The organism is Actinomadura sp. 6N118, assembly GCF_044326415.1.
Taxonomy (GTDB): domain Bacteria; phylum Actinomycetota; class Actinomycetes; order Streptosporangiales; family Streptosporangiaceae; genus Spirillospora.
Genome location: NZ_JBIRAZ010000002.1, coordinates 564482 through 679824, shown reverse-complemented (window position 1 = coordinate 679824; position 115343 = coordinate 564482). Strand labels below are relative to the sequence as shown.

The window sequence follows — 115343 nt, the reverse complement described above, 5'->3', positions numbered from 1 at the left end:
CGAACGGCCGGACGTCGGCCAGCGCGGCGAGCTCGGCGGCCTCGTGCTCGGGGTCGGGGACCAGTGCCCGGTCGACGAGCAGATCCTCGACGACGCCGAGCTGGCCGGGCTGCGGGACGGCGAGCGTGAAGCCGATGGCTCCCTCGCCGCCGAGCCGCACGGAGACGGGGTCGTCGGAGTTGACCACCGCGACCGTCCCGGGAGCGTAGATCTTGCCCTTGGCGGCGGCGTAGGCCTCGAAGGAGCCATGCCAGTCGAGGTGGTCGGGCGCCACGTTCAGAACGGCGGCGGCGAACGGGGTGACGGTGCTCGACCAGTGGAGCTGGTAGCTCGACAGCTCCACGGCGAGGACGTCGTGCTTTTCCAGCACAGCCTCGACGATGGGGGTGCCGACGTTGCCGACCGCGAGCGTCCGGTGCCCGGCGGCTTCGAGGATGCACGCGAGCATCCGTACCGCCGTGGTCTTGCCGTTAGTACCCGTCAGCGCCAGCCAAGGCGCACTGCCCTCAGCACGGAGCCTCCAAGCCAACTCCACCTCGCCGATGATCTCGATCCCGGCCCGCGCCGCCGCGGCCAGCAGCGGCACGTCCGGACGCCAGCCCGGCGAGGTGACCACGAGGTCGATGGCGTCCGGGAGGGTCTCGCCGTCGCCGAGCCGTACGGTGACCGACGATCCGTGCGCATCGGCCCACGCCGCCAGCTCGGCCGCGTGGCCGCGGAGTGCCTCATCGTCACGGCCCTCGACGACCGTCACGTGCGCGCCGCGTTCGGCGAGCACGCGGGCCGCTGCCCGGCCCGAGACGCCGAGCCCCGCGACGCAGACGCGCAAACCCTCCCAGGTGGAACTCACCGCTTGGGCATCCATTCCAGGTAGAACAGCCCGAGGCCGATCGCCACGAAGAGCGCCGACATCAGCCAGAACCGGACGACGATCGTGGTCTCGGCCCAGCCCGACAGCTCGAAGTGGTGCTGGAGGGGTGCCATCTTGAAGACCCGTTTGCCGGTCATCTTGAAGCTGCCGACCTGGATGATCACGGACATCGTGATCATCACGATCAGGCCGCACAGGATGGCCAGCAGGAACTGGGTGTGGGTGAGGATCGCCAGGCCGACCAGCACGCCGCCCAGGGCGAGCGAGCCGGTGTCGCCCATGAAGATCTTGGCGGGCGGGGCGTTCCACCACAGGAAGCCGAACACGCCGCCGAGCACCGCCGCCGCGACGACCGCGAGGTCGAGGGGGTCGCGCACGCTGTAGCAGCCGGGGGCGAGGCCGTAGTCGTAGCAGCTGTTGCGCAGCTGCCAGTTGCCGATGATGACGTACGCGGCGAGCACCATCCCGGCCGGGCCGGCGGCCAGGCCGTCCAGCCCGTCGGTGAGGTTGACGCCGTTGGACATCGCCGCGATCAGCAGCAGCGCCCAGACCACGAAGAGGTACGGGCCGATCGACCACTCGAAGTCGCGCAGGAACGACAGGTGCGGGGACGCCGGGGTGATGTCGTACCCGTTGGGGAAGTTGAGGGAGGCGATCGCGAAGATCACGCCGACCACCACGATGCCGACCATCTTGGCGCCGCTGCGCAGGCCGAGGCTGCGCTGCTTGAACACCTTGATGTAGTCGTCGACGAAGCCGACCAGCCCGAGGCCGGTCATCAGGAAGAGCACCAGGAAGCCCGAGACGGTCGGGATCGACCGGGTGGCCAGGTGCGCCACGGAGTAGCCGACGAGCGAGCCGACGATGAACACCGTGCCGCCCATGGTGGGCGTGCCCCGCTTGTTGAGGTGGGCCTCCGGGCCCTCCTCGCGGATCATCTGCCCGTAGCCCAGCCGGTTGACGATGCGGATCCACACCGGCGTGCCGACCATGACGAACACCAGGGCCACGCCGGCGGCGATGATGATGTTGGTCATGGCGCCGCCTTGTCTGGACCGAGGAGGGAGGAACGACCGACGAGGGAAGACAAGGCGTCAAAGCGCCATGACCCGGAGCGGCGCAGCCGCGACCATGAGCGGGTCATGCGCCGTCCTCCCCGAGGAGGCCGGCGGCGACCCGTTCCATCCCGGCGACGCGAGAGCCCTTCACCAGTACGACGTCCTGCGGCCGGAGCCGCTCCCTGAGCGCGGTCAGCGCCGCGCCGACGTCATCCACCTGTACGCACTCTCCCGTCCATGACCCCACTTGCCCGGCCCCATCGGCCATCGGCGCGGCGGCCGCGCCCACGACGATGAGGCCGGCCAAACCGCTGCGCGCGACATGCTGCCCGATCTTGGCATGTTCTGCCACAGAGGAGGCGCCCAGCTCCGCCATCTCGCCCAATACCGCGAACGCGCGCCGCCCCCGCGCCATGTGGCCGAGCGTGTCGAGCGCCGCGCGCATCGACTCCGGGTTGGCGTTGTAGGCGTCGTTGACGACCGTGACGCCGCTGGGGCTCTCGGTGACCTCCATGCGCCAGCGGCTGGCCGGCTCTGCGGCCGAGAGCGCGTCGGCGATGGCGTGCAGCTCCATCCCGGCCTCCCGGGCCACCGCGGCGGCGGCCAGCGCGTTGGCGACCGCGTGAGCGCCGTGCAGGCGCAAGGCCACCGGCAGCGAACCCTCGGGCGTGACCAGGGTGAAGCGGGCCCGGCCGGCGTCGTCCAGCCACTCGTCCGCGGCCCGGACGGTCGCGTCCGGCCCCCTGCCGAACAGCACGATCTCGGCCGGGGTGCGGGCGGCCATGGCCCGCACGAGCGGGTCGTCGGCGTTGAGCACCGCCGTGCCCCCCGCGGGCACGGCCTCGACCAGCTCGCCCTTGGCGCGCGCCACCATCTCCTGGCTGCCGAACTCGCCGATGTGCGCGGTGCCCACGTTCAGCACCACGCCGATGCGGGGCCGGGCGACGCGGGCGAGGTAGGCGATGTGGCCGACGCCGCGGGCCCCCATCTCCAGCACCAGATGCCGGGTGCCCTCGTCGGCGCGGAGCGCGGTGAGCGGCAGCCCGATCTCGTTGTTGAACGAGCCGACCGGCGCGATCGTCTCACCGGAATGGCGCACGACCTGCGCGATCAGGTCCTTGGTGGAGGTCTTGCCCGCCGAGCCGGTGACACCGATGACGGTGGTGTCCGGCAGGCGGGCCAGCACCCCCCTGGCGAGCAGGCCCAGGGCCTTCTGCACGTCGTCGACGATGACGGCCGGCCCGCCGGGCTCGCCCGGCCCGCCGAACGGGCGCTGAGCCAGCACCCCGGCGGCGCCCGCGGCCAGCGCCGCGGCGGCGAAGTCGTGCCCGTCCACGCGTTCACCCTTGAACGCGGCGAACAGCGCACCGGGCTCCACCGCGCGCGAGTCGATGACGACGGGACCGCCGACAACGGTCTCGGGCCGCTCCGTGTGGAGAACCCCCCCGGTCAGCTCCGCGATCGTCGACAGCGGAAGCGGAATCACGCCTGCGTCCCGTCCCCTCTCAGATTCTTCCGGCCGCGCAGGGCCTCCCGGACGACCTCGCGGTCGTCGAACGGGAAGACCTCACCGGCCACGTACTGCCCCTGCTCATGGCCCTTGCCCGCGACGACCACCACGTCGCCGCGGCGGGCCCGGCCGATCGCCAGCCGGATGGCGGCCTCCCGGTCGGGCTCCATGACCAGGTGCGCGCGCTGGGGCTGCGGCACCCTGAGCCCGCCCTCGACCATAGCGGCGAGGATGGCCAGCGGATCCTCGGATCGGGGGTTGTCGTCGGTGAAATAGGCCATGTCGGCCAGCCGGGCCGCGGCCTCGCCCATCAGTGGCCGTTTGCCGCGGTCACGGTCGCCGCCGCAGCCGAGCACGATGATCAGGCGGCCCTCGGTCACCGGGCGCAGCGAGGTCAGCACCGCCTCGACGGCACCGGGTTTGTGGGAGTAGTCGACGAGGGCCACGAACTCCTGTCCCTCGTCGACCCGTTCCAGGCGGCCCGGCACGCCCGGGAGCGAGCCGACTCCGGCCACCGCCGTCTGCAGCGGGATGCCGGCCTCCACCAGGGCCACGATCGCGGCGAGCGCGTTGGCCACGTTGAACGGCCCGGCGAGCTGGACGGTCGCGTCGGCCTCGATGCCGCCCGGGCCCACGACCCGGAAGACGCTGCCGTCGGCGCCCAGGCGGACGTCGTCGGCCCGCCAGTCGGCGGCCGGGTCGCCGGTGGCCGAGAACGTGGTGATGGGCACGGCGGCCACGTCGACCAGCCGGCGTCCGTAGTGGTCGTCGAAGTTGACCACGCCGACGCGGCTGTAGGCCGGGGTGAACAGCCTCGCCTTGGCGGCGAAGTAGTCCTCCATCGTCGGGTGGTAGTCCAGGTGGTCCTGGGAGAGATTCGTGAAGATCGCCACCTCGTAGGCGGCGCCGCCGACCCGGCCCTGCTCCAGGGCGTGGCTGGAGACCTCCATGGCGGCGGCCCCGACGCCCCGCTCGCGCATCATCGCGAACAGCGCGTGCAGGTCGGTCGCCTCGGGGGTGGTCAGCGCGCTGGGCACCCTGCGGTCGCCGATCCGCATCTCCACGGTCCCGACCACACCGGTCTCCACTCCGGCCGCGCGCAGTCCGGCCTCGAGGAGGTAGACGGTCGTGGTCTTGCCGCTGGTTCCCGTCACCCCGATGAGCGTCAGGTCCTGGACGGGCTCGCCGTACACCCACGCGGCTGCGTCGCCGAGCCGCGCCCGTACCCCGTCCACCACGAGCACCGGCAGGCCCGTCCGGGCGGCGCGGTCACGTCCGGCGGCATCGGTGAGGATCGCGGCGGCGCCCGCCTCGGCCGCCTGGGCGGCGAACTCCGCGCCGTGCATCCGGGCGCCGGGCAGCGCCACGTACAGGTCCCCGCGCAGCACCGCCCGCGAGTCGTGCGTGATGCCGGTCACCACGGTCGTGGCCGGATCCGCCGTCCGGTCCGTCAGCAGGTCCACGACCGTCTCGGCGCCCAGCAGCACGGCCAGCCCGGACAGCGGACGGGCTGGGTTGGTCGTCGGGCGCATGGCGTGTCTTTCGGTACGTGGGCTCTGGGTGGGCGGTGGGAGTGAAGACGGCATCTGGGTGGGCGGTGCTGGACTCACGGCGAGAGAGCGTACTCGCTGCGGTCAGTCGCGGGCGTAGATCTTGATGCTCGGCGCTTTGCTCCCCGTAGGCGGAATCTTGCGAGTCTGCAGGGCGAAACTCATCACGTCCTTGAAGACGGGGGCCGCGACATCGCCACCATAGTGGCTCCCCCGCTTCGGAGCCTGCAGGACGACCTGGACGACCAGCTGCGGGTCGTCGGCAGGGGCGAACCCGGCGAAGGACGCGGTGTAGCCGCCCCCTGTGTAGCAGCCGCAGTTCGGGTTGACGATCTCGGCGGTGCCGGTCTTGCCCGCGACCCGGTAGCCGTTGACCTTGGCCTTGGGGGCGGTGCCGTCGGCGGTCGTGACGCCCTCCAGCATGTCCCTGATCTGACGGGCGGTCTCCGCGCTGATCACCCGCCTCTGCTGGGGCGGCGGCGCGGCGGTGAAGGACTTGTCCTCGCCGAGGGTGCCCGCGATCAGCTGCGGCGCGACCCGTACGCCGCCGTTGGCGAGGGTGGCGTAGACGCTGGCCATCTGCAGGGCGTTGCCCGAGACGGTCTGCCCGAACGCGATCGGGTAGCGGTCGGTGCCGGACCACTTGTGCGGCGGGCTGAGCTGGCCTGCGGTCTCGGCGGGCAGCCCGATGCGGGTCGGCTCGCCGAGACCGAACGCGCGCAGGTAGCGGTAGAGCGTGTCCTGCGTGATGCGCTCGCTGGCCAGGATGGTGCCGACGTTGCTCGACTTGGCGAGCACGCCCGCGAAGGTCAGCCGCTCGGTCGCGTGCCTGCTGGAGTCGTGGAAGACGCGGTCCGACCGGCGGATCGAGTAGGGCACCTCGAACTCGGTGTCGGGCCGTATCCCGCCCTGCTCCATCGCCGCCGCGGCCGTGATGACCTTGTTGGTGCTGCCGGGCTCGAACGCCTCCTGCACGATCGGGTTGCCCCATGTCGACGGCGGCGACTTCGTGTAGTTGTTGGGGTCGAAGCCCGGGGACGAGGCCATCGCGAGGATCTGGCCGGTGCGCGGATCCATCACGATCACACTGCCGCTGCGCGCCTGGGTGGCCCTCACCTGGGCCTCGATCTCCTGCTGCGCCTTGTCCTGGAGGTCGCGCAGCAACGTCAGGCGCAGACCCCGCCCGGGCACGGAGGGCCGCTTCTGGTCCTCTCCCATCGGGATGTGCTGGCCGTCCGGGCTGATCTCGATCTTCTGCGCCCCGTTGCGCCCGGCGAGCTGCTTGTTCATGGCCGACTCGAGGCCGGCGGCGCCGTCGCCCGCGCGGTTGACGAACCCGACGACGTCGGCGGCCAGCGTGTCGTTGGGATAGTCGCGGCGGTATTCGGGCAGCGTGCCGATGCCGAGGAACTTCAGCGCCGTCACCAGCCGCGCCTTGTCCGGGGGGACGCCGTGGGCCAGGTATTCGAACCGGCTCTTGGGCTTGCTGATGACCCTCATCACATCGGCCGGCGGCAGCCCGAGAATGGGTGAGATCGCGGCGACGATCGCCTGCCGCTTCTCCGGCTTGATGACGTACGGGTCGGCGAAGATCGCGCGCGCCTCCACCGTCATCGCGAGGGGATTGCCCTGCGCGTCGGTGATGTCGCCGCGGATGGCGGGCAGGACGATGTCCTGGAGCCGCTGCTTCATGGCGAGCTCGGTGTATTTGCCCGACTCGATCGTCTGCAGCTGGACGAGACGCCCGGCGAACAGCGACAACACGAACGCGACCACGAGGAGCCCCACGTTCAGGCGCTTGATCGGGTCACGGCGGTGGAAGGGGACGCGTGGCCGCTGCGGGGGCCCGGCTGACCTGCGCTGTGGCCGGCGCTGTGGCGGCCGCCTGCCGCCCGAGCCCGACCCCGCCGAGCGGGTGCGGCGGCCGGCGGCCGGCCTGGTGCCACCCTTGCCCTCCGCGGCCTTCCGCGCGGACCTGCCGGTCTTTGCAGGGGTCTTCGCCTTGCCTTCGGGCTGCTTGCCCGTGCCGTCCTTGCGCTGCGGCGGAACGGTGCCGCCCCGGCCCGTCCGCCGGGAGGAGCCACGGTCCTTGCCGGACCGGGGCGGGGTGGACGGGCGCGGGGGGTTACCGGTTTGACGCCCGGACGCGCGCGCCGCGCCCGGGCCGCTCTTTTCGTCACGGCCCGGGGCGCCCGTGGGGCCGCGCCCTTGGGGGCCGCGCCCACGGCCCGGGGGCGGCCCTGCCGCCCCGCGTCCCGGCCGTGTCATCCTGCGCTCCGCTCGTACCGTCCGATCACGGCGTACCGGCCCCCGTGCGGGGTGCCTGCTGCGTGGTGCCCGGAGTCGTGGTGCCCGGTGTCGTGCTGCCCGGTGTCGTGCTGCCCGGTGAGGTGGACCGGCCGCCGGGTGCGGTCGGCACGCCCTGGCCGGGGACCACGACGGCGGGCACGCCGACGGCTCCGGCCGCCGCCGCGGCCGCCGCGGCGGCGCCCGGCAGCGGCCGGACGGCGCCGCCGACCTCGGTCACCTGGCCGGTCATCGGATCGATGTAGCTCGACCGATCCGGCAGCTCCATCCCGAGGGCCTCGGCCTTCTGCCGCAGCCGTTCGGGCGACTCCTCGCGCGCGATCTCCCGTTCGAGCGCCTGGCGCTGCTGGTCGAGCAGCTTGTTGTTGCTCTGCAGCTCGGTCAGGCGGAACGAGTCTTCGGCGAGCACGGTGTTGAGCAGCAGGAGACTGACCAGCGCGCCGCCCATCAGCCCGACGATGAGCAGTACGAACGGCGTGCGCGGCGGGGCCACCTGGCGGGCCGCCGCCGGACGAGCTTTGGGCACGGTCTTCGACGCGGCCTTCGGCGCGGTCTTCGGCGCGGTCTTCGACGCAGGTTTGGACGCGGGCTTGGACGCGGGCTTGACCGCCGTCTTGGCCCCGGTCTTCGCGTCCTCGCCCGGCTCGGGCGGGGGCGCCGCGCCGGGCTTGCGCTTGCCGGTCCGGGACCTGGTCGTGCCGCCGGCGCCCGGCCCGCGTGTGCTCGTCGTGGTCATGTCGCCTCCCGGACCCGTTCCGCGGCGCGCATGCGCACCGACCCGGCCCGTGGGTTGGTCGTGGTCTCCTCGTCGGACGGCAGCTCGGCGCCGCGCGTCAGCAGCCGGAAGCGCGGCTGGTGCGCGGGCAGCGGCACCGGCAGGTCCGGTGGGGTCGTGTCGGCGGCCTGCGCGGCGAGGATCTGCTTGGTGATGCGGTCCTCGAGCGAGTGGTAGCTGAGCACGACGATCCGGCCGCCGACCGGCAGGGCGCCGAGTGCGGCCGGCAGGGCCCGCCGCCAGGTGTCGAGCTCCCCGTTCACCTCGATGCGCAGCGCCTGGAAGGTGCGCTTGGCCGGGTTGCCGCCGGTGCGGCGGGTCGCGGCCGGGATGGACGTGCGCACCAGGTCGGCGAGCCGGCGGGTCGAGTCGAGGGGCGCCTTCTCACGCTCGCGCACGATGGCGGCGGCGATGCGCTGGGCGAACCGTTCCTCTCCGTACTCGCGCAGGATGCGGGCGAGCTCCGCCGGCGGGTAGCCGTTGACCACCTCGGCCGCCGTGAGGCTCTGCGTGCGGTCCATCCGCATGTCGAGCGGGGCGTCATAGGAATAGGCGAAGCCGCGGTCGGCCTCGTCCAGTTGCGGGGACGAGACCCCGAGGTCGAACAGGACGGCGTCCACCACGGGCACGCCCAGCCGGTCGAGGACCTCCGGCAGCTCGTCGTAGACGGCGTGCTCCAGGGTCACCCGGTCACCGAATCGTTCCAGGCGCTTGGCCGAACGCTCCAGCGCGGTGGTGTCGCGGTCGAGGCCGATGAGGCGGAGCTCGGGGTGGGCCGAAAGCATGGCCTCGGCGTGGCCCCCCATGCCGAGGGTGCCGTCGACGTAGACGGGCGCCCTGCCGCTGACCTGCAACGCGGGCGCGAGAAGCTCCAGAACGCGGTCGAGCATGACCGGTACGTGACCGGCGTCGGCTGCGTGGTCCCCCACGTCCATGCTTCACCCCCTTGTGCTGCCACCTCGCTCGCGGACTGTGTGGCATCGCCGGCCTCACGTCGCCCGCCGCCCCCTTGTGCGCGCCTGTCGCGGCGTGCTCTCTGGGCGGGCTGTCGCGTGTCCCCCGGCGGCCTCGCCCGGCCAGGTCCCCATCCGCTGCCCTGAGGAAGTTTCACCGCGTGTCCGCGGGGGGTCGCCGTCTGGCACCGGGGAAGCTGCGCCAGCTGACTGGAGAGCGGCTGGAGACCTGGCCGAACGTGGGCCAGGCCGGTCATCGGACCGACGAGTCGAATGTCAGAGCACCCCGGGCAACACCTCCCCCGAGATCTCGGAGAAGGCTTGCTCCTCCTGCTCCAGGTAGGACTCCCAGGCCTGGCTGTCCCAGATCTCCAGCCGTGTGTTGGCCCCGATGACGGTGCAGTCGCGCGTCAGTCCCGCGTACGTGCGCAATGGCGGCGGGATGGTGATGCGGCCCTGCTTGTCCGGGATCTCGTCGGAGGCGCTGGCGAAGAAGACGCGGCTGTAGGCGCGTACGGCCTTCTCGGTGACCGGTGCGGCACGCAAGGCCTCGGTGATGCGCTGGAACTCCGCCATGGGGAAGACGTACAGGCAGCGTTCCTGGCCCTTCGTGATCACCAATCCCCCCGACAGCTCCTCGCGGTATTTCGCCGGCAGGAACAGCCGTCCCTTGTCGTCGAGGCGCGGTGAATGGGTGCCGAGGAACATCGGCCCCACCTCCCGCGCCGAGTAGGGCGCTACTGCCCCCCACGGCGCCCCACTCTACTCCACTCTGCCCCACCGTCAACTAAGTAAACACCCCTCGCACGCCCGGATCTCGCGCAAAGGCGCAGGTCAGTGAGGGTGGTGCAGAGTGGGGGGCCTGGGGGGCACGCTCGCGTGGCGGAGGCCGCGGCCGCCCGTGAAAGCGCTCCCACGCCCGCCACGATGACGCTTGCAGGAGCGGGGTGGAGCGAATTGGAGTGGCCTATGAGGCTCCGACAGAGATCCAGGTGGAGCACAATGGGCACACACGTTCCACATGAACACCAGGGTTGGGCGTGCGAGTGAGAAGAACATCTGGGCGGGCGGTGGGAATGAGAGAACATCGCGGCGAACGGCTTGACGACGTACTGTCGTTCACGTACGGCCGTTCGGCTGAGGAGGGTTGTTGGTGGCAGTAGGCACGCACGGCGAGTCGTACATAGAGACAGACCCCCCGGGCTCGTCCGGCCGGCAACCGCCGGGTGGCCCCGGACACGGACTCGACGGGCTGGCGCAGGTCGCCACCAAGATCCGGGATGCGATCGAGTCGGTCATCGAGGGCAAGCCTGGAGTGGTGCGTCTGGCGCTGACGGTGCTGCTGGCGGAGGGGCACCTGCTGATCGAGGACGTGCCGGGCGTCGGCAAGACGATGCTCGCGAAGGCGCTGGCGCGGTCCATCGACTGCTCGGTGCGGCGCGTGCAGTTCACGCCCGACCTGTTGCCCAGCGACATCACGGGGGTCAGCGCTTACAACCAGGAGCGGCGGGAGTTCGAGTTCAAACCGGGTCCGGTCTTCGCACACATCGTGGTCGGCGACGAGATCAACCGTGCCTCCCCCAAGACCCAGTCCGCATTGCTGGAATGCATGGAGGAGCACCAGGTCACGGTCGACGGCACCACCTACTCCCTTGAGCGGCCGTTCATGGTGATCGCCACGCAGAACCCGGTGGAGATGGAGGGCACCTACCCGCTTCCGGAAGCACAGCGCGACCGCTTCACCGCCCGCATCTCGATGGGTTACCCCGATCCGATGGCGGAGCTGGAGATGCTGGACGTGCACGGGCAGAGCGCGCCGCTGGAGCGGCTGTCTCCGGTCGCGCACGCCACCGACGTCCGGGAGATCATCAACGTGGTGCGGCACCAGCACGTCGCACCGGCGGTCAAGCAGTACGCGATCGAGCTGGTCAGCGCCACGCGCAAGCACCCCGAGCTGCGGCTGGGCGCCTCACCGCGGGCCACCCTGCATCTCGTACGGGCAGCACGGGCGTACGCGGCGCTCGACGACCGCGACTACGTGCTGCCCGACGACATCCAGGACCTCGCCGTCCCGGTCCTCGCCCACCGGTTGCTTCCGACCGCGGAGGCCCAGGTGGAGCGGCGCCGTCCCGAGCAGGTGGTGACAGAGCTGGTCAACCGTCTGCCGGTGCCGTCCCCCCGCAAGTGACCTACCGCCATGAACCGGGAAGTGAACGTTGAGAAGAGCGCTGGCCGGACTGACCACCCGAGGGCGATCCTTCGTGGCCGCGGGGGCCACCGCCATCGTGTGCGCGTTCGTCCTGGGTGAGCGCGACCTGCTGCGCGCCGGGGTGCTCGTCCTGGCCCTGCCGCTGTTGTGCACGCTGGCGGTGTCACGGACCCGCTACCGGCTGGCGTGCGCGCGCCGGCTCGACCCGTCCCGGTTGCCCGTCGGCCACGAGGCCAAGGTCGACCTGCGGATGGAGAACGTGTCGCGCCTGCCCAGCGGGCTGCTGCTGGTGGAGGACCAGGTCCCCTACACGCTCGGCGGGCGGGCCCGGTTCGTGCTCGACCGGATCGAGCCGCACGGCGCGCGGGAGCTGACGTACCGGATCCGCTCCGACGTGCGCGGCCGTTACCGGGTCGGGCCGCTGATCGTGCGGCTGGCCGACCCGTTCGGCATGGTGGAGCTGGTCCGCTCGTTCAGCCTGGCGGACACGCTGACGGTCACCCCGACGATCGTGCCGCTCCCGCCGGGGCGGCTGACGGGCGCCTGGACCGGCGGTGGCGACAGCCTGGCCCGCACGGTCTCCAGCGCGGGCGAGGACGACGTGGCGCCGCGCGAATACCGGCACGGCGACGACCTGCGGCGGGTGCACTGGCGGTCCACCGCGCGGCGCGGCGAGCTCATGGTGCGGCGCGAGGAGCAGCACTGGCAGAGCAGCGGCGCGCTCTTCCTCGACACCCGGCGGATCGCGCACCGCGGCGACGGGCCCGGCGCCTCGTTCGAGCAGGCGGTGTCGGTCACCGCGTCGGTGGGCGTGCATCTCGGCCGGGCCGGAATGGGCCTGCGGTTCGTGACCGACGGCGGCGAGGCGCTGCCGCATTCGGTGTCGTTCGAGGGCGTCTTCGAGGGGACGCTTCTGGACGCGCTGGCCGTCGTGCGGCCGTCCGACGGCCGTTCGCTGACGTCCGGCCTGGCCGCCCTGCGTGGCACGAGGAGCCACGGCCGCGAGGGCGACGGGCTGATCGTCGCGGTCTTCGGCGCGCTGGACGCCGAGGAGGCCCGCACCGTCGCGGCCGTCCGGCGCGGCACCGCCACCTGCGTCGCCATCCTGGTCGACGACTCCACGGACACCGAGACCACGGGCAGGAACACCGCAGGCAGGCCGGCGGCACGGCTGCTGCGCGCGGCGGGCTGGCGGGTCGTGACCGTAAGGTCCGCGACCGACCTTGCCGGCGCCTGGGCGCTGGCTGACCAGGCCAGCGAGGATCTCGCCAGGAACGGCGGGGCGGGGTTGAAGGGCGGGGGCTCTTGAGGATCAAGATGACGGTCATGGCGGCGCTGGCCACGCTGGCCAGCTCCGTGGGGCTCTATCCGCTGTTCGCCAGCGGCACGTGGTTCTGGTCCGGGCTGGGCGCGGTCATCGTTGTCTCAGGCGCGGGACTGCTGATGAGGCGCCTGCGCGCGCCGTCGCTGCTCGGCGCGCTCGGCGGGCTCGGCGCGCTGCACCTCTACCTGAACGCGCGGTTCGCGTCCGGGCAGGCGTTGCTGGGCTTCGTCCCCACGCCCGAGTCGCTCCGGCGGCTCGGCGAGCTCATGGGCGACGGCTGGAACGCCGCCAACCAGTACGCGGCCCCCGTCCCCCTCGTTCCGGGGATCGAACTGCTGGCGGCCACGGGCATCGGCCTCGTCGCCGTCGTGGTCGACCTCCTCGCGGTCCGGCTGCGCCGGTCCGCACCCGCCGGGCTCCCGCTCCTCGCGATGTACAGCGTGCCCGCCGCGGTACGCGAGGACAGCGTCAGCTGGCTCGCGTTCGGCCTCGGCGCCCTCGGCTTCCTGATGTTGCTGATGGCCGACGCGCGCGAGCAGGTCGGCGGCTGGGGCCGCGCGGTCTTCACCCGCCGCTGGTCCGAGAGCACGGCCGAACCGCCGGTCGAACGCCCCGACTCCAGCGGCATGGCCGCCAGCGGCCGCCGCATCGGCGTCGCCGCCGTGGCGGTCGCCGTCCTGGTCCCGACGTTCATCCCCGGCATCCACCCGCGCGGCCTGTTCGGCATGGGCGGCAGCGGGGGCAGCGGCTCCCAGACCGTCACGACGGTCGAGCCGCTCGCGCAGCTCAAGCGCGATCTGAACGGCCCGAACAGCGACGCGCTGATCCTCACCTACCGGACCGACGACACCGAACGGCCCGACTATCTGCGGATGTACGCGCTCGACAAGTTCGAGGGCGACCGGTGGACCTACACCGCGCTGCCGAGTTCCTCCCGGGACCGGGTGTCCGACCGTGATCTCCCCGCCCCGCCCGGCCTGTCGACCGCCCGGTCCCGCAAGGTCAACACCCAGATCAGGGTCCGGCGCGCGGTGAAGAAGGTCGACTTCCTCCCCGCGCCCTACGCGCCGCAGCGGGTCTCGATCAAGGGTGACTGGCGGGCCCATCCGGAGTCGCTGATGATCTACTCGCTGCGCGACTCCGCGAGCGGCCGCTCGTATGGCGTCTCCAGCCTGCGAACCCAGCCGACCTCAGCCCAGCTCGCGCAGAGCGGCAGGTATCCGTCGAACATCGTGACTCCCTACACCAAGCTGCCCAACTCCATTCCGCTGCGGGTCCGGAAGCTCGCAGAGGACGTGACCCAGGGCGCGCCCACGGCCTACGAGCAGGCCGTGCGCCTGCAGCAGTGGTTCACTGAGACCGGCGGCTTCACCTATGACCTCAACCCGCCGCCGCCCAAGTCCGCCAACGACCTGGCGGACTTCCTGCTGACCAGCAAGCGCGGCTACTGCGAGCAGTTCGCCGCCTCGATGGCCGTGATGGCCCGCATCCTGAACATCCCGGCCCGCGTGGCCATCGGCTACACCGCGGGCACCCAGGTCGGCGAGGGCGAGTGGGAGGTCCGCTCCAAGGACGCCCACGCCTGGCCCGAGCTCTACTTCGAGGGCGCCGGCTGGGTGCGCTTCGAGCCGACCCCGGCGGGCGCCGGCGGCCAGGGCACCGCCGCCACCCCGTCCTACACCCAGCAGCTGGCCGAGCAGCCCACCCAGCAGCCCACCGATGCCCCCGATCCGGAGGCCTCCTCCCCGACCACACAGGGCCCCAACCCCACCACGGGGCCCAACAGCCGCCCCGAGGACGGCGGCGCCGATGTGGGCGCCGAAGAGGAGCAGTCGAGCGGGTTCCCGATCCCCGTCAGCTGGCTGGCCGGGGGCCTTCTGGTGATCTTGCTGCTGGCGGCCCCCATGGTCGTCCGCCTGATGACCCGGCGCCGCCGCTGGTCCGCCGTGACCGCCGCGCCCCTCCCCTCCACGACCGGCCCGCCGTCGGGCGCCGCCGCCCACGCGGCCTGGCGCGAGGTGCACGCCGACGCCCTGGACCACGGCCTTAGCTGGCGCCAGAGCGACAGCCCCCGCGCCGCCGCCCGCCGCCTGGGCGAACTCCTGGAGCTCGACCCACCAGCTTCTCAGGCCCTGAGCCGTATCGCCCGGGCCGAGGAAGTGGCCCGCTACGCCCGTTCCCGTCCCCCCGCCGCTGACCTGCGCGCCGACGTACGCACGGTCCGCACCGCCATGTCGGCCGCCGTGGGCCCCCGGGCGCGCCTGCGAGCCCGCTTGCTCCCGCCCTCGACCATGTCCGAGTTCCGCGATGCCGGCACCCGCGTCCTGGAGGCGGCGGGGCGCCTGAACGCAGCCTTCCGCTGGCCCCGCAGCAAATAACCCGGCAAAACCAACTCGCCCGGCGCTGACAAAGCGCCGGGCGAGTGACATGACGGTGATCGGGAAAGACGCTGGGCGGGCAGGAGCAGGCGTTATTGCGCGTGACGGAGCTCGAGTGCGCGTGACGGAGCTCGAGGCCGGCGGCCGCTGGGGTGCGGCCGCCTGATCAGCCTCGAGCGAGGGTTATTCGCCCTCGGTCCTCTTACGCCAGCGCTCTTCCATTCGGTCCATGAAGCCGGACTTGGCGGGGCGGGACTGGGTGTCCCGTTCCGTTTCGGTGCCGACTCCGGTCATCCGCTTCCAGCTGGACAGAGCCCAGACGCAGCAGACCACCATGAGGACGAAGCCGGTCACGCTGATCGCGATGGTGACCGGGCCCGCGTTAACGACCAGGCCCGCCATCAGCGCGCAGACGCCCACCACGAAGCCGAGGGCGGCCTTCACGATCCGGCGCTTGTAGTGCACCTGGGGGTTGGTCGAGCGGACCGCGTGAGCGAACTTCGGATCCTCGGCGTACAACGCCTGCTCGATCTGTTCGAGCATGCGTTGCTCGTGCTCAGAGAGCGGCACGGCGCCTCCCAACGACAGCCCCGCGACGGGGTATCCGATGCAGGACGGGAACCTCAACGGTGATATGCCCAGAATACGAGCCTCGACAAGCGTACGAAAGCAAACGGCCAACCGAGGACCACATGCTGGTCATCTCACCGCCCTCAATCATCGCCTACCGCCACCAGTGTCACCAGCGTCTCCCTGCTCCACAGGACGGACCAGGGCGGCGGGGCGGACCGTTCCGCTTCCGAACCGGTGTGCCGCCTGGTCCATCGCTCGCTCGGCCTCTCGCCAGCCAGTCTCCGGCTCGTCGAGGGCCAACTGGCGGGGGGCCTGGTCAGCGGGGCCAAGGTTCTCCACCCGGACGCCCACCAGTCGGAGTCGTACCCGTTCAAGGCCCGCCGCTTCAAAGAGCTCGCGGGCTGTGATGTAGATCACACGCGCGATATCTGTGGGTTCGCGCAGCGTCCGCGAGCGGGTGATCGTCTTGAAGTCCGCCATGCGTAGTTTGACGCTTACCGTGCGGCCAGAGTTTCCGGAGGCGCGGAGACGTGCTCCGACCTTCTCGGCGAGACGGAGCAGCTCGCGGTTGATGACGGCGGGATCGTCGATGTCCGTGTCGAAGGTCTCCTCGGCCCCGATGCTCTTGTCGGGGTTCTCCGGGACGACCTCGCGCGGGTCCCGGCCCCAGGAGAGCTCGTGCAGGTGACTGCCCAGCGCGTTGCCCAGTTCCCGCTGGAGCGTCGGGAGAGGCACCTGGGCGAGCTGGCCCACCGTCCGGAGCCCCAGACGTAGGAGGCTCTCCTCCGTGCGCTCTCCGACGCCCCAGAGGGCCGCTACGGGCAGGGGATGGAGGAACTCCTGGACCCCGGCGGCCGGGATCACCAGCAGGCCGTCGGGTTTGCAGTGGGTGGAGGCCAGCTTGGCGACGAACTTGGTGCTCGCCACGCCGACTGAACACGTGATGCCCTGCTGGGCACGGACCTCATCACGGATCTGCTGTGCGATCACGGCGGGCCGGCCCAGGCGCCGCAGCGCTCCGGCGACGTCCAGGAACGCCTCGTCCAGGGAGAGGCCTTCGACCAGCGGCGTGATGCTCTGGAAGATCTCGAAGACGGCCGTGGAGACACGGCTGTACTTGGCGTGGTCGGGCGGCAGGATCACCGCCCGGGGGCAGAGGCGCCGGGCGCGGGTGATCGGCATGGCGGAGTGGACGCCGAAGCGGCGGGCCTCGTAGGAGGCCGCCGCGACCACGCCACGGGGACCGGCACCGCCGACGATCACCGGATGGCCGCGGAGCTCCGGGCGGTCGAGCAGCTCGACGCTGACGAAGAACGCGTCCATGTCGACGTGCAGGATCGAGCAACCGGTGTCGTCGGCCGGCGGCCCCGGCTGCGGTCCCGGCCGGTGCAGCTGCTGTTTTCTGCTCATGTGCGGGCGGGGCTCATTTATGGGCGAGCAGATGCAGCTGGGTGGCGAGCTCGCGCAGGATCGGGTGGACCGCGGCGATCGACTCCAGGGCGATCAGGGCGTCGGCGGCGCTGGTCTCGCCGCCGTGCCCGCGTCCCGTGTGCTCGGCGTCGATGAGGCTGCCCGGGACCAGGTCAGCGAAGATCCGTACGCCGTGCAGCTCGCCGACGGTCAGCCCGGACGCGGCGACAAGGTCGGCGAGCGTGGCCCGGGTGAAGCGCCGGGGCACGCGGTCGTGGTCACCCCAGCGCCCGTCGGGGTCGGTGAGGACGTGGCGGGCGTCGTCGAAATGCCCGGCGACGGCGCGGTGCAGGGCGGCGGCCACCTGCCCGGCGACCAGCACGCTGGCCGAGCCGCCGGGGCGCAGCGTCGCGGTGAGGGCCCGGACGGCGGCGGCGGGGTCGTCCACGTACTCCAGGACGCTGTGGCAGAGGACGAGGTCGGCGGCGTCGGGACCGAGGAGGTCGAGGAGATCCACCGCGTCGCCCTGCACCGCCTTGACGGTGACGCCTGCCTCGTCGGCGCGGCGTTCGAGGGCGGCCAGCGCGTCGGGGTTGGCGTCGACGACCGTGACCCGGTGGCCGAGCTCGGCGAGCGGCACGGCGAATCCTCCGGTGCCGCCGCCCACGTCCACCACGTCGCTGGGGCCCTCGGGCGCGATGCGGTCCAGGACGGTGCGCAGCGCGTCCCACAGGACCGCGTTCCGCACTCTGCTGCTCCCCCGCAGACGCCTCCCCGCGACCCGCAGCTCGCTGCGCTCGCCGGGCCTTCCCACAGCCCCCACCCGCCGCCCATCAGACGACTCGCTGCGCTCGGCTGGTTTTTCCTGGGCGGCCACGGCTGCCCCCTTCACGTCCGTCATCGGCCCCAGCCTATTGCGCTACAACGTCAAGGACGGCTTGAGCTGCTGCAAACGTGACAGCAGGCCGTTGATGAACCGCGGGGACTCGTCGGTGGACAGCTCGGTCGCCAGCCCGACCGCCTCGCTGACGGCGACGCCGTCGGGGACGTCGTCCACCCAGAGCAGCTCGAACGTGCCCATCCGCAGGACGTTGCGGTCGACCACCGGCATGCGATCCAGCGTCCAGCCGGTGGCGTAGGTGGCGATCAGCTCGTCGATGCGTTCCTGGTGTTCCTGTACGCCCTCGATCAGCCGGACGGCGTGGTCGTACTCAGCCAGCTCGTCCTGGTTGGGGCGGCCGCGCTGGGAGAGCACCTCGGTGGGCCGCTCCTCGCGGAGCTCGGCCGCGAACAGAACGTCGAGGGCGAGTTTGCGTGCTTTGGTCCGGGCAGCCATCTCAGCCGCGGCCGAGGTACTCGCCGGAGCGGGTGTCGACCTTGACCTTCTCGCCGGTGGTGATGAAGAGCGGGACCTGGATCTGCGCGCCGGTCTCCAGGGTGGCGGGCTTGCTGCCGCCGGTGGAGCGGTCGCCCTGCAGGCCCGGCTCGGTCTCCGTGATCTCCAGGACCACGGCGGCGGGCAGCTCGACGTAGAGCGGGTTCTCGTTGTTGAACGCGATCACCGCGTTGCCCTCGGGGAGCAGGTAGTCGGCGGCGCCGCCCACGACCGCGACCGGGATGTGCGGCTGGTCGTAGGTCTCGGTGTCCATGAAGACGAAGTCCTCGCCCTCGCGGTAGAGGTACTGCATCTCCCGCTTGTCGACGCTGGCGACCTCGACCTTGGTGCCGGCGTTGAAGGTCTTGTCGATGATCTTGCCGGAGAGCACGTTCTTGAGCTTGGTGCGGACGAAGGCCGGGCCCTTGCCAGGCTTGACGTGCTGGAACTCCAGAACGGTCCAGAGCTGGCTGTCGATCCTCAGCGTTATGCCGTTCTTCAGGTCGTTCGTCGTCGCCACGTGTTTCTCCTGGTAGCGGTCCCGCCCGTGTGGATCAGAGTACGAGCAGTTCCTTGGTCGTCTTGGTGAGGAGCTCCGGCCCGTCCGCGCGGACCACCAGCGTGTCCTCGATCCGGACCCCGCCCCGGCCCGCGAGATAGACCCCGGGTTCGGCGGTGACGGGAACTCGATCCATCAGCTTACCGGTCTTGTCGTATCCCATGAGCGGAGCCTCATGGATCTCCAGGCCGACGCCGTGGCCGAGGCCGTGCGGGAAGTCGTCGCCGTGCCCGGCCGCCGCGATCAGATCGCGTGCGGCGGCGTCGACGACCTTGGTCTCGGCGCCGGGCCGGGCCGCGTCCACGGCGGCCTGCTGGGCCCGCTTGACCAGCTCGTACACGTCGCGCTGCCAATCGGCGACCCGGCCGACGGCGACGGTGCGGGTCATGTCGGCGTGGTAGCCGCCGTAGCGGGCGCCGAAGTCCATCGTCACCAGATCGCCGGTCTCGATCTCGCGGTCGCCCGGGTGGTGGTGCGGGACCGCGCCGTTCGGCCCGGAGGCGATGATCGAGTCGAACGCGGGCGCCTCGGCGCCGAGGTCGATCATCTGGCGCTCCAGCGCGACGGCGATCTGCCGTTCGGTCATGCCGGGCCGGACCATCGGCAGGATGTGCTCGAACGCCCGGTCGGTGATCGCGCACGCCTCGCGCAGCAGCGCCAGCTCCGCCTCGTCCTTGACCTTCCGGAGCCCCTCGACCGGCCTGCTCACCGGCGGCAGCCGGATCCCCCGCTCCAGGGCGACCAGCTCGGTGTGCTTCTCCACGGTGACGTCGTGCGCCTCGAAGCCCAGCCGGCGCACGCCCTCGCCGGCGGCCAGCGTGGTGAGGACCTGCGCTGTTTGCCGTTCGACGACGAGCTCCAGGTCGGGACAGACCTCGGCGGCCGTGCCGGCGTAGCGCGCGTCGGTGGCGAGCACCGCCGGGCCGTCTGCGCGGACGAGCAACGCCGCGTTCGAACTGGCCAGGCCGGTCAGATAGCGGACATTGACCAGCCGGGTGACCAGCATGGCCTCGATGTCGTTCGCGGCGAGCAGTTCGGTGAGCCGCCCGCGCCTTGTCTCGTGGAGCTCCCCCATGGTCAGGACTCTAGTTGATCACAGAACGTGAAACATACTCGCCTTCCCCTTGTTCCCCGGGGCATGCCTGCCCTACGTTGACGCCTCGAGTGATCGATCCCACGCGGCCGGCGCTCCCCCGGCCTTCCCCTGAGGAGGACCCCCCTGTGACCGGAGTTAGCCGCAGAAGACTGCTCGGCACCGGTGCACTCACCGCGGCCGCGGGTGCCGCGATGTCCGCACTCCCTGCCTCCTCCGCCCGCGCCGCCGCCGCGGCCGTCAGCGCCGACGTGGTCATCGTCGGCGCCGGGCTGTCCGGGCTCACCGCGGCCCGCGATCTGGTCGCCGCCGGCAAGTCGGTGATCGTGCTGGAGTCCAGGGAGCGGCCGGGCGGGCGCGTGTACGGCCTGCCGCTCGGCGACGGCACGACCAGCGAGGGCGGCGCCGAGTTCATCGGGCCCACCCAGGACCGCATCGCCGCCCTCACCAAGGACATGGGCGTCGAGACCTTCGCCACGTACAACACGGGCAAGAACGTCTACTACCGCAACGGCAAGCGCTCGCTCTACGCCACCGACGGCATCCTCGGCTCGGTGCCGCCGGACTGGGGCGTCGTCGACCTGCAGCTCGCCCTTGTCTCCCTCGGCAACATGGCCAAGGAGATTCCGGTGGGCGAGCCGTGGAAGGCACCCAAGGCAGAGGAGTGGGACAGCCAGACGTTCTACACCTGGTCGCGGTCCAACTCGCTCAGCAGCGGCGCCCGCTTCCTGATGGACGCGTTCATCAGCTCGACTCTGTCGGTGCGCTCGCGCGACGTGTCCCTGCTGTACGTGCTGAACTACATCGCCTCGGCCGGAAACGAGTCCAACCCCGGGAACGTGGACCGGCTGATCAACACCAAGAACGGCGCGCAGGAGACGCGGTTCGTGGGCGGCTCGGAGCAGGTGCCGATCCGGCTGGCGGCCAAGCTCGGCGACCGCATCCGCTACAACGCCCCGGTGCGGAGCATCGTGACGTCCGGCAGCGGGGTCACGGTCACGGCCGACGGGGTCACGGTCACCGCCAAGCGAGTGATCGTCGCGATGTCGCCCGCCGTCGCGGGGCAGATCGACTTCACGCCGACGCTGCCCGCGAGCCGGCTGCAGCTGATGCAGCGCTACCCGATGGGCTCGATCGCCAAGTTCGTCGCGGTGTACGACACGCCGTTCTGGCGGGCGGACGGGCTGACCGGGCAGGCGATCGCCGACAGCGGCGCCGTCGACGCGACGTTCGACAACAGCCCGGCCGACGGATCGCGCGGCATCCTGATGGGCTTCATCAACCAGACCAACATCCGGCGGCTGGACTCGGCCTCGCCCGAACAGGTGAAGGCCGCCGGGATGGAGTCGTTCGTCAAGCTCTTCGGCGACAAGGCCAAGTCCCCGGTGCGGACGGCCGTGCAGCGCTGGGACAACGAGACCTGGAGCGGCGGCGGCCCGACCGGCATCGCCCCGCCCGGCGTGCTCACCGACTTCGGCGCGGCTCTCCGGACACCTTGCGGGCTCGTGCACTGGGCGGGCACCGAGACGTCCGGCTTCTGGACCGGCTACATGGACGGCGCGGTGCGTTCGGGCGAGCGCGTCGCCAAGGAGGTCGCGGCCGTCCTCTGAGGACCGCGATCGAGGGACGAAAACCGCGATCGACGGACGAAATCGGAGACCCCGCTCCTTCCGAGGAGAGCTTCTGAGGGGGAGCTCTCCTCTGAAGGTTCGCGTGGCGGCGTGCCGAGGGGGCATGCCGCCACGCGACGCGATTCCGGGTCAGAGCCCGGCGGCCATCTCCTTGACCTTCTCGATCAGGGCGAGACGGGCCTTGTGGTCGCCGGCGACCGGGGTGACGTTCAGCGTGGTGATGCCGGACTCCTTCATGGCGGCCAGGCGCTCGCGCACGTGCCCCTCGGAGCCGATGAGGGACATCTTCTCCAGCAGCTCGTAGGGGACCTTGGCGGCGGCCTCGTCCTTCTTGCCGTCCAGGTAGAGGTCCTGGATCTCCTCGGCTTCCTTCTCCCAGCCGTAGCGGCGGCAGAGGTCGTTGTAGAAGTTCTTGCCCTTGGCGCCCATGCCGCCGATGTAGAGGGCGGCCATCGGGCGGCCGAACTCCAGGAACCCCTGCACGTCGTCGCCGATGGCCAGCGGGGCCTGACCGACGATGTCCAGCTCGCCGAGCGCGGCGTCGCGCTTGGCCCGGCCTGCCTCCAGCGAGGGTCCCCAGACGTCGGCGGCCTTCTCCGGCAGATAGAAGATCGGCTGCCAGCCGTTGGCGATCTCGGCGGTCAGCTCGACGTTCTTGGGGCCGATCGCGGCGATCTCGATGGGGATGTCGGCCCGCACCGGGTGGTTGATCAGCTTGAGCGGCTTGCCGAGCCCGGTGCCCTTCTCGGCCGGGAGCGGCAGCGTGTAGTACTTGCCGTCGTACTGGAGGCGCTCGCGGCGCCAGACCTTGCGGCAGATCTCGACGACCTCGCGCTGGCGGCCGACCGGCGCCCGGTAGGGCACGCCGTGGAAGCCCTCGATCACCTGCGGGCCGGAGGCGCCGATGCCCAGGGTGAAGCGGCCGTCGCTCACGTAGTCCAGGCCGGCCGCGGTCATCGCCAGCACGGTCGGGGTCCGGGAGTAGATGTTGAGGATGCCCGAGGCGATCTGCATGCGCTCGGTCTTGGCCGCGATGTAGCCCATCTGGCTCACGCCGTCGAAGCTGTACGCCTCGGCCACATAGACGATGTCGAGACCGGCCTTCTCGAAGTCGGCCAGCTCGTCGGCGGCCTCCTTGAAGCCGCCTGAGTAGCTGAGCGGCATACCGATGCGCATCCCGGACTCCCTTTCCTAAAACCGAATCTGATTCAGTCGAAACGTAACGTACCGCGATCCAGGCGGATGACAGCCGCCCTGGAACGAGATCGGTCTAGACGAACACCGGCCCACGGAGCGCCTCCAAGGCCCCTCGGTACATGTCAGTGCGGATCTTCGCGACGGTCTGGCCGTTCTTGGACGCGAGCGAGGCGGCCAGCTCGACCGCGGCGGGCAGCACCTCGGCCTCGGCGGCGGTGCGCTGCACGATCCCGGCGGCCTGGGCCTGCTCGGCGGTGTAGCGGCGGCCGGAGATCATCGCCTCGTGCGCGGTGCCCGGGGTCAGGCGGGACTGGATGAGCGCGCCCATGCCGGGAGTGAAGCTCATGCCGAGGTCCACCTCGGGCAGGCAGAAGTAGCCACGGTCGGTGCGCATGACCGCGAAGTCGTGGGCGAGCATCAGCATGCCGCCGCCGGCGAACGCGTGGCCGTTGATCGCGGCGACCGTGGGCAGCGGGAGTGACAGGACGCGGGCGTACAGGCCGTTGACACGCTTGAGGTAGTCCTCGAACTGGTCCTGGTTGGCGCCGAGCCACTCCAGGTCCAGCCCGTTCGAGTAGAACTTCCCGGTGCCGGCCGTCACGAGGGCGCCGGGGCCGTCGCTCTTCTCCACCGTGTCGAGGGCGTCGCCCAAGGCGTCCAGGAAACCGGGGCTGAACCGGTTCTCGCCGTCGTCGAACCGCAGGACGAACACGTCGCCGTCACGCTGGAGGTCGATCACGCCAGACTCCTTCTTCTCCGATGCCGAAACAGACCCTACTCACCGGTAGCGGCGTCCGGCTAGGTATGACGGCCGTCATAGACAAGATTTTCTATGATGCTCGTCATGGAGAAGCCGAGATCCTTATGATGAATGTCATAATCTGGGGTCATGGGGACCGACAGCCGGGAACGCATGGTGCGGAGCGCCGCCTATCTCTTCCGCGAGCGCGGGTACAGCGGCACGGCGTTCCGCGACGTGATCGCGCACAGCGGGGCCCCGCGCGGATCGATCTACCACCACTTCCCGGGCGGCAAGGTCGAGCTCGCCGAGGAGGCGGTCCGCTACGCGGCCGAGTTCCTCAACGCCGGCATCCAGGCCGCCGCCGAGGGCGGCGACCCGGCTGCCACGGTGGACGCCTTCGTGGGGTGGTGGCGCCAGGTCCTGGTCAAGAGCGAGTTCCGGGCGGGCTGCCCGGTCGTCGCGGTCACCGTCGAGGCCCATGACGACGCGCCCCAGCTGACCAAGGCCGCCGCGTCCGCGTTCGACCGCTGGGAGGACACCCTCGCCACCTGCCTGGGCAACGCCGGGGTCCCCGACGACCGCTGCGGCCGCCTGGCCCGCATGATCGTCGCCGCCGTCGAGGGGGCCACCATCCTGTGCCGTGCCCACCGCGACGTCCGTCCCCTCGACGACGTCGTGACCGAGCTCAAGGCCATGACCGCCGCCGCGATCACCGACTGACCCGCGATCACCGACTGACCTGCGTCAGCACGTGACCCAGTGGCCCGGCGAGGTCTGCTTGAGCGTGGTGGTGGTGAAGGTGTTCCACAAGCCGAGCGGCTGGTTGGAGCCCGCAGCGTAGGTCTGGCCCGAGCGGACGTACGCGCGTCCAGCCGTCGTGTGGGCGTAGTTGCTCGCGGTGATGCACTCGGATGTCGGCGTGGGTGTGGGGGTGGGTGTAGGCGTGGGGTCGGGGTCGCCTTCGCCTTTCACTCCGCCCAGGGCCTTGACCATGGCGACGATCGAGGCCATCTGCGGCCCGTTCTTGAGCGGGTACGCGGCCGACTGGTAACCCCACCAGTCCCAGCAACCACGCGGATTGCCGGTCATGGTCGTGGCCTGCGGGTAGAGCACGATCATGTTGTTGGTGTCCGCGTACTCGTTCAGGTAGCCCTTGTCCATCAGGGCGTTGCCGACCAGCCCGTAGTACTGGTAGCAGCCGTGCAGAGTGACCATCAGCTTGCAGGAGGCGCCCTCACACGCCTTCGGGACGTAGGCGAAGCCCTCGCTGCCCATGCTGACCGAGCCGGGGTTCCCGCCAGGGACGTGCGCGGCCTGATCGAACTGGATCAGCTTCCCGGTCAGCGGCGAGGTGCTTGCCGGGGCCACAGTTCCGAGGAGGTGGGTCAGCATCTCCTTTACCGGATCGGTGGTGCCGCAATTGTTGATGTAGGGAGACGCCGTGGAGCCGCAGGCGTTCGGGCCGATCGGGCTCACCCAGGCGTGCCCCGCCCCGGACGTCTTGTTGTAGGAGACGTTCGCGCCGAGGCCCCCGTAGTAGGTGGCGAGGTCATCGTTGACCGCCGTCTTGATGGTCGCGTCGGCGGTGCCGTGGAAGAGCCACACCGGATCGCCCGACAGGTTCTGGACCGGGTCGAGACTCCCCGCCGCGGCCCGGTCCCGGGTCAGCTGCTGGAGCTGAGCGGGCGTCTTGCGCGGCAGAGTGGTCTCCATGCACGCGTACAGGGCGGTGCTGAGGTTGTTCTGGGCACAGTCGTACGGGCCTGCGGAGAAGATGCCGGCCCCTTTGAAGACGCTGGAGTAGGCGACGTGGAGCTGGTTGGCCATGAAGCCGCCGGACGACAGTCCGCTGACGTACGTGGCCGAGATGTCGTGGGCGGTGAGCGTGCCCCGCGTCGGCGGCGGCACCGAAGCCCTCGCGATGGATAGTGAAGCCGTCAGCCCCAGCGCCGTCAGAACGACCAGGAGCGCTCGTCGGATCCTCATTTTCGCACCTCCTCACGGACGGGATCCCGCCAGTGTGAAAGCACGATGTGACCCAGGCCACGTTGCCCGCGCACACACTTGCCGAAGCTCGTATGTGGCGCGGGGGTCCCGTACCGCACGCCCCGTACCCCTGCCCTGCCGCCTGCCTGTACCGGCTAGGTCTTCTGCTCCGCGATCAGCTCGGCGACGGCCTGCAGGGCCAGCACGTACGACATGAGGCCGAAGCCCGCGATCGTGCCGGTGGCGACGCCCGCGACGACGGAGTTGTGGCGGAACTCCTCCCGAGCGGCGGGATTGGAGATGTGCACCTCGATCAGGGGCGCGGCGAGCTGGGCGAGCGCGTCCCGCAGCGCGTAGGAGTAGTGGGTGAACGCGGCGGGGTTGATGACGACCGGGAGCCGTTCGTCGGCGGCCTGGTGCACCCAGCGGACCATCTCCGCCTCGTCGTCGGTCTGCCGGACCTCGGCGTGCAGGTCGAGGTGGCGGGCGGTGTCCCGGCACAGCGCGACCAGATCGTCGAACGTGGCGGCCCCGTACACGTCGGGCTCGCGGCTGCCCAGGCGGCGCAGGTTGGGCCCGTTCAGAACGAGGACTCTGTTCACCGGCCGACCTCCTGGTAGGCGGCGGCGAGCAGGTCCTCGTCCGGACCCTCCAGCCGCCCGGGCGCGGCGATGGCGTCGAGCACGACGAAGCGGAGCGTGGCGCCGCGCGACTTCTTGTCGATGGTCATCGTCGCGCGGAGCTCCTTCCAGGCCTCCGCCCCGTACGAGACGGGCAGGCCGACGGAGGAGATCACCTTGCGGTGCCGGTCGACGACGTCCTGCGGGAGCCGCCCGGCGAGGCGGGCCAGCTCGGCGGCGTAGACCATCCCGATCGCCACCGCGTGGCCGTGCCGGAACCGGTAGTCCTCGGCCTTCTCGATGGCGTGGGCGAGCGTGTGCCCGTAGTTGAGGATCTCCCGGAGCCCGCTCTCCTTGAGGTCGGCGGCGACCACGTCGGCCTTCACCCGGATGGCGCGTTCGACCAGCTCGCGGGTGTGCGGGCCGGTGGGTGAGGCGGCGCCCTCCGGGTCGGCCTCGATCAGATCGAGGATCACCGGGTCGGCGATGAAGCCCGCCTTGATCACCTCGGCGAGGCCGCTGATGTAGTCGTCGTGCGGCATGGTGACCAGCGTGGCCAGGTCGCACAGCACCCCGGCGGGCGGGTGGAAGGCGCCGACGAGGTTCTTGCCCTCGGGGATGTTGATGCCGGTCTTGCCGCCGACGGCCGCGTCGACCATGCCCAGCAGGGTGGTCGGCACCAGCACGGCCTTGACCCCGCGCAGCCAGGAGGCCGCGGCGAAGCCCGCCAGGTCGGTGGTGGCGCCGCCGCCGACGCCGACGACGGCGTCCGTACGGGTCATGCCGAGCTGGGCGAACCGCGACCAGAGCCCGGCGAGCACGCCGACCTCCTTGGCCGCCTCGCCGTCCGGCACCGGCAGGGCATGCACGGTGTAACCGGCCTGTTCGAGGGCGCCGCACACGGGCCGCGCGATCTCCGGCAGGCCCTCGGCGTGGACCACCGCGACCATCCGCACGCGGTCGCCGAGCAGGCCGGGCAGCTCGCCGAGCACGCCGGTGCCGATGACCACGTCGTACGGATCGGCGCCGCCGACGTGCACCCGGGACTCCGTCACGACCGCTCCAGTTCCTTGACGATCTCTTCGACGATCTCGGCGGGGTCGCGGCCATCGGTGGCGATCACGATGGTGCCGAGCCGCTCGTAGATCGGCAGCCGTTCCTCCAGCAGCTTGCGCAGCTGGCTTCGCGGGTTCATGACCAGCAGCGGCCGCGCCGAGGCCAGCCCGACCCGCTTGACCGCCTCGGACAGCCCGACCTGCAGGTAGACCACCGTGTGCCCGGCCAGCAACTCCTGGGTCTCGGCGGCCAGGACGGCCCCGCCGCCGAGGGCCAGCACGCCCTCGTGCTCGGCCAGCGCGGCCCGGACCGCGGCGCGTTCGAGCGCCCGGAAACGTTCCTCGCCGTCGTCGATGAAGATCTCGCCGATCGGCTTGCCGGCCGCGGCCTCGGTGTCGGCGTCGGTGTCGCGCAGGGCCACGCCCAGGCGCTCGGCCAGGGCGGTGCCGACGGTGGATTTGCCCGAGCCGGGGGGCCCGATGAGAACTGCCTTGGGCCGCGTCATGTCATATCCAGCGTCATTTGATTTCCAGGGAGGACAGGTAACCCTGCACGTTGCGGGCGGTCTCCTCGACCGAGTCGCCGCCGAACTTCTCCAGCACGGCGTCGGCCAGCACGAGCGCCACCATCGACTCGGCCACGACCCCGGCGGCGGGCACCGCGGTCACGTCGCTGCGCTGGTTGATGGCCTTGGCGGGCTCGCCGGTCTTGACGTCGATGGTGTCCAGGCGCCGCGGCACGGTGGAGATCGGCTTCATCGCGGCCCGGACGCGCAGCACGTCGCCCGTGGTCATGCCGCCCTCGACGCCGCCCGCGCGGTTGGTCCGGCGGCGGATGCCCTCGGCGGTCATGTCGATCTCGTCATGGGCGCGCGACCCGGGCCGGCGCGCCGTCGTGAAGCCGTCGCCGACCTCGACGCCCTTGATCGCCTGGATGCCCATGAGGACCCCGGCGAGCCGGGAGTCCAGGCGCCGGTCCCAGTGCACGTGGCTGCCCAGGCCCGGCGGCAGCCCGTACGCGAGCACCTCCACGACGCCGCCGAGCGTGTCGCCCGCCCTCTTGAGCTCGTCGACGTGCGCGACCATCTCGGCTGACGTCCCGGCGTCGAAGCAGCGCACCGGGCTCTCGTCCACCGCCGCCAGATCCTCCGGGGCCGGCAGGCCGGCCCCCTCGGGCACGGCCACCTCGCCGAGCGACACCACGTGGCTGAGCACCTCGGTGCCGACCGCCTGCCGCAGGAACGCCTTGGCCACCTCGCCCAGCGCCACCCGCGCCGCGGTCTCCCGCGCGCTCGCCCTTTCCAAGATCGGCCGGGCGTCGTCGAAGCCGTACTTCTGCATCCCGACCAGATCGGCGTGGCCGGGCCGCGGCTGCGAGAGCGGGGCGTTCCGCGCCTGCGCCGCCAGGACGTCGGGGTCGACCGGGTCGGCCGACATCACCGTCTCCCACTTGGGCCACTCGGTGTTGCCGACCTCGATCGCGACCGGTCCGCCCTGGGTGAGCCCGTGCCGGACCCCGCCCAGGATCGTGACCTTGTCCTGCTCGAACTTCATGCGGGCGCCCCGCCCATGTCCGAGCCGGCGGCGGCGCAGCGCCTCGGCGATATCGCCCGAGGTCACGCGCACGCCGGCCGGAAGGCCCTCCACGATCGCGGTGAGGGCCGGGCCATGGGACTCCCCCGCGGTCAACCAGCGCAGCATGCCGTCGATCCTAGTGACTCTGCGCAGGTTGCCGGATCCACCCCACCGCCTTGCCGGGCGGCGAGTAGCGTGATCGGGACGGATCTTCCGAGACGGAGGTGTTGCGAGGCCATGGCGGACGAGGGCTGGAAGCCGGTCGGCATCGACACGACCACTCCGAACGCCGCCCGGATGTACGACTTCTTCCTCGGCGGCAAGGACAACTTCCCCGCCGACCGCGCCGCCGCGGAGAAGATCCTGGAGTATGTGCCCGAGGTGCACCACGTCGTCCGGCAAAACCGCGCCTTCCTCGCCCGCGCCGTCCGTCACCTCGCGGAGAACGGGATCCGCCAGTTCATCGACATCGGCACCGGCCTGCCCACCCAGAACAATGTCCACGAGGTCGCCCAGGGCTTCTTGCCGGACTCCAGGGTCGTGTACGTCGACAACGACCCTGTCGTCCTGGCCCACGCCCGTGCACTCCTGACGGGCGAGGGGACCGGCGAGGTCGCGGTGGTGGAGGGAGACCTGCACGAGCCGGAGAAGATCATGTCTGACCCGGCGGTCCGCTCGATGATCGATTTCGATGAGCCGGTCGCGCTGCTGCTACTGGCCGTCCTCCACTTCATCCAGGACGAGCCGGCCGGCCTGGTGGCCCGGCTCTCCGCGCCGCTCCCTCCCGGCTCCTACCTGGTGATCACGCATGCCACGCCGCAGGACAGCCGTGCCGAGGACGTGCCGAAGGTGATGGAGGTCTACGCCTCCTCCACCTCCCCGGTCACGCTGCGCGAACGCGACGAGATCCTGCCGTTCTTCGAGGGATTCGACCTGGTCGACCCCGGCCTCGTCTATGTCTCGCAGTGGCACACCGAGCCGGACCGCGTCCTCTCCGGCCCCGACCGTTCCCGCGCCTACGGCGGCGTCGCCCGCCGCCCGCTCTAGCCGTTCCCGTTCCAGGCTCAGGCTGGTCGTTCGCGTTCTAGGCTCAGGGCATGGTCGACTCTCCGGAGCAGGCGGCGGTGGCGCTCCTGCGTCACGTCGCCGACACCGTCCCGGCGTACGCCGCGTTCCTGGCAGGTCACGGCGTCGATCCGGCCGACGTCACCGCGCTGCACGACGTGCCGGTGACGACCAAGGACAACTACGTCCGGCGATATCCGCTGGCCGAGCGCTGCCGCGACGGGACGGTCGGCGACATGATCGCGGTGTCCTCCGGGTCGACGGGTGAGCCGACGTTCTGGCCTCGTTCCCCGGCCGACGAGCGCGCGGTCGCCGACCGCTTCGAGCTGATCTTCCGTGACGCGTTCCGCGCCCACGAACGCCGCACCCTCGCTGTGGTCTGCTTCGCCCTCGGCACCTGGGTCGGCGGTCTCTACACGATCGGGTGCCTGCGCCAGCTGGCTGAACGGGGGCAGCCGATCACGATCGTCGCGCCGGGAAGTGACAAGGGTGAGATTCTGCGGGTCGTCACCGCACTGGCGCCGCAGTTCGAGCAGACCGTTCTGCTCGGCTACCCGCCGTTCCTCAAAGACGTCATCGACACGGGCAAGGACGTGCCCTGGGGTGAATACGACCTCAAGCTGGTCACGGCGGGCGAGGTGTTCAGCGAGGAGTGGCGCTCCCTCGTGGCGCGGCGGGCGGGGATCGACGATCCCGTCCGGGCTACAGCGTCGCTCTATGGGACGGCGGACGCGGGGGTGCTCGGCAACGAGACCCCGCTCTCCATCGAGATCCGCCGGCTCCTCTCGGCCCGGCCCGACGCCGCGCGTGAGCTCTTCGGCGAATCACGGCTGCCGACCCTCGTTCAATACGACCCGTACGCACGCTTCTTCGAGGAGATCGACGGCACGCTGGCGTTCACCGGCGACAACGGGGTGCCGCTTGTTCGCTACAACATCGCTGACGAAGGCGGCCTGGTCCCGTACGACCGGATGATGGACTTCCTGGGCCAGCACGGCCTCACGCCGAAGGCGACCGAGCCCCGGCTGCCTTTTGTCTACGTCTTCGGCCGCAGCCAGTTCACGGTGTCGTTCTACGGGGCGAACGTTTATCCGGAGAACATCACGGTCGGCCTAGAGCAACCCGGCATCAGCGAAGCGGTGACAGGCAAGTTCGTCCTGGAGGTCGTCGAGGACGCCCACCACGACCGCCACCTCTCGGTCACCGTGGAACTCGCCCCGGACGTGACGCCGGACCCCGCACTCCCCAACCGCGTCGCGGAGGCCGTCGTCACGCACCTGTGCCGCCTCAACAGCGAGTTCGCCCACTACGTCCCGGAGCACCGCCGCCGCCCGCTGATCGATCTGCGCCCGTTCGCCGACCCCAAGTACTTCCCACCCGGCGTCAAGCATCGCTACACGCGCCCTGACAACTCCTTGCCGTAGCACCGGCTGGCCGGGGAGTCCCGGTAGTACCCGAACTTGGGGATCTCGACGTAGCCGGACGACACGTACATCCGCTTGATCTCGGCGTCGCCGTCCCGGAAGCCGGGATCGGCGGAGTCATGGGCACGCCATCCGCCGCAGGCCACCGGATCACCGTCCAGCAGGCCGAGAACGAAGTGCCCCAGCGGCGCCCTGAATTCGGCGGGATCCGTCGGCGTCTCGTCCTCGCTCCCGTAGCGCAGGACGTACTCCTGCTGGACCTCGGCGATCAGCTTCACCGCCAACGGATCGTCATAGGTACAGGCCACCAGCTCCATGATCCAGAGCGTATGGCCTGTTTCGACCCGCTTCAGGCGATCTGGGGCCAGTCGAGGATCGTGACCAGGTCGCGGATGTCGGCCAGGAAACCCAGCCGGTTGGCCCGCACGCCGGGGTCCTTGTCCATGACCATGACGTCGTCGAAGTAGGCGTCGATGGGCTCGGCGAGAGGCAGCGCGGCCGCGGTGAACTCGGGGAGCGTCGCGTAACGCGGGAGCTCGGCCCGGACGCGGACGAACGCGTCGTACAGGCGCTGCTCGGCGGGCTCGGTGAAGAGCTCGGGGTCGTAGTCGGGCCGGGTGCCCTCGGGGACGATGCGGAGCACTCTCTGGAGCGCGATGGTGAGCCGCTGGAAGCGCTCGTCGCCGAGGAGCTTGCCGAGGTCGCCGGCGGCACGTTCGGCATAGGCGGGTGACCCCGCGTGCGGCATGACGGCCCGGACGACCTGGACCGGGTGGCCTTCGTCGATGAGCGCCTGTTCGAGGCGGCGGGCGACGAACCGGTTCGCCTCCGCAAGGGCCTCCGGGGTGACCTCCACGAGCTGGTTGTGGGCGGCGATCTCCAGGCCCTCGTCCACGGTGACGGCCGCCAGGCGGGGGTTGGTCCGCAGGATGGCGGTGAGCGCCAGGGCGGCACGGCGCAGGCCGAACGGGTCGGACCCGCCGGTGGGGGCGGAGCCGACCGCGAACAGCCCGGCGAGGAGGTCGAGCCGGTCGGCGACCGAGAGGAGGGAGCCGGCGATGCCGGTCGGGAGTGCGTCTCCGGCGGAACGCGGCAACTCCATCTCATAGAGCGCCTGGGCGACTTCGGCGTCCTCGCCGGAACGGCGCGCGTACTCGCGGGCCATCGTCCCTGCCAGGCTGGACAGCTCGATGACCATGGACGTGGCCAGGTCGAACTTGGCTAGGACACCGGCGCGGCGGACCACCTCAAGTTCCTGGTTGTCGAGTTCGAGGCGGCTCGCGAGCTCGTTGGCGATGGCCCGGATGCGGGTGGCGCGGTCGGCCATCGAGCCGAGGCGGTCGGCGAAGGTCAGTTTGTCGAGCCCGCCCTTGAAGTCCTCCGGCTTGACGCGCAGGTCGTGCTCGAAGAAGAACGCGGCGTCCTCGTAGCGGGCTCGCAGGACGGCGGCGTTGCCGGACGAGACGGCCTCCACGTCGCACGGCCCGTTGGCCACGGTGACGAAGTGCGGCAGGAGACGGCCCGTGGACGAACGCACCGGCAGGTAGCGCTGGTGCTTCTTCATGACCGTGGTCAGGATCTGCTCGGGCAGCGACAGGTAGGACTCGTCGAACGAGCCGAGGACCGGCGTGGGTGACTCCACCAGATTGACGATCTCCTCAACCAGGGCGTGCTCGCCCGGGAAGTCGATCTCGCCCTCGACCGACCGCGCCAGGGGTGCGGTGGTCTCGACGATGGCGGAACGGCGGCGGGCGATGTCGGGCTCGATGCCGTTCGCCCGGAGGGTTTCGATCAGTTCGGATGCGTGCGGGACAGAGACGAGCGGCTCGTCGGTGGTGCGGTGCACGCGCGTGACGCGGTCGGTGGTCATCCCGGCGACGGCCGCGGGGACGACGTGCTCGTTCAGCAGGGCGACGAGCCAGCGGATCGGGCGGCTGAACGAGAGGCCCGGGGCGTTCCACCGCATGTTGCGATCGGCCCGCAGGCCCATCACGACGCGCGGGATGAGGTCGGCGAGCACCCCGGCGGCCGGGCGGCCGATGAGCGTGCGGACGAGCCCGGCGTACTCGATGTCGCCGATGGTGACGGTGCCGACCTCGGACGGATCGACGCCCTGTCCTCGCGCGAAGCCCTGCAACGCCTTGGTGGGGTTGCCGTCGGCGTCGTACGCGGCACTCAATCGAGGGCCCTTGACGACCTGTTCGCGGTCGGGCTCGCGGGCTTCGAGGCCGGTGACGACGGCGATGATCCGTCGCGGCGTGGCGTAGGTCTCGACCAGGGACTCGTCGACGTAGAGCCCGGTCTCCTCCAGACCTTCGATCAGGACTCGGGCGACGTGCCCGGCGGTCGGCGCGACCTCGTGCGGCGGCAGCTCCTCGACGCCGATCTCCAGGGCGAACGTGCCGTCCCCGCTGATCTCCGGGAGGGCGGCCGAGGTCCCCGAGGCCGCGGGTGCCTGGACCGCGGCGTTGCCCCGGGGGTGGTGGGGCGTAGCCAGGGGGGTGGAACACAGCGGGTGGCCCAGCTCGGTCCGGCGTTCGACCCACAGCTCGGCGACCTCGTGGGCGAGGCCGCGCATGCGGGCGAACGCGCGGGCGCGCTCGGTCGTGCCGATCGCGCCGCGCGAGTCGAGGACGTTGAAGGCGTGCGAACACTTGAGGACGTAGGAATGCGCGGGCACGGGCAGCCGGGCGTCCAGCATCCGCCGCGCCTCGGTCGCGTACGCCTCGAACAGCTGCCGGTTCGTCTCGATGTCGGCGTCGTCGAGGTAGTAGCGGCTCATCTCGTACTCGGACTGCCCGAACGCCTCGCCGTAGGAGATGCCGGGCGCGTACGCGATGTCCTTGAAGTGGGAGACCCCCTGGAGCGCCATGATGATGCGCTCCATCCCGTACGTGATCTCGACCGACACCGGGTCGAGCGTCAGCCCGCCGGACTGCTGGAAGTAGGTGAACTGCGTGATCTCCAGCCCGTCCAGCCAGACCTCCCAGCCGAGGCCCCACGCGCCGAGCGCCGGGGACGCCCAGTTGTCCTCGACGAACCGCACGTCATGGGCGTCGAGGTCGATCCCGAGGGCCCGCAGGCTGCCCAGGTAGAGCTCCTGCGCGTCGCCGGGCTCCGGCTTGAGGATCACCTGGAACTGCGTGTGCGTCTGCAGCCGGTTGGGGTTGTCGCCGTACCGCGAGTCGTCGGGGCGGACGCTGGGCTCCACGTACGCGACGCGCCAGGGCTCGGGGCCGAGAACGCGCAGCGCGGTCGCCGGGTTGAGGGTCCCGGCGCCGACCTCGGTGTTCATCGGCTGGGCGACGAGGCAGCCACGGCCCGCCCAGTAGTCGGTGAGCCTGATCAGAGCGTCCTGCATGGTGAGCACGAGCGGTTCCTCCGGATGGCGACGGATTCTCAGCGTACGGCGGTCACCACCCGGACGGGGGTCACCGCCCGAGACCTCGCCTGATCGCCACCTCGACGGGCGTATGGGCTCCGTCTGCGCGATCAAGATCAAGCTGTTGCCCGGCCGCCGGGAAGAGCGGCGGCTGCGCCATGAACCGCGGCTCGGTGCCGTGGTGCGGCTGGGCCGCGTGCACGACGAAGGGATGGCAGAGGAACACGTCACCGGCCTGGCCCGTCGCGTACGCGACCGGCCGGTGCTCGCTGGCCGGGGCTGCCTTGCCCGCGAGCTCCATGAACGGCAGGCCCTTGTCCCCCGCCGGTTCGAGGATCGGCGGGACGTCGAGGTGCGAGCCCACGCGGATCCGCGTGGGGGCGTCGTCCTCGCCCACATCGGAGAAGAGGAAGAGCATCAGCAGTGCCCGTCCCTTGGAGAAGAGGTTCGTACGCCAGGTCATGAAATTGGCCATGTCGTCGCCCGGGAGGCTGGCCTCGACGTGCCAGCCGCCGTCACCGGGGTCGTCGTCGCTGGGAAACCGGACCGGGAAGCTCCCGAGGCTGCCGCGCGGCTGCCAGCGGCCCTCACCGACCAGCGTGTCGAACGCGGCGTGCAGGCGCGGCGTATTGGCCGCCCGGCGGAACGGCTCCTGGGCGTAGTCGCCGAGCCGCACGACCGGTGCGGTCCAGGTGGAGCGGTCGTTGGGATCAGCTCCGGTGTCCCGCCAGAGGATCTCGCGGCACTCCGCCGCGAGGTCCCGCGGGAACGCCTCGTCCAGGCGCACGAAGCCGTCGCGGATGAAGCCCTCCACCTGCGCGTCATCGAGCATGATCCCCATCATGCCCACCGGCGTCCGCGCCGGGCCAACCATTTATCCGGCCCGTTCATCCGGTGTGCACGAGCACGGCGACGAGGGTCCCTAGCAGGAGGAACGGCCCGTACGGCAGCTCGGATTTCCGCCCGGCGCGCCGCGCGACCAGCAGGCCGGCCGCGAAGAGACCGCCGAACACGAACGTGGCGACGACGCCGAGGAGCCAGGCGTCCAGGCCGAGCCAGCCGAGATACAGCCCGAGCACCCCGGCGAGCTTCACGTCGCCGAGGCCGATGGCGTTCGGTATCAACAGCCACTGGACGGCGAACAGGGCCCAGAGCGCCGCGAGCCCGAACAGCGCGTGCAGGAAATGTCCGCCGCCGTCCTCGGTGAACGGCGCGGCGAGCCCCAGCAGCACCACTCCGGCGCCGTATGAGGGAAGCGTGAGCGGGTCGGGCAGCCGTTTGATCGCCACATCCACGAACCCGAGCGCCGTCCCGGCGACCCCGAGGTAGAGGAACGCGGGCAGAACGGGCTCCGCGCCGATGCGCCAGGCCAGCAGGGCGAGCACGGCGACGCAGGTGAGGACGACCGGCACGGGCCTCGCACGCAGCGGCTCGGTCCAGCCGGCCCGGAACGACCAGACCGCGGGGGGTGCCTCCACAGGCAGCGACCCTAGCGGTCAGCGCCCCTAACGAGCAGGGCCGCCGCGCATCACGGTGAGCTCGACGCCGCCGACGATGCGGCCGCGCAGGAGCTCGGCGAGGCGGTCGGAGACACGCTGGACGGTCACCCGCTCGTCGTGGCCGGGCACGACGGCGAAGCGGATCGCCAGCTCGGCGGCCCCGCCCCTGGCGACCTTCACGCCGCTCACGCTCGGGTCGGAGCCGAACGCGGCCTCGATCACGGCGAGCACCTCGGGGTCCTCGTGCGGCGGCGGGATCGGGTCGCCCTCGGCCAGCAGGTGCAGGCGGAGCCCGTCGACGGCGAACGGCACCGGCCCCGCGACATCGACCACGAGCGCGTGGGCGCCCTCATCGAGCGCGGCCAGGCACGCCTGCCGGGTGTGGACCGCGACCGGGCGGGCATCCGGACGCCAGGCCTGCAACGTCTCGACGGAGGTGAAGCCGAGCACGCCGCGCCGCCCGTCCTCACCGACGAGGGTCGGCAAGGCCATGTCGCTGGACTTCTCACGGCGGAGCTCCCCCGGGGCGACCGCCTCCTCTTCGGTGAGCACGGCCACGACGGGCACGAGCAGGCGCGCGTCGTACAGCTCCTGGAGCACCGCGTGCTCGCCGACTCGACCGGCCGCGTATCCGGCTAGCGCCTCGGCCAGCCGCGGGTCGGCGCTGCCGTCGTCCGCTGGGAACTGAGGTTCGGGAATGGTCTTACCAGGCACGGCAGAGAGGGTATAGCCTCCCTCGACCGCACAGGGTGCTTACGCCGGCACTCTCCGATATCCCTGCGTCACCCCAGGTCGGCGATGGCGGCGACCGTGCCGCCGCCGGACGGGCCCTGGTGCACGGCGGCGACCGACACGAACACCGCGGGATCGCCCGTGACCGACGCCGCGACACCGCCGACGCACGCCTTGATCTGGCGGTGCCAGTGCACGTCGGAGTCGTCGAGCATGATGTTGCGGCGGCCCCGGACCGACCCGCTCGGGTCGGCCTCGCACTTGATGAAGACGTTGACGAGCCGGTCGCCGAGATCGGTGGTGTGCGGCCGGTCGGGCAGGTCCAGACCGGTTGTCCGGATCGCCTCCCAGATGCCGTCGGCGTCGAGTGCGTCCTTCATCACACCGTGCCCGGCGCGGTAGCGGCCGCCGATGCCGCGCACGTTGCCGACGACCACGATCTGCGCCCGGTCCAGCTCGACGCCGGACGAGCAGGACGCCACCGACGAGAAGAGCGACAGGTCACGGTGGATCTGCTCGGCGGAGGGCTGCTCGATCTCACCGAGCGCCACGGCGATGCCCAGGGCGGTGGTCGAGTTGGAGATGTCCATCGACTTGAGCGTGTCCTCGGTGACGACGCCGTGACCGCGGCGCTTGGCGTCGTTGATCGTGTCGAGGGTCAGCAGCGGGGTCTTGGTCTGGACGTAGTGCACGTCGGCCGGGTCGTCGATGCCGGCGATCTTCATGGCCTCGCGGACGCCCGCGGCGACCTTGTCCACCATCGCGGGCCGGCCGATGTCCTCGGGCAGGATGATCTCGCTCATCGCGACGCCGACCGACAGCCGCGGCTCGTCGGAGGCGGGCACGGTGCCGGACAGGGACGCCGGGTCGACCGTGGCGAAGACGGTCGCGTGGGGGCTGAGCACGCCGTCCGTGCCGCCCGACCAGACAAGCGGGACGCCGCGCACCTCGTCCTCGGTCCGGGTGCCCTTCGCGAGCAGCACCTCGCGGAACGCCCGGTCGGCCAGGATGCGGGTGTAGTCGTTCACGCCGCCGTTGCCCTCGGTCTTGCCCACCACCGCCAGCACCCGGTCCGCCTCGATGACGCCGTCGTCGATGAGGCGGGCCAGCCCGGCGGCGTCGGTCACGCTCTCGATGGGGATCTTGCGGACTTCGATCGGATCGGGCACGTCGTGTCACTCCTCGCGTTCGATGGTCGTCCCGGCCTTGCCCTCGACCGCCTCGGTGATCCGGTCGAGTGAGGTGATCGCCGCGCGCCGGCCGCCGCCCTCAATGAAACGCCGCAGTGCTTCTACCTTTGGGCCCATGCTGCCACCGGCGAAATGCCCGGCCGCGGCCAGGGTGCGCAGTTCGGCGACGGTCGTCCGGTGGAGCGGGCGTGCGCGCGGCGTGCCGAACCCCACCATCACATGCTCGACGTCGGTGGCGATGACCAGGGTGCGGGCGCCCAGCCGCCGGGCGAGCAACTGGGCCGCCAGGTCCTTGTCGACGACGGCCTCGACACCGGTGAACGCCCCGTTCGCCCGGACGACCGGCACTCCCCCGCCACCCGCCGCCACGACGACGTGGCCCGCCGCCAGCAGCGTCTCGGCCGCCGCCGCGTCCAGGATCTCCAGCGGATCGGGCGAGGCCACCACCCGCCGCCAGCCGCGTTCGCCGAACGACTTCCAGGACTGGCCGATGGCCATGAACCGCTCGGCCTCCGCCGCCGGGAAGTAACGCCCCACCGGCTTGACCGGATCGGTGAACCCGCGGTCGGCGGCGTCCACCAGAGTGCGGGTGACGACCGTGCCGACGGGCCGGGACACCCCGCGCACGGCCAGCGCCCGTTCCAGCGCGTTCATGATCAGAACGCCGATCGTCGCCTGGGTCTGCGCGCCGCACCAGTCCAGTGGCACGGGCGGCACCACATGCGCGGCGAGCTGGTTCTTGATCAGCAGATTGCCGACCTGGGGGCCGTTCCCGTGCGTCAGAGCCACCTCGGCCCCCGCGGCGACGAGATCGGCGACATGCTCCATCGCCGCCGCGACCGCCGCCGCCTGCGCCGCCGGCGTGGCGCTCCCGTCCGGCGCGGTCATCGCGTTGCCGCCGAGCGCGATCAGGACCCGCTCACCGTCGAGCGATGCCCGCTGGGCCGTCCTCTCGCCGTCGAGAGGCCGCCCGATGTGGCTGTTCACGGGCCGACGTTATCCACGAAACGGCCGGCGCTCATGGGCGGATTTTGCCCAAGGAGCGCCGGCCGTTCGGCAAGTCTGGCCCGATTGGCCCGGCGGCCGTCAGGGACGGGCGCCGAGCGCGTTCACCCAGCCCATGGCGTCGTAAGTGATCGTGAGGGAGGGACGCTGCCCCTCCGGTCGGCGCACCTCGTACGACAGGAGCCTCCCGGTCTCCGGCGAGACGATCAGCCGGTACTCGCTGATGTCGCCGCCACTGACGTGGGTCTGCTCGCCCTCGGCCGGCATCGCCACCGCGACGCCGCGGCGGCCCTTTTCGTCCGTGACCTCGCCGACGAGACGCAGGCCGGGCTGCTCCGCCAGGACCTTCAGCAGGGCCGCGCGCGTACCGGTCTTGATCGGGCCCGCCAGGAGGTCCTGCGCGATGCTCCACACGTAGAGGGTGTAGCTGTCCTGCAGCGGGTACTTGGGGTCGTTGACGTCGGCCTTGTATCTGCGCCGGAGCTCGGCCTTGAGTGCGCCCGCCTCGGTGGGCAGCTTCGCCAACTCGGCGAACGTCACCGCCTTCTGGCCGAACGTCATCCGCATCGGCTCGGGGTAGTCGTTGACGTGTCGCTTGGCCGACCACGGTTCGAGCTCGGGCGAGCCCATCGCCTTCCACTTCGCCTCGTCGGCGGGCGACGCGAAGGTGGTCCTGCGGTCGATGCCGGTGATGGACCGGGTGACGTCGCCCTTGTCGCGGGCGAGCCAGTGCTCCTGGACGTGCGAGACGTACCCGACGAACTGCGCCTTCTGCTTGGTCTTCCTGGGCCGTCCAGTGCTCTTGTCGATCCGGAGCATGAGGTCCCCGGCGCGTGACGTCGTGCGCTCCCGGTGGTACCAGTAGCGGGCGGGCTTGCCCGGGTCGCGCTCGGCGGCCTGGGCGGCGGCGAGCAGGACGCTGCGCGCGTCGTTGTACGGGGCGGCCTGCTCCCGCTTCGGCGGTGTCGTCCGGGCGCCGTCGCCCTGGTCGGTCGCCACGATGACACCGGCCGCGGCACAGGCCGCCGCTGCCACTCCCGCGATCAGCAGCGTGGGCCGCCGCCTGCGCGGCCGGATGGTCTTCACGGTCGTGTCGGCCCGCATGGCGGCGGCAAGATCGTTGTCGCGGCGGCGGTGGTAGGCATACTCGGCGTCGTCGTCCAGGGCCGCGGGACGGAGGGCTTGGAAGATCTTGTCGGGGTCGGTGGTGGGCGGCATGGTCGCTCCGGGGCTCATCGGGCCGCCTCCCTGGCGACCTTGGCGGACACGGGACGCTGGGCGGCGGCGGGGCCGTTCTCCAGCGCCTTGGCGAGGCGTTTGCGGGCACGGTGCAGGCGGACGAAGAACGCGGCGCTCGAACAGCCCACGACCTTGGCCGCCTGCCGTGGATCCAGGCCGTGCCAGTTGACGAGCGAGAGCACTTCGAGGTCGCGTTCGGAGAGGCCTGCGACGGCGGCCAGGGCCGTCTCGCGTTCGACGACGTGCTCGGCGACGTCCCACGCGGCCAGGTCGGCCGGACCGGTCAGCTCCGCGATCCTCTCGGCGAGCACGCGCCGCCGGTGACCGTGGCTGCGCTGCTTGTGCAGCAGGTTGCGGGCCACGCCGAGCAGCCACGGCAACGGCGGCTCGCCGATGTCGCCCAGCCTGCGCCAGGCGATCAGGAACGTCTCGCTCGCGATGTCCTCGGCGGTGTGCGGCTCGGCATGGGTGAGCGCGTACGCGAGAACGCGCCGGTAATTCTGGTCGTACAGCCTCGTGAACCGTGATTCGGGGTCATCCACGGAGGCCCTCCGCTCCAGGGGGTCGGGATCATTGACATGAGGTAGTCCCCCGGGAGCGCCCCTGCTTACATCCCGGCCCCGGAAAAGATCAGTCTCCGAGGATCAGTGGAGCCTGGCCAGCCGCTCCACGGCCTCGTCGATGACCTCGTCCTTCTTGCAGAACGCGAACCGTACGAAATGCGCGCCGGCCTCGGCGTGGTCGTAGAAGACCTGCGTCGGGATCGCGACGACCCCGGCCTTCTCCGGCAGCGCCCGGGCGAGCTCCATGCCGTCGCTGAAGCCCAGCGGCCGGATGTCGGCCTGCACGAAATAGGTGCCCTGCGGCCGGTACGTCGCGAACCCGGCCGCTTCCAGCCCCGTGATGAGGCGATCCCGCTTGGCCTGCAGCGACCTGCGCAGCTCCTCCACCCACGGCAGCTCGTTCTGCAGCGCGTAGGCCGTCGCCCGCTGCCACGGGCCGCCGGTCGCATAGGTCACGAACTGCTTCACCGTCTGCACGGCACGGATGTACGGGGCGGGCGCGGTCACCCAGCCGGTCTTCCACCCCGTGACCGAGAACGTCTTGCCGGTCGAGGAGATCGACACGGTCCGTTCCCGCATGCCGTCGAGCGTGGCCAGCGGGATGTGTTCGACGTCGTCGAACGTCAGGTACTCGTAGACCTCGTCGGTGATCGCGATCAGGTCGTGGTCCCGGCACACCCCGGCGATGACCTCCAGCTCCTCCCGTGTGAACACCGTGCCCGCGGGGTTGTGCGGCGAGTTGACGAGGACGACCCGGGTCCGGGGCCCCACCGCCGCCCGCAGCTCGTCAGGGTCGAACGTGAAACGCCCCTCGACCGGCCGCAGCGTGACCGGGCGCCGGGTCGCCCCGGCCAGCGCGATCGTCGCCGCGTACGAGTCGTAGTAGGGCTCGAAGACGATGACCTCGTCGCCGGGCCCGGCCAGCGCCAGCACCGACGCCGCGATGCCCTCCGTCGCGCCCACGGTCACGAAGACCTCGGCCGCCGGGTCGAACTCCAGCCCGTACCGCGCCAGCCGCTGCGCCGCGACGGCCTCCCGCAACTCGGGCAGGCCGGGCCCCGGCGGGTACTGGTTGCCGCCCGACCGGATCGCCTCGACGGCCGTCTCCAGCATCTTGGGCGGCCCATCGGTGTCCGGGAATCCCTGGCCGAGGTTGATCGATCCCGTGGCCACGGCCAGCGCGGACATCTCCGCGAAGATCGTGGTCCCGAATCCCTGCATGCGCGGTACGAGCGGTTCTCCCACGGCGTCCACCTTAGAGCCCGGTTCCGGGCCCGGGTCAGATCCGGGCCCGGGGTTCAGAATCCAGGCCCGGGTCAGATCCAGCCGGTCTCCTGGGCGGCGCGGACGGCGGCCAGGCGGTTGGACTCGCCCAGCTTGGCCATGGCGCTGGAGAGGTAGTTGCGGACCGTGCCCTCGGTGAGGTGGAGCAGGGTGGCGATGCGGGAGGTCTCGGTGCCCGCGCCGATGAGGCGGAGGATCTCGCGTTCGCGTTCGGTGAGGGGGTTGTCGCCCGCGGCCATCGCGGCGGCGGCGAGCTCGGCGTCCAGGTAGCGGCCGCCCTCGTGGACCTTGCGGATGGCCGCGGCGAGCTCCTCGGTGGGGGCGTCCTTGGCGACGAAGCCGCGGACGCCGGCGGCCATGGCGCGGCGCAAGTAGCCGGGGCGGCCGAGGCTCGTCAGGATGCACACCGCGCACCGGGCGCCGGCGCGCCGGAGGTCCTCGGCCACGGAGAGGCCATCGGCACCTGGCATGTCGATGTCCAGGACGGCGACATCCGGGTCGTGCTCGGCGACGGCGGGGACGACCTCGTCACCGCGGCCGAGCTCGACGACGACCTCCAGGTCGTCCTCCAGGCCGAGCAGGGCGGCCACGGCGCCGCGGATGAGGCGCTCGTCGTCGGCCAGGAGGATCCTGATCACGCCGGGCTCCCGCTCTCGACGAGTTCCGCGGCGTCCTCAGCGGGCAGGGGGATCACGACGCGCAGCAGGAAGCCGTCGCGGCCGTCGCGGCCGGCGGTCAGCTCGCCGCCGACCACGCGTACCCGTTCGGCCAGCCCGGTCAGACCCGAGCCGGCGTCGCCGTCCGCACCGCGGACGCCGTCGTTGCTCATCTCCAGGACCACGGACTCACCGTAAAGGGTGAGCGAGATGCGGCAGTGCCGCGCCTCACTGTGCTTGATCACGTTCGTGGCGCCCTCCCGGATCACCCAGGCCAGGACCGACCGGATCTCCGGTGGCAGCTCCGGCGGGGGCACGGTCTCGCAGCGCACTCCCGCCGCCTCCAGCACGGCACGCACACCGGCCAGCTCGGCGTCGAGCTCGACCGCGCGGTAGCCGCGCACGGCGGCCCGCACCTCGCGCAGGGCGCCTCGGGCGGCGGTCCGCACATCGGCCATCTCGGCGCGGGCACGGGCGGGGTCGGACTCGGCCATCCGCATGGCCAGCTCGCTCTTCACCGCGATCAGGGACAGGCTGTGGCCGAGCAGGTCGTGCAGGTCGCGGGAGAAGCGCAGGCGTTCCTCGGTGACCGCGAGCCGGGCCTGCGCCTGGCGTGAGGCGTGCGCCTCCTGGTGCAGGTCCCACATGCGCATCTGGTACCGGTTGATGAAGACCACCACGGCGCAGCTGACCGCGAGGATCCCGAACGCGAGGGGGATCACGTACCAGTGGGCGGGATCGGCGTACCAGCGCAGCGGCCGGTCCCCGACGGCCAGGGCGAACGGCGTGCACCAGACGGCGGTGCCCAGGATGATGAGGGCGGTCCAGCGGCGGGTCCGCAGGAGCGGGGCAGCCGTGGCCGCCCAGAAGATCGGGACGAGCACCCAGAGCGCGTGCGAGGGCATCATGAAGCTCAGCGCCCCCGCCGCGACGCCGCCGCCCACGATGCTCTGCCTGTCCACACGGCCGTGCAGCCAGCCGCGCAGCATCCGCATGTAACACCAGAGGAAGGCGCCGAGCCCCGCGACGGCGGCGATGAGCACTGCGAGATGGAGCGACCCGTCGTCGTACCGCTGGATGAGGGCCATCCCCGGCATCACGACGAGCGTGACCATGGAGAGCAGGAACATGCGGTACGTCAGCCGGCGGAACTTCTCGAATTCGCGGTCGGCCCGCTCTTCCAGCTCCGCCGTCGTCGCCACACCCATTTGCCCGTTCCGTCCTTTCTCGCCAGGAACCCTATCCAGCCCGACAGGCGGCCCGGTCTTGATCAGGTGTGTTGCAGGTGGCTTGGTCCTGGTCAGGCGTGCCGCGGTTCCCAGCGGAACCAGCGACGGGCCGACCAGAGACCGACGACGGTCCATACGGCGAACACCGCGAAGGGCTTGAGGCAGCGGACCCACGCCTCGACGAAGCCGATGTCCGACTGGGTGCCGCCGACGGTGTGGTCCTGGCCGAAGTAGCCGGTGCGGATGATGTCCACGAGCGGGCTGAGCGGCAACATCCCGGCCGCCTCGCGCGCGGCCGTGGGCAGGACCTCGAGAGGGAACATCACACCCGACCCGGCCATGGAGGCGAACATGATCGGCACCACGGTGAGCTGCGCCATGTCCGCGTTCGGGGTCAGACCCGAGACCGCGAACGCCAGCAGCGCGAACACCACGACCCCGCCGAGCATCCCGGCCAGCATCAGCAGCGGGTTCGCCGGCCACGGACCGTCCAGCGCCGTGCCCAGCATCACCACGAGCAGGAGCGCCTGGATCAGGTAGATGGCTCCCGACACCGCGACGCTGCCGCCGAACACCTCCGCGTCGGAGAGCGAGCCGCTGCGCAGCCGCTTGAGGGTGAGGTCCTCGCGGCGGGCGGTGAAGACCGAGACCAGGTTCATGAAGACCGCGAAGATCAGGAAGAACGCCAGATAGCCGGTGCCGGCGAAGAGGGCCATGTCCACGCCGCCGCTCTCCTGACCCCGGAAACCGAACAACATCCCGCCGAACAGGAGCGGCATGCCGATCACGGAGAAGGCCACGCTGCGATTGCGCCACAGCAGCTTCAGATCGAGCCGGGCGACGGCGAGCACATGCGGGAGGCTCATCGACTGCACGAGGTTCATGAGCCGCGAGAGGCCCATCGGCTGCGAGGACTTCATCGGACCGCTCCTTCCGGGATCGCGGTGGCCGTGCGCAGGAAGACGTCTTCCAGGGAGGCACTGCGGGCCTGGAGCCCGTCGAGTTCGAGGCGATGGTGCTCGGCCCAGCGCAGCAGTTCGTACAGCGACGCCTGCAGACTCTGAACGCGGTAACCGGCGACGGCCCGGCCGCCCTCGACCACGATGTCGGCGGCCGCCCCGCGCAGCGCCGGCAGGTCGGCGACCGGGACACGTTCCGGCACCCGGAAGGTGATCCGGTCACCCTGCCCGGCCACCACCTCCGCCACCGTCCCGGCCACCTCGATCCGTCCCCGGTGCATGATCGCCAGCCGGTCGGCGAGCTGCTCGGCCTCCTCCAGGTAGTGGGTGGTCAGCAGGACCGTCGTGCCGGCGGCGACCAGATCCCGGACGATCTTCCAGGTGGCGTGCCGCGCCTCGGGGTCCATGCCCGTCGTGGGCTCGTCCAGGAACAGCACCCGGGGACGCCCGAGCAGCGCAAGCGCCAGATCCAGGCGGCGTTTCTGCCCACCGGACAGCTGTCTGGTCCGGACCTCTGCCTGCTCCAGCAGCCCGACCATCGCCAGGACCTCGTCCCGGCCCCTCGGGGACGTCCCCCGTGACGACGGCGTGAACTGGCGCCACTGGTCGACGGTCTCGGCGACGGTCAGATCCGCGAAGAACCCGGCCTCCTGCAGCATGATCCCCAGCTGCGGCCGCACGACCCGGCGTTCGCGGTACGGGTCGTGCCCGAGTACCCGCACGGTGCCGGAGTGCGCGTCACGGAATCCCTCAAGCGTCTCCAGTGTCGTGGTCTTCCCGGCGCCGTTGGTCCCGAGGAGCGCGAACAGCTCACCCTCCCCGACCTCGAACGAGATGCCGCTCACAGCCTCGAAGTCCCCGTACCGCTGACGGAGCTCGTTCACCAGAATGGTCTGCATACGCCAACCCTCGCGCCACCGCAGTGCCACCCGGTAGAAGCCGCTGTCACCCGTTCCGGACGCGCCTGTAACCCGCTCCGCATGACATCTGTCATGTACGCAGCCAGACGCCCCGACGAAGCAGTCTCGGCGCCAACGGGGGATCAACGTACGCTTGGGGACATGCGCGTAGCCCTGTGCCAGATCACGGTCGGCGACGACCCCAAAGAGAACCTGCGGACGGCGCTGGACGCCATCGCCGAAGCCTCGGCGACACCGGGCGGCGTCGACTTGGCGGTGTTCCCCGAGGCGACCGTGGTGCGCTTCGGCAACGACCTCACCGCGGCCGCCGAGCCCCTGGACGGCCCGTTCGTCACCGCGCTCTGCGAGGCCGCACGCGAGCACGGCACCGCCATCATCGCGGGCGTCTTCGAACCCGCCCCCGAGGGCCGGGTCTACAACACCGTCGTCGGCATCGACTCCACGGGCACCCTCGCCGGCTCGTACCGCAAGATCCATCTCTTCGACGCGTTCGGCGACCGCGAGTCGGACGACGTCGCGCCCGGCGACAAGCCCGTGGTCCTCGACCTGGCGGGCACCCGCATCGGTCTGATCACCTGCTACGACGTCCGCTTCCCCGAACTCGCCCGCGCCCTGGTCGACCAGGGCGCGGAAATGCTGGTCGTCCCCGCCGCCTGGGCCCAGGGCGTCTTCAAGGAAGAACACTGGACGACCCTCATCCGAGCCCGCGCGATCGAGAACACGACCTGGGTCGTCGCCGTGGACAAGGCCCCCGACCGCACCAGGCCACCGCGAGGTGCCCCCGGCGGCGTGGGCCGCAGCCAGCTCATCGACCCCATGGGCACGGTCGTCGCCGACCTGGGGCCGTTTTCCGCCGTCCGGGTGGCCGACATGGACCCCGCAGTTACGTCCCAGGTCCGCAAGTTCCTCCCAGCCCTGGCTCACCGCCGCCCCGACCTCTTCTAACACCCTCAGGTGCGGAGGCGGGTTTTTACCACCTTTCCCATGGCGTTGCGAGGCAGGCTCCCTACCAGGTGGACGATCCGGGGGCGTTTGTGGGCGGAGAGACGTTCGGCAACGAAGTCGATCAGCTGTTTGCTCTCGACGCCCTCGGCCACGACGAAGGCGGTCACCTGTTCGCCCAGGTCGGCGTGCGGGGTGCCGATGACGGCTGCCTCTCGTACGGCCGGATGCGCCAGCAAGGCGTTCTCGACCTCTCCGGCGCCGATCCGGTAGCCGCCGCTCTTGATGAGGTCAGTCGAGGCCCTGCCGACGATCCGGTGCCAGCCGTCGGGCCCGATCGTGGCGATGTCGCCCGTACGGAACCAGCCGTCCGCGCCCAGAGCCTCTGCGGTGGCCTCGGGGCGGTTGAGGTATCCGCTGAAGACCATCGGGGCTCGCACATAGAGCTCGCCAGGAGTCTCGCCATCGGCGGGGCTGGGTGAGCCCCCTTCGGCCACGAGCTTCGTCTCCACGCCAGTGAGGGGCGTACCCACGTACCCCGGCCGTCTGTCACCGTCAGCGCGCGCGCTCACGGTGATGAGGGTCTCGGTCATTCCGTAGCGCTCCACTGGGCGGTGCCCGGTCAGCGCCTCCAGGCGTTCGAACACCGGAACGGGCAGGGGTGCGCTCCCCGAGACCAGAAGGCGCGCACCGCGCAGTTCCTCGGCTGAGGCGGGGGCATCGCAGACGCGCGACCAGACGGTCGGCACACCGAAGTAGAGGGACCCGCCGCGCGAACGTGCCGCCGCATAAGCCTCGGCACGTGGACGTCCGGTGTGCACGAGCGGCGAGCCGACCCGCAGGGGACCCAGGACTCCCAGGACCAGGCCGTGAACGTGGAAGAGCGGGAGTCCGTGCACGACCACGTCCTCGGGTGTCCACGCCCAGGCCTCGGCCAGCCCGTCCAGGCCGGCGGCGATGGCGGCGCGGGACACGAGCACGCCCTTGGGGGCGCCCGTCGTGCCGCTGGTGTAGAGGATCAGCGCCGTCGCGTCGGCCGGGACGTCAGCCACCGGCCCGCTCCCGGTGAGCCCATCGACCGGGATGACCGGCGGGCCCTCCCCTTCATAGGCACCGCGCGCCGCCAGCAAGAACTGGGCACCTGAGTCCCGGAGGATGTGGTCGCGTTCGGCGGGACCTGAGTCGGGCGGCAACGGAACCACCGGCACGCCGGCCAGGAGCCCGCCCACCACGGCGGCGACGGTTTCCAGGGTCGGCGTCGCGTGGACCGCGACGACGTCCGCGCCCCGGATCTCGGCCGCCACGCCCGCCGCCCAGCTGAACAATTCCTCCCGCGACACCGCCCGGTCCCCGACCCGCACCGCCTCGCCATGGTCGGCCCGCTCACCGCCGAGCAGATCCATCATTCGCCCTCCCGGGTCCCTGCACCTGTTCAGTATCTGTTCTGCGAGTATTCCGTCCCGTGGTCGATGTTCGGGGGCTGGCCGCGCGGCTCCTCAGATTGCCGCCGTCGTGCGGGCCGGTGCGGGTCGTGGCCGTCGACGGGCCGAGCGGCGCCGGCAAGTCGACGTTGGCGGACGCGCTGGCCGAGGCGCTCGGCGGCGCTCCGGTGGTCCGGTCCGACGACTTCCGCGTGCCGTGGGACGCCGACCCGCTGACCTGGTGGGACCCGCTGTGCGCGACGGTACTCGACCCGTTGCGCGCGGGACGTACGGCACGGCTGCGGCGGTACGACTGGCGGCACGACTCGTACGGCGCCGAGGAGGAGATACCGCCGACGCCAGTCCTGATCGTGGAGGGCGTGGGGGCGGCGTGGCGGGAGTCCCCTGCCGCATACCGCATCTGGATCGACGCGCCCAGGGCCGTCCGGCGGGCGCGCGCGTTGGCCCGCGACGGCGCGGAGTGGGCTGCGGCGTGGGACGGCTGGGCCGCTCGTGAGGAACGGCACTTCGCCGCTGACAGGACACGCGCACGCGCCGATCTGACGGTCGACGGCGCCATTGATGATCCTTGACCGCCATCAGCCCGACCTCCCGGTGTCCCCGGGTTCGCTCGGTGTCGAGCCTCCTTTCAGGGGTACCCCCAATGATTCGTAAGAGTCAGGTAGGAGGAAGGCCACGATGCATCTCGATCCGGCGGCCCTCGATGCCAGCCTCCGCATGTTGTCGCACCCGCCGCGCGAGGCGGATCTGCAACGTGCGCTGGGCAAGGTCGTCACGGCGGTCCACCGGCTGTTCGACTGCGACGGGGCCGGACTCATGTTCACCGACGGGAACGGGGCGCTCCGCTACGTGACGGCCACCGACGAGACCGGCCGGCGGCTGGAGGTCACCCAGGCCGAGCTCGGCGAGGGCCCGTGCGTGGACGCCTACGTGCACGGCCGGGTGACCGCCTGCCCGGATCTCCTCAGCGATCACCGCTGGCCGGGCCTGGCCGCCACACTCGGCCGCGACGCGAACGGGGTACGCGGCGTGGTGGGCGCGCCCGTGCGGGTCGCCGGCACCCCCGTCGGCTGCCTGAACCTGCATTCACACAAACCCCGCAACTGGGACGAAGCCGACCTGCACGGCCTGCCCGCGTACGCCGACCTGATCGAGGAGACCATCTCGGCCGCCCTCGCCGCCGAGCACACCGGCACCCTGGCGCGCCAGCTGGAGTACGCCCTGCGCAACCGCGTAATGATCGAACGCGCGATCGGCTTCCTGATGGCCGACCGCGGTCTCGGCTCCGCCGAGGCGTTCGACCAGCTCCGTACCCGCGCCCGCAGCAGCCGCCGCCGCACCATCCACGTGGCCGCCGAACTACTCGGGGAAGAAATCCCCACCGAACCAGAACGCCCCCCAGTCAGCTGATCTACCGCCGCGCTAGGCGAGCAGTTTGCCCAAGATGGCTACGGCGTCTCTGATACCGGCCGGGTTGGTGGCGGCGTAGCCCAGGACCAGGCCCTGACGGCTCGATCGCTGGTTGTGCCAGGAGAGGGGCTGAACCTTGACGCCATGCTCCAGCGCGGCGGCGGCAAGGTCCAGGTCCGGCGCGTCGAACGTGATCATCAGGTGCAGGCCCGCGGCGGCGCCGTGCACCGTCGCCTGCGGGAGATGTGTCTCGATGGCCTCGATCATCGTGTCGCGGCGGTGGCGGTGGCGCCGGCGGAGGGAACGGAGGTGGCGTTCCAGCTGGCCCGACTCCATCAGCCGCGCCAGCACCAGCTGCGGCAGCACGGCGTTGCCCAGGTCCGCGAACCGCTTGGCCGCCACGAGGGCGTCCAGATAGCGGGGCGGCACGAGCACCCAGCCCACCCGCAACGCCGGGGCCAGCAGTTTGGACACGCTGCCCGCATAGCAGACGTGCTTCGGGAGCATCGACTTCAGCGCGGGCACGGGCGTCCGGTCGTACCGGTGCTCAGCGTCGTAGTCGTCCTCGATGATCAACCCGCCCCACTGCATGAGGGCGCGGCGCCGTTCGCCGCTGAGGACCACGCCGGTCGGGAACTGGTGGGCGGGCGTGAGCAGCGCGGCGGGTGCTCCGCTGGCGCGCAGCGCGTCCACCCGTATGCCGTGGGAGTCGACCGCTATGGGCGGGGTCCGCATGCCCGCGTCCCGCAGATGCTGCTGTACGCCCAGCGAGCCCGGGTCCTCCACAGCCACGGTTCCGATGCCGTCCTCGCGCAGGACGCCTGCCAGCAGGCCGAGCGCCTGGGAGGTCCCGGCGACGATCACCACCTCGCGTGCATCCGCCCGGATCCCGCGGTTGCGGGCCAGCCAGTTCGCGACGGCCTGCCGCAACGCGGGAGCGCCGCGCGGGTCGCCGTAACCGAGGTCGGCGGCGGCCAGCTCGGCGAGCACCGAACGTTCCGCGCGCAGCCAGGCGGCGCGGGGGAACGCGGTCAGATCGGGCACGCCGGGCGACAGGTCGATCCTGGCGGGCGCGGCCCGCACCCTGTCGAAGATGTCCGCGCCCGGCGCGGCGTCGAAGACACCCGCGTTCGACCTGGCGCCGAGAGCGTCCGGTCTGCCACCGGCCTGAGGAGGAGGTGTCACGGGGGCTGCGACGACGATCGTGCCTGCTCGGCCGCGGCCCACGACCTGGCCGACCTCGGCCAGGCGCTGGTAGGCCTCGGTGACGACGCCGCGCGAGACCTTCAGCTCCGCCGCCAGTACGCGAGTGGCGGGCAGCCTGCCGCCGACCGGCAGCCGCCCGTCGGAGATCGCGTTCCGCAGCTGCGCGGCCAGCCATTCGGACAGCCCGCCCACTGGAGCCTCCGCCACGTTCAGCTGGAGGAAGTCCGAGCCTATGGACCGGTCGTCAACATCGCTTTTGGACCTGTTCACCGAGCCATAGTGTCACCAAGCTGGCACGAGTGAGCATCGCGTTCCTGCTGACCACGCTCATCGTGGTCGCCACGCCGGGCACCGGCGTCATCTACACCCTCGCGGCGGGCCTCTCCCACGGCCGCCGCGCCAGCGTCGTGGCGGCGTTCGGCTGCACGCTCGGCATCGTCCCGCACATGCTGGCGACGATCACCGGCGTCGCCGCCGTGCTCCACACAAGCGCCGTCGCCTTCCAGACCCTGAAGTACCTGGGCGTGGCCTACCTGCTCTACATGGCCTGGGCGACCCTCCGGGACAAGGACGCGCTCCTGGTGGAGGACGAGAAGGCGCCGAGGTCGACCACCCGGACGATCGTCTCCGGCGTGCTGATCAACATCCTGAACCCGAAGTTGACGATGTTCTTCTTCGCGTTCCTGCCGCAGTTCGTGGGGTTCGACGAGCCTGACTCCCTGGTCCGGATGCTGGAGTTGAGCGCCGTCTTCATGCTGCTCACGTTCGCCGTCTTCGCCGCGTACGGCATCCTGGCCGCCTCGGTGCGGTCGCACGTGACCTCTAGGCCGCGCGTCATGACCTGGATGCGCCGCGTCTTCGCCGGTTCGTTCGTCTCCCTCGGCGCCAAGCTCGCCTTCGCCGCCCGCTAAGGAACCCATGTACTTCCAGCACTCATCACGCCTCCGGTCGGAGCACCCCGGCCTCGTCGCGGGCGTCCTGTCCGCCACCGGCATCGACGCCTCGCCCGTGCCAGATCTCTCGCCCTACTTCGCCACGGCGAAGGACCGGCTGGGCTCCTCTTCCGAGAGCGACCTCCCGGAGATCCAGGCCTGGCGGCGCACGTTCGCCTCGATGGGCCTCAAGCCGACGCAGTACCGCTGCGCCTCGGAGGCCCTGCTGCGCCGCTTCCGGAAGGAGGGCACGCTCCCCCGCTCCACCCGCTGGTCGACCTCTGCAACGCGATCTCCCTCGCGTTCGCCGTCCCGGTCGCCGCCCTGGACCTGTCCAAGATCACAGGGGATCTGGAGGTGCGTCACGCCACCGGCGACGAGAGCTATCTGACGTTCGGAGGCGACACCGAACACCCCGCTCCGGACGAGGTGATCTTCGCGGACGGCGCGGGCCGATCCCACGCCCGCCGCTGGACCAACCGCCAGAGCGGCCACTCCGCCGTGCGCGACACCACCACCGACGTGCTCATCGTCGCCGAGGGCCTCCACGACACCGCCGCTGAGGATCTCCCTCGGCTCATCGAAACGGTGGCAAAGGAACTCGCCGCCCACTGGGGCACCTCACCCGAAACGGCGATCCTCAGCCACGCCAGCCCCCGATTCGCCGTTCACGCCTGATGGGCCTCACCCAGCAGAACGGCTGTCGAGGACGGCCTCGAAAACCTGGGCCAACTCAGCGGCGTCCTCGCCCGCGTGGTGACCTTGGTCTGCTGAGATGGACGGGATGCTGGTGAGGAGTCTCGGTGCAGTCGGTAGTGAAGCGGTCGGCCAGGGCGATCCTGATCGACGAGGTCGGGCACCTGCTGCTGATCAAGCGGATCAAGCCGGGCCAGGAACCGTACTGGACCACTCCAGGTGGAGACGCTCAGAGGTGTAGCTGAACAAGCCCGTGGGTGCCGTTGGTGCGCCAGGCGTAGTTGGTGGCGTCAAGCACCGCCAGGGCGTCGGGATCGATACCGGTCACGACATCGGACTTGAGCGTGCGTAGAGCGGCTACGCGACCGGGGAAGTACCCGACGGTCTCGGAGAACGGCGTTGTCGTCGGCCAGTTACGGTCTCCGACCAGGCGACGGTAGTTGAGGTCGCCCTTCAGGATGGTGAGATCCACCAGCTCGAACTCGTGGGCAAGGTCCGTCGGCATGCGATGGAAGGACCAAGGCGCGCAATAGAACCAGTGTGTGTGAAGGCCGAGGCGGCCATCGGCCAGTGCTTCTTTGAGCCGCTGTGCGATCTTGTTGGCCTCGCCTCGGGTGGCGGCCAGACGGCGTAGGCAGGCAACGACGTCGGCTGTGACGGCGTCGGAGACGTAGTAGGGCTGTGGTTTCACATGCAGGACGACCTCGACCGCGGTTCCGCGGTCGAGCAAGTGGTCGATCAGGACAAGGTCGGCGAGGAGTTCCCGGCCGGCATTGTCTGCGACAAGGCAGACTTTGGAACCGGCGGAGGCTTCCAAGGCTTGCCATACGGTCGCGCTGTCGTCGGCCACGAGGCCCTCTTGCTCAGGATGGTCTGATCCAGGGGCCATGCCGACACGGAAGCCTAGGTCGGCTCGGTTTCCCCACAGCGAAGCCAACAGCTTGGCCCGCGCCTGCTCTTCGACCGGCAGCTGCGCCCCCTGATCCAGCGCAACCAGATCGGCTTCCAACGCGGGATCTTGTAGTTCGGCGGTCTTCAGGTGCTCGAAGGGATCGACCCAGAACCAGGGGCCAGGCTGGAAGAAATCGATCGCGTCCAGGAGCCGCCGGTAAAAGTAGCTTTCCGACCATAGGAACGGAAGGTCCTCCCAGGTCAGCCCGTAGTACCCGCTGCCCCACCGATCCCATGCAGCCTTGTCGTGTGCATTCGCAGGGAGCGGCTGCACCGTCCCAGAGCGGATCTCGTCCAGCAACTCGTCCAGAGCTCGGCGCTGGCGCGGCTCGTACGGGAGCGCGTCCCGGATCTGGTTGATCAGCTTGGGGGTTCGGTCATGGAGGACGCCCCAGGCGAACGATTCAGGATCGTTGTTGAGGAGCTCCGGTGCGTCAGGCATTGGCACAGGACGTTCGTCGGCCATGAGGCGGGCGTCGGCGTCTGGAATGGGCATCGGCACTCTGGCTACTCCTCGCGCATTACCCCGAGGGCGGGGACTGTGATCGCCACGCTACCGGCCGCGCTTCCGGCCAGAACGACGCGGCTTTCTGCGTGGTGGGCGGCGCATTGCAGGGACGCGTCCACTCGAACCTCGGCGAGCTGACGTTGCTCAGGGACCGACCAGGACCGTACAGTCCCGTCAGCTGCAGCAGAGATCAAGTGACCTTGGTCTGCGGCAAAGCCGAGCATGAGGACGCGGCCGCTGTGGCCGAGCAGCTGGGCTTCGGTCTGGCCCTTGGCAAGGTCGTGTACGTAGATGTCGCCGGGCCCGCACCCGACCGCCACCTGCATACCGTCCGCGCTTATGGCCACAGTCCGGATCCAGCTGGTCGTGTGTGTCACCTCGCCGATCTGCCGACCGTCCGGTACGTGCCAGATGCGGGCGTTGCCCTCGCCACCGCCCGTGACGATCCGCTCCCCGTCGGCATTGAAAGCCAGCGAACGGACTCGTCCCTGGTGAGCGTGACGTTCCCACAGCAGGTCTCCGGACGGAAGGGCCCACACCCGCACGACGCCACCGCTGCTACTCGCGGCGAGCCGTGTCCCATTGCGGTTGATCGCGACCGACCAGGTGCGTGTCTCCTGCTCGTTGAGCACGAGCGACCAGTCATCGAGCAACGCCCAGAGACGGATCGCGCCGTCGCCACAGGCCGTCGCGACGAGTCCTCTCTCTGCAGCCAGGGACCATACGCGGCCTTCGCCGGCACGGAGGGTTCGCATGAGCTGGGCGTCCGCCGTACTGCGGATCTCTATGGTGCCGTCGCCGCGTCCGAAGAGTGCAAGGCGTGCGTCGTCGGCGAAGGCGGTGGACCAGATGGCATTGGAGCCATGCCCGAGTACGGTCAGCTGGTCGTCAGCGCGTGCCGTCCACATGCGCAGCCCGCCATCCTCGCAGCCCGCGATCAGGCTTCGGTCAGGAGTCACGGTGACCGTCCGTACCCACTCCACCGAGGGCGGCATCGGCTGCTCTCCCGCTGGTCCCTCGGCGGTGAAGGCACGCAGGGTCGCGTCCTCTCCGGCGCCGACGATCAGGTCACCTCGGCTGGACGCGGCCACGGAACGGATCCGAGTTCGCGCGTCGATGTGCCGTACCAGTGCAAGCCTCTTGTCGGCCGCACTCCACACGCGCATCGATCGATCGCTTGAACCGGTGACGAGCATCGTCGTCTCGGTTGCGAAGGTGACCGAGCGGATCCAGTCGCGGTGGGCGGCCTTTTCGTCCAGGAGATCTCCGGTGTGCGCGTCGTAGAGGCGCAGGAACTCATCCTCTCCGGCAGAGACGATCAGAGAGTCGGAGCAACCGATCGATACCGACCACACGGGACTACCGGACGTATTCATCGTCCGCACGAGGCTGGATCGTTCAACGTCCCATAGGCAAACCAGTCCGTCCTCGGCCCCTGAGACCAGGAACCCGCCAGCCCGCGCGAAGGCGAGGGCCCGTATGCGCCGGGTATGGCCGAGCAGGACACCGATCAGCTCGCCTGTGCCAACGCCCCAGAGGCGGATCATCCCATCGTCACCGGCCGATGCAACGATTTGCCCATCCGGCGAGATCGCCGTTGCGAACACCCAGCCCGTGTGACCTCGATGGCTGCGAATCTGTCGCCGTTCTCGCAGATCCCAGAGCCGCACCGTACCGTCCTCACCGCACGAGGCGACCAGATTGTTCTGGGCAGCGACGCTGGTGACGGCGCCTACGTGCCCGCCTTCAACACCCCCACCGTTCACGTCCACGGCCGCCCAGCGGACGTCGAATCCGCCGTTCGCGGCGTGGTGGCGGAGCGCGTCCGCCGCCTCGCCTGCGCCTTCAGACCGAAGGACGGCAGCCAGGAGGGTCGCCGCAATGTCCCGGCGAGATGTCAAGCCGCTCAGCAGGAACCCACTGCCGGTCAGCGTGAGCGAAGTCTGCCATCTGCTGGAGTCTCGCTGATCCGTGGATTCGGCCGCGAGCCGGTCGATCACCAGGGACTCGTGTCCGTAATGCGCGGCCTTATTGATGATGTACGCAGGCGTGGACAGCACGTCCAGCAACTCGTCGGGAAGGTCGGCTTGCTGCAAGTGGTACGGCAGATAGCGCCACATGTACTCGTGCTCGTAGCCGAGGTCGGGCCATCCGCCGGCAGCCGCGTCGCGGTAGGTGTCGATCACGGATCGGTGCAGCTCGATCCAGTCATCCCCTACGAGGTGCCGTAGATGCGACCGGAAGACATCGTGCAGGAGAATCGCATCTCGGTCGGCGAGGTAGGCATCGATCAGCGATCGGTCTGCGAGAACTCTGCAGAATTGCCGGACGGCGCTGGCCGTCCAGCCGTGATTCCGCCCCCACCAGGCCGACAGCACCGCCAATGGAATCGGCGTAGCCGGCGGAAAGATCGCCAGCGAGAGATAACGCTCCCGCAGGCCGTGACCTCCGCTGATCGCGACGTGTTCTTCAAGGCTCCGCAGGCTGGAGGTGATCGCGTGGCCGATCGCGTTCTTTCGCTGATCGGAATCCCAGACGTCGAAGGCATGCGGACCGAGGGTGTCGAGAACTCGGCCTGCCTCGGATACGGCTCGACTAGGTGGCGCGCCAGAGGCGACGTCCTGACCTACCGCTGAGCTGACCACCGTCGCAAGCAACGGCCACCCGCCGCACAGATCGGCCAGATGCGCGGCCTCGGCGTGTGCCAGCTTCGGGACGCTGCGACCCAGCAGTTCGCGGATCTCACCAGGCGACATCGGCCCCAGACGTAGTTGTGTCGTACGAGAGGGACATACGCGGGCGTTCCGGGTGGTGACCAGGCGAACGCACCCGGGGCCGCCGAGGAGGAAGGGCGCGAGGTCGGCGGCAGACCACACATTGTCGATCACGAGCAGGGCGCGGCGGTCACCGAGGACCCGGGCCAAGTGGAATCCCGCCTGCTCTGCGTCGGCCAGCCCTGGACGCGTCCCGTCCAAGTGAACGCACAGATCCGAAATCAGTTGTACGACTCGGGCCGGCGTACATTCCTCGCCTGTCTCAACCCACAGGATCTCCGGGAACAGGTCCGTAACGCGTGGATCGTGGCACGCCTGGTTGGCCAGCGTCGTCTTGCCAAACCCTCCCGGCCCCGATACTGCCACGACTCGGTTGGCCGCTGACTCCTCTGCGGCGTCGGCCACGAACGAAGCAAGCGTGTCGAGATCGGATCGGTCGACCATGCCGGGCTCCAGGGAGGGAACGAGCACCGCCCAGGATGCCAGCTCCGTTGTCGAATTCATGTCAGCGGCGACCTCACCGCCGTCGGGGATGATGTCGCTTTCCTGGGTGGCGACGACTTTGTGGTAGGCGTCCCGGTCTTCTTCAGGCATCCGGTCCAGGTCAGCGAGGTCGATCAGCCTGGCCCAACTCGTGCCGTACACCCGAGCCAGAATCCGCAGGGTCTTGAGCGTGGGGCGGGCGCCCGCCGAGGGCCAGCGTTCGTAGTCCCAGATCCGCCCCTTGCGCATCGGGGCCTTTGGGTCTCCGAGAGCCGCGTTGAACCGCATGGCGGCCTCGTCAAGCGACAGCTCGTTCGCCAACCGCCACGCCTCGCGCGGGCGCCGGCCGCAGTGCTGGATGAGGTCGGCGCAGACCTGCTCAGTGATGCGGCGATCGTCGAAGCCGAGTCCCAGCAGCCTCGCCCTCAATCGGTCCCGGTAAGGCTTGCTGCCCGGCCTGGGTTCCGCGCTCACAACGTCCCCTCAGTTGATCAAGCGCATTTGGCGGAAATCCTAACTCGCGTCTGACCCGCGCCAATCAACCTGAGTACGAATAAGCCGCGCAAATGAGTACTTCTTGTCCAGGCATGGCACGTAAGCGCAGGTCAGCGTTTTCCTTACGCCGGACGATTTGTTCTTATCTCCGGGGACGACCTTCCAGCCGCTCGCCATGACCATGGAGTCAGCACGAGCCAAACCGTCTCTTCGAACGGGCCCAGCCAACCCGCCCCCCTGGCCCCGCCTTACGACGCAGAGGACCCGCTCACCGATGACACCGCTCGCGAACCGCCATGATCACAGGCCTGCTGCGCCACCGTCCGCTTCCTCAAGCCACGCCGGACACCCGATCTTCATCGTCCTCGAAGGGCTGAGCTGCACCGGAAAGAGCACCATCGCGCCGCTGCTCGCTAGTCGGATCAACGCCGTCTTCCTCAGCACTCTCCTCCAGGAGTACGAGCCGATCCGAATGCGCGTTGACCTCAGCGACTCTGTGCAGGCACGCATGCATTTTTGGCTAATGGCCAACTACACGTGCTCCCAACGCATCCGGCAGGAGCTCGCGAACGGTCGAAGCGTGGTTGTCGAGAGCTACTTCTACCGGACGCTCGCCACGCACAGCGCCCTCGGCGTACGGGACCTTCCAGCGATCGACTGGGAGGAGGCCGCACTCCCCGACCTAGCGGTCCAGCTCACCGTCGCCGAGCAGGCACGGCGGAGACGCCTCGAAGAGCGTGATCTCGCGCACGGCATGAGCATCTGGGCCCGCCAGATCGAGGCCAACGCCGAACAGGTGCGCAGAATCTACCTCTCCTTCAACCTGACCATGTTCACCACCGACGGGCTGGAAACCGCCCAGGTCGTGGATGGCCTCGAACAGCTCATCAATGCGACGGCTGGGGTGGGGCACCGTGATTGAGGAGACACACCGCCGGGCCTTTGAGCTGGCGGCCGTTCGCGAAACGCCAGCGTTCTTCTTCTCCCGTGAGCGCCTCGACCATGCCATCAGCACATTCAATTCGTTCATGGCGGAGCTGCCGTTCTCCGTGGAGACCTACTACTCCTACAAGACCAACTACCTTCCCGCCCTCTGTGAGCACGTCGAAGCCGCGGGGTTCGGAGCCGAGGTCACTTCACTCCTGGAGTGGGAGCTCGCGACGGCCATCACTCCACCTTCACGGATAGTGGTGAACGGCATCGGTAAGCAAGCCGGCCTCCTGGAAGCAGTGCTAAACAGCGCTCCCCCACGGTTGATCAACATCGAGACGGATACCGAGGTCGATCACATTGCCAAGAGGAAGCCGGATGCCGCACCAGTCTCGGTGGGGCTGCGTGTGACCGTTCCGGGCCTGTCCGGTGAATCCGGCCGCGATCCCTCGGTTCATTGGCGACGCGGACCATCCAAGTTCGGCTGGATGGCCAATGGAACCGCGATCATCCAGACCGCCACCAAGCTGGCGGCCTTTCCTGCGGTGCGGTTGCAGGCCCTGCACCTTCATCTCGGTGGACAGCTCGTCTCCCCAGCCGTCTACGAACGCGCGCTGGCCGCGGGTTGTCGTCTGCTGGAGCGCCTCCGGCAGAACGGGGTCTCGATCACGACCTTGGACATGGGCGGCGGGCTAGCGTCCGGTTGGGTCACCAAGCATCGCGTCGGCCCGCTGTTCGAACTACTGCGCACGGTCGGCGTGCCCACGCCCGGCAGGCCGCAACGAGCTCCGGACCTCCAGGGAGTCTCGGCGGTGTTCATCCGTTTCGCGGATCGTCTCCGCTCTCTCGGGATCAAGCAGCTGGTCGTCGAGCCGGGTCGCTTCGTGGCCGAACCCTCGATGCTGGCCGTGGCAAGCGTCATCGCCGTGCGTCACGACGGTCGGCGCCGCCACGCCGTTATCGATCTTGGGACCAACGCCCTGCACTGCTGGAGGCAGGACGAGACACGTCCGATCAGCTTCGAGACGGGCAGGGCACCTCGGAGCGGCGGACAGCATCGATATGAGCTGGTTGGGCCGCTCTGCCACCGCAGCGACACCCTGGGCACCGTCACGACGTCTGCGCCGCTCCGTCCGGGAATGAAGGTTTGCTTGGACGCGGTCGGCGCTTACTCACTCGGCGACTGGGTCGCCAACGCCTGGCACCGGCCCCCCGTCTTCGACCTCGAAGACGGCTCAATCCTGTGGGATCGCCAGACGACTCCGCAGTTCTGGGCTCCGGCAACCTCGCCTGCGGAGCCGCTGCCATGACTGTCGAGCTTGAGCGCCAGCAACTGGTCAGCCTGGTGGCCACCGCCCGGTCCGCGCTCGCCAGCTGCCGCCATCCTGGCGCACGAGTTGCCGCCGCCGTCATGACTCTCGATGGTCAGGCCTACACCGGCGTCCAGGTCCGCTCCGAGTCATGCAGTCACTGCTCGACATGCGCCGAGCCCGTCGCACTCGGCGCCGCCCTCGCCTCCGCCGAAAGCGACATCGCGGCGTGCGTCGCGGTCGTCCGGACCGAGACGGGAGTCCGCGTCTGGTCCCCGTGCGGCACCTGCCGCGAACTACTACGCGACCTACGAGTCGCCCAGATCGTCGTCGCGGAACTCGAAGACACGATCATCACCGCGACGCCCGACGAGCTCCTCCCTTGGCCTTGACCTCGAAAACCAAGTTCACGGAGTCCCAATGTTGAGCGACATCGCCGGCATCACCCGCGTCCGGATGCTTTACCTGCAATTGCTCTACCGCTGCAACTTCTCCTGCAAGACCTGCTTCCACGGACAGCTCCTAAAGGAGCCCACGCACTACACCCTCCAGGAGGCACAGAGCCTCCTGGAGCACTTCCGCGAGGAGTACAAGCTGGACGCCGTCACCTTCCTCGGGGGCGAGCCCCTGCTCTACCCCCACATCGTGGAGATCTGCCAGCACGCCAAGAGCCTCGGCCTCGAAACCGACATCTGCACCAACGCCCACCCAGGCTTCCGGCGCACCATCGAGGAGCTCGCCCCAGCCCTGGACAAGATGCGCGCATCCCTGGACGGGCTGGAAGACACCCACGACCACATCCGCCAGCGCGGCAGCTTCCGCGGAGCACTCCAGATGCTCACTGTGGCACGCCTGAACGGAGTCAACACGGGAGCCACCATGGTGGTCACCCGCCGCAACCTGCACGAGGTCGTCCCACTCGCTCGACTTCTGGAAGGTTACGGAGTCGGCGAACTCAAGCTGCACTGCCTGCGTTTGGTTGGCAACGCCATCGACAACCCGGACCTGGCCGTCACCGACACTGGTGCGTACGCCGACCTGCACCGCGAGATCGACGATGCGGACCTGTCCATCCAGGTCCTCTACGACTCCGATCTATCACCCGAGCCACCCGAAGCAAGCTGCCCCAACCTCGTCTCTGGTGGATGGCTCGACCGCATCGAGTCCGACCCGAGCGGCGGCCTGACCGTCTCCTGCAAGGCGGTCGGCCGCGACGTACACGCCTTCCGCTGGGACAAAGCCGCCAGCCGCATCGTCCACGAGCCTCGTGACACCGACGAGTTCCACCTCCGCATCCCCGACGTCGTCTACCGCACCGCCTGATCCCCAGGCAGAGACTCTGGAGGACGGATGCTCACCACGAGTGTGTGGCAGGACACCAAGACCTTCTTCCCCCTCTTCGTAGACCAGCTCGAACGCGATGGCGCCAAGACCGTTTACGTCGTCGGCGCATCCGACGGCAAGTTCGTCGTCCCGCTTGCCCACCGTGGACTCCACGTACGGGCGATCGAACGAGATCTCCGCGCATTGTCGGGTGGCCCCGTCACTTTTCCCGGCCCGCGTGACGGGACCATGCTCGGGCTGCGCGGCCGGCTCGCCGCCGAGCACCTGGAAGCTCAGGTCGAAGTGATCGAAGGCGATCTCCTGGACCTGGACGACACGCCGGAACCCGCCGATGCAGTCTGGACCAGCTGCTCATGGCACTACTCAGCCAATCATGACCGCCCCCTCGCCGACTTCATCAATAGGATGAAGGGCTTGTGCGCACAGCCCAGAGGTGTGCTCGGCGCGGAGTTCATGATGCCCGTTGAGCCACGTCACCATGGCATCGAGCATTACCTGGAGGCCGGCGAGGTCCGGCGCTACCTCCCGGGCTGGCAGATCCTTTGGGAGGCCTACACCCCGCCTTTCGTCGAAGCACCCCACGTCGAGCAGCTCAACGAGCACGTCCACCGCATGGGCCTGGTCATCGCCCGGCGCCCTGAACACGAAAGAGAGTCTTGATGGAGCCCGAGTACGAGGCCCGCTTCTGCGACATCAACGCCCAAGCGATCACCGACCGGCTCAAGGCCCGAGGGGCAAAGCAGACGCTGCCCCGCACACTGATGCGCCGGATCGTGTTCAAGAACGACGACATCACCGCTAAGGGCGGGTGGCTCAGGCTCCGCGACCAGGGCGACAAGGTCACCCTCACCTATAAGCAGACCGCCGCCGAAGAGTCAGCGATCGACAGCATCCTCGAAGCCGAAGTCGCCGTCTCCGACTTCCAGCAAGCTCGCCAGCTCCTGGAGGCCATGGGCTTCACCGCGCTGCGCTACCAAGAGAACTACCGCGAGGAGTGGCAGCTGGACGGCGTGACCTACGACATCGACACCTGGCCGGACCTTCCCACCTTCCTGGAGATCGAGGGTCCCGGCGAGCAGGCCGTCCGGGCCGCTGCCCACGAGCTCGACCTGGACTTCGCCGCCGCCACCTTCGGAAGTGTTGACGAGGTCTATCTGGACCGCCTCGGCCGCGACATCCTTGCCGAGCCGACCCTAGTCTTCGACGCCGCAGCCGAATAAGGCCTACAGGGAGGAACAACATGGCCGGACGCTGCCGGTTCCTCGCCGCTGGTCTGCACGCCCGGGAGGAGGAACCGGGCTCAGCGAGTCTCCGTGAGACAGCCCCGCCGGAGCGCCCGCCTCATCCCCTCGCCGAGCCCGGTGCTTCATGCGGGCGACATCAGGACGTTGAACCACACCTTCAGTCCCCCATCGAGCCGTTCGTAGCCCCACTCGTCAGCCAGCGCACGAATGATGGGTAGCCCACGTCCTCCCTCGCCACACGCGTCGTCGACGTGGTGAGGCAAGCTCTGGCCTCCCTCGTCGAGAACTTCGACGCGTACGGCGTGGTCGCCCGAGAAGACGCTGACCTCGATCTTGGCTCCATCGCTGTGCAGATAGGCGTTCGTGAACGTCTCCGAGAGAAGCAGCGTCATGTCGCCGCAGGCCGGATGCGTGGCGCCGAGCCGCTCGGTGAACCATCGCCGCGCTTCTGCGACCTGCTCGGGTGCCGCCGGGAAGGACCTGGCTCCCAGCAGACGCATCTCGCTGCCGGAGCCATCGTCACAACGAGTCGCTGAGATGTGGGGCGCGACCTGGTGCTCTGCAGTGGTGGTGTTCTCCGCGTCCGCAGTCATGACTTCGCTGCATGCTCTCGTACAGCTCGGAGCCCTGGAGAGCTCGCGAGCCGCACGGCCGCCAGCCTGCACGGCGCGAGCAATATGGTGATCCGCGCCGCCGCCACGGACAGGTCACGGCACCGGCTGAGGGGCTCTCCCGCACTGGAATGAAACCACGGCCGCCGGAGGGGCCCGTGCGGGCGGATAGTGATGGTCTCCCCAACCCCGGGGAGCGATAGGTCGAATACCCGAAGGCGCGGTATAGCACCGTCGTAGTGGGTCTCGCTTGCCCAGCCCGCGGTGGATAGTACCCATGCCAGGTCGTCGAGGTGACGGAGTCTGCCACGAGCGTTCACCTCTGATGCTCGCGGCGCCCGACGTATTCTCATGTACGTCCTCCATTGAGGGGGATGGAAGCCGCGCGGCCGGCCGAGCCTGGAAACTTGCATCCGGCCGCGCGGCGGCTTGAACCGACTGCGGGTTACGGGCCTTGAAGGTTCATCTGGCCACCGCCTCGGTTATCGATTGGGCTGCGCCGGGGCCGATTGGGACGCGGCGGGCGTGCCCCCAGGTGTATGTAGTAGCCCTGCTCATCCTCGTAGCAGGCCATGATCGTCACGTGTTCTCCGCCGCGCACGGGAAGCACCACGACCGGATCGCCCAGCTCTTGAAGATCAGGGTCACGGTGCGGCGCGAACTCCGAGGCCTCGTTGGCTGGTCATCGAGTCCTCACCGCAGCGACGATGCGGGCGGCGGTCTCGTCGGCGTTGTCTGCGAGACTCCACTCTCGGCCGTAGGTGAACATCCAGCGTCCTCGGTCCTCGATGGCCCCCACCCCGAGCCTCTGTCTCGGCCTGTCCGGATACGGCACGTACAGAGCCGTCTCACCGCGCAGTGGGTTGAACAGCATCGAGGCGCACCCCTGCTCGCCGAGCGCGTAGCAGAGATCAACCAGGAGCCGAAACCGCAGTGCGTGCGGGTGTTGGTGCGCTGTCATCGTCTGGCGCCCTTCGCTCTGAGAGCGCGGTCACCCCTGATCACTTCGCAACCGCGCACCTACGTTGAGTTACTGTCGCTGACCCCATGGTGCTCTCACTGAAAACATCACACAAGCTGTTTCTGCAAATTTTTCAAACACGAGGGCAGGGCCCTGTGCGCTAGGTTGATGCCACTCCGTAGCCGTACCCCTACGCCCTTCAGCAGGTGGCCATCGATGGTTGAGCGATCACCGAACATCCGGGAACGCCGACTCGTCACTGAAATCAAGAAGGCGCGCGACGCCGCCGGCCTGACCCTCGTCGAGGTCAACAAGCGTCTGGGCTGGTCGATCAGCATGCTCAGCCGGATCGAGACACACAAGCGCCGAGTCAAAATCGGTGAACTGGCAGAGCTTCTCGACCTCTACGGCGTCAAAGGTGAACACCGCGAACGACTGCTGAGCCTTGCCCGCTCATCGCGCGAAACAGGCTGGTGGGATACGTACGCCGGTGCGCTCTCCACCGAGCTGACCAACTACCTGAGCTTGGAGGCCGAGGCTTCAGGCCTGGAGTGCTACGAGGCGATGGTCTTCCATGGGTTGCTGCAGACGCCGGAGTACGCCGAGCGCGTCATCCGAAGCGGCTTGATGTCGCTGGCCCCGCCGCAGGAGGTCACCCGACGCGTCGAAGTCCGGATGAACCGGCAAGAGATCCTGTCACGAGATGAGCCCTTCTCGCTCTGGACCGTAATCGATGAGTCCGTCCTGGAGCGCGTTATCGGCGGCCCCAAGGTGATGCGAACGCAACTCCTGAGCGTCGCCGAGCTCGCCCAGCGCCCCAACGTCACCGTCCAGGTCCTGTACACGCGACCTGAGGCGCACCCAGCACTGTCCGGCACATTCTCGATCATGAAGTTCCCGGGCCGGTACGACACCGACGTCGTCTACCTGGAGACCATGACCGGCAGCCTGTACGCGGAGGACGAAAGCCACGTACACCGCTATAACCTTGCTTTCAACCAACTACGCGCCATTGCTCTCGGCCCGGATGAGTCCGTCGAGCTGATCGTCAACCGGGCTGAGCAGCTGAAGGAGTGAAAGGGGGCGCAGGGATGACCGCACCCGACCTCACCCGCGCCGCGTGGCGCAAGAGCAGCTACAGCGAAGGCTCCAATGCCTGCATCGAAGTTGGCATCCGGACCATGAGCAGCCCCGGCACCGACGCCCTTTACCTCATGCGCGATTCCAAGGATCCAGAGGGCCCCGCCCTCGCGCTGAATCCCGGGCAATGGCACGCCCTCCTCCGCGACATCAAGGGCACCTGTTGACCTTGCTGGATAGTCCGAGCTGAGACGTCGAGCCCCTGCACCCGTCGCAAGCCGGGTACGAACAAGGAACACCGATCATCACGATGGAGTTCTCCCACGTCACCTGGCGCAAGAGCAGCCGCAGCACCGACGAAGGCGTCGAGATCTCACCTGGAGACGGCCATAGCCGTTCGCGGCTCCAAGGATTCAGACGGCCCCAAGCTCGTCTTTGGAACCACCGCGTGGCGTTCGTTCGCCAGCGTTGTTCGCAGCGGACGCTACGACCTGTAGGCCGTCACTGCGCCGACCTACGCCTAACCGACCCCTTGCGGCCCCAATGCTCGGACTCATCATGTCCGAGCACCTTCACGATCACGATGTAGCGGTAGGCGCCCAGGACCTCGGCTAGCACCGCGACGTGCATGCTACGTCGCCCGACACCGCTGCCAACTGCTCCCGCAGGTTCTTCGCCTCAACGGTCCCCTACACCTGGACGCCGCCTGCGACGGCTCTCGGAGAACGGACGATCGCGCGAACCAGCACTTTTGTTCGTCAGCATCGATAACCCGACTTATCAGGCTTATCAAAGCAGCCTTCCTTGGCTTAGCCATACAGTCGGGGCGCTCGCTATTCAGGGGCATCGCGAGACCCCTGAGTCCTGAGTGACAAGAACGGGCTGTTCCTTCAGCCGTCGAGCTTCCCCGGAGGTACCAGGACATGAACTCAGTCACCACAGCCACGATCCTGCTCCTGGCCAGCGTCGTCTCCTGCGCGCTCGGCTACCTGATCGCCCGCGTCCGCCTCAACGCTGACCGCGACCGGTGGCGCGAAGAGCAGAGCCGCCTTCAGACGGCGCTGAAGCTCGCCGAGGAGCAGCGCGACCAGGCACGCACCCAGTACAGCGACGTCCGGGCCGAGCGGGATGACGTCCGTGAGTCCCTCCGCAAGCGCGAAGCTGCGTGGACTGAGCAGACCGCCAAGCTGCAGACCGCGACCGAACATATCGGTCAGTTGAACGCCGAGCTCAAGAGCGTCCGTGAGAAGTACCAACGGGCCGAGGCAGACCTTGAGCTGCTCAAGGAGTCTCTGGAGACCAGCCGCCGTCAGGTTTACGAGAAGGAGACCGCGCTGGACCGCGCCGGCAAGGTCGAGGCCGAGCTCCGGGGCTCAATTACCGAGAAGGACCGGCTTATCAACGACCACACCACGAACCTCGAGAAGCTGCGCACCGAGCGGGCCACGTTGGAGAAGCAGCGCGCCGAGGTCGCGGCGGCCCAGAAGCAACTCCAACAGCTCCGCGATGAACAGAGCCGCCTTCAGGCCGAGCAGATCGAGGCCGCTGTCGCCAAGATGCTGAGCACCTCCCAGGAGAAACTGGCAGCCACCGCTGACGACAAGCTCGGCACCGCCACCCGCGCGGTCACCGAGAAACTGCGGGAGCTGGAGCAGCACATCCGCGAGTTCGACACCAAGCGCACCTCGACCGAGTCGCGGCTGGACGAGCAGATCAGGCAGCTCACCGCGGAAAACCTGCGTAGCCGTGAGCAGACCGAGGCGCTGGTCGAGGCTCTGCGCAAGCCGCAGGTCCGGGGGCAGTGGGGCGAGATGCAGCTCAAGCGCGCCTTCGAGCTGGCCAACATGCGTGAGCACTGCGACTACGACCTTCAGGTCCACGTGACGGGTGACGGGAGCATCCGGCGGCCGGACGCGGTGATCCACATGACCGGTGGGCGCAACATCGTCATCGACGCGAAGGTATCCCTGAAGGCGTTCCTGGAAGCGCTTGAAGCGGCCGATGACGCCGAGCGGGACCGGCTGTTGAGAGAGCACGCGCGCCAGGTCCGCAGGCACGTGGACTCGTTGGCGGCCAAGGAGTACTTCGAAAAGGTCGCTGGCAGCCCCGAGTTCGTGCTGATGTTCCTGCCGAGCGAGGCTCTGCTGCAGGCCGTGCTGGACAAGGACCCTGGCCTGTATGAGTACGCCTTCAAGCGGCGCATCGTGATCGCCTCGCCGACGGTGCTGCTGCCGATGCTCCGCACGATCGAACTGGCCTGGGCAGAGGCCGCGATGAAGGAGCACGCGGAGCAGGTACGCCGGCTGGGCCTGGAGATCTACAAGCGGCTCGGCACGTTGAGCGGACACCTGGACAAACTCGGCCGCTCTCTCGACACCTCGGTGAAGCACTACAACGCCGCGATCGGCTCGATGGAGCGCAACGTCCTTCCTGCGGCCCGACGGTTCAAGGAGTTGAAGGTTGTGACCGAGGACGTGAAGTACCTGGAGACCGTCGACTCGACGACCCGGGCGTTGAAGGCCCCTGAGCTGCTGCAAGCGGATGGAGGCGACGCCTCGGTCGTGCCCTTGGAGGCATCGAACGACGAGCCGGAATCTGCCTGATAATCCCCCTTATCAGGCAAAAGATCAGCAAGGTGTCCCATTTTCTCGTAATGTCGAGGCAGTCGTTCGCGAGAGGAGGTGCTGATGTGACGGTTGCACACAACAGGGCGCAGTGGATGTCGATGACTGAGATCGCTGAGCTGGCCAAGGTCAAGCGGCCGGTCGTCAGCACCTGGCGGCGTCGACACCCTGAATTCCCGGAACCAGTGGCGAAAGAGCGGGGTCAGCTGCTCTTCGACGGCGCGGAGATCGTCGACTGGCTGGTGGCGACTGGCCGCGCGGAACGCGCGGAGGTCGAGGGCGACCTGCGGGTCTACACCCTTGCCCGGCTCGGCGCAGACCTGCCCTCGAACACGCTCGTCCCTGCCCTGACCTCGCTGATCTGTCTGCGGCACCGTACGAGTGACGAGCCTTTGGAGCAGCAGGCCACCAACCCGAACCTGCACCTGCGCGACCTGTCCTCCCGCGCCGACCCCGACGACGGCTTTCTGGCGTCCGAGATCCAGCAGCTCATGCGGCTCCGCGCCGCTTGGCTGCCGGGTATCGCGGACGAGTTGGTAGAAGCCGCCTGGAGCACGCGTGGTGCGTTCGAACGGGTCATGGAGGTCCGAGACCGCCTCGGCGCTACCGATCTGTCGGCCAACCGCCTGTCGTCCCCGCTGCAGACCCTGGTCGCTCAGCTCTGCGACGCATCCGCGCTCGCCGACCGCAGGGGGGCGTTGCACCTGGCCGACCCCAATGCCGGCGTCGGGGACCTGGTCGTCGCGATCGCCGAGCAGCTCCGTGAGGACCAGACGCTCCGCGTCACCGCTCACTCCCCCGACGCCGCCCAGGCCCGACTCCTTCGCCGCCGCCTGGCCGTCCTCGACCTCCCCGATGAGGACGTCGCGGTACCGGAAATCGACGCCCCCGCGTCGGACCCCGACCTGATCGTCACGCTCCTCCCCTACCGCCCCTCCGAAGAACGCACTCCAGACCAGGGCCTGGCGGCCTTGCATGACCTGTACCAGCGCATGCCGAATGGGGCTACCGCAATCGTTGTCGCCCCGGCCGACACCACATCCGCCCTCACCCTGCACAGCCAGGCCGCCGAGTATCGCGAGGCGCTGCTGCGTACCGGGACGGTCAAGGCCGCCATCCGCCTTCCCGGTGGCCTGATTCCCTACCGTCCCGGCTACGAGGTAGCACTGTGGGTATTGTCCAAGAACACCACCGAAGGGGAGCGCGGCAGGGTGCTGCTGGCCGACGTCTCCCAGCGCCCCCTCAGCCCAGCACTGATTGACGCCCTGACGACTGACGTTCTGGCCTGGCGTAACGCCGACTTCGCCACCGAGGCACACGGCCGCGTCCACACCGTGGCGACCCCGATCCAGGCGCTGCTCACCGACCCCACACGGGACGCCCCTCGGCAGCTGCCACCGCTCGTCCCCCGCTATCTGCCCACGATGGACGAGGTCGTCCTTCAGACCCCCGAACGTGTCGCCCGTGCGCTCGACCTGGAACGTGTGCTCTGGGAGTCCCGCCCTGACGCACCGAAGTTGAATGCCGGCCTGGCTGCCGCTGCCCGGCCGCGGCCGCCCGCAACCCGGACGGTCGGCGACCTGACCATCGGCGCCCGTGCCCGGACCAGTTCATTGGCGTTCCGCAGCGGTACCCGGATCGCTCGCGCCGACATCCGCACGGTCGTTTTCTTGGCCTCCGCGACGTCGTACCCGCTTATCGGGCCTCCCGAGATCACCGAGGACTCTTCCCTCGGCAGCCGCCGCATCGACCGTCTGACGTTCGAACAAAAGCATCCCAACGCCAAACGCAGCCTCCCCGGCGATGTCATCATGACAACGGTTCCTCGCCCGGCTGCGATCGTTGACCACGAGGGCTACTCAGTGATCGAGTTCCCGGCGCGTGTCCTGCGCATCACCGAGGCCGGCAGACGGCACTTCACCCCCCGGGTCCTCGCCGCCCTGCTCAACCTCTCCGCACGCGCCGAGGGATCGCTCCGCCCAGTCCTACGCCCGGTCGAACTGCGCCTGCCGTTGTTGCCCACTCCCGATCTCGAACGCTTCGACCGCCTCCTGGCCGAACTGGAGGACCGCAAGGCCCTCGCCCGCCGCGAGATCGCCGCCCTCGACGAACTGCGGGCACTGGCCTCAAGCGGCCTTACCGATGGAACACTCACCCTGAACGACTACGTTCAGTGACGATAGGAACCCGAGGAGAACGATGCCGCCGAGAAAGAAGAGCGCCGCAGGGCAGGCCGAACTGCCCGGCGTGTCCAGCATGGCCGAGATCAAGGACATCCTGTGGAAGTCCGCCGACAAGCTGCGCGGCTCGATGGACGCCGCCCAGTACAAGGACTTCGTCCTGCGGCTGGTGTTCCTCAAGTACGTCTCGGACTCCTTCGAGGAGCGCCGGGAACAGCTCAGGGATGAGCTGATCAAGGATGGGGTGCCCGAGTCCCGCATTGAGGATTTCCTGAACGACCAGGACGAGTACGAGGGCGCGGGGATCTTCTGGGTTCCCGAAGGCACCCGCTGGGCCGACATCGCTGCCCAGGCCAAGTCCGCCGTGATCGGTGAGCTGCTCGACGCCGCGCTGGACACCATCATGAAGAGCAACAGCAAGGCGCTGAGTGGCGTCTTCGCCGAGAAGATCTTCAACAGATCCAACGTCGACCAGCGGCGCCTGGGTGAGCTCGTCGACTTGCTGAGCGACGCACGCTTCACCGGCCACCAGGGTAAGTCCGCCCGCGACGTACTCGGCGAGGTCTACGAATACTTCCTAGAGAAGTTCGCCCGGGCCGAAGGTAAGCGCGGCGGCGAGTTTTACACACCCGCCAGCGTCGTGAAAGTGCTAGTGGAGATCCTGGAGCCCTACAAGGGTCGCGTGTACGACCCATGCTGCGGCTCCGGCGGCATGTTCATCCAGGCCGAAAAGTTCGTCGTCAGCCACCGGGGCCGCCGCGATGACATCGCCGTCTATGGTCAGGAAGCCAACGAACGCACCTGGCGGCTGGCCAAGATGAACCTGGCCATCCACGGCATCAACGGCGACCTGTCCGCCAAGTGGGCCGACACCTTTTACGAGGACAAGCACCCCGACCTCAAGGCCGATTTCATCCTGGCCAATCCGCCGTTCAACATGTCGGACTGGTACCGCAGGACCGACGACCCCCGCTGGCGCTTCGGCACCCCGCCCGCAGGCAACGCCAACTTCGCTTGGATGCAGCACATCATCTCCAAGCTCGGCACCCACGGCAGCGCCGGCGTCGTCATGGCCAACGGCTCGATGTCCTCCAAACAGTCCGGCGAAGGTGACATCCGCGCCGCCCTCATCGAGGCCGACCTGGTCGCCTGCATGGTCGCCCTGCCACCCCAACTCTTCCGCACTACACAGATCCCCGCCTGCCTATGGTTCTTCGCCAAAGACAAGACCTCACGCGCAGGTCAGACCGACCGTCAGGGCCAGACCTTGTTCATCGACGCCCACACGATGGGCACGATGCTCGACCGCACCGAGCGCGTCCTCACCGAAGGTGACATCGCCAAAATCGCCAACACCTACCACGCTTGGCGCGGCACCAAGAGCGCTCACAAAGCAAACCTGACCTACGCCGACGAGCCCGGCTTCTGCTACTCGTCCACCCTCGACAAGATCCGCGCCCACGATCACGCCCTCGCCCCCGGCCGCTACGTGCCTGCCGCCGAGACCGACGACACCGATGACGAGCCTATAGCCGACAAGATCGGCCGCCTGACCAAAGAACTCTTCACCTGCTTTGAAGAGTCCACCCGCCTCGAGCAGGTCATCCGCCAGCGACTGGAGCGCCTCGATGTCTGAGCAAACAAGCGCAAACCCTCTTGATTTGCCACCTCTGCCATCATCATGGAGATATCAGGAGCTTGGCGACCTTCTCGAGGCAAACGGTCTCTCTTATGGCATTGTTCAGCCTGGTTCAGAAACTCCCGGTGGCGTGCCCATTGTTCGAGTCCAGAACATACGAAACGGGCGGCTCTCACTTGGCAACCCACTCCGAGTTAGTCCTGACATCGAGGGCAAGCACGAGAGAACTCGTCTCAAAGGTGGAGAAGTCCTACTCTCACTCGTCGGAACGGTCGGAGAGTCAGCAATAGCCCCCCCATCACTCGATGGATGGAACGTTGCTCGAGCTATTGCAGTGCTCCGAGTTAATGATCAATCATCCAACACGTGGGTGCGCTTGTGTCTGTCGTCTAGACTTGCCAAGCACTACATCAAAACATGGCTCAACACCACGGTACAGGCCACACTTAACCTCCGCGATGTGCGCCGCATCCCCATCCCCATCCCCCCCAATTTCCAACGTCAAGCAATTGAAGCGGTGATCTGTGCGCTAGACGACAAGATCGCCGCCAACGACCGCATCGCCACCACTATCCTGAAGCTAACCTCCTCAACTTTGGAAGAGATGCTGGCTTCAGATGGCACCTTGTCCAGAGTGCATCTCAGTGACATCGCGGACGTCAATCAACGAAAAGTTAAGCCAGAGCCGGGAGGATCCCTCCGCTACCTGGACATTTCCAGCGTCTCAACCGACGACTACGAGTGGCCTGATCTTATCTCCTGGGAAGATGCTCCCGGACGCGCCCGGAGAAAAGCAGCACCAGGGGACACCATCTGGTCCACGGTTCGTCCCAACCGTAAATCTAGGGCTCTGATCCTCGACGACGACCAAGAACTCGTTGTCTCAACTGGTTTTGCTGTCCTTAGTCCCAGAAACATCGGCCCCGCCTTCTTGTATGAAGTGAGCCGACGGGACGAGTTTGTGACCTATCTCGAAAGTGTCGCTGAAGGAAGCGCTTACCCCGCAGTTCGCGCGGAACGGTTCCTAAGGGCTGAAGTTCCGCTGCTTTCTCCTGAATGCATGAACAAATTTGAATCATGGGCCATGGAACTCCATCACAGAGTCCATGCGTCCCGCCAGGAAACCCGTGTTCTGGCAGAACTGCGGGACACATTGCTGCCCAAGCTCATGTCCGGGGAGATCCGCATCAGGGACGCCGAAAAGGCCGTGGAGGATGCCGTATGACCGGTTACAGCGAGTCCGCCCTGGAGCACGATGTTCTGGAGGTCCTCGCCGAGCTTGGCTGGGAGCCCAAGGAAGGCAAGGAAATCACTGTCGGGTCCGGGGAGCGGGAGTCCTGGGACGAGTTGATCATCCCCGCGCGGTTGCGGGACGCGGTCGCGCAGATCAACCCGGAGCTGCCACCCGCCGCCGTGGACGAGGTCGTCGACCTGGTGCTGCGGCCCAAGTCACGAAGCGTGGAGGCGGAGAACTTCCGCATCCACCAATACCTCACCCAGGGCATCCGTGACGTCAGCTACGTGGACGAGTTCGGCGTAGAGCAGCACCCGACCGTCTACCTGATTGACTTCACTGAGCCGTACGACAACGATTTCCTCGCGGTGCGGCAGGTCACGGTCGTCAAACAGGACGAGCGGCGGCGGTTCGATGCCGTGCTGTACGTCAACGGGCTCCCTCTGGCGATCTTCGAGCTGAAGAAGATGACGGATGAGAACGCCACGGCCGAGGTGGCGCACGCACAACTCATGGCCTACGTCGATGACATGTGGCAGGCGTTCCGCTGCAACGTCGTCAGTCTCGTCTCCGACGGCATGAACGCCCGTTACGGCACCGCGTTCACCCCCTACAACCACTTCGCGCCTTGGAACGTGGACGACGACGGAGAGCCGGTTCCCCAGCCCGCCGCGTCCTGGTCGGAAATGGAGCTGAGCCTTACCCTGTACGGGCTGTTCGAGCAGCGCCGGTTCATCGAGGTGCTGAAAAGCTATGTCGCCTTCGCCCAGGCCGACGGCGGCCCGGCCAAACGCATCGCCAAACCGCACCAGTACTTCGCCGTGTCCAGGGCGATCCTCAAGACCATCGAGGCAGTCCGCAGCAACGGTAAGGCCGGCGTCGTGTGGCACACACAGGGATCCGGCAAGTCGTTCGAGATGGAGTTGTATTCCAACCAGGTGCTCAAGCATCCCGCGCTCGGCAACCCCACGATCGTTGTCATCACCGACCGCACCGATCTGGACGACCAGCTCTTCGAGAGCTTCAACGCCAGTGAGTTGTTGCCGGAGAAGCCCGTGCGCGTGACCAGCCGGGAGGGTCTGCGCACCGGGCTGAGCAACCGGCGCACCGGCGGGATCTATTTCACCACCCTGCAGAAGTTCGGCCGCACCCAGGCCGAACGCGATGCTGGCCTCAGCCACCCACTGCTCTCGGACCGCCGCAACATCATCGTGATCGTCGACGAGGCGCACCGGAGCCACTACGACGACCTGAACGGCTACGCCCGCCACCTGCGGCAGGCGCTCCCCTACGCCACGATGATCGCGTTCACCGGCACTCCGCTCTCCGAAGCCGACCGCGACACCCAGGCCGTGTTCGGCGGCTACATCGACATCTATGACCTCACCCGCGCCGTCGAGGACGGCGCGACGGTCTCGGTCTATTACGAGAACCGCTACATTGATGTCGAGCTGCCCCGGAACGTAGACCCGGAGACACTGGACGAAGAGGCCGACCGGGTCACCGAAGGCCTGGACGACGCCGAGCGCAAGCGCGCGGAGAGCGCCTCAGTCACCCTCAACGCCATCTACGGCGCACCCGCACGGATCGAGAAACTGGCCGCCGACATCGTCGCGCACTGGCAGGCACGGTCGGAAGCAATGAAGGAGTTCATCGGCGTTCCCGGCAAGGCGATGATCGTGTGCAGCACGCGGGAGATCTGTGCCGCTGTGTACCGGCAAATTATCGACATAAAGCGGGACTGGCACTCCGATGACGTGAACACCGGCAAGATCAAGGTCGTCTACAGCTCGGACCAGAAGGACCCTAAGGAGCTGCGCGCACACCGCATGCGGCCGAGCGAGCACAAGACCGTGCAGCGACGGATGAAGGACCCCGACGACGAGCTTGAGCTGATCATCGTCAAGGACATGCTGCTCACCGGATTCGATGCGCCTCCGCTGCACACCCTCTACCTCGACCGGTCCATGCGCGGCGCGCAGCTCATGCAGACCCTCGCCCGCGTCAACCGCACGTTCCGCAACAAGCAGGACGGCCTGATGGTCGGATACGCGCCCCTGCATGAGAACCTGCTGCGGGCGCTGGCTGAATACACGACGACCGACCAGCAGACCAAACCCATGGGACGCGACCTGGAGGACGCGCTCGGCAAGGTCCGCGACATCATTGAAGTCCTCGGCAACATGCTGGACGGCTACCCCTGGCGGGAAAGCCTCCAGGCCAAGAGCCCCACCGCCTACCGCGACACCATTCTGGGCGCCGCCAATCACGTCTGGGACGACCGGCATCCCCTCAACCAGGTCGAGGAGAACCCCGAGACCGGTGAGCGCGACCCCACACTCAAGGAACGCTTCCTACGCGAGGCCAGCCGACTAGCCCGGTTCTACGCACTGTGCCGAACCAGCGGCGAGCTGAACGACCTGCGCGACGACATCGCATTCTTCCGCGACGTGCGTGTCATGGTCGTCAAGCTCGACGCCAACCGCCGACAAGCCGAAGGACGCCCCATCCCCGCCGACGTCGAGCTGTACCTCAAGCAGCTCACGGCCGGAGCGATCGAGGCCGGGGACGTGACCGACCTCTTCGCGGCCGCCGGCCTGCAACGCCCCGACCTGTCGCACCTGGACGACACCTTCATCGAGAAGTTCAAGGCCGACAGGAACCCGGCGCTGGCGATCGAAGCGCTGCGGCGGCTTGTGCAGCAGCAGATGCGCCAGGTCACCAAGCACAACGTCGTCAGGCAGCAGAGCTTCTCCGACCAGCTACTGGACCTGATGCGCCGGTACGCCAACCAGCACATCACCGCCGCCCAGGTTCTCGCAGAGCTGTTCGACCTGGCCAAGGAGGTCGCCAACGACGCCAACCGCGGGCAGGAGTTCACCCCGGCGCTCACCAACGACGAGCTGGCGTTCTACGACGCGGTCGCCGCCAAGGAAACCGTCCGGAACCTGATGGGCGACAACAAGCTCGCCGACATCGCCCGCGACCTGGTGCATGCCGTCCGTCGCAACCTGTCCACCGACTGGACCGCCCGCGACGACGTTCAGGCCAGGCTCCGTTCCATCATCAAACGGCTGCTGGCCAAACACGGCTACCCACCCGAGGAAGAGAAGGACGCCATCGACAAGGTCATCCAGCAGCTGGAGACCTTCGCCGACGAATGGTCCCCCAACTCCGACGACTAAGCCAACGGCCAGGCCTTTCGCACGATCCCCGGTACTGCCAGCAGGAACTCATCACATCACCGCGCCCCACCCCCAGGAATCCCCATGGCGTATGTACTCGTCCTCGACTCCGATGCGCGCTCGGCATACTCCCTCCGCTTCACCAAGACGGTCCCCCGCTCGATAGACCCGAAGAGCGGCGCGGGAAGACTCTGCTGGATCTTCCTGCGCGATGGCGGACGCGCACCCAAGCTGGCGATACTCGGTTACATAGCCAAACCCCATGGCGAGGCGGTCGCCACCGATGATCGGCGTATCCTCGTGGAACACGCGCGGCGGCTCGGGGAGCCCGTCTCGCTGGGCGAGTTGGGCGCCGTCATGCCGACACTGCACTTCAACCGGCTGGACCGTGCCGTCGAGGAAGGCGTCCAAGTACTCCCATCCGAGGCGACGAACGCGTTGCACCAGGCGGTCGTCACGCTCCGTCCGGGTCTCCGGCAGCGGCTGGAATGGCTGAGCCAGCTCGGCTCCTCCGGTCGTGTGGTCAGCGGCGCCGCCGGTCTCCACTGGGCTCAGGAACGGGACGCCATCGACCTCGCCCTGCGCATGGGCGGATTCCCCACCACCTCGCTGCGCGAGTGGACCCAGCCGGCCGACAGCAACGCGCCGTTCTCCACCGGTCTGGTGCTCGGCGACGATGACCGCATTGCCGATCCAGGGGATCCGGCGGAGGACCGTTCCCGGGTTCCGCCAGCAGCCACCGACGAACCCAGCGAAGACTCGCTCGCTGACCTGGCCACTAGGGAGCTGGAAGCCAGCCTGATCGACGCGGACTCCCGCGTTATTCCCGGGTGGCAGCCGATACGGCGCCAGGACATGCGCGTCGATATCCGGGAGTTCGCCGATGACCGCGGGCGGAGAATCGAGACCCTCAACGTAAACGCCGGCCCCGTCGAGACACGGATCGGAGTCGACCTACTGTACTTCCACAAGAGCACCTCATCCCTCGTCGGCGTCCAGTACAAGCCTCTGCTCGATCCCCATATCTATGTCGACGACCGGCTCCGGAGTCAGATCACCCGGATGAAGGCGAGCACGAAGGCGCTGCATGCTGAGCCGACGTCCCCAGAGCAATGGCGAGTCGGTCACGACTGGATGTACCTCAAGCTCGCCCGTGCCCAGGCCATGGACCCCGACGCGCCCAGCCTTCTCAACGGGCTGTATCTGCCGCTCTCCTATCTGGAACTGCTCCTCAACGACGAGAAGGTCATCGGCCCTAAGGGAGGACGCCGACTGGGGTACGACACTGTCGATCGCTACCTGGCGAGCACCCTGTTCATCGACCTGGTCAAGGAGGGATGGATCGGCAGCCCTCCGTGCCGCCCGGCGAATCTCATGGACCTGGCGCGCCAGACCCTCGCGGACAACCGAAGCGCCATCATCGCCATGGATCACAGCGACGAGCCCCCTCGTGCACGTCAGACACGCAGCCGTAGCCGGCGATCGCCGTCGGCTCCACGTACGTGATCTACCGAGGGTCAGGAGAACAGCTCGAGGGGATGGACGGGAGGACGGCTTGCGACAGGAGCGGAAGCGGATGGCCGATGTGCTGTGGTACTGGCGGCCATCGAGATGTTCGACCCGCAGACGATTCCACGCACGACCTGCCGGGTGAGTAGCGCGGACCCGGCCGAGCCCTGGTTCAGCAGGTAGAGCCAGTGCCCGGGCAGCCGTTACTGCCGCCTCCATGGGAACCCGGACATCCGCTGCGCGGTGAGGAACCCGAGGACGGCAGGTACGGGGCGTCCTGGCGGCACACGGTCTACGGCGGCGTATTCCCGGTGAGCGCGATCCACGACGCGCTCACCGCATGGTTCGGAGGCGACGACGCGGATCCCGGTGGACGTCGCAAGAGCGGCGACACCGCGCTGTTCGCGTTCACCGTCGACGAGCGTGGCTGCCTGTTGGACGGGACCGTCATTCTCAACGCCTGCGCCTGGGCGACAGGACGGATTTTCGATCCGGGAGCGGGGGCGCCAGGTTGGCTGGAGGGGTTCGCGCAGGCGTCCGGAGAATGCGCGCAGGCGGTGGACCTGCTCACTCGTCGCCACATCCCACGTGCTCTCGCGCCCACGGTCCGATGTGCCGCCGGTCCAGGCTCAGGCCGAGCCTGAGCCGGAAGGACGGAGGCGCCTGGTCCGGAAATCCTCGGCGCGGCCTCGGAGGAGGCGGTCGCCGCTGTGATCGCCGACCTGACCGCCGGGCCGATCGGCGTTGGTCGACGCCGGGTTTGGAGACGGGACGGGGCGTGTAGGTGTCATCGAGGTCGGGGAGCGGCTTGGCGAGCCGCAACGCGGCCGACGCAGCCAGCGCGAGGACGAAGGCCTCACCGAATCCGCCCTGATGGTTGATCGGATCCACGTCCGGATCGCCTCTCCATGTGGGTTCGGTGGGTTTTCGCCGCAAACAGACTTACGCCAGTGGTCGAATGACAGTCAAGGTATGGTTTGCCCTCGGGTTGGATGATCTCGCTGTCGAGAGGGGGTCCTGGGGTGCCGCGCCTTGCCTTCGAGACCGGCTTCTTCGAAGAGTACGAACGCTTGGAAAAGCCGGTGAAGCGGAACGTTCGGGAGGCGATGGCCGAGTTCCAGCGGCGGAGCATCACCGATCTCTATGGGCAGGCCAAGACCGGGCTGCACCTGGAGAAGGTCGTGTCAGCCAAGGATCCCCGGATACGCACCATTCGTATCAACGACAACTATCGTGGTGTCGTGCTCGCTCCTGATGACGGGAGCGAGACCTTCACATTGCTCAAGGTGCTGCCTCACGACAAGGCCTACGACTGGGCCAGGAAGCGGAAGATCACCGTCAACTCGGTGACGCTTGGCCTGGAGATTCGCAATGTCGAGGCGATCGAAGAGCTCACCCCGGTGTTTCAGCAGGCCGCGGCGAAGGTGCCGGAGCTTCTGTTCGCCGGCTTCTCCGATACCGTGCTCCGAGATCTGGGGATCGATGACGGTGTCCTCACCGCGGTGCGGGCGATCATCGACAAGCCCCAGCTGAACGCGTTCGCGAAGCTGTTCCCTGAGGATCAGTTCGAGGTCCTGCAGTTCCTCGCCGAGGGCTTCACCCCCGATGAAGTGTGGCGTGAGGTCGTCACAGTCCGTCGACCCGCCGACCTGGAACCCGCAGACTTGGCCACGGCCATCGCCAACACTCCAAGCCGGATCGCGGTGGTCTCGAACGAGAGTGAACTGGAGGACATCCTCACCAAGCCGTTCAGCGCCTGGAGGATCTTCCTGCACCCAGCGCAACGTCGCCTCGCCTATCGTCCCTCCTACAGCGGAGCAGCCCAGGTCTCTGGTGGTCCGGGAACCGGAAAGACCGTCGTCGCAATCCATCGAGTGAAGCACCTGCTCAGTCTGCCTGGCGACGGCCGGATTCTGCTCACCACCTTCACAAACGCGCTCGCCGCTTCCCTTCGCGAAGCTCTTTCACTGCTCGTCGATGACCCGGACTTGTTGAAACGGGTGGACGTCACCACGGTCAACGCGTTCGCCCGACAGGTAGTGGCTGACCATGGACCGGTGCCCACACTGGTCTCCGACGGCGACTACAACACTCGCCGCCGTTGGCAGAAGATCGCGAGGAAGTTCGGGCTCACCTGGAACGAGCAGTTCCTAGCGCTTGAGTTCAGGCACGTCGTGCTCGCCCAGGGGATCAGTAGCCTTGAGGACTATCTGAGAGCTCCCCGGGACGGCCGAGGTACGGCGCTGCGGTCCGGCCAGAGAACCCAGATGTGGCGAGCGATCGCCGAGTTCGAATCTGAGCTCCAGGCGGCCGGCAAGCGTACCTATTTGCAGTTGTGTGGCGACGCGGCAGAACTGCTGGCCACCGACGGTCCCAGGTATCGGCATGTCGTGGTGGACGAGGCTCAGGATCTACACCCCGCGCAGTGGCGGGTGCTGCGCAACGCGGTAGCCGAAGGCCCCAACGACCTGTTCATCACCGGTGACCCACACCAGCGGATCTACGACACCCGGGTGTCACTGCGCTCGCTGGGAATCAACGTGTCGGGGCGATCCAGCAGACTCCGGATCAACTACCGCAGCACTCAGGAGATTCTCACCTGGGCGTCAGCCATCCTGACCGGCGAGCGAATCGAGGATCTCAACGACAGTCTCGACACGCTCGCGGGCTACCGGTCCGCGCTGCGCGGCCAGCTGCCCGACATCTCCGCAGGTGCCACGGAAACCGAGGAACTGGAGGCCCTGGCGCTAAAGGTAGGTGCGTGGGTGGAGGCGGGAGTCGATCCGTCGGAGATCGCCGTTGCGACGCGGTTCCACGATTTCGGCGGCCAGGCCATGGAAGCCCTGCATGAGCTGGGAATCCCCGCAGTAGCGCTCAAGAGCGGTCCGGAGGCGTCGGTGCCGGGCGTTCGGATCACGACGATGCATGCCATGAAGGGGCTGGAGTTCCGCTGCGTCGCCGTCATCGGGGTAAACGACAAGGCATTCCCGCTAGAGGCAGCGGTCACCTCGAAGGAGACAGATCGCGTTCAGCATGAGATCGACATGCTTGCGGAGCGTTGCCTGCTCTTCGTCGCTTGTACACGGGCACGTGAAGACCTCTACGTATCTTGGAACGGCCTGCCCAGCCCGTTCTTCAGGCAGCGCTGACGCGTCAGCAAGAGGGCCAATATCAGGGCGTGCCAAGGCCCCCGAGCGGACAAGCTGGTGTCGACGGCGGCTGAAGAATTGAGGCGCCGATGACAACCAGCGCGAGGCACGTCGCGGCCCCGCCGGGAAAAGCAGGGCCACGCCAGCCTGAGATCCCGGAAGATCCTCCTGGGCCCACGGTCGAGAAGGCCGCCACCCTAGACTCCATGGCAGACCCAGATGTCCTCGACCACTTCACCCCGCAGGGTTAGCCTCGCCCTCCCCGGGCGCAGCGTCGAGAGCCCAGAAGAACACGTCGGCGTCTTTGGGGTCGAGGCTGCGGGTGAGCAGGGCGCGAAGGCCCTCGTCGTGCAGACATTCCCAAAGCTCGGCCAGCCAGGCGCTATCGCATCTGGCGCCGGGCTGCTTCATCCGGAAGCGGATCATCAGGCTGATCGTGATGTTGGCGAGGGCGTCGGGCAGGCGGCCGAGCCCGGCGAAGGAATGGGCCATCAGGTTGAGGGTGTAAGCCATCTGGGCCCACCTGCCGAGCTCGTTGTCGATGGCCAGGGATTGGCGATACCAGTCAAGGGCGTGCTTCCAATCCTCCTGCTCTGCGGCGAGGATTCCCAGAGAGGCATATCCCACGGCCATGCCTATTCGGTCCCCGATCCGCTCCTTGGCAGCCAGGGAGCGGTGCAAGAGAGTGACGGCCTCCTTGAGATCGTTCTCCAGGTGGGCGATCTTGGCGAGCTCGTGGTAGCTGTTGGAGAGGTTGAGCTGGTGGTCGGACTCCTTGGCAATGCCGAGGGCCTTTCCGAGCAGTTCACGGGCCACGGACAGTTCCTCGCGTCGGACGGCCACGACGGCGAGCTGGTGGTACAGCTCGCCTGCGTCTGCATGTTTGCCTTTGCCGAGCTCCAGGTTCAGGTCCAGGGCCCGTTCGAACCACCTCTGTGCCTGGTCCAGATCGCCCTCGACGCGGAGGGCCAGGTCACCGAGCGCGCGGTAGCTCGGCGGGAGGGCGATGGGGTTGGACAGCAATTCGTAGATTCGCACCGCCTCCTGGAAGTGGCGCCGGGCGGTGTCGACCGCCCCGGCCTCCACGGCGACGACGGCCAACTGGTTGAGGGTCGCAGCTACCATGCCCTGGTCGTTGAGCGCCTTGGCGATGTTCAGAGCGTGCTCGTACTTCGCCATCGCCGTCGTGAGGTCCCCTCGGTAGAACGCGACATCGCCGAGGGAACCCAGCATTTGCGCGCGGCCCCGGCTTCCTTGGGGGAACCACGAGAGCGTCTCCTCCAAGAGCCGCTGCTCCCAGCTCCACGCACCCCACTGGTCCAGGTGCTGGCAGATGAGGTGGGTCGCCCCTGCGGCGGCCGTGATGTCACCGACCCTCCTGAAGTGGTGCCGCGCCTCCAGCAGGATCGCCACCTCTGCTTGCCCGTCACCGGCCGCCATCCTGAAGACCCAGCGCCAGTGCTCGGCCGCCGCCCGGTGCGCCGCCGCGATCCGCTCCGGGCCAATGATCTCGGCCAGCGTCCCGGCGGTCCATCGATGCACCATAAACGCTTCCGCAGAGGCCGCGCCTGAGGGAAAGGAGACCTGGGACAGCAGGCCCAGCCGGGTGAGGGTCGCTTGAGCCTGCTCTATTCCCAGCGGCTCCGTCACGGGCGGCGTGAAGAACTCGCAGACGTCGGACTTGGCTTGCGCGAGCTCGTCCTCCGGCAGCCCCAGATCCTCCAGGTCGGCATCGGGATCGCGTTGCCGTGCCTTCGCTATCAGGGTGTTGAGACGCTCGATCCGGTCGTCGAGTCCGGTGTCCTGGGTGGTCCGTGCCGGGGACGCGACCGCCCAGGCGAGCCCGATCCGGTCGACCGGCCGCCGGTACACCGAGGCCCCGGCCAGCAGATCCAGCTCGGTCTCGGTCAGCAGGCCGACTAGCTCGCGCAGAAGCGTGTCGTCGGCCGCGAGGGTGATGCTCTCCGCCAAGGCGGCGTCCAGGGTCGGACCGGCGGTGCGGAACCACGCTTCCGAAGCGGTAATGCTGCGGCTCTCGAGGAGATCCTCCAGGCGTTCCCGCACGTCGGCGAACTGGGCCTCACCCTCGCGCAGCACCGCGTCCAGGTATTCCAGGGCCCGCGGGTGCCCGCCCACGTCCATCCAGGCCCGTTCCTGATCGATGGCCAGCAGCGCGTCCAGCGCCGGTAGCCGCCACATGAGCTTGCGCGTCTCCGCCAGGCTCAGCGGCCCCAGATGGACGCTAGTAAGGCGCCGGTGGGCGCGGTGGGGCAGGCCGAAGGCGTACCGCGTGGTGATGAGCAGCCGGTGCTGTCCCGGGGTGCGGACCAGGGCAGTGAGGAGCTCGGCCAGTTCCTGGTCGCCGACTGTGGGCTCCGTGCCCTCGAGTCGCAGGTTGTCCTCGAAGTTGTCCAGCAACAGTGTCATCGGCACGTGGGCGAGGAGCCGGGAGAGCGTGCGCAGGCGCTGCTCCCATGAGTTCTTCGGGTCCCGTACGGTGAGCGCGACCTTCCGGACCGTCTCGTCATCGAAGTGGTGCAGTAGTGTCGCGGCGACCTCGTCGAGAAGGCGGTCTGTGCTGATCTCTCCGACAGCCGACACGACCACACCCGCATCCGTGCCGAGCCGGCGCAGCAACTCCGCGGCCAGGGTGCTCTTGCCGATGCCGCCGATGCCGTGGACGACGACCCCGGGTGTCGTACCGCGCATGATGCTCAGCAGCGTGCGGAGCTCGGCGCGGCGGCCCACGAACTCTCCCACCCGCCGCAGCGGGACTCCGTCGGCGAACTGGTGCTCGGCCGGAGAGGTGATCTCGTCGAACGGGGCGTCCGGGTCGTACAAGCGCAGCGAGGGGCCGCGCATGAACAACGCGGGTGTGGCCCATTCCACCAGTCCCGCCTCTGGGTGGTCATCGGAGAGGCGCCGCCGCGCATCCTCCAGGCGGCGCCGCGCATCGCAGAAGGCGGGCAACGCCTCGGGCACATCGCGGATCGTCAGCTCTCGATAGAGCATGTCGGCCAGTGCCGTCGCATAGCGGTCGGTGACGGCTGCGGTCATCGCCAGTACGGCCGGTGCTCCCGCGCGGGATAGTGCGAGGGCCGGACTGCCCAGCACCGTCACTTTGCCCGGTTGTGCCAAACGGGCCGTCGAGCAGCCGGAAAGGACCACCAGCGGGACGCCACGGCCCGCAGGCAGCGCCTCGCGAACGAAACGCTCCGTGGTGACGCGATCCGTGCGGCCTTGGTCGTCCTCGAGCAGGAGGACGTCCAGCTCAGCATGGCAGGAGATGTGCAGGACGTGGTAGCGCTCCTGCAGAAGCGCGTCACGGATCGCCTCCAGAGTGCCCTGGTTGAGGATGCGCACATAAGCTCTGCGGCGCGAGTCGGCGGGATGGCGTGCCGAGTCGACCGCGTCGAGGATCCGGGCGAGTTCATTCTCGAAGTCCAGCACTGGGCCGCCGCCAGGGTCCTCGGGGCTCGCGACCGCGACCAAAATGCGTAGCGGCCCCGGAATCGAGATGGATGACGTGAGGCTGCCGGTGGCCACCCGCCGGTAGAGTTGAACGCGCGGGTGCAGGGACAGCGGTTCGGCACCGGGCGCGGGGATCAGGGTTTCCCAGGGAAGGTAGGCGAGCTCGTCGGCGACCTCCAGGCCGAGCCGCAACGGGACATTGAGATGCTCCGCCCGGGCCAGTTCGGTGATCAGGGCGTCCCCCGCCGCCCCATCGAGATAGGCCCACCGGAGCGCTTCGCCGATCTCGGCGAGCACCGAGCCCACTCCTCGGCCGGACTGCTCGCTTCGCGTGATGTACTCGCCCCGACGGTGCACGTTGTCGAGGCGGTGACACAATCCGTCGAGCCGCGGATTGGCTCCACGGGGGCGGTGGGTCACCGGTTCGCAACTGTCGCCCTCGTCTTGGAGGACGGTCGCCTCAGGGGTGACGCGCAGGACGTAGCGGAGAGGGCCTTCGGGGCGTACGCCGGTGCCGGGACGCACGACCGGGCTGGGCAAGAGAGGAGGGGCCTCGCCACGGATGATCTGGACCAGCTTTTCTACGCGTTGGTCGTATTCGGGACCATCGATGCCCGACAGGTCGACGTGGAAGCGGTTGGCGGCGAACTCCGGGAGTTCGACGTCCGCAATCACGATCGGCACGAAGCCCTGCCACCCCTCGATGGCGCGCCGCATCAGCGCCGCGTACTCCTCACACACCCATGCGCTGGACAGCGCGGCCCGGCTGAATACGAGCAGACCCCAAGCCGTCTGCCGGATCGCGTCCTCGATCGTGTGGACGACCACGTCACCCGGGCGCAGCAGCACCTTGTCGAAGGCCACCGTCAAACCGGCGTCCACCAGCCGCTGGGCGAACCAGCACACCCACTCCGCGTCATCTGGGGCATAGGAGAGGTAGACGTCGTACTCGCTCATCGGCGCAGCACTTCGGCGAGCCGGGCGATGAGTTCTTCGTAGCGAGTGTTCTCGGGCGCAAGCCCGCGGAAGTCGCAGTGATAGCGAATCGCGGCGAACTCGGGGAGCGTGACGTCGTCTTCGATCAGGACGGGGACGAACCGCTGGCCCGTTCTCGCGGATCGTTCGATGAGCGTCACGTAGTCCTGCTGCGCCCAGCCGTCGGAGACCGAGGCGCGGCTGAACACCAGCAGGCCGTGTGCCGAGTCGCGGATCGCCTCCTCCAACTGGTGGACGCGCACGTCGCCGGGGCGGAGCACGACCTCGTCATAGGCGACTTTGACACCCTCCTGCTCCAGGCGCTCGGCGAACTCCTTCACCCAGGCGGCGTCCTCGGGCGCGTACGAGACGAACACGTCGTACGTGGGTGCGCCGTTGCGCCGTTGCGGAGGAGGCGGGAGCCGCTCAGGTGCCCGCCCCCGTAGTTTGCCGCGCACCTGCACGTATCCGAAGTACGCGGCGGCGATCCCAGCAATGCCGCTGACGACTGCGACGATCAGCTCCGCCGTGTCCATGGCGCATAGGTTACGGAGCGGCAGCCACGTTCGCGGGCTTCATTTGCAAGTGGTCTCGAGCCTTCCCCCACGGCCAGGTAGTTATGGTTTCAGGGGCTGTGCAAGGGGTTCGTTTCGCCGGTTTTGATGGTTGTGTTAGGTTGCCGGGCCGGTTTTGTGGAGGAGCCCGCTGCGGGCCCATCGTGAGAGTTGCCGATACATGGTGCCCAGGGTGATGTCGCCCAGGTGGAGAGCGTTGTCCCGGCGTTCCAGTGCCGGTCCGGGTCGGTTTTGAGCAGGGCCAGCACTTGCGCGCTGCGGCGTTTTGCTGCACTGGCGGGTCGGTCATCGCAAGAGATGGCTGGCTGGGACGGGCGGTGCGGGGGCTCGAGGACGGTGATATCAAGGCCGGTGGTAGCACAGCTGAATGCCGCCATGGATTTCCCTCGCCCTGATGTGCCGAAAGAGTGCCTATTGCGAGGACCACCAGGTCGAAGGTGTCGCGGCGATGAAGCCGAGGGACTCGTACAGTGGCCTGGCTAGCCGCGATGCCGTGAGCGTGACCGGCACGTCGACCAGGTGAGCCAGGGAGCCGAGCATCACCGCCCGCCCCACGCCACGGGAGCGGAAGGCCGCCGGGGTACCCACCCAGTAATGGCTGCCGAACCCGTTCACGACGACGGTGACACACGCCCCGGCGACCTCACCCTCAAGGCGCGCGACGAACACCTCCACACCCGGCTGCTCGAGCAGCGCCACGGGGAACATCTCACCTGCCCGGTAAGGCGCGAACCTTGCCAGCTCGAAACCCGCGATCACGGCCCGCTCAGCCGCGCGCAGGTCCTCCTCACCCCGCACTCGGATCACCTCCATCGCCGGTTCGGCAACAGGGCCAGGCAGGCGCAGCATCACCGGCATCTGCCAGCTGCGCATGCCCAGGTGGCTCAGATCGGTCGAGCTGAAGGGATCCTCGGCGTCCACTGGACCCGCGGCACGGCTCGCCAGTGCGGTGATCTCGGCCACCTCGTCGGCACCGAGGCCGGGCTCCTGAATCAGGACGCGCAGACCTGCGCGCTCGTCACCGGCGACGGCGAGGAAACCGCGACGGCGGATCACCTCGTGGCCGCGCGCCCGGCCGGTCGCGACCCAGAAAGCGGCGGAGTTGCGGGCCTGGAGCAGCGGCGCCTCAGCGAGGAGGGCGAGCTGGTCGGCGGTGTTCGTTCCGGCCGCCATGCTGATAACAGTTCCTTCTCGTCGTCGATGCGCTTGGAGCCTTCGCAGAGGGTCGTCCGGAACGTACCGTGCAGGACGGACACTGACGAAGCTTCGCAGTTCCTCGTGGGCCCGCGGGAGGACGGCGCGGGCCGATCCCACGCCCGCCCCCGTTTCTCCGTTCACGCCTGACGTGCACGCTTGACGTTCACTCCTGCTGGCGGCGGGCGTCGAGGATGGCCTCGAAGACCTGGGCGAGCTCGGCGGCGTCCTCCCCGGCGTGGTGGGTGTGCGGAAGGCCGTTGAGCTTCAGCTGCTGCTTGATGATGCTCTTGCGCGAGCTGACCCACTCGCAGCCGGTCATGCCCATCCAGTAGCTCCGCAGGTCGATGCCCGCGCCGGAGTTGCTGAACGGGCTCTTGCCCAGGAAGCGATGGAAATACCAGTGCACGAACATCCCGTCGAAGACGGCGGGCCCGGCGAGGAACACCGGGCGGCCTATCTTGCGCAGACCGTTGATCCAGCTCGCGGTGGCGGCCATCGCCTCTGCCGCCGGCGGCGCCTCGCGCAGCAGGCGGTCACGGTCCAGGCCCGAGACCGCGAGGGCCGCCGGCACGAAGTCGTCCGAGATGGGCCGGAGCTCGGTGTAGAACGTCAGGTCGGGCCGCCCGACGACCGCGATGCCCAGCGAGATCATGCTGTACGGGCCGGGAATGGGTCCGTCCGCCTCGACGTCCACCGCCAGGTAGAGCTCCGGGAGTTTCGACATGGCGGCAAAGTTAGGGCCGGCGGCCCTCGGTGATCAACGTATTTAGTCCACGTCGGCGCTGGAATGGCCGCCGGAGAGGCGGGGGTAGCCGGGGCCCCGGTCGAAGAAGGGTGCCGGTCCGCGGTCGGCGCGCAGGCGGGTCCGGAGTTCGGCAGTCGCGGCGGTGTCCACCTCGGGTTCGGCGCCGGTGAGGACGACGCCGTAGTCGTCACGGGCGCCGGTGAGGGTGACCTTGCCGTCGCGGACGTCGGCGGCGACGGCGGCCGGGTCTCGGTCGAACGGGTCGCCCCAGCCGCCGCCCCCGGTCGTGCGGATCCGGATGACCTGGCCCGCGCGGACCGGATGGCCGTCGACCAGGCCGTCCATCTCGGCGCCGTCGATGTCCACGCGGAACGGGCTGCCGGCGCGCCCCCCGTTGACGCCCCAGCACGACAGGATCGAGCGGTCCGCGATCGACATGTAGTGGGCGTCGCGGAGCATGCGGATGTGCTTGTCGTACCCGAGCCCGCCGCGGTGGAGCCCGGGCCCTCCGGAGTCGGTGGCGAGGCCGAGGCGTTCGACCAGGAACGGCCAGCGAGCCTCGGCGAACTCGGCCGGGATGTTGCGGGAGTCGGGCACGACGTGGATCGTGTCCTCCCCGTCGGCGTAGTAGCGGCCGCCGGAGCCGCCGCCGAGGACCTCGCGCATGAGGTACGGGCCGCGGTCGTCCTCGCCGTAGACACCGGTGTAGCGGATCGTCTCCTGGTCGGCGGGCATGCGGCCGCCGGTGGCCTTCGCGAGGACGCCGGACAGCACGCCGAGGAGACGGAGGATCACGAACGTGCGGGCGTTGGTGGGGGCGGGGAACACCGGCGTGAGCAGCGTGCCCTTCTCGGGGAACCGCATCTCGATGAGCGGGACGACGCCCTCGTTGACGTCCAGCTCGGCGGCGCGTTCGGGCGTGTCGGCCAGGTTGCGGAGGATCGGCGCGAGCCATTTCTTGAGGAAGACGCCGTCGGCGTAGTCACCCGCGTGGTTGATCGGCCCCTTGGCCTGCGGGGACGTGCCGGTGAAGTCGATGACCAGCGGAACGCGGGCGGTGTTGTCCACAGTGAGCGTGATGCGCTGGGTGTGCAGGCGGGGCGGGTCGACGCCGTCGTGTTCGGCGTAGTCCTCCCAGATGTACGTGCCGTCGGGGATCTTGGCGAGGAGCTCGCGGCGGAACGTCTCGGTGGTCTTGTCGATGACGGCGTCGAAGCACGCCTCGACGGCGGCCCGTCCGTAACGATCGAAGAGCTCGCCGAGGCGGCGCGCGCCCATCAGGCAGGCCGAGCACTCCGCGTCCAGGTCACCGGCGAGCGAGTCGGGCATGCGGGAGTTGCGGGTCATGATGCGCAGGGCCGCCTCGTTGGGCACGCCCTGGTCCCAGAGCTTGATCGGGGGGACCATCAGGCCCTCCTCGAAGGCGCTCCGCGCGTGGCTGGGCATCGATCCGGGCACCGCGCCGCCGATGTCGTCGTGGTGGCCGAACGCCTGGACGAACGCCACCACCTCGCCGCCATGGAAGACCGGGACCGTCACGCAGAGGTCGGGCAGGTGACCGATGCCGCCCTCGGAGAGGTAGACGTCGTTGTGGAAGAACACGTCGCCCGGCCGCATCGTGTCGAGCGGGAAGTCGCGCGCGATCGGCTGCACCAGGGCGGAGTAGGAGCGGCCCGTCAGCTTGCGCAGGCGGCGGTCGTGGATGCCCGCGCGGAAGTCGTGCGCGTCGCGGATCATGGGGGAACGGGCCGTCCGGGCGATCGCGGTCTCGACCTCGCGTTCCACAGAGGCGAGCGTGCCCTCGACGATCTCGAGCAGGATCGGGTCGATTCCACCGGTCATCGTGTCACCACCAGGTTGCCGTGGCCGTCCACGCGGGCCTGGAAGCCCGGGTGCAGCGGCAGTGTCGAGCCGAACTCCTCGATGACGGCGGGCCCCTCGACGACCGTCCCGGGTGCGAGCTGTGCCCGCTGGTAGATGGGTGCGTCCGTCCAGGCGTCGTAGAAGACCGGCCGCACGCCCGTCCGTTCGGCTTCCCCTCCCGGCGGGCGTTCACGCAGGACGGGGCGTGTGATCGGGCCGATGCCGGAGACGCGGAGGTTGACCCACTCCACGGGATGGCGTCCGGGGTCGTCGCGGTAGCAGTAGCCGTAGAGCCCTTCGTGGGCGTCGTGGAAGCGCCGCACGACCTCGTCCCGGAACGCGTCGTCGAACGGGCCGTCGGGGGCCGCCACGCGCACCTCGAACGCCTGGCCGTAGTAGCGCAGGTCCGCCGAACGCACGAAACGATGCCGGTCGCGCGGGAAGCCCTCCCGTTCCAGGGCGGTCGCCGCCTGGCGTTCGAGGTCCGCGTAGACGCCGGAGACGGCGGCGAGGTCAAGGGCGGTGTCACGTTCCACGCGCGTACGGACGTAGTCGTTCTTCACGTCCACCGTGAGCAGGCCGAACGCGGAGAGGTTGCCGGGGTTCTCCGGGATGACGGCGGCGGGCAGGCCGAGGATGTCGAGCAGGCGGCAGGCCAGCAGCGGTCCCGATCCGCCGAACGCCACGAGCGGGTAGTCGCGGACGTCCAGGCCGCGCTTGACGGTGATCTGCCGGATGGCGTTGGCCTGGTTCCAGGCGGAGATCTCCAGGATGCCGGTGGCGGCGCGTTCGAGCGTCAGCCCGAGCTTGGCGGCGAGCGCCTCGGCGCCGGCGCGCGCTGCCTCGACGTCCAGCGGGATCTCGCCGCCGAGGAGATGCGGCGGGATGCGGCCGAGGGCGGCGTGCGCGTCGGTCACCGTGACCTCCGTACCGCCGCGGCCGTAGCAGAGCGGCCCGGGGTCGGCGCCGGCGCTGCGCGGGCCGACCTTCATCGTGCCCTCCGGGGAGAGCCAGGCGACCGAGCCGCCGCCCGCGCCCACCGTGACGATGTCGATCATCGGGATCTTGACGGGATGGCGGCCGATCGTCCCCTCGGTGGTGAGCGTGGGCTCGCCGTCCAGCACGACCGCGACGTCCGTGGAGGTGCCGCCGCCGTCCAAGGTGATGACCGAGCCCCGTCCCGCGGCCTGGGTGACGAACGCGGCGCCGAGGGCGCCGGCGGCGGGGCCGGACAGGACGGTCGTGATCGGCTGGTGGATCACCTCCTCCCCCGACAGGACGCCGCCGTTGCTCTTCATCACATGCAGGCGCCCACCCGGCAGTCTCGAGGTGATCCGCTGGATGTAGCGGGTCATGGTGGGCTTGACGGCCGCGTCGACGAGCGTCGTCACGGACCGTTCGTACTCGCGGTACTCGCGCAGCACCTCACAGGACAGCGACACGATCGCCTCCGGATGCTCGCGGCGCAGCACCTCGCGCATGCGCAGCTCGTGCACCGGGTCGGCGTACGAGTGGAGGAAGCAGACGCCGATCGCCCGGATCCCGCGGTCACGGAACCAGCGCGCCGCCGCGACGGCCGACTCCTCGTCGAACGGGCGCAGCTCCGCCCCCGTGTGGTCGAGCCTGCCGCCGACCGTCCGGACGCGGTGGACGGGCACGATGCGGGACGGCTTCACCCAGAAGTAGGAGTTGCCGTAGCCGTCGGGCACGCTCTGCCGGGCGATCTCCAGCACGAACTCGAAGCCCTCGGTGGTGACGAAGCCGAGATCGTCGAGCCGGTCCTCCAGGAGCTGGTTGGTCGCGACGGTCGTGCCGTGCGCCAGCGCCGCGACGTCCGGACGGGACGCGCCGAGCAGGTCCAGCACCTTCTGGACGCCCGCCTCGAAGCCCTGGGCCGGGTCGCCCGGGGTCGAGGGGGTCTTGGTCGTGATCATCTCGCCGGTGTCCTCGTCCAGCGCCACGACGTCGGTGAACGTCCCGCCGGTATCGATGCCTATCCGCAGCCGCCGCGTCATGTCTCCCTCTCTACCGGTGCCGTGCCGCCCGCGACACCGTCGCTTCCTGCCCAACGGAGCGGCGTTTCTTTGGCGAGTCGGGCTGCGGCTACGCTGAACGGCATCCGAAAAGACCGCCGACCCACGATGGAGCCTGGCAATGGCGCTTGAACGGCCCGAGATCGATTTCCCCGAGGGCACCCCGCCCGACTACCTCGACATCACCGACATCACCGTCGGCGACGGTGCGGAGGCGACCACCGGCTCCACCGTATCCGTGCACTACGTCGGGGTCTCGTTCTCGACCGGCGAGGAGTTCGACGCCTCCTGGAACCGCGGCAGCACCTTCGAGTTCCCGCTCGGCGGCGGCCGCGTGATCAAGGGCTGGGACATGGGGGTCAAGGGCATGAAGGTCGGCGGCCGGCGCAAGCTGGTCATCCCGCCGCACCTGGCCTACGGCGACCGCAGCCCGAGCCCGCGCATCAAGCCGGGCGAGACGCTGATCTTCGTGGTCGACCTGGTCGGCGTGAGCTAGCAAGCGCCTGAACCAGCAGCGATAGGGCGGGCAAGCGGAGGTCAAATTCTCCTCCGCTTGCCCGCTTCCGCCGTTTCCAGGCCGGTCGCCATCGGTATCAGCCGAGAATGATCCACGCGCGGGGGCTGACGAAGCACTACGGGCCGAAGGTCGCGGTCGACCACGCCGACTTCACCGTGCTGCCGGGCCGCGTGACCGGCTTCCTGGGGCCCAACGGCGCCGGCAAGTCGACCACCATGCGGCTGATCCTCGGTCTCGACCGGGCCAACGAAGGCGACGTCACCGTCAACGGCAAGCACTACCGGGAGCTGGGTGCCCCGCTGTGCGAGGTCGGCGCGCTGCTGGAGGCCAAGGCCGTTCACGGGGGACGCAGCGCCTACAACCACCTCCTCTGCCTGGCCAAGAGCAACGGCATCCCCCGCCGCCGCGTGGACTACGTCCTCGGCCTGGTCGGCTTGGAGAACGTGGCGAAGAAGCCGTCGCGGGGCTTCTCACTCGGTATGGGGCAGCGGCTCGGCATCGCCGGGGCGCTGCTCGGTGATCCGGGTGTGCTCATGTTCGACGAGCCGGTGAACGGCCTCGACCCCGAGGGCATCCTGTGGATCCGCACCCTGATGAAGAAGCTGGCCGCAGAGGGACGCACGATCTTCGTCTCCAGTCATCTGATGTCGGAGATGGCGGTCACCGCCGACCATCTGGTGGTGATCGGCCGCGGCAGGATCCTCGCCGAGACAGGCATGGAGGAGTTCATCTCCACCAACGCCACCAGCCACGTCAAGGTCCGGTCGCCGCAGCTGAGCGAGCTCGGCTCGCTGCTGTCCCGCCACGGCTGGCGGGTCGAGATGGAAGGCGACCAGTCGCTGCGGGTGTACGGGGCGCACACCGCCGAGATCGGTGACACCGCCGCCGACCACGGGTTGCGCGTGCACGAGCTCAGCGCCGTCCAGCCGTCCCTGGAGGAGGCGTTCATGCGGCTGACGGGCGACGCCGTCGAATACCACGCGGGCATCCCCGGTAACGGGGTCGCGATCAACGGACGGCCGGAAGCCCCGGCACCCGCGGGAGCGCCAGAACGCAAGGACGAACAGGCAGCGAGCAACGGCGAACAGCGCGGAAGCGAACAGCGTGGAGGCCGGCCATGACCGCGGAGACGACCACGGCTCCGGCGCCCGCACGCCCGCCGCGCGCGAGGTTCGGCAACGTCGTCTCCGCCGAGTGGACCAAGATCCTCACGGTCCGGTCGACGTTCTGGACGCTGCTGGCCGCGATCATCGTCACGATCGGGCTGAGCCTCCTGCTGGCCTGGGCGTTCACATCCCAGTACCGGGAGATGAGCGCCGCGGACAGGGCCGAGTTCGACCCCGTGACCTACAGCCTGGCGGGCGTCGACTTCGGCATCGTCGCCTTCAGCGTGCTGGGCGTGCTGGTGATCACCGGTGAGTACGCCACCGGGATGATCCGCACGTCGCTGATCGCGATGCCCCGGCGCGTGGAGTTCCTGGCCGCCAAGGCGCTGGTGCTGGGCGTGGTCACGCTGATCGTGGGCCAGCTCGTGTCGTTCGCCTCGTTCCTGCTCTGCCAGCTGATCTACAAGTCCCAGAGGATCGACGCCTCGCTCGGCGACGACGGGGTGCTCCGCGGGGTGGTGGGCGGCGGGCTCTACCTCGCCCTCATCACGCTCCTGGCGCTGGGGATCGGCGCTCTGCTGCGGCACACCGCGGGCTCGCTCACCATGATCTTGGGCGTGCTGTTCGTCCTGCCGATCATCGCCCAGTTCCTGCCCGGCGGCTGGGGCGAGGCGGTGCGCAAGCTCCTGCCGTCCAACGCGGGCGAGGCCATCACGTCGGCCAAGCCCACCGAGGGCCTCCTGTCACCCTGGACGGGTTTCGCGATCTTGGCGCTCTACACGGCGGTCGTGCTGGTCGGCGCGGCCTTCCTCTTCCAGAAGCGCGACGCCTGAAGTCCAGCGGCGGGACTCTGCGCCACTCAGCGACGGGACCCAGCGGCGGGGCTCAGCGGCGGGCTCAGCGGCGGGAGCGGCGTGCCAGCGCGTGGCCGATCGCCACCCCCGCCAGTGCCACGGCACCGCCCACTCCGAAGGCGATGACCATGGGGGTCACCGAACGTTCCCCCTCGAAGAACGCCGCACCCGGGTAGAACTCGCCCGGCCCTGCCTTGAGGGCCCGCGCTCCCTGCGCCTCCGGGACGACCCCGGGGACCGCCGCCGCGACTGGGGCGTTCAGCGCCTTCTCGACGGCCGTGAAAAACTCTCCCGCCGTCCTCTTGGCCACACCCGCGAGCATCCGCTGGCCGACCCCGCCGACCATGCCGCCGACCACCGCGTCCGCGTCGTACTCGATCAGCGTGGAGCCCTCGCCGTCGCCCGCCCCCAGCCGCACCCGCACGGTGGCGTCGACGGTGCCGGGCGCGCCCTGCCCCTTGGCACGCAACACGAACGAACGCGGCGGATCGGGGTCGGTGAGCGCCACCTCACCGGTGTAGGTGCCCTTGATCGACGCCACCCCGGCCTGGACCGTCATCCGGTAGCGGTCGTCGCCGAGCGCCTCCAGCGACTCGCATCCCGGAATCGTCAGCGCCAGCACCGACGGGTCCTGCAGCGCGTCCCAGACGCGCGGAAGCGGAGCGGCGACAGTGGCACTGCCAGTGACTTTCATGTCACGACCTTACGGAACGGGCACCCCCTCGCGAAGGGCAACTTGTGCCTAGTACACGCAAGGTGTTAGTCAGATAGGACCCGTTCCGGCTGGACATGATCTGATAGATCGCGCGAACCTGATCGCGCTTTCGAGCGTCAACGATGTTGCGCCTGACGGAGTTTCCACGGGGGACAGGAGAAGAACGGCTGATGCTAGGGAAGATGCCCATGATCGCCACGTTGGTGGCGGGGGGGCTCGGCGTGGCGGCCGGAGGCTGGCCGGTGGTACGCGCCCCGGCGGGCGGCGACAACGGCCCGTCGGTGCGGACCCAACTGGCCGCCGCCCTCTCGGACCAGCAGTGGGCGACGCCCAAGCCTGGCTCGTGGACGATGCCGAAGGCCGCCCCGGACGGCCTCCCGCCGATCATCCGCAAGATCGAGACACAGGACAAGGTCGTCTTCCTCACGATCGACGACGGCTACGAATACGACGCCGAGTTCGTGAACCTGGTCCGCAAGGAGAAGGTGCCCATCCTCACCTTCCTGACCACCAACTACGTCAAGGGGCAAGGCCAGTACTTCTGGGCTTTGCGCAACGCAGGCTCCCAGATGGAAAACCACACGGTCACGCACCGCCCCATGGTGACCCTTTCGCCGGAGGTGCAGCGGAAGGAGATCTGCGACTCCTCCGACACCATCACGAAGCAGTACGGCCGCCGCCCGCAGATCTTCCGCCCGCCATACGGCAGCTTCAACCCGACCACCGTCCAGGCCGCCAAGCAGTGCGGCATCAAGTCGATCCTGATGTGGACCGCGGAGTTCTACAACGGCGCCAAGAGCCCCAACGGCAAGCGGGACGACTTCCAGCGCGGCGACGGCGGCACGGGCTTCAAGCCCGGCGACATCATCCTCATGCACTACCGCAAGGGACTCGCAGGTCAGTTCCAAATGATCCTCGGCTGGATCAAGGCCCAGGGCTTCCGGCCCGCCGCCGTCGAGAACTACCTGCCGAAATCCCTAGGCGGCAATGCCCCTGACAAGCTCACCCAGTAACGGCCCGACATATCGGGATGATTCACGGATGCCCGGCCCGCGCCCTGCCGCCGGGTCTAGTGTTCCATCGCTGACGGGGTTGAGGTCCCCCGCTCCCCGAGCAACCCCGTCAGCTCAAAATTCTCTGGCTCATTCGCTCACGGGCGCTCATGAGGTGGAAGAGCTCGGCCGGGGACAGGGGCATCTTCGCGATCGGGACAGCGGTGGCGTCCTCGATGGCGGAGGCGATCACGGCGGAGACGGGGATCACGCCCGCCTCGCCCGCGCCCTTGATGCCCAGGGGATTGAGCGGCGAGGGGGTCTCCAGGTGATCGGTCTCGACGCGCGGGATCTCGGTGGCGTACGGCATCAGGAAGTCCATGAACGAGGCGTTCAGCAACTGGCCGGACTCGTCGTACTCCATGCGCTCGTAAAGGGCTCCGCCAATGCCCTGCGCGACTCCCCCGTGGATCTGGCCCTCCACGATCATCGGGTTGATGAGCCGGCCGCAGTCGTGGACGACGGCGTAGCGGAGGATGTGGATCTCGGCGGTGTCGGGATCGATCTCGACGACGGCGGCGTGCATGCCCGCGGCGAAGGTGGAGCGGACGGGCGAGTAGTAGTCCTTGCCCTCCAGCCCGGGTTCGTCGCCGGGCGCGACCGGCGGGTCCTCGGGTGAGCCGCCCACGGCGAACTGGGTGGCGCGGGCCGCCTCCTCGTCGAAGGCGTAGCGCAACGGGTTGGAGAGGACCGCGACGGTACGCAGGGGAACGGCCGATCCGGGGTCGCCCTTCACGTGGACCACGCCGTCGGTGATGTCGAGGTCGCGGGGGTCGGCTTCGAGGGCCTCGGCGGCGATGCGGAGCGCCTTCTCGCGTACCTTCCGGCTCGCGAGCGCGATCGCGTTGCCGCTCATCACCGCGGCGCGGGAGGCGAACGTGCCGACGGCGTAGCCGAACCGGCGGGTGTCGCCGGTGGTGACGTGCACGTCCTCGATCGGCACGCCGAGCTCGCTGGCGGCGATCTGCGCGAAGACGGTCTGGTGCCCCTGGCCCTGGGAGGTCAGGCCGGTCGACACGTTCACCCGGCCGGTCGAGTCGATCTCGACGTGCCCGCCCTCGTACGGCCCGACGCCGGTGCCCTCGACGTAACAGCCGAGCCCGATGCCGATCCGGCGGCCCTTGGCCACGGCGGCGGCCCGGACGCCGGCGAACCCGTCCCAGCCGATGAGCTCCTTGATCTTGTGGAGCATCGCGGGATAGTCGCCCGAGTCGTAGATCAGCGGCCGCCCGTCCTGGAACGTCAGGCCCTGGTCGTAGGGGAACTCGTCCGGCCCGATGAAGTTGGCCGCGCGGACCTCGGTGCGGTCGAGACCGAGGTGGTCGGCGATCCGGTCCATCGTGCGTTCCATGCAGAAAACCCCCTGCGGGCGGCCCGCGCCGCGGTAGGGGGTGACGATGACGGTGTTGGTGTAGAGGCTGGTGACCTCCGCCCGGTAGGCCCCGATCTTGTACGGGCCGAGCAGCTGGGTGGAGGTGACGATCGGGATGATCACGCCGTACGGGGTGTACGCGCCGTGGTCGTGCAGGATCCGCACGTCGAGGCCGAGGACCCGGCCCGCGCCGTCGAAGCCGACCTTCACGTGCTGCACCTGGCCGCGTTCGTGCGCGGCCGAGATGAAGTGCTCGCGGCGGTCCTCGGTCCATTTGAGCTCCCGGCCGAGCAGCCGCGCCGCCCACGGGACGAGCACCTCCTCTGGCCACGGATGCACGATCTTGACGCCGAAGCCGCCGCCGACGTCGGGCGCGATCACCTCGACCTTGCCCGGCGGCAGCCCGAGCCTGGCCGCGATCGCCGCCCGCACGCTCGTGGACGCCTGGGTCGAGGAGTAGACGCGCAAGGACTCGTCGTCGGCGTCCCAGCGCGCGTAGACGCCGCGCCCCTCCAGCGGGGTCGAGGCGCTGCGCTCGATGTCGAGCCGGAACTCCAGCTCGTGCGGCGCGTTCTCGATGGCGGTGGCCACGTCCCCGGTCTCCTGCAAGAGCACCGCGCCCACGTTCCCCGGCACGTCGTCGTGCACGAGATGCTCGGCGCGCGCCGCGTTCTCGATGCCGACCACGGGCGGCAGCGGGTCGTAGTCCACCCGGATCCGTTCGGCCGCGTCCTCGGCCAGGTAGCGGTCCCGGGCGACGACCATCACCACGGGCTCCCCGACGTGCCGTACGACGTCGCGTGCGAGCGGGTAGGCGGTCCGGCCGTGGGTCAGCGACGGATGCGGGATGAGCAGGGGCAGCGGCTCGCCGATCCGGCCGGGGAGGTCCTCCCACGTGTAGATCGCGACCAGCCCGTCGATGTCGAGCGCGTCCCCGACGTCGATGCCGGCGATGCGGGCGTGTGCGTGCGGCGACCGGACGAAGGCCGCCGCGAGGGCGTCCTGCCCCAGGTCGTCGAGGTAGCGGCCCTGGCCGGTGAGGAGCCTCGGGTCCTCCCGCCGCGCGATCGGCTCGCCGAACATGCGCGTGCTCATCACGCCTCCTCATCGAGCAGGTCGGCGGCGCGGTGCACCGATTTGAGGATGTTCTGATAGCCCGTGCAGCGGCACAGGTTGCCGGATATCCCTTCGAGCACCTCGTCGTCGGTGGGGCGCGGGTTCTCCTTCAGCAATGCCATCACTGTGCACAGGAAGCCCGGCGTGCAGAAGCCGCACTGCAGCCCATGGCACTCCTGGAACGCCCGCTGCACCGGCGACATCGTTCCGTCCGGAGCCGCAAGCCCTTCCACGGTCACGATGTCGTGTCCCGCGGCGGTGACGGCGAACATCAGGCACGACCGCACCGGCTCCCCGTCCATCAGCACGGTGCAGCAACCGCACACGCCGTGCTCGCAGCCGACGTGCGTACCCGTCAGACCCAGGTCATGCCGGAGGAAGTCCGACAGCAGCCGCCGGGCGGGCACCAGCGCCGTGCGAAGCACCCCGTTCACTGTCAGCGCGACCTCGTGCGTCATCGAACCCCCTCGTGCGCGGCGGCGGTGGCGGCGTGCAGGGCCCGTTCGGTCAGTACCCCGACCAGGTGACGCCGGTAGGCCGCGTCGGCGTGGATGTCGCTTTCGGGATCGACCCGTTCCCGGGCGAACGCGGCGGCCCCGGACCAGTCGAGCGCCCCCGGCGGGCGGCCGGCCTGCGCCGCCGCTGCGGGCTCGGCCAGGTCAAGGACGAGCGGGACCACGTCGACGCCCAGGTAACCGGCACGGGCGCCGCTCACCCGCAGGTCCTCGTCGAGCATGACGAGCGCCGCCACCCCGGCGAGCGCGTAGTCGCCGTGCCTGCGGGCCGTCTCCAGGAACGCGCTGCCCGTACGAGGCGGAGCCGCCGGGAAGAACGCGGCGATCGCGACCTCGTCGGGATCGAGCGCCGACTCCAGCGGCCCCTGGAAGAACTCCCCGGCCGCGATCGTCCGCCTCCCCCGTACGGAGGCCGCTTCGACCTCCCCGTCCAGCAACGCCAGCACGGCGGGCAGCTCCGCGGCGGGGTCCGCATGGGCGAGGCTGCCGACGACCGTGCCGCGGTTACGGATGACGGGATGGGCGACGTGCCGGATGGCCTCGCGCAGCAGCGGCTGCACCCGCGCCGCGTCCGCCGCCCGCTCGACCGCCGTGTGCCGGGCGAGCGCTCCTACCAGCACGCCCCGCTCGGACACCTCGATCGTGTCCAGAGCTGCGATGCGGTTGATGTCCACCAGGTGCGGCGGGGCGGCGAGCCGCATGTTGAGCAGCGGGATCAGGCTCTGGCCCCCCGCGAGCACCTTCGCGCCGGCCGCCTCGGCCAGTGCGCCGAGGGCTTCGTCGAGGGTACGAGGAGCGTGGTACTCGAAAGAGGACGGTTTCACTCGGCTCCTACTCCGTTGTAGGCGGGCGGACGGGTCCGCCTATCTCCTTCTCCTCCGGGGCGATCACACCTGCGCCGGTGTCGGGCCCGCGCCGGGTCCCGGCGATCGCGTTGAGGGCGTGGTAGCCGACGAGCACGGCGATGGTGCCGAGGGCGATGCCCTGGAGCGGGAAGTCGTCGGTGATGGTGAGGGTGACGTTGCCGATGGCGAGGATGATCCCGGCGGCGACCGGGACCAGGTTGACCGGATCGGCGAAGTCGACCCGGTTCTCGATCCAGATCTTCGCACCGAGCAGGCCGATCATCCCGTACAGGACGACGGTGATGCCGCCGAGCACGCCGCCGGGGGTCGCCGCGACCAGCGCGCCGAACTTCGGGCACAGGCCGAAGAGGATCGCCACGACCGCAGCGATGTAGTAAGCGGCCGTCGAGTAGATCCGGGTGGCCGCCATGACGCCGATGTTCTCGGCGTAGGTGGTGGTGGGCGAGCCGCCGACCGACGACGCGAGGGCGGTGCCGACGCCGTCCGCCGCGATGGCGCGGCCGAGCACCGGGTCGAGATCGTCACCGGTCATCGCGGCGACCGCCTTCACATGGCCGGTGTTCTCGGCGATGAGCGCGATGACGGCCGGCAGGGCGAGCAGGATCGCCGAGGTCTTGAAGTCGGGCCCGTGCAGATCCGGGAACCCGAACCAGTCCGCCGCCTTGACGCTGTCGAAGCTCACCCGGTCATGCGGGAAGGCGGTGGCGACGCAGTACGTGCCCTCCTGCGGGCATGCCTTCCCGGCGGCGTCGCGGAAGTTCTGCCCGGGCAGAACCGAGGTGATCTGACCCGCGGTCTTGTCCAGGATCCAGGAGAGCGCGAAGCCGAAGACCAGGGCGAGCAGGATGGCGATGCGGGCCCAGAAGCCGCGCAGCAGCACGGCGCACAGGACCGCGAAGGTGAGCGTCAGCAGCGCGACCCACTCGTCCTGCGGCCAGTAGACGTCGGCGACCACCGGCGCGAGGTTGAAGCCGATGAGCATGACCACGGCACCCGTGACCACCGGCGGGAACACCGCGTGGATGACCGCCGGGCCGAGGAAGTGGATCAGGAGCCCGACGGCCGCGAGGACCGCGCCCGCGATCAGGATCGCGCCGGTGACCTCCGCGCTGCTGCCGCCCGCGGCCCGGATGGCCGCGACGGCGCCGACGAACGAGGCGCTGGTGCCGAGGTAGCTGGGCACCCGGCCGCCGACGATCAGCAGGAAGAGGATCGTGGCGACGCCGGACATCATGATGGCCAGGTTGGGATCCAGGCCCATCACGATCGGGAAGACGAAGGTCGCCCCGAACATCGCCACCACGTGCTGGGCGCCGATCCCGGCGGTCCGCGGCCAGGACAGCCGCTCGTCCGGACGCACCACCTCGCCGGGCGGCGGGGTCTTCCCGTCGCCGTGCATCTTCCAGCCGATGGCCATGCCGCCCTCCTCACGCGCCCCATGGCCCCCGGTGGTGGCCCTCTTCACCGGCCATGGAGCGTTCCGGTGAAGAGGATGCCCCAACCAGGTCTGTTTCAAATCACGACTGTGTTAAATCGTGAAGATCCCTCAGATCCCCCGCATGCGCAGGACGTGCAGCGCAAGCGTGAGGTTGAGCCGGAGGTGCGCGTCCTCGGTGAAGGGGCCGAGCATCCGTTCCAGCTTGCCGATGCGGTAGCGCAGGGTGTTGTAGTGGAAGTGCAGGCGGCGCGCCGTCTCGGCCACGTTGAGGTTGGTCTCCAGCAGCACCTGCAGGGTCCGGCGCAGGTCGACCAGTTCCGCCTCGTCGTCGCCCGCGAGCTCGCCGAGGGTCTCCCGGACGAACGCGTGCAGCTCCTCAGGGTCGGAGACGAGGCTCAGCAGCCGGTAGACGCCGAGCTGGTCGAAGTGCGCGCGGGCGCCCGAGCCGTGCAGCTGGCGTCCTACCCGGACGGCCTTGACCGCCTGCTCGTACGCCTCGGGCAGCGCGGCCGGCGAGCCGACCGTGCGGCTGATGCCGGTGGAGAACGTGCGGCGGACCGACAGGTGCTCGGCGAAAAGCGCGCTCGCCTCCTTGAGCATGGTGTGGACCGGTCCCGTGGAGAGCGCGTCGTCCGCGTCGGCGCCCACCACCGCGACGACCTCGTGGGCGAAACTGGCCACCGCCGCGCCCCGGTCGTGCCGGCGGACGACCGCGGTCCAGGCGGCGGCGAGCCGCTCCTGGGCGAGCCGTTCGTCGGCGCCGCGGCCGCGGGCCGCCGGGGCCTCGGCCTCCGCCGGGCGGGCGGCGGCGCGGCCCTCGGCGTCGCCCGGCCGGGTACGCCCGTCCAGCTCGGCCACCACCACCATGACCGGGCGGTCGAGGTCCCAGCCGAACCCCGCGCAGTGCGCCACCACCCGGTCGTCGTCGCCCGCACGCCCGGCCAGGATGTCGCGCAGGAAGTCGGCGCGGTACTTGCTCTCGACTGCGGCGACGGCCTGCTGCTTGGTCACCACCAGCGCGGCGACCGTGGCGGCGCGTTCGAGAATGCCGAGGTCGGTCTCGCGCAGCGTGCCGTCGGGGCTGTACGCCAGGATCCGGCCGTGGTCGAAGCCCCCGGCCACCACCGGCACCATCAGGTGGTCCCCACCGGACAGGGCGGGGTTGCCGCCCTGCGGGGGCACACCGTGGGTGGACACCGCGTTGAAGGCCCTCATGGCCTGGATGTGCTCTTCGGGCCCGGCACCCGCGAGCACGCGCTGCTCGGCGTCCAGCACGACGACCGCGACGTCCAGCAGCGACGCGACCTCGTTGACGACCTCCTGCAGGCCGCCGCCGCACAACACGATCTGCACCAGCGCCCGGTGGACCTCCTCGGTGCGGGCCAGCACGGCGGCCTGCCGGTTGAGGATGTCGGTCAACACCTGGTTAAGGATGTCGTCGAAGCCCACGTCGTTGGGTAGGAGGATCAGCGGGAAGCCGCGCCGGTCGGCCTGCTCGATCATCTCGGGCGGCAACGACTCCAGATAGCGGCCGAGTTTGATCGCGAGCGCGGCCAGGCCGCGTTCGTCCAGATCGGCAACCAGGTTGTCGAGCGACTGGGGGGTGTTGCGGAGCGGATAGCCGGTGGTCAGCAGCAGCTCGTTGGGCTTGACCCACGACAGGATGTCGGGGACCTCCATCACGTTCAGCCGCTGCACGATGCGATTGAGCCCTGCGCGTCCCGCGATGAGCCGAGCCCCGTTCAGGGTCGACACCCCCAGGACTTCGCCGACCGACAGACCGTACGTCAGTGTTCCGGTACTCGCGAGCCTCAGAGCCGGTGGGCCCGGGTCCGCCGTGGTGTAACTCATGCCAGGGGTCACCTCGCCTTTTGGTGCGTACATCGCCCGATATGGCGTGATCGCTACCGCTTTCCGATCAACCCTGACAACAAACACGAAGGATGACAACCAGTCTTGGCAGCTTTCTCCATACGTCGGGTGACAAACGCCGGTCTACCGTCTCGGCAGAGGCCGGGCGGCCGCACCCATTTTCTGGATCACCCGGTCCCTGTTCACAGTGGCCGCCACGTTCCCTGCCTCGGGAGGACCCGTGACAGCCGTCATCCGTGACCCGATCATGTTGTCCGCAAGGCCGGGCCCGCTGCCGGGCCGGCGGCCGCCTGCGGCCGGTGCCGCGAGCCTCGCGCTGCGGCCCCTGATCGACGCGCCGCGCCTGCAGGCACGGGTGATCGCAGCCTTCCCGGCGGCCGTCTACCTGGAACTGCGCGCCCCTGCGGAGCCGCACGGCGCCATCGAGCCACGCGTCGTGGCGGTGGTCAGCTCCGACGCGGTACGCCTGCCCAACGCGGTCGTGGTCGTCGCCGCGAGCCGCGAACGCCCGTTCCACGCCGTCCGCGAGGGTTCGGACGCCTTCATCGGCGACGGCCGGGTCGAGATGGCGGGGCTGCACGTCCGGGTCCGCCGCTGGTGGGACCCCTCCCCCGTGCTCGGCGCCCTCTCGGTGACGGCGCTGTCCCGCGGGGTGCAGGCACTCGAGAACGCGCTCGACGCCGCTGGCGGCACGGCCGGATGCGGCCTGGCCGGACACCCGGACCCGCTCCTTCTCGCCCGGCACTGCGCCGTCGGCGAGCTCGCCGACGCGGTCGAGGCCGCCGAACGCATCGTGGGACTCGGCCCCGGGCTGACGCCCAGCGGCGACGACATCCTGGCCGGGCTGCTGGTCTCACTGCGCCTGGTCGGAGGCGCGGTCCGCCACGGCGGCACCGCCGTCTGGCTGGCCGACTGGCTGGGCGCCGCGGTGACCGCGGACGCGGGCACCCGGACGACCGCGCTGGCCGCGACCCTGCTGCACTGCGCCGCGGGCGGCCAGGCCGGCGGGGAGGTCGCCGCCGTGCTGCGCAGCGTGGCCGGGCAGGAACCGCCGGCACCCGCCGTCCGGCGCCTGCTCTCCGCCGGGCACACCTCCGGCGCCGATCTCGCCTGGGGCGTGCTCGCCGGCTGCCGCGCCGCCCTGCGGCTGGCCACCGAGGTGGCCCGCGAAGAGCGAGAAACGGCTTGAAGTCCTGGGTGGAGGTCCGGCCGGGGGCGTACCACGACTCCGTGACCCTGATGCGGGTGAGCCGGCGGCTCACCGGCCGGGCGGGCGTGGCCGACGCGATGGCGGCCATGGCGACCGAGCTCAACCGCGAGGTCCTCGAACAGATGGGCTTCGAGGTCCCGGCCGGGGCGGGCCCCGGCGACCTGGTGGTGGCGCTCCGCGCGGAGGACCGCGCGTTCGACGAGGCCCGGCACGCCCTCGACGATCTCCTGCACGAGGCGGCGCATCCGGCTCCGGCGAGCGGCCCGGACGGGTGGGGCGCGCAGGAGCCGGCCCGGACGACGGCGGCCGCCGCGGCGCGGGTGGGGGCGAGCGAGGCGAGCATCGTCCTGCTGTCGGTGCCCGGCCCGCATGTGTTCCCCGAGGCGATGGACGCGCTCGACGCCGGGCTGAACGTCATGATCTTCAGCGATAACGTGCCGCTCGACCAGGAGATCGAGCTCAAGGAGACCGCCGCCCGGCGGGGGTTGATCGTGCTCGGCCCCGACTGCGGGACCGCCGTGATCGGTGGCGCGGGCCTCGGCTTCGCCAACGCGGTCGACCCCGGCCCGGTGGGCATGGTCGCCGCGTCCGGCACCGGTGCCCAGCAGCTGATGTGCCTGCTGGACGCGGCCGGCGTCGGAGTGAGCCATGTGCTCGGCGTCGGCGGCCGGGATCTCTCCCGGCAGGTGAGCGGGCGGTCCTCGCTGGCGGCGCTCGCCGCGCTGGACGCCGACCCGGCCACCGAGGTGATCCTCATGGTGTCCAAGCCGCCCGCGCCGAGGGTCGCCGACCTGATCCGCGAGGCCGCCCGGCGGCTCGACACACCCGTGATCTTCGCCCTGCCCGGGCCGGGCGACGGTGACCGGCCCGGCGAGTACCCGGGCGAGCGCCGCGATCTGACGCGCGCGGCGGAGGAGACGCTCGAACGCCTCGGCCGCCCGGTGCCGCAGTGGCCCTCGTGGCCCGCCACGGCACCCCGACGTGGAATCTCCCGAGGGGGGACGACCCCCCACCTGCGCGGGCTGTTCGCCGGCGGCACACTGCGGGACGAGGCCGAGGCCGTCGTCGGCGACGTGCTCGGCTGGGACCTGGCCGCGCATGGGCACTCGCTGGTGGACTTCGGCGACGACACCTACACCCGCGGCCGTGCCCATCCGATGATCGATCCGACGCTGCGGCTGGCGGCGCTGGCCGAGCAGGCCGCCGACCCGGGCTGCGGCGTGCTGCTGCTCGACGTGGTCCTGGGGTACGGCGCCGAACCCGACCCGGCTGCCGCGCTCGCCCCCGCCATCGAGAAGGCCCTCCGCGACCGTGACGATCTGGCCGCCGTCGTGTCGCTCTGCGGCACCCGCGCCGACCCGCAGGGCCGCGAACAGCAGGCGAACGCGCTGTACCGGGCAGGGGCGACGGTCTTCCTCTCGAACGCCGCAGCCGCCCGGCACGCGGCGAGCCTCGTTCAGGCCGGAGACGACGCGGACGCGCAAGCGGCACGGGCGGACGCACAGACGGCATGGGCGGACGCGCAGACGGCACGGAACGCATCGCGGGGGGCGACATGAGCGAGTCCCGGCCACGTCTGGGAGGCCTGCTGAGCCGCGAGCCGCACGTCGTCGCCACGGGCGTGGACGTGCTGGCCGAGGCGCTGCACCAGCAGGCCGTCCCGGTCGAACGGGTCGACTGGCGGCCCCCTCCCCCCGGCACCGAGGAAGCGCTCGCCACCGTTCTCGGCGACCCCCGGCACAGCAGTGCCAACGCCCAGGCCGTCGGGCGCATGGTCAGCGCCCGTCCCCAGCTGGTGGACGTACGGCCCGCACACGAGGTGCTGGGCTTGGAACGCGGGACGTTCCTGCACGCGGGCCCGCCCATCGACTGGGAGCGCGCGTCCGGCCCGATGCGGGGTGCGCTCATCGGCGCGATGCTCCTGGAAGATCTGGCCGGCACCCCGGAGGAGGCCGAGAAGGCGCTGGCCCAGGGCGCGGCGACGCTGGAGCCGTGCCACCATCACGCCACGGTCGGGCCCATGGCCGGGCTGGTGAGCCCGTCGATGTGGATGTTCGTCGTCAAGGACACCGAGCATGGCGGCACCGCGTACTGCTCGCTCAACGAGGGGCTGGGCAAGGTCCTGCGGTACGGGGCGTACGGCCCGGAGGTGATCGAGCGGCTGCGCTGGATGGGCGGCGTGCTCGGGCCGCTGCTGCGGGAGGCGGTGCGGCTGCACGGGCCGCTCGACCTGACCACGCTGATGGCGCAGGCCATGCAGATGGGCGACGAGCTGCACAACCGCAACCGGGCGGCGACCTCCCTGCTGATGCGCGAGCTGGCGCCCGCCTTCGCCTCGACCGACTCCTCCCGCACCGATATCGCCGGGGCGCTGAGCTTCATCGGCGGCAACGACCACTTCTTCCTCAACGTCGGCATGGCCGCGGCCAAGTGCGCGGCCGACGCCGCACGGGACGTGCCCGGGTCGAGCCTGGTGGTCGCGATGGCCCGCAACGGCACCGATTTCGGCATCCAGGTGTCGGGCACGGGCGACCGCTGGTTCACCGGCCCGGCCGGGGTCCCCGACGGGCTCTACCTCGGCTCGTACGGCCCGGCGGACGCCAACCCCGACATCGGCGACTCGGCCATCACCGAGACCGTGGGGATGGGCGGGTTCGCGCTGGCGGCGGCCCCGGCGATCGTGCGGTTCGTGGGCGGCGAGGTGCCCGACGCGCTGGCGGCGACCCGGCGGATGTACGAGATCACCATGGCCGAGCACCCGGCCCTGCAGGTGCCGTTGCTCTCGTTCCGCGGCACGCCGACCGGGATCGACGTGACCCGGGTGGTGCGCACCGGGATCCTGCCGGTGATCGACACCGGCATCGCCGGCCGGGAGGCCGGCACCGGCCAGGTCGGCGCCGGGCTGGTCGAGCCGCCCGGGGAGATCTTTACCCAGGCTCTGCACGCCCTGGCCGGGAGCGCGTGACGCCGGGACCGGCCGGGTAGGTTTCTGATCATGAGCGAGCCGATCACCGGGGCCCAGTACGAGATCAGCGCCGGGCCGTACCGCGCCGTCGTCACCGAGGCGGGCGCGGCCCTCCGCACCCTGACCCACCACGGGAATCCGCTGATCCTCACGCACGGCGCCGACGAGGCCGCCCCGGCCGCGTTCGGCCAGCTGCTGATCCCCTGGCCCAACCGGGTTGACCGCGGCCGGTACTCCTACGACGGCGAGGAGCATCAGCTGGACGTCTCCGAGCCCGCCTTCGGCGGCGCGATCCACGGGCTGGTGCGCTGGTCGCCCTGGAGGCTCTCGGAGCGGCGTCCGGACGGCGTGACGCTCACCCACCGGCTGCTGGGCTCGGCCGGCTACCCGTTCCGCCTCGATCTGGAGGCCGGCTACTCCCTCGACCCCGACCGCGGCCTCACCGTCCGGATCACCGCGGCCAATGCGGGCTCGCGCACCGCCCCGTACGGCCACGGCGCCCATCCGTACCTCACGGTGGGAGAGCCGATCGACGCCTGCACCCTCACCGTCCCGGCCGACCACTATCTCCCGGTGAACGACCGCATGATCCCGGACGGGCCGCCCCGGGAGGTCGCCGGCACCTCGTACGACCTGCGCGACGGCCGCGTCCTCGGCGACCTGACGATCGACAACGCCTTCACCGGGCTGGCCCGCGACACCGACGGCCTGGCCTGGGTCCACCTCGCCGGGTCCCGCCACACCACCTCGTTCTGGATGGATGACGCCCACCCCTGGCTGGAGGTCTTCACCGCCGACACCATCCCGGCCGGGACCCGCCGCCAGGGCATCGGCGTGGAGCCGATGACGTGCCCGCCGAACGCCTTCGTCAGCGGCATCGACCTCATCGACCTCAAACCCGGCGCCAGGCACACCGGTTCCTGGGGCATCAGCGGTTAATGGGGCATCAGTGCGTCATGAGCCGGCGGACGCGCAGCCGCCGGCGCACGGTTTCCAGGGAGCCGGATCTTGAGGGATCATTACGGGGTGAACCTGAGCGTTACCTCGATCGACGATCTGTCCGAGCGTGTGGCCGCCGTCTCCGCCGAGCACGCCGCGCACTTCCCCGGGCCGCCCTCGGGACGGCAGCCGGTCCACACCGTCTACGTGCCGGCCGACCGGTTCTCCCGCTCGACCCCCGCCGACTTCGGGGCCGAGGCCCTGCGGCTGCTCAACACCCACACCCCCGGCGCGGGCTCGTTCGGCACCGCGTTCGGCATCGAGCCGGAGATCGCCGGGCTGGTGCGGGAACGGGTGGCCGCCAAGCTGGCGAGCGAGCCGATCGAGGACGTGCGGATCGACTTCGAGGACGGCTACGGCGTTCGTTCCGACGAGGAGGAGGACGACCACATCGCCCAGGTGGTCGAGGCCGTCGCCACGGCCTACAACGCCAAGGGCCTCCCCCACTACTGGGGGCTGCGGGTCAAGTCGTTCGCCGACGGCGGCCACGAGCGCGCCATGAAGACGCTCGACGGCTTCCTCACCGCGCTGCGGGACCGGCTCGGCCGGCTGCCCGGCGGCTTCACGATCACCTTCCCCAAGGTGGTCATGGCCGAGCATGTCGTGATCTTCGTGGACTACCTGGAGCGGCTGGAGACCGCGCTCGGCCTGCCCGAGGGCATCCTGCGGTTCGAGGTCCAGATCGAGACCACCGAGGCGGTCATCGACCACGAGGGGCGCTTCGGCCTGCGCGCGATCGTCGAGGCGGCCCGCAGCCGCATGGCGGCCGCCCACTTCGGGGTCTTCGACTACACCGCGGCCATCGGCCTGCCGCCCGCCGAGCAGCGTCTCGACCACCCGGCCTGCGACTTCGCCCGGCACGCCATGCAGGTCTCACTGGCCGGCACCGGCGTGCGCCTGTCGGACGGCTCCACCAACATCATCCCGCGCAACGACGGCCCGGATGAGGTCAACCACGCCTGGTCGGTGCACGCCGCGCACGTGCGGCACTCGCTGAAGCACGGCTTCTACCAGGGCTGGGACCTGCATCCCGCGCACCTGCCGAGCCGTTACGCCGCCGTCTACGCCTTCCACCTGAGCGGGGTGGACGAGGTCATCGGCCGGGTACGGGCCTGGCACGAGCAGGCCGCGGGCGGCGACGACGGCGTGCTCGACGAACCGGCCACCATCAAGGCGCTCACCGCCCGGCTGCGCCGCGCGGTCGACTGCGGCGCGCTGGACGAGAGCGTGCTCCCTGAATAGCACCATGAGCGCCAAGCTCGAATACCACCAAGCTCGGATGGCGCCGAGCTCTGTGCTCTAGACGGGTTCGAAGATGACCACCGGGATCTCGCGGTCGGTCCACGACTGGTAGTCGTCATACGCCGGATACATCTCGACCAGGCGGGGCCACAGCTCGGCGCGTTCGTGTTCGTCGGCGGTACGGGCGCGCATGGGACGGCGGTGACGGCCGATCTGCACCAGCACGTTCGGATTGGCCTGCAGGTTGAGGTACCAGAGCGGGTGGCGCGGCATGCCTCCTTGTGAGGCCACCATGACCACCCGTTCGCCGTCGTCCAGGTAGAGCAGCGGCACGGTCCGGTGCGTGCCGGACTTGCGGCCGATCGTGGTGAGCAGGCACACCGGCGGCGCGTTGCGTATCTGCCCCTGCATCCGGAAGCGGCGGCCGATCAATCCGCCGGTGAGCTTGAAGATCGCCACATGGATCGTGCTCGACCGCTTGATCATCGTCGTGGTGCGCGGCTCGTCGAGGTAGGCGGGGCGCGGCTTCGGCACGGTGGCCTCCGAGAGATGGTCGGCAATTGATGCATTCTGCCACCCGGACCATGATCACGATTGGGTGTAGAGGGTTCTCGGGCGGCGGCTGCGCGGTTATGGTCCCGGCGTGACCGAACCAGCGCTTGTGCCGTTCACGCCCGGTCCGCAAGGACGCCTGCCCGCCGAGTTCACCCGGCGTCACCGGGAGGAGCCGCTCGGCCCGGTCCGGCTGCCGAGCGGCGACAGCGCGGTCATGGCGGTGCGGTACGAGGACGTCATCACGATCCTGTCGGACCCGCGCTTCACCCGGGAGCTCAACTACCCCGGGGCTCCCCGCATGGTGTCCGGGATGGACATCTCCAGTGACCCCGAGCAGATGCTCAACATGGACCCGCCCCGGCACACCCGGCTCCGGCGGCTGTTGTCGGGCACGTTCACGCCCCGGCAGATCACGGCCTGGCGGCCCCGGGTGCGCACCATCGCGAACGAGCTGATCGACGGCATGCTCGCGGAGGAGGGGCCCGTCGACTTCGTCGCGGCGCTGGCCTTCCCGCTGCCGATCCAGGTGATCTGCGACATCATGGGCGTCGAGGGCATCGACACCGAGCGTGTCCGGGGCTGGTCCGACGACCTGCTGTCCACGGCGGCGCTGACGCCGGACGAACGGATCGAGTCGGCGTTCGCGTTCGCCGTCTACATGGCCGAGCTCATCACGGCGCACCGGGCGGCGCCCGGCGACGGGCTGATCGCCGCGCTCATCCAGGCCCGGGACGAGGACGGGAACGACCGGCTCAACGACGACGAGCTGACCCGCATCGCGATGACGCTGGTCGCCGCGGGCCACGAGACCACGGCGTCGGTGCTGAGCCGGGGGTTGCTGCGTCTCCTCGAACCCCGTGAACGGTACGCGGCGCTGGTCGAGTCGCCCGCCATGGTCGAGCACGCCGTGGAGGAGCTGCTCCGGATGGAGGTGCCGGGCGACGCCGGGCTGCCCCGCGTCGCCAAGGAGGACGTCGAGCTCTCGTGCGGCGTCGTGCGGAAGGGCCAGGCGGTCTTGTCGCCGCCGCTGGCCGCCAACCACGACCCGGAGGTCTTCCCGGACCCGCAGGAGTACCGCCCCGGCCGTGAGGGCTCGGGACACATCGCGTTCGGCCGCGGCGCACACTACTGCCTGGGCGCCAACCTGGCACGGATGGAGCTGCAGGAGGCCCTGTCGGCGCTCGTCGAACGGCTGCCCGACCTCGCGCTCGTCACGCCGGCCGCCGACGTTCCCTGGACGACCGGCCACCTCGTCCGGCGTCCCGCACGGCTCCTGGTCAGGACCCGAGCTTGACGCGGTGGATCCGCCGGTAGTCGCGTCCCAGCGCGAGGCTCATATCGCCGTGCCGCAGCTCGTACACCGCCGACCAGCGGGTGTGGCGCTGCGCCACCTTGGAGAGCAGATCCATCGCGCCCGCGGGATCGAGCCGCCCTCCCGTGCGGCGCATCCGGTCAGCGATCGCCCGGTACCGGTCGTCCGCCTGCCGCTCGCGTTCGTCCGCGGTCGAGAGCACGAAGTTGACCATGTCGTGCCAGCCGCCCGTGCTCGGGATCACCTTCATCTCCCCGTCCACGAACTCGATGGCCGCCGCCTTCCCGCGCGCGTCGGCCAGCAGGTAGTGCAGCGGCGGCTCCCCCTCGGCGAAGTTCACGTTGTAACGGCGGAAGACGGCGACCGCCTCGTCCACGGTCCGCGCCTGGTCGAGAGCGAGCCGCTGGATGCGGGCGCTGCCCACCACGGGACCGCCGGGCACCTTCGGTGCCTTCGCCGAGTCCACCGCGGCCATCCCGACCGCCAGACCGTGCTGGTTGACGCCGTCGAACGGGATGCCGACCGCCTTCAGCATCATGCGGCGCAGCTCGTCGTCCCCGAGAAGCCGCTTGGCCGCACCCTGGTCGATGCCGAGGTAGGAGATGTCCACCAATGAGATGGACGCGGGAGCGTTCGGCGGCTTGGTGGTGAGGAGCAGCGCCGGGTTCGGCCCCCAGTCGAAGTTGCGGCCGAACAGCGGCCCGCGCGGCCCGTGCCCGGCGAGGAACAACGAGCAGGCGAACGGCCGGGAGACCGGGGCGAGCGCCGTCGTCTGCCGCAGCGGGTCGTACGGCCCGTACAGCGTCATCGCGAAGAGCGGGTGATCCGCGTCGATCAGCCGCAACGTCTTCAGACTGCGCTCCTCGTCGCGCGTCAGCGCGCTCCCGGCCTTGTCCGCGGAGCCGCGCCGGCACGCGGTGGCGACCCCCGCCGCCGGCAGCCCGAGCAACACGGCCCGCCGGGGCAGGTGAACGGTGCTCATGATCCCTGCTAACACCGAACGGCCGCCCACGCAAGACCGCCGGGTCAGTTGGAGAGAGCCGGGTCAGTTGGCGAAACCGGCTCAGTCGGAGAAGGCGGCCAGATCTTCGGGGGTGTCGATGTCGTCGGGCGCCGCGACGTCCTCGCAGGGCACCGGAGTCACCAGGTCCGCGTGGGAACGCACGAAGGGCCGGGCTCCCACGTCCCCCTCTGCGGTCTCCGCGACCGCCGAGAAATGGGCGCGGACGAAGAGCACCGGGTTGCGCGGCTCGCCGCCGTACGTGGCGACCGCGACCTCCGCGCCGCCGTCGTACGCCTCGATCAGGCGCCGCACGGCCGCGGCGGTGACCCGCGGCTGGTCGACCAGCGCGACCACGACGGCGGGGCAGGCGGGCGGCAGCTCGGCCAGCCCGGTGCGCAGCGAGGAGCCCATGCCGGTGCGCCAGCCGGGATTGGGCACCACGACCGCGCCCATGACCTCCAGCTCGGCGGCGCCGGTCACCACGATCACCGGCGAGCAGCCCGCCTCCCGCAACATGTGCACACCCCGGTCGACGAGGCGTTCGCCGCCGATCTCCAGCAGCGCCTTGGGCCGGCCGAGCCGGCTGCCCTCTCCCGCGGCCAGCAGCAAACCGGCCGGAGGCACCTCACCATGCAAGGTCATCTCGAGAGGTTACGGCCTCCTACCCCGTTTCGCCGTGGATCCTGCCACTGGTGTCGGTCAGCGGGCGCCCGGATCCTCCCCACCGCAGCTGGATCAGCTCGGCCGCGATCGAGACGGCCGTCTCCTCGGGCGTCCGGGCGCCCAGGTCGAGCCCGATCGGCGACCTCAGCCGCGCCAGCTCGGCGTCGCCGAGACCGGCCTCGCGGAGCCGTTTCAGCCGATCGTCATGAGTGCGCCGCGACCCCATGGCCCCGATGTAACCCGCCGGGGTGCGCAGGGCGACCTCCAGTAGCGGCACATCGAACTTCGGATCGTGGGTGAGGACGCAGATCGCCGTCCGCGCGTCCACCTCGGTCTCGCCGAGGAACTTGTGCGGCCACTTGACCACGACCTCGTCCGCGTCCGGGAACCGCTTGGGCGTCGCGAACACCCCCCGGGCGTCGCAGACCGTCACGTGGTAGCCGAGGAACTTGCCGATCCGCGCCACCGCCGCGGCGAAGTCGATCGCGCCGAAGACCAGCAGGTGCGGTGGCGGCGCGAAGCTGTGCACGAACACCGTGAGCTCGTCGAGCCGCCGCTCCCCTGCCCGCCCGTAGTGCCGCTGCCCCGTCAGGCCCTGCGCGAGCATGCCGCGCGCGTCGTCGTCGACCGCGTCGTCCAGCCGGTCGGCGTACGAGGCGCCCGGCGCCAGCGACCCGGCGGCGCGATCGGGCCACACGATCCGGCGCGCGCCGATCTTGCCCGGCCCGGCGACCACGGTCGCGACGGCGACGGGCTCGCGCGCCGCGATGGACGCGGCGACCGCCCCGAACTCCGGGAAGGACGCGGGCCCGACCGGCTCGACGAGGATGTCCAGAATGCCGCCGCAGGTGAGGCCCACCGCGAACGCGTCGTCGTCGCTCACGCCGTACCGCCGCAGCACAGGCTCGCCGGATCCGATCACCGACTGGGCCAGGTCGTACACGGCGCCCTCGACGCACCCGCCGGACACGCTGCCCGCCACCTCGCCGGAGGCCGACACGGCCATCGCCGCGCCCGGCGGCCGCGGCGCGCTGCGGAAGGTGTTGACGACCGTGGCCAGGCCGAACGTCTCGCCGGTCTCGTACCAGCGCACGATGTCATCGAGCACGTCGCGCATTGCGGTCCCCTATCAGCCGAGCCAGATCCTCCAGGGCGCCGAGGCTGTGCCCGGAGGTGAAGTCGTCAATGTACGGGAGAGCCGCCGCCATCCCGGCGGTCAGCGGCTCATAGCCGGGCCGGGCCTTGTGCGGGTTGGCCCACACCACGCGGTGGGCGAGCCGGTGCAGCCGTGCCATCTGGGCGCCCAGCAGCCCGGCATCGCCGCGTTCCCAGCCGTCCGAGGCGATGACCACGACCGCGCCCCGGGCCAGGCCGCGCTGCCCGAACCGGTCGAGGAACTCCTTGAGCTCCTCCCCCAGCCGCGTGCCGCCGCTCCAGTCGGGGATCGCGGCGGACGCGGCCGTCATCGCGGTGTCTGGGTCGCGGTGCCGCAACTCCCGGGTGAGGCGGGTCAGGCGCGTTCCGGCGCTGAACACCTCGACACCCCGGCCTCCGGCGCGTGCGGCGGCGTGCGCGAAACGCAGCAACGCGTCGGCGTACGGGCTCATCGAGCCGCTGACATCGATGAGGAGCACCACGCGGCGCGGCCTCGTCCGGTGGGCCCGGTGGCGCAGCGCCGAGATCTCCCCGCCCCGGCGCAACACCTCGCGGATGGTCCGGCCGGGATCGAGGCGGCCACCACTCGCCGGTTCGAAGCGCCGGGACCGGCGCTGCTCGGCCGCGGCGGCCAGGAGCGCGATGAGCCGGTTGACCTCGGCGCGCTCGGCGGCGCTGAGCTTCGCGACGTCGCGGTTGCGCAGCACCTCCACGCCGCTGGCCGTGGCCAGGCGCACGTCCGTCGCCCGTTCCTCCCCGGCGGGCGTCCGCGGGCTCGGGACCAGCGTGTAGCGCCGGACGGCGGGCGGCGGAACGCGGCGTCCGGAACGGGCCGTGCGACCGCCGAAGTAGGCGGCGAAGCAACGGTCGTAGCGGGCGATGTCATCGGGGTCGGCGCACAGCGTGAACCGGCCCGCCCAGTAGACGTCGGCCGGATCGAGCACGTCCAGATGGTCGAGCGCGCCCAGCATCGCCTGGACCCGTTCGGTGTCGGCGGGGCCGCCCGCCGCGCGCACCGTACGGGCGAAGCCGATGATCGTCTCAGTGCCGTCCCGCATGCGTGCCGCCCCTCACCCGTCGTCGAAGAGGGCGGCCAGGCCGTTCTTGACGACGCGTTCCTGGTCCTCGCGGTACTTCAGCACCGCGCCCAGCGTGACCGCCGCCGTCCCGGGGTCGAGCTCGCGGGCGCCGAGCGCGACCAGGGCCTCGGTCCAGTCCAG

100 protein-coding genes (2 of these 100 running past the window's edge) are annotated in these 115343 nt (G+C 69.6%); 41 read left to right on the top strand and 59 right to left on the bottom strand.

Going from position 1 to position 115343, the window contains the following annotated elements; genetic code table 11:
- From murD to mraZ, 8 genes are all read right to left on the bottom strand, one after another.
- A protein-coding gene (murD, locus tag ACH34W_RS06975) for a UDP-N-acetylmuramoyl-L-alanine--D-glutamate ligase (protein ID WP_395959866.1) crosses the window boundary here: on the bottom strand, positions 1–865 show its 5' portion. 551 nt of this gene lie to the left of the window's left edge; the window shows 865 of its 1416 coding nt (coding positions 1–865); the start codon lies at positions 863–865; the stop codon falls past the left edge of the window.
- Entirely contained in the window at positions 847–1908 is a 1062-nt protein-coding gene (gene mraY, locus ACH34W_RS06970) for a phospho-N-acetylmuramoyl-pentapeptide-transferase (protein ID WP_395959865.1), read from the bottom strand. The genes murD and mraY overlap by 19 nt, the downstream gene beginning before the upstream one ends.
- 103 nt (positions 1909–2011) lie before the next feature.
- Positions 2012–3415: a UDP-N-acetylmuramoyl-tripeptide--D-alanyl-D-alanine ligase gene (gene murF / locus ACH34W_RS06965; protein WP_395959864.1), complete on the bottom strand. Its 1404-nt coding sequence runs from the start codon at positions 3413–3415 to the stop codon at positions 2012–2014.
- Entirely contained in the window at positions 3412–4971 is a 1560-nt protein-coding gene (locus ACH34W_RS06960) for a UDP-N-acetylmuramoyl-L-alanyl-D-glutamate--2,6-diaminopimelate ligase (RefSeq protein WP_395959863.1), read from the bottom strand. The genes murF and ACH34W_RS06960 overlap by 4 nt, the downstream gene beginning before the upstream one ends.
- Before the next feature lie 102 nt (positions 4972–5073).
- On the bottom strand, positions 5074–7257 hold the full coding sequence (locus ACH34W_RS06955) for a peptidoglycan D,D-transpeptidase FtsI family protein (protein ID WP_395959862.1): 2184 nt from the start codon (positions 7255–7257) through the stop codon (positions 5074–5076).
- 25 nt (positions 7258–7282) lie between these two features.
- Positions 7283–8032: a hypothetical protein gene (locus ACH34W_RS06950; RefSeq protein ID WP_395959861.1), complete on the bottom strand. Its 750-nt coding sequence runs from the start codon at positions 8030–8032 to the stop codon at positions 7283–7285.
- Entirely contained in the window at positions 8029–9006 is a 978-nt protein-coding gene (rsmH, locus tag ACH34W_RS06945) for a 16S rRNA (cytosine(1402)-N(4))-methyltransferase RsmH (RefSeq protein WP_395959860.1), read from the bottom strand. Before rsmH ends, ACH34W_RS06950 begins: the two co-directional genes overlap by 4 nt.
- Before the next feature lie 294 nt (positions 9007–9300).
- Positions 9301–9732 (bottom strand): division/cell wall cluster transcriptional repressor MraZ, encoded by a 432-nt coding sequence (mraZ, locus tag ACH34W_RS06940; protein WP_395959859.1) that lies wholly within the window; start codon positions 9730–9732, stop codon positions 9301–9303.
- 544 nt (positions 9733–10276) lie between these two features.
- On the opposite strand from mraZ, the gene ACH34W_RS06935 reads away from it, so the two are divergent.
- The 3 genes from ACH34W_RS06935 to ACH34W_RS06925 are packed head-to-tail and all read left to right on the top strand — an operon-like array spanning position 10277 to position 14935.
- On the top strand, positions 10277–11212 hold the full coding sequence (locus ACH34W_RS06935; protein WP_395960065.1) for an AAA family ATPase: 936 nt from the start codon (positions 10277–10279) through the stop codon (positions 11210–11212).
- A gap of 28 nt (positions 11213–11240) precedes the next feature.
- A complete protein-coding gene (locus tag ACH34W_RS06930) occupies positions 11241–12542 on the top strand; it encodes a DUF58 domain-containing protein (protein ID WP_395959858.1) in 1302 nt (433 codons plus the stop codon).
- Positions 12543–12550: 8 nt separating this feature from the next.
- Positions 12551–14935 (top strand): DUF3488 and DUF4129 domain-containing transglutaminase family protein, encoded by a 2385-nt coding sequence (locus ACH34W_RS06925; RefSeq protein ID WP_395959857.1) that lies wholly within the window; start codon positions 12551–12553, stop codon positions 14933–14935.
- A gap of 183 nt (positions 14936–15118) precedes the next feature.
- Here the strand turns inward: ACH34W_RS06925 and ACH34W_RS06920 are convergent, their stop codons facing one another.
- From ACH34W_RS06920 to ACH34W_RS06895, 6 genes are all read right to left on the bottom strand, one after another.
- Complete coding sequence (locus ACH34W_RS06920; RefSeq protein ID WP_395959856.1) at positions 15119–15505, bottom strand: DUF3040 domain-containing protein; 387 nt, start codon at positions 15503–15505, stop codon at positions 15119–15121.
- Positions 15506–15652: 147 nt separating this feature from the next.
- Positions 15653–16918 (bottom strand): DNA polymerase IV, encoded by a 1266-nt coding sequence (locus ACH34W_RS06915; RefSeq protein ID WP_395959855.1) that lies wholly within the window; start codon positions 16916–16918, stop codon positions 15653–15655.
- Between the two features lie 13 nt (positions 16919–16931).
- Positions 16932–17819: a methyltransferase domain-containing protein gene (locus tag ACH34W_RS06910; protein WP_395959854.1), complete on the bottom strand. Its 888-nt coding sequence runs from the start codon at positions 17817–17819 to the stop codon at positions 16932–16934.
- Positions 17820–17837: 18 nt separating this feature from the next.
- Entirely contained in the window at positions 17838–18254 is a 417-nt protein-coding gene (gene nusB / locus ACH34W_RS06905; RefSeq protein WP_395959853.1) for a transcription antitermination factor NusB, read from the bottom strand.
- Between the two features lies 1 nt (position 18255).
- Positions 18256–18813: an elongation factor P gene (gene efp / locus ACH34W_RS06900; RefSeq protein WP_395959852.1), complete on the bottom strand. Its 558-nt coding sequence runs from the start codon at positions 18811–18813 to the stop codon at positions 18256–18258.
- A gap of 34 nt (positions 18814–18847) precedes the next feature.
- The gene (locus ACH34W_RS06895) at positions 18848–19927 is read right to left on the bottom strand and encodes a M24 family metallopeptidase (RefSeq protein WP_395959851.1); all 1080 of its coding nucleotides are present in this window, start codon (positions 19925–19927) and stop codon (positions 18848–18850) included.
- A 146-nt stretch (positions 19928–20073) separates the two neighbouring features.
- On the opposite strand from ACH34W_RS06895, the gene ACH34W_RS06890 reads away from it, so the two are divergent.
- Positions 20074–21555, top strand: a complete 1482-nt coding sequence (locus ACH34W_RS06890; RefSeq protein WP_395959850.1) for a flavin monoamine oxidase family protein — start codon at positions 20074–20076, stop codon at positions 21553–21555.
- A 150-nt stretch (positions 21556–21705) separates the two neighbouring features.
- Here the strand turns inward: ACH34W_RS06890 and ACH34W_RS06885 are convergent, their stop codons facing one another.
- Together ACH34W_RS06885 and ACH34W_RS06880 are read right to left on the bottom strand one after the other, a co-directional pair.
- Entirely contained in the window at positions 21706–22752 is a 1047-nt protein-coding gene (locus tag ACH34W_RS06885; protein WP_395959849.1) for an LLM class F420-dependent oxidoreductase, read from the bottom strand.
- A gap of 94 nt (positions 22753–22846) precedes the next feature.
- A complete protein-coding gene (locus tag ACH34W_RS06880; protein WP_395959848.1) occupies positions 22847–23512 on the bottom strand; it encodes an enoyl-CoA hydratase/isomerase family protein in 666 nt (221 codons plus the stop codon).
- 150 nt (positions 23513–23662) lie between these two features.
- On the opposite strand from ACH34W_RS06880, the gene ACH34W_RS06875 reads away from it, so the two are divergent.
- On the top strand, positions 23663–24235 hold the full coding sequence (locus ACH34W_RS06875; protein WP_395959847.1) for a TetR/AcrR family transcriptional regulator: 573 nt from the start codon (positions 23663–23665) through the stop codon (positions 24233–24235).
- A gap of 24 nt (positions 24236–24259) precedes the next feature.
- Here ACH34W_RS06875 and ACH34W_RS06870 read toward each other — a convergent pair whose 3' ends face one another.
- The 5 genes from ACH34W_RS06870 to aroC all read right to left on the bottom strand — a co-directional run bounded on the left by ACH34W_RS06870 (position 24260) and on the right by aroC (position 28877).
- Positions 24260–25501: a hypothetical protein gene (locus ACH34W_RS06870; protein WP_395959846.1), complete on the bottom strand. Its 1242-nt coding sequence runs from the start codon at positions 25499–25501 to the stop codon at positions 24260–24262.
- Positions 25502–25656: 155 nt separating this feature from the next.
- On the bottom strand, positions 25657–26103 hold the full coding sequence (gene aroQ / locus ACH34W_RS06865) for a type II 3-dehydroquinate dehydratase (protein ID WP_395959845.1): 447 nt from the start codon (positions 26101–26103) through the stop codon (positions 25657–25659).
- Positions 26100–27176 carry a 3-dehydroquinate synthase gene (aroB, locus tag ACH34W_RS06860; protein ID WP_395959844.1) on the bottom strand — a complete coding sequence of 359 codons (1077 nt, stop codon included), beginning with the start codon at positions 27174–27176 and terminating at the stop codon, positions 26100–26102. Before aroB ends, aroQ begins: the two co-directional genes overlap by 4 nt.
- Complete coding sequence (locus ACH34W_RS06855; RefSeq protein WP_395959843.1) at positions 27173–27682, bottom strand: shikimate kinase; 510 nt, start codon at positions 27680–27682, stop codon at positions 27173–27175. The genes aroB and ACH34W_RS06855 overlap by 4 nt, the downstream gene beginning before the upstream one ends.
- Before the next feature lie 13 nt (positions 27683–27695).
- Positions 27696–28877 carry a chorismate synthase gene (aroC, locus tag ACH34W_RS06850; RefSeq protein WP_395959842.1) on the bottom strand — a complete coding sequence of 394 codons (1182 nt, stop codon included), beginning with the start codon at positions 28875–28877 and terminating at the stop codon, positions 27696–27698.
- Positions 28878–28988: 111 nt separating this feature from the next.
- On the opposite strand from aroC, the gene ACH34W_RS06845 reads away from it, so the two are divergent.
- The gene (locus ACH34W_RS06845; protein WP_395959841.1) at positions 28989–29798 is read left to right on the top strand and encodes an SAM-dependent methyltransferase; all 810 of its coding nucleotides are present in this window, start codon (positions 28989–28991) and stop codon (positions 29796–29798) included.
- Positions 29799–29848: 50 nt separating this feature from the next.
- Entirely contained in the window at positions 29849–31240 is a 1392-nt protein-coding gene (locus ACH34W_RS06840; protein ID WP_395959840.1) for a phenylacetate--CoA ligase family protein, read from the top strand.
- On the opposite strand, the gene ACH34W_RS06835 is transcribed toward ACH34W_RS06840, so the two are convergent.
- From ACH34W_RS06835 to ACH34W_RS06770, 14 genes are all read right to left on the bottom strand, one after another.
- Positions 31210–31557, bottom strand: coding sequence for a GNAT family N-acetyltransferase (locus ACH34W_RS06835; protein ID WP_395959839.1), 348 nt, complete (start codon positions 31555–31557; stop codon positions 31210–31212). The two genes, ACH34W_RS06840 and ACH34W_RS06835, sit on opposite strands and share 31 nt — an antisense overlap.
- A 32-nt stretch (positions 31558–31589) precedes the next feature.
- Positions 31590–34601 carry a glycine--tRNA ligase gene (locus ACH34W_RS06830; RefSeq protein WP_395960064.1) on the bottom strand — a complete coding sequence of 1004 codons (3012 nt, stop codon included), beginning with the start codon at positions 34599–34601 and terminating at the stop codon, positions 31590–31592.
- Positions 34602–34671: 70 nt separating this feature from the next.
- Positions 34672–35454 (bottom strand): phytanoyl-CoA dioxygenase family protein, encoded by a 783-nt coding sequence (locus ACH34W_RS06825; RefSeq protein ID WP_395959838.1) that lies wholly within the window; start codon positions 35452–35454, stop codon positions 34672–34674.
- Between the two features lie 55 nt (positions 35455–35509).
- Positions 35510–36100, bottom strand: a complete 591-nt coding sequence (locus tag ACH34W_RS06820) for a prepilin peptidase (protein WP_395959837.1) — start codon at positions 36098–36100, stop codon at positions 35510–35512.
- A 27-nt stretch (positions 36101–36127) separates the two neighbouring features.
- Positions 36128–36835: an SseB family protein gene (locus tag ACH34W_RS06815; protein WP_395959836.1), complete on the bottom strand. Its 708-nt coding sequence runs from the start codon at positions 36833–36835 to the stop codon at positions 36128–36130.
- A gap of 68 nt (positions 36836–36903) precedes the next feature.
- Positions 36904–38022, bottom strand: coding sequence for a ring-opening amidohydrolase (locus ACH34W_RS06810; RefSeq protein ID WP_395959835.1), 1119 nt, complete (start codon positions 38020–38022; stop codon positions 36904–36906).
- Between the two features lie 6 nt (positions 38023–38028).
- Entirely contained in the window at positions 38029–39030 is a 1002-nt protein-coding gene (locus tag ACH34W_RS06805; protein WP_395959834.1) for a carbamate kinase, read from the bottom strand.
- A 99-nt stretch (positions 39031–39129) separates the two neighbouring features.
- Positions 39130–40284, bottom strand: coding sequence for a CU044_5270 family protein (locus ACH34W_RS06800; protein WP_395959833.1), 1155 nt, complete (start codon positions 40282–40284; stop codon positions 39130–39132).
- The gene (locus tag ACH34W_RS06795) at positions 40281–40829 is read right to left on the bottom strand and encodes an RNA polymerase sigma factor (protein ID WP_395959832.1); all 549 of its coding nucleotides are present in this window, start codon (positions 40827–40829) and stop codon (positions 40281–40283) included. Before ACH34W_RS06795 ends, ACH34W_RS06800 begins: the two co-directional genes overlap by 4 nt.
- Positions 40830–40931: 102 nt before the next feature.
- Positions 40932–42095: a pyridoxal phosphate-dependent aminotransferase gene (locus tag ACH34W_RS06790; protein WP_395959831.1), complete on the bottom strand. Its 1164-nt coding sequence runs from the start codon at positions 42093–42095 to the stop codon at positions 40932–40934.
- A 71-nt stretch (positions 42096–42166) separates the two neighbouring features.
- Positions 42167–42772 carry a response regulator gene (locus tag ACH34W_RS06785; RefSeq protein ID WP_395959830.1) on the bottom strand — a complete coding sequence of 202 codons (606 nt, stop codon included), beginning with the start codon at positions 42770–42772 and terminating at the stop codon, positions 42167–42169.
- Entirely contained in the window at positions 42769–43998 is a 1230-nt protein-coding gene (locus ACH34W_RS06780) for a sensor histidine kinase (protein ID WP_395959829.1), read from the bottom strand. Before ACH34W_RS06780 ends, ACH34W_RS06785 begins: the two co-directional genes overlap by 4 nt.
- A 92-nt stretch (positions 43999–44090) precedes the next feature.
- Positions 44091–44939, bottom strand: a complete 849-nt coding sequence (locus ACH34W_RS06775; RefSeq protein ID WP_395959828.1) for an ABC transporter permease — start codon at positions 44937–44939, stop codon at positions 44091–44093.
- A complete protein-coding gene (locus tag ACH34W_RS06770; protein ID WP_395959827.1) occupies positions 44936–45877 on the bottom strand; it encodes an ABC transporter ATP-binding protein in 942 nt (313 codons plus the stop codon). The genes ACH34W_RS06775 and ACH34W_RS06770 overlap by 4 nt, the downstream gene beginning before the upstream one ends.
- Positions 45878–46039: 162 nt before the next feature.
- On the opposite strand from ACH34W_RS06770, the gene ACH34W_RS06765 reads away from it, so the two are divergent.
- Complete coding sequence (locus tag ACH34W_RS06765; protein ID WP_395959826.1) at positions 46040–46843, top strand: carbon-nitrogen hydrolase family protein; 804 nt, start codon at positions 46040–46042, stop codon at positions 46841–46843.
- A gap of 5 nt (positions 46844–46848) precedes the next feature.
- On the opposite strand, the gene ACH34W_RS06760 is transcribed toward ACH34W_RS06765, so the two are convergent.
- Positions 46849–48246 carry an acyl-CoA synthetase gene (locus tag ACH34W_RS06760; protein ID WP_395959825.1) on the bottom strand — a complete coding sequence of 466 codons (1398 nt, stop codon included), beginning with the start codon at positions 48244–48246 and terminating at the stop codon, positions 46849–46851.
- Between the two features lie 56 nt (positions 48247–48302).
- On the opposite strand from ACH34W_RS06760, the gene ACH34W_RS06755 reads away from it, so the two are divergent.
- Positions 48303–48854 (top strand): uridine kinase, encoded by a 552-nt coding sequence (locus ACH34W_RS06755; RefSeq protein ID WP_395959824.1) that lies wholly within the window; start codon positions 48303–48305, stop codon positions 48852–48854.
- Between the two features lie 106 nt (positions 48855–48960).
- Positions 48961–49692, top strand: coding sequence for a GAF and ANTAR domain-containing protein (locus ACH34W_RS06750; protein ID WP_395959823.1), 732 nt, complete (start codon positions 48961–48963; stop codon positions 49690–49692).
- 12 nt (positions 49693–49704) lie between these two features.
- Here the strand turns inward: ACH34W_RS06750 and ACH34W_RS06745 are convergent, their stop codons facing one another.
- Positions 49705–51168 carry a PLP-dependent aminotransferase family protein gene (locus tag ACH34W_RS06745; RefSeq protein WP_395959822.1) on the bottom strand — a complete coding sequence of 488 codons (1464 nt, stop codon included), beginning with the start codon at positions 51166–51168 and terminating at the stop codon, positions 49705–49707.
- Between the two features lie 29 nt (positions 51169–51197).
- Between ACH34W_RS06745 and ACH34W_RS06740 the strand changes: the two genes are divergently transcribed.
- The 4 genes from ACH34W_RS06740 (at position 51198) to ACH34W_RS06725 (ending at position 52771) form a co-directional block, all read left to right on the top strand.
- Positions 51198–51809, top strand: a complete 612-nt coding sequence (locus ACH34W_RS06740; protein ID WP_395959821.1) for a LysE family translocator — start codon at positions 51198–51200, stop codon at positions 51807–51809.
- A gap of 7 nt (positions 51810–51816) precedes the next feature.
- Positions 51817–52221 carry a hypothetical protein gene (locus tag ACH34W_RS06735; protein ID WP_395959820.1) on the top strand — a complete coding sequence of 135 codons (405 nt, stop codon included), beginning with the start codon at positions 51817–51819 and terminating at the stop codon, positions 52219–52221.
- Positions 52122–52508, top strand: a complete 387-nt coding sequence (locus tag ACH34W_RS06730) for a B3/4 domain-containing protein (protein WP_395960063.1) — start codon at positions 52122–52124, stop codon at positions 52506–52508. The genes ACH34W_RS06735 and ACH34W_RS06730 overlap by 100 nt, the downstream gene beginning before the upstream one ends.
- 125 nt (positions 52509–52633) lie before the next feature.
- A complete protein-coding gene (locus ACH34W_RS06725; protein ID WP_395959819.1) occupies positions 52634–52771 on the top strand; it encodes a hypothetical protein in 138 nt (45 codons plus the stop codon).
- Here ACH34W_RS06725 and ACH34W_RS06720 read toward each other — a convergent pair.
- Positions 52756–53973, bottom strand: a complete 1218-nt coding sequence (locus ACH34W_RS06720) for a damage-control phosphatase ARMT1 family protein (protein ID WP_395960062.1) — start codon at positions 53971–53973, stop codon at positions 52756–52758. The two genes, ACH34W_RS06725 and ACH34W_RS06720, sit on opposite strands and share 16 nt — an antisense overlap.
- 11 nt (positions 53974–53984) lie before the next feature.
- Positions 53985–57716, bottom strand: coding sequence for an NB-ARC domain-containing protein (locus ACH34W_RS06715; protein WP_395959818.1), 3732 nt, complete (start codon positions 57714–57716; stop codon positions 53985–53987).
- 295 nt (positions 57717–58011) lie between these two features.
- Here ACH34W_RS06715 and ACH34W_RS06710 point away from each other — a divergent pair, with 295 nt between their 5' ends.
- From ACH34W_RS06710 to ACH34W_RS06685, 6 genes are read left to right on the top strand one after another with little or no spacing between them, the layout of a single operon-like run.
- The gene (locus tag ACH34W_RS06710) at positions 58012–58659 is read left to right on the top strand and encodes a hypothetical protein (protein ID WP_395959817.1); all 648 of its coding nucleotides are present in this window, start codon (positions 58012–58014) and stop codon (positions 58657–58659) included.
- Positions 58607–59977 carry a diaminopimelate decarboxylase family protein gene (locus tag ACH34W_RS06705; protein ID WP_395959816.1) on the top strand — a complete coding sequence of 457 codons (1371 nt, stop codon included), beginning with the start codon at positions 58607–58609 and terminating at the stop codon, positions 59975–59977. Before ACH34W_RS06710 ends, ACH34W_RS06705 begins: the two co-directional genes overlap by 53 nt.
- Positions 59974–60369 carry a hypothetical protein gene (locus tag ACH34W_RS06700; RefSeq protein WP_395959815.1) on the top strand — a complete coding sequence of 132 codons (396 nt, stop codon included), beginning with the start codon at positions 59974–59976 and terminating at the stop codon, positions 60367–60369. The genes ACH34W_RS06705 and ACH34W_RS06700 overlap by 4 nt, the downstream gene beginning before the upstream one ends.
- Positions 60370–60397: 28 nt before the next feature.
- On the top strand, positions 60398–61300 hold the full coding sequence (locus ACH34W_RS06695) for a radical SAM protein (RefSeq protein WP_395959814.1): 903 nt from the start codon (positions 60398–60400) through the stop codon (positions 61298–61300).
- 27 nt (positions 61301–61327) lie between these two features.
- Positions 61328–61981: a hypothetical protein gene (locus ACH34W_RS06690; protein ID WP_395959813.1), complete on the top strand. Its 654-nt coding sequence runs from the start codon at positions 61328–61330 to the stop codon at positions 61979–61981.
- Positions 61981–62541, top strand: coding sequence for a class IV adenylate cyclase (locus tag ACH34W_RS06685; protein ID WP_395959812.1), 561 nt, complete (start codon positions 61981–61983; stop codon positions 62539–62541). The genes ACH34W_RS06690 and ACH34W_RS06685 overlap by 1 nt, the downstream gene beginning before the upstream one ends.
- Before the next feature lie 146 nt (positions 62542–62687).
- Here ACH34W_RS06685 and ACH34W_RS06680 read toward each other — a convergent pair whose 3' ends face one another.
- Both ACH34W_RS06680 and ACH34W_RS06675 read right to left on the bottom strand, forming a co-directional pair.
- On the bottom strand, positions 62688–63158 hold the full coding sequence (locus ACH34W_RS06680; protein ID WP_395959811.1) for an ATP-binding protein: 471 nt from the start codon (positions 63156–63158) through the stop codon (positions 62688–62690).
- A gap of 700 nt (positions 63159–63858) precedes the next feature.
- A complete protein-coding gene (locus ACH34W_RS06675) occupies positions 63859–64137 on the bottom strand; it encodes a hypothetical protein (RefSeq protein ID WP_395959810.1) in 279 nt (92 codons plus the stop codon).
- 216 nt (positions 64138–64353) lie between these two features.
- Between ACH34W_RS06675 and ACH34W_RS06670 the strand changes: the two genes are divergently transcribed.
- The 11 genes from ACH34W_RS06670 to ACH34W_RS06620 all read left to right on the top strand — a co-directional run bounded on the left by ACH34W_RS06670 (position 64354) and on the right by ACH34W_RS06620 (position 80737).
- Positions 64354–65214, top strand: a complete 861-nt coding sequence (locus ACH34W_RS06670) for a helix-turn-helix domain-containing protein (RefSeq protein ID WP_395959809.1) — start codon at positions 64354–64356, stop codon at positions 65212–65214.
- A 14-nt stretch (positions 65215–65228) separates the two neighbouring features.
- Entirely contained in the window at positions 65229–65444 is a 216-nt protein-coding gene (locus ACH34W_RS06665; RefSeq protein WP_395959808.1) for a DUF397 domain-containing protein, read from the top strand.
- 9 nt (positions 65445–65453) lie between these two features.
- A complete protein-coding gene (locus tag ACH34W_RS06660) occupies positions 65454–65714 on the top strand; it encodes a DUF397 domain-containing protein (RefSeq protein WP_395960061.1) in 261 nt (86 codons plus the stop codon).
- Positions 65715–66140: 426 nt separating this feature from the next.
- Complete coding sequence (gene rmuC, locus ACH34W_RS06655; RefSeq protein WP_395959807.1) at positions 66141–67820, top strand: DNA recombination protein RmuC; 1680 nt, start codon at positions 66141–66143, stop codon at positions 67818–67820.
- Between the two features lie 122 nt (positions 67821–67942).
- Positions 67943–70018, top strand: a complete 2076-nt coding sequence (locus tag ACH34W_RS06650) for a hypothetical protein (protein ID WP_395959806.1) — start codon at positions 67943–67945, stop codon at positions 70016–70018.
- A 22-nt stretch (positions 70019–70040) separates the two neighbouring features.
- Complete coding sequence (locus ACH34W_RS06645; protein ID WP_395959805.1) at positions 70041–71657, top strand: type I restriction-modification system subunit M; 1617 nt, start codon at positions 70041–70043, stop codon at positions 71655–71657.
- The gene (locus ACH34W_RS06640) at positions 71650–72885 is read left to right on the top strand and encodes a restriction endonuclease subunit S (RefSeq protein ID WP_395959804.1); all 1236 of its coding nucleotides are present in this window, start codon (positions 71650–71652) and stop codon (positions 72883–72885) included. The genes ACH34W_RS06645 and ACH34W_RS06640 overlap by 8 nt, the downstream gene beginning before the upstream one ends.
- Positions 72882–76079: a type I restriction endonuclease subunit R gene (locus ACH34W_RS06635; RefSeq protein ID WP_395959803.1), complete on the top strand. Its 3198-nt coding sequence runs from the start codon at positions 72882–72884 to the stop codon at positions 76077–76079. Before ACH34W_RS06640 ends, ACH34W_RS06635 begins: the two co-directional genes overlap by 4 nt.
- 84 nt (positions 76080–76163) lie before the next feature.
- Positions 76164–77585 carry a hypothetical protein gene (locus ACH34W_RS06630; protein ID WP_395959802.1) on the top strand — a complete coding sequence of 474 codons (1422 nt, stop codon included), beginning with the start codon at positions 76164–76166 and terminating at the stop codon, positions 77583–77585.
- A gap of 191 nt (positions 77586–77776) precedes the next feature.
- Positions 77777–78232, top strand: coding sequence for a hypothetical protein (locus ACH34W_RS06625; protein WP_395959801.1), 456 nt, complete (start codon positions 77777–77779; stop codon positions 78230–78232).
- 378 nt (positions 78233–78610) lie between these two features.
- A complete protein-coding gene (locus ACH34W_RS06620) occupies positions 78611–80737 on the top strand; it encodes a UvrD-helicase domain-containing protein (protein ID WP_395959800.1) in 2127 nt (708 codons plus the stop codon).
- A gap of 234 nt (positions 80738–80971) precedes the next feature.
- Here the strand turns inward: ACH34W_RS06620 and ACH34W_RS06615 are convergent, their stop codons facing one another.
- The 6 genes from ACH34W_RS06615 to ACH34W_RS06590 form a co-directional block, all read right to left on the bottom strand.
- A complete protein-coding gene (locus ACH34W_RS06615; RefSeq protein ID WP_395959799.1) occupies positions 80972–85165 on the bottom strand; it encodes a tetratricopeptide repeat protein in 4194 nt (1397 codons plus the stop codon).
- Entirely contained in the window at positions 85162–85719 is a 558-nt protein-coding gene (locus ACH34W_RS06610; RefSeq protein ID WP_395959798.1) for a toll/interleukin-1 receptor domain-containing protein, read from the bottom strand. Before ACH34W_RS06610 ends, ACH34W_RS06615 begins: the two co-directional genes overlap by 4 nt.
- Before the next feature lie 450 nt (positions 85720–86169).
- Positions 86170–86931 carry a GNAT family N-acetyltransferase gene (locus ACH34W_RS06605; RefSeq protein ID WP_395959797.1) on the bottom strand — a complete coding sequence of 254 codons (762 nt, stop codon included), beginning with the start codon at positions 86929–86931 and terminating at the stop codon, positions 86170–86172.
- A 187-nt stretch (positions 86932–87118) separates the two neighbouring features.
- Positions 87119–87679 carry an exonuclease gene (locus ACH34W_RS06600; protein ID WP_395959796.1) on the bottom strand — a complete coding sequence of 187 codons (561 nt, stop codon included), beginning with the start codon at positions 87677–87679 and terminating at the stop codon, positions 87119–87121.
- Positions 87680–87721: 42 nt separating this feature from the next.
- Positions 87722–89542, bottom strand: a complete 1821-nt coding sequence (locus tag ACH34W_RS06595; RefSeq protein WP_395959795.1) for a hydantoinase B/oxoprolinase family protein — start codon at positions 89540–89542, stop codon at positions 87722–87724.
- Positions 89539–91578 carry a hydantoinase/oxoprolinase family protein gene (locus ACH34W_RS06590; protein WP_395959794.1) on the bottom strand — a complete coding sequence of 680 codons (2040 nt, stop codon included), beginning with the start codon at positions 91576–91578 and terminating at the stop codon, positions 89539–89541. The genes ACH34W_RS06595 and ACH34W_RS06590 overlap by 4 nt, the downstream gene beginning before the upstream one ends.
- A 139-nt stretch (positions 91579–91717) precedes the next feature.
- Between ACH34W_RS06590 and ACH34W_RS06585 the strand changes: the two genes are divergently transcribed.
- From ACH34W_RS06585 to ACH34W_RS06575, 3 genes are all read left to right on the top strand, one after another.
- A complete protein-coding gene (locus ACH34W_RS06585) occupies positions 91718–92092 on the top strand; it encodes an FKBP-type peptidyl-prolyl cis-trans isomerase (RefSeq protein ID WP_395959793.1) in 375 nt (124 codons plus the stop codon).
- Positions 92093–92199: 107 nt separating this feature from the next.
- Positions 92200–93234, top strand: coding sequence for an ABC transporter ATP-binding protein (locus ACH34W_RS06580; RefSeq protein ID WP_395959792.1), 1035 nt, complete (start codon positions 92200–92202; stop codon positions 93232–93234).
- Positions 93231–94052, top strand: a complete 822-nt coding sequence (locus tag ACH34W_RS06575; RefSeq protein WP_395959791.1) for an ABC transporter permease subunit — start codon at positions 93231–93233, stop codon at positions 94050–94052. Before ACH34W_RS06580 ends, ACH34W_RS06575 begins: the two co-directional genes overlap by 4 nt.
- Before the next feature lie 64 nt (positions 94053–94116).
- Here ACH34W_RS06575 and ACH34W_RS06570 read toward each other — a convergent pair whose 3' ends face one another.
- Positions 94117–94767, bottom strand: coding sequence for a carbon monoxide dehydrogenase subunit G (locus ACH34W_RS06570; RefSeq protein WP_395959790.1), 651 nt, complete (start codon positions 94765–94767; stop codon positions 94117–94119).
- A gap of 209 nt (positions 94768–94976) precedes the next feature.
- Between ACH34W_RS06570 and ACH34W_RS06565 the strand changes: the two genes are divergently transcribed.
- Complete coding sequence (locus ACH34W_RS06565; protein ID WP_395959789.1) at positions 94977–95801, top strand: polysaccharide deacetylase family protein; 825 nt, start codon at positions 94977–94979, stop codon at positions 95799–95801.
- 109 nt (positions 95802–95910) lie between these two features.
- Here ACH34W_RS06565 and cutA read toward each other — a convergent pair whose 3' ends face one another.
- The 5 genes from cutA to ACH34W_RS06540 all read right to left on the bottom strand — a co-directional run bounded on the left by cutA (position 95911) and on the right by ACH34W_RS06540 (position 102998).
- Complete coding sequence (gene cutA, locus ACH34W_RS06560; protein WP_395959788.1) at positions 95911–98307, bottom strand: aerobic carbon-monoxide dehydrogenase large subunit; 2397 nt, start codon at positions 98305–98307, stop codon at positions 95911–95913.
- Entirely contained in the window at positions 98307–98786 is a 480-nt protein-coding gene (locus ACH34W_RS06555; RefSeq protein ID WP_395959787.1) for a (2Fe-2S)-binding protein, read from the bottom strand. Before ACH34W_RS06555 ends, cutA begins: the two co-directional genes overlap by 1 nt.
- Positions 98783–99667, bottom strand: a complete 885-nt coding sequence (locus tag ACH34W_RS06550) for an FAD binding domain-containing protein (protein ID WP_395959786.1) — start codon at positions 99665–99667, stop codon at positions 98783–98785. Before ACH34W_RS06550 ends, ACH34W_RS06555 begins: the two co-directional genes overlap by 4 nt.
- 7 nt (positions 99668–99674) lie before the next feature.
- Entirely contained in the window at positions 99675–101126 is a 1452-nt protein-coding gene (locus ACH34W_RS06545; RefSeq protein WP_395959785.1) for a uracil-xanthine permease family protein, read from the bottom strand.
- Positions 101127–101255: 129 nt separating this feature from the next.
- Positions 101256–102998 carry a PucR family transcriptional regulator gene (locus ACH34W_RS06540; RefSeq protein ID WP_395959784.1) on the bottom strand — a complete coding sequence of 581 codons (1743 nt, stop codon included), beginning with the start codon at positions 102996–102998 and terminating at the stop codon, positions 101256–101258.
- A 241-nt stretch (positions 102999–103239) separates the two neighbouring features.
- Between ACH34W_RS06540 and ACH34W_RS06535 the strand changes: the two genes are divergently transcribed.
- From ACH34W_RS06535 to ACH34W_RS06515, 5 genes are all read left to right on the top strand, one after another.
- On the top strand, positions 103240–104208 hold the full coding sequence (locus ACH34W_RS06535) for a DUF2877 domain-containing protein (protein WP_395959783.1): 969 nt from the start codon (positions 103240–103242) through the stop codon (positions 104206–104208).
- Positions 104205–105788, top strand: coding sequence for an FdrA family protein (locus ACH34W_RS06530; protein ID WP_395959782.1), 1584 nt, complete (start codon positions 104205–104207; stop codon positions 105786–105788). The genes ACH34W_RS06535 and ACH34W_RS06530 overlap by 4 nt, the downstream gene beginning before the upstream one ends.
- Positions 105785–107194: a DUF1116 domain-containing protein gene (locus ACH34W_RS06525; protein WP_395959781.1), complete on the top strand. Its 1410-nt coding sequence runs from the start codon at positions 105785–105787 to the stop codon at positions 107192–107194. Before ACH34W_RS06530 ends, ACH34W_RS06525 begins: the two co-directional genes overlap by 4 nt.
- Positions 107195–107224: 30 nt before the next feature.
- A complete protein-coding gene (locus ACH34W_RS06520; RefSeq protein WP_395959780.1) occupies positions 107225–108133 on the top strand; it encodes an aldose 1-epimerase family protein in 909 nt (302 codons plus the stop codon).
- 87 nt (positions 108134–108220) lie between these two features.
- On the top strand, positions 108221–109435 hold the full coding sequence (locus ACH34W_RS06515; RefSeq protein ID WP_395959779.1) for a DUF6986 family protein: 1215 nt from the start codon (positions 108221–108223) through the stop codon (positions 109433–109435).
- Positions 109436–109492: 57 nt separating this feature from the next.
- Here ACH34W_RS06515 and ACH34W_RS06510 read toward each other — a convergent pair whose 3' ends face one another.
- Positions 109493–109969: a nitroreductase family deazaflavin-dependent oxidoreductase gene (locus ACH34W_RS06510; RefSeq protein ID WP_395959778.1), complete on the bottom strand. Its 477-nt coding sequence runs from the start codon at positions 109967–109969 to the stop codon at positions 109493–109495.
- Positions 109970–110078: 109 nt separating this feature from the next.
- On the opposite strand from ACH34W_RS06510, the gene ACH34W_RS06505 reads away from it, so the two are divergent.
- A complete protein-coding gene (locus ACH34W_RS06505) occupies positions 110079–111284 on the top strand; it encodes a cytochrome P450 (RefSeq protein WP_395959777.1) in 1206 nt (401 codons plus the stop codon).
- Here ACH34W_RS06505 and ACH34W_RS06500 read toward each other — a convergent pair.
- From ACH34W_RS06500 to ACH34W_RS06480, 5 genes are all read right to left on the bottom strand, one after another.
- Positions 111268–112284: a carcinine hydrolase/isopenicillin-N N-acyltransferase family protein gene (locus ACH34W_RS06500; RefSeq protein ID WP_395959776.1), complete on the bottom strand. Its 1017-nt coding sequence runs from the start codon at positions 112282–112284 to the stop codon at positions 111268–111270. The genes ACH34W_RS06505 and ACH34W_RS06500 overlap by 17 nt on opposite strands.
- An 81-nt stretch (positions 112285–112365) precedes the next feature.
- Positions 112366–112947 carry an NTP transferase domain-containing protein gene (locus tag ACH34W_RS06495; protein ID WP_395959775.1) on the bottom strand — a complete coding sequence of 194 codons (582 nt, stop codon included), beginning with the start codon at positions 112945–112947 and terminating at the stop codon, positions 112366–112368.
- A gap of 19 nt (positions 112948–112966) precedes the next feature.
- Positions 112967–114085, bottom strand: a complete 1119-nt coding sequence (locus ACH34W_RS06490) for an XdhC family protein (protein WP_395959774.1) — start codon at positions 114083–114085, stop codon at positions 112967–112969.
- Positions 114066–115181: a VWA domain-containing protein gene (locus tag ACH34W_RS06485; RefSeq protein WP_395959773.1), complete on the bottom strand. Its 1116-nt coding sequence runs from the start codon at positions 115179–115181 to the stop codon at positions 114066–114068. Before ACH34W_RS06485 ends, ACH34W_RS06490 begins: the two co-directional genes overlap by 20 nt.
- A gap of 12 nt (positions 115182–115193) precedes the next feature.
- Positions 115194–115343 carry the 3' portion of an AAA family ATPase gene (locus tag ACH34W_RS06480; RefSeq protein WP_395960060.1) on the bottom strand. 756 nt of this gene lie beyond the right edge of the window, so the window shows 150 of its 906 coding nt (coding positions 757–906); the start codon falls outside the window, past its right edge; its stop codon occupies positions 115194–115196.

Excerpts from the sequence above, each read along its gene's own strand:
- mraY (WP_395959865.1), bottom strand. The coding sequence starts at position 1,908 with ATGACCAACATCATCATCGCCGCCGGCGTGGCCCTGGTGTTCGTCATG.
- ACH34W_RS06960 (WP_395959863.1), bottom strand. The coding sequence starts at position 4,971 with ATGCGCCCGACGACCAACCCAGCCCGTCCGCTGTCCGGGCTGGCCGTG.
- ACH34W_RS06955 (WP_395959862.1), bottom strand. The coding sequence starts at position 7,257 with ATGACACGGCCGGGACGCGGGGCGGCAGGGCCGCCCCCGGGCCGTGGG.
- ACH34W_RS06950 (WP_395959861.1), bottom strand. The coding sequence starts at position 8,032 with ATGACCACGACGAGCACACGCGGGCCGGGCGCCGGCGGCACGACCAGG.
- rsmH (WP_395959860.1), bottom strand. The coding sequence starts at position 9,006 with ATGGACGTGGGGGACCACGCAGCCGACGCCGGTCACGTACCGGTCATG.
- mraZ (WP_395959859.1), bottom strand. The coding sequence starts at position 9,732 with ATGTTCCTCGGCACCCATTCACCGCGCCTCGACGACAAGGGACGGCTG.
- ACH34W_RS06925 (WP_395959857.1), top strand. The coding sequence starts at position 12,551 with ATGACGGTCATGGCGGCGCTGGCCACGCTGGCCAGCTCCGTGGGGCTC.
- ACH34W_RS06915 (WP_395959855.1), bottom strand. The coding sequence starts at position 16,918 with ATGAGCAGAAAACAGCAGCTGCACCGGCCGGGACCGCAGCCGGGGCCG.
- ACH34W_RS06910 (WP_395959854.1), bottom strand. The coding sequence starts at position 17,819 with ATGACGGACGTGAAGGGGGCAGCCGTGGCCGCCCAGGAAAAACCAGCC.
- nusB (WP_395959853.1), bottom strand. The coding sequence starts at position 18,254 with ATGGCTGCCCGGACCAAAGCACGCAAACTCGCCCTCGACGTTCTGTTC.
- ACH34W_RS06895 (WP_395959851.1), bottom strand. The coding sequence starts at position 19,927 with ATGGGGGAGCTCCACGAGACAAGGCGCGGGCGGCTCACCGAACTGCTC.
- ACH34W_RS06885 (WP_395959849.1), bottom strand. The coding sequence starts at position 22,752 with ATGCGCATCGGTATGCCGCTCAGCTACTCAGGCGGCTTCAAGGAGGCC.
- ACH34W_RS06875 (WP_395959847.1), top strand. The coding sequence starts at position 23,663 with ATGGGGACCGACAGCCGGGAACGCATGGTGCGGAGCGCCGCCTATCTC.
- ACH34W_RS06870 (WP_395959846.1), bottom strand. The coding sequence starts at position 25,501 with ATGAGGATCCGACGAGCGCTCCTGGTCGTTCTGACGGCGCTGGGGCTG.
- ACH34W_RS06855 (WP_395959843.1), bottom strand. The coding sequence starts at position 27,682 with ATGACGCGGCCCAAGGCAGTTCTCATCGGGCCCCCCGGCTCGGGCAAA.
- aroC (WP_395959842.1), bottom strand. The coding sequence starts at position 28,877 with ATGCTGCGCTGGTTGACCGCGGGGGAGTCCCATGGCCCGGCCCTCACC.
- ACH34W_RS06845 (WP_395959841.1), top strand. The coding sequence starts at position 28,989 with ATGGCGGACGAGGGCTGGAAGCCGGTCGGCATCGACACGACCACTCCG.
- ACH34W_RS06840 (WP_395959840.1), top strand. The coding sequence starts at position 29,849 with ATGGTCGACTCTCCGGAGCAGGCGGCGGTGGCGCTCCTGCGTCACGTC.
- ACH34W_RS06835 (WP_395959839.1), bottom strand. The coding sequence starts at position 31,557 with ATGGAGCTGGTGGCCTGTACCTATGACGATCCGTTGGCGGTGAAGCTG.
- ACH34W_RS06830 (WP_395960064.1), bottom strand. The coding sequence starts at position 34,601 with ATGCAGGACGCTCTGATCAGGCTCACCGACTACTGGGCGGGCCGTGGC.
- ACH34W_RS06825 (WP_395959838.1), bottom strand. The coding sequence starts at position 35,454 with ATGCTCGATGACGCGCAGGTGGAGGGCTTCATCCGCGACGGCTTCGTG.
- ACH34W_RS06800 (WP_395959833.1), bottom strand. The coding sequence starts at position 40,284 with ATGAGCCCCGGAGCGACCATGCCGCCCACCACCGACCCCGACAAGATC.
- ACH34W_RS06780 (WP_395959829.1), bottom strand. The coding sequence starts at position 43,998 with ATGGGTGTGGCGACGACGGCGGAGCTGGAAGAGCGGGCCGACCGCGAA.
- ACH34W_RS06775 (WP_395959828.1), bottom strand. The coding sequence starts at position 44,939 with ATGAAGTCCTCGCAGCCGATGGGCCTCTCGCGGCTCATGAACCTCGTG.
- ACH34W_RS06770 (WP_395959827.1), bottom strand. The coding sequence starts at position 45,877 with ATGCAGACCATTCTGGTGAACGAGCTCCGTCAGCGGTACGGGGACTTC.
- ACH34W_RS06765 (WP_395959826.1), top strand. The coding sequence starts at position 46,040 with ATGCGCGTAGCCCTGTGCCAGATCACGGTCGGCGACGACCCCAAAGAG.
- ACH34W_RS06760 (WP_395959825.1), bottom strand. The coding sequence starts at position 48,246 with ATGATGGATCTGCTCGGCGGTGAGCGGGCCGACCATGGCGAGGCGGTG.
- ACH34W_RS06750 (WP_395959823.1), top strand. The coding sequence starts at position 48,961 with ATGCATCTCGATCCGGCGGCCCTCGATGCCAGCCTCCGCATGTTGTCG.
- ACH34W_RS06735 (WP_395959820.1), top strand. The coding sequence starts at position 51,817 with ATGTACTTCCAGCACTCATCACGCCTCCGGTCGGAGCACCCCGGCCTC.
- ACH34W_RS06720 (WP_395960062.1), bottom strand. The coding sequence starts at position 53,973 with ATGCCCATTCCAGACGCCGACGCCCGCCTCATGGCCGACGAACGTCCT.
- ACH34W_RS06710 (WP_395959817.1), top strand. The coding sequence starts at position 58,012 with ATGACACCGCTCGCGAACCGCCATGATCACAGGCCTGCTGCGCCACCG.
- ACH34W_RS06705 (WP_395959816.1), top strand. The coding sequence starts at position 58,607 with ATGGCCTCGAACAGCTCATCAATGCGACGGCTGGGGTGGGGCACCGTG.
- ACH34W_RS06700 (WP_395959815.1), top strand. The coding sequence starts at position 59,974 with ATGACTGTCGAGCTTGAGCGCCAGCAACTGGTCAGCCTGGTGGCCACC.
- ACH34W_RS06695 (WP_395959814.1), top strand. The coding sequence starts at position 60,398 with ATGTTGAGCGACATCGCCGGCATCACCCGCGTCCGGATGCTTTACCTG.
- ACH34W_RS06690 (WP_395959813.1), top strand. The coding sequence starts at position 61,328 with ATGCTCACCACGAGTGTGTGGCAGGACACCAAGACCTTCTTCCCCCTC.
- ACH34W_RS06685 (WP_395959812.1), top strand. The coding sequence starts at position 61,981 with ATGGAGCCCGAGTACGAGGCCCGCTTCTGCGACATCAACGCCCAAGCG.
- ACH34W_RS06680 (WP_395959811.1), bottom strand. The coding sequence starts at position 63,158 with ATGACTGCGGACGCGGAGAACACCACCACTGCAGAGCACCAGGTCGCG.
- ACH34W_RS06675 (WP_395959810.1), bottom strand. The coding sequence starts at position 64,137 with ATGACAGCGCACCAACACCCGCACGCACTGCGGTTTCGGCTCCTGGTT.
- ACH34W_RS06670 (WP_395959809.1), top strand. The coding sequence starts at position 64,354 with ATGGTTGAGCGATCACCGAACATCCGGGAACGCCGACTCGTCACTGAA.
- ACH34W_RS06665 (WP_395959808.1), top strand. The coding sequence starts at position 65,229 with ATGACCGCACCCGACCTCACCCGCGCCGCGTGGCGCAAGAGCAGCTAC.
- rmuC (WP_395959807.1), top strand. The coding sequence starts at position 66,141 with ATGAACTCAGTCACCACAGCCACGATCCTGCTCCTGGCCAGCGTCGTC.
- ACH34W_RS06650 (WP_395959806.1), top strand. The coding sequence starts at position 67,943 with ATGACTGAGATCGCTGAGCTGGCCAAGGTCAAGCGGCCGGTCGTCAGC.
- ACH34W_RS06645 (WP_395959805.1), top strand. The coding sequence starts at position 70,041 with ATGCCGCCGAGAAAGAAGAGCGCCGCAGGGCAGGCCGAACTGCCCGGC.
- ACH34W_RS06640 (WP_395959804.1), top strand. The coding sequence starts at position 71,650 with ATGTCTGAGCAAACAAGCGCAAACCCTCTTGATTTGCCACCTCTGCCA.
- ACH34W_RS06635 (WP_395959803.1), top strand. The coding sequence starts at position 72,882 with ATGACCGGTTACAGCGAGTCCGCCCTGGAGCACGATGTTCTGGAGGTC.
- ACH34W_RS06630 (WP_395959802.1), top strand. The coding sequence starts at position 76,164 with ATGGCGTATGTACTCGTCCTCGACTCCGATGCGCGCTCGGCATACTCC.
- ACH34W_RS06615 (WP_395959799.1), bottom strand. The coding sequence starts at position 85,165 with ATGAGCGAGTACGACGTCTACCTCTCCTATGCCCCAGATGACGCGGAG.
- ACH34W_RS06610 (WP_395959798.1), bottom strand. The coding sequence starts at position 85,719 with ATGGACACGGCGGAGCTGATCGTCGCAGTCGTCAGCGGCATTGCTGGG.
- ACH34W_RS06605 (WP_395959797.1), bottom strand. The coding sequence starts at position 86,931 with ATGGCGGCCGGAACGAACACCGCCGACCAGCTCGCCCTCCTCGCTGAG.
- ACH34W_RS06600 (WP_395959796.1), bottom strand. The coding sequence starts at position 87,679 with ATGTCGAAACTCCCGGAGCTCTACCTGGCGGTGGACGTCGAGGCGGAC.
- ACH34W_RS06595 (WP_395959795.1), bottom strand. The coding sequence starts at position 89,542 with ATGACCGGTGGAATCGACCCGATCCTGCTCGAGATCGTCGAGGGCACG.
- ACH34W_RS06590 (WP_395959794.1), bottom strand. The coding sequence starts at position 91,578 with ATGACGCGGCGGCTGCGGATAGGCATCGATACCGGCGGGACGTTCACC.
- ACH34W_RS06585 (WP_395959793.1), top strand. The coding sequence starts at position 91,718 with ATGGCGCTTGAACGGCCCGAGATCGATTTCCCCGAGGGCACCCCGCCC.
- ACH34W_RS06580 (WP_395959792.1), top strand. The coding sequence starts at position 92,200 with ATGATCCACGCGCGGGGGCTGACGAAGCACTACGGGCCGAAGGTCGCG.
- ACH34W_RS06575 (WP_395959791.1), top strand. The coding sequence starts at position 93,231 with ATGACCGCGGAGACGACCACGGCTCCGGCGCCCGCACGCCCGCCGCGC.
- ACH34W_RS06570 (WP_395959790.1), bottom strand. The coding sequence starts at position 94,767 with ATGAAAGTCACTGGCAGTGCCACTGTCGCCGCTCCGCTTCCGCGCGTC.
- ACH34W_RS06565 (WP_395959789.1), top strand. The coding sequence starts at position 94,977 with ATGATCGCCACGTTGGTGGCGGGGGGGCTCGGCGTGGCGGCCGGAGGC.
- cutA (WP_395959788.1), bottom strand. The coding sequence starts at position 98,307 with ATGAGCACGCGCATGTTCGGCGAGCCGATCGCGCGGCGGGAGGACCCG.
- ACH34W_RS06555 (WP_395959787.1), bottom strand. The coding sequence starts at position 98,786 with ATGACGCACGAGGTCGCGCTGACAGTGAACGGGGTGCTTCGCACGGCG.
- ACH34W_RS06545 (WP_395959785.1), bottom strand. The coding sequence starts at position 101,126 with ATGGCCATCGGCTGGAAGATGCACGGCGACGGGAAGACCCCGCCGCCC.
- ACH34W_RS06540 (WP_395959784.1), bottom strand. The coding sequence starts at position 102,998 with ATGAGTTACACCACGGCGGACCCGGGCCCACCGGCTCTGAGGCTCGCG.
- ACH34W_RS06525 (WP_395959781.1), top strand. The coding sequence starts at position 105,785 with ATGAGCGAGTCCCGGCCACGTCTGGGAGGCCTGCTGAGCCGCGAGCCG.
- ACH34W_RS06520 (WP_395959780.1), top strand. The coding sequence starts at position 107,225 with ATGAGCGAGCCGATCACCGGGGCCCAGTACGAGATCAGCGCCGGGCCG.
- ACH34W_RS06500 (WP_395959776.1), bottom strand. The coding sequence starts at position 112,284 with ATGAGCACCGTTCACCTGCCCCGGCGGGCCGTGTTGCTCGGGCTGCCG.
- ACH34W_RS06495 (WP_395959775.1), bottom strand. The coding sequence starts at position 112,947 with ATGACCTTGCATGGTGAGGTGCCTCCGGCCGGTTTGCTGCTGGCCGCG.
- ACH34W_RS06490 (WP_395959774.1), bottom strand. The coding sequence starts at position 114,085 with ATGCGCGACGTGCTCGATGACATCGTGCGCTGGTACGAGACCGGCGAG.
- ACH34W_RS06485 (WP_395959773.1), bottom strand. The coding sequence starts at position 115,181 with ATGCGGGACGGCACTGAGACGATCATCGGCTTCGCCCGTACGGTGCGC.